This window comes from Tateyamaria sp. GN1-10 (genome assembly GCF_055693845.1).
Window position 1 is genome coordinate 169,038 of record NZ_JBVFUR010000003.1, and the last position, 101,799, is coordinate 270,836.

Below are 101,799 nucleotides of genomic sequence, written 5' to 3' on the forward strand. Positions count from 1 at the left end.
GGAACGCTTTCCGCGCGAAAACCACGTCTACTTCTGCGAATGCGCCGCCAATACGGGTATGGAATGGGCGGGCGCGCAACTGAACGGCGTACAGTTCACCCACGGTATGATCCACAACATGGAATATACCGGCGTGCCACTGCGGACCCTGCTGAAAGAGGCGGGCGCCGATGTGAATCCCGACAAATGGGTGTATGTCGAAGGCGCCGATGCGTCCTCAAATGGGCGGTCCATCCCAATGGAGAAAGCCTTGGACGACGTGCTTGTCGCGTTCAAGGCCAACGGCGAGGCCTTGCGTATGGAGCACGGGTACCCGGTTCGCCTCGTCGTGCCGGGGTGGGAAGGCAACATGTGGGTCAAATGGCTACGCCGCATCGAAGTGACTGACATGGCTGTGGAAAGCCGCGAGGAAACCAGCAAGTACACAGATGTGCTGGAGGACGGCACCGCCCGAAAATGGACGTGGGAGATGGATGCGAAATCCGTCATCACCTCGCCCAGTCCACAAATGCCGATCAACCACGGCAAAGGACCACTGGTCATCTCCGGCCTTGCCTGGTCTGGCCATGGAAAGATCACGCGCGTGGACGTGTCAAAGGACGGCGGCATCACCTGGGAAACCGCTCGTCTAGGCAAGCAGGGCGACACCAAGGCGCTCACGCGCTTCTACCTGGACATGGACTGGGACGGCGCGCCGATGTTGCTGCAGTCCCGGGCTATGGACGACACCGGATACGTCCAACCGACCAAGGAACAGTTGCGCGAACAGCGTGGCGAAAACTCGGTCTACCACAATAACTGTATCCAGACCTGGTACGTGAACGCAGAAGGGATCGCCGAGAATGTCGAAGTCTCCTAATTTCCTCCTTCCCGCGCTTGGGGGCACGGCCGTTGTTCTTGGGGCGGCATTTGGTCTGATGAACCGCGACTACGCTGCCGACAAGATCGACACGCTTGAGACACGGGTTGAACAGGTGTCGGCGCAGGCAAATGCAGCGTCCGAGGTGGCCAAAGCCGAAGCGGCCCGCGCGACTGAACTGGAACAGCAAGTGGCCGAGATACAGGTCGCCGCCGCAACCCGCGCTGCCGGTGGTCCGGTTGCGGAACCTGCGCCGCGGATTGAAGGGCGATACGGTCTGGGCCGCGCCGCGCATCCCGAAGAAATCGCGGCGTGGGACGTGGATGTCCTGCCCGATGGGCGCGGCCTGCCCGAGGGCAGCGGTGACGTGTGGACCGGCGAAGAGGTATTCGTCGACTATTGCGCGTCCTGCCATGGCGACTTTGCCGAAGGCGTGGACAACTGGCCTGTGCTGGCCGGTGGGTTCGACACGTTGGCGGACGAGGATCCAGTCAAGACGGTGGGCAGTTATTGGCCCTACCTGTCGACCGTTTGGGACTACGTCCACCGTTCCATGCCCTTTGGCGGGGCTGGTACACTGACGCCGGACGAGACCTATGCCATCGTCGCCTACATTCTTTATTCGAATGATATGGTCGATGATGATTTCGTGCTCAGTCGCGAGACTTTCATGGATGTTCCCATGCACAATGCCGATGGGTTCATTGTCGATGACCGGGCAGAGGAAGAATACACCGAGTGGCGCACCGAACCTTGCATGGAAAACTGCAAGGACGAGGTCGAGATCTCCATGCGGTCGGTGTTCCTTGTGGAAACGCCGCCCGAAGGGGGTTCGAACTCAGTCATGAACCACGCTACGGTAGACGACTTGCCGACCTTTTCCGCCGCTGGACCGTCTTTCATCCCGGTCGCTGCACCCAAACCCGAAGCGGTGCCGGCACCCGCACCGACCCAGACCGCCGCGGCAAGCGACGGCGACGCACTGCTGAAACACGGTGAAAAGGTGTTCCGCAAATGCTCTGCCTGCCACGCGGTCGGCGACGGGGCGCAGAACAAGGTCGGTCCTCAACTGAACGGCATCATGGGGCGGACCATGGGATCGGTCGAAGGGTTCAAGTATTCGGACGGTTTTGCCGAAGCGAATGCCGAGGGCAAGGAGTGGACGGCCGAAGAAATGGTCGCATTCCTGGCCAAGCCCAAGTCTTACATGAAGGGCACCAAGATGGCCTTTGCCGGTCTGAAGAAGGACGAGGATCTGGACGCCATCGCCAAATATCTCGCGAGCTTTGCGAAGTGATCGTGATGCGCGTTTTTCGATTTCTGATGCCTTTGGCCGTTGCGGTTTTGATGGCATGGCCCTGCCAAGCCGAAACAGGTGATGCGGAAGTGGGCGAGAAGGTGTTTCAGCAATGCAAGGGCTGCCATCAGGTGGGCGCCGGGGCCAAAAATCGGAGCGGCCCGCATCTGAACGGCCTATTCGGTCGAAAAGCGGCAGGTCTGGATAACTTCAAGTATTCTAAAAGTTTCCAGCGTGCGGGTGCCGGTGGTCTGGAATGGCACGTCGAAACACTGGATGTGTTTCTGGAAAACCCACGTGCCATGACCAGTGGCACGCGCATGAGTTTTCGAGGGGTCAAAGACCCGCAGGATCGCACGCACCTGATCGTGTATCTGCGCCAATTCTCCGACAATCCCGCTGACATCCCCGAGGCGGATCCGACAGCTCAGGCGGTGGATCATGACCTTGATCCCGCCATCCTCGCTCTCAAAGGTGACCCGGAATACGGTGCGTATCTAAGCGGTGAATGCACCACCTGCCACCAGGCAGCCGGCAGCGACGAGGGCATCCCGTCCATCACGCTCTGGCCCGAGGATCAGTTTGTCGTCGCCATGCACGCCTACAAGAAAAAACAGCGCAACCACCCGGTCATGCAGATGATCGCCGGACGGCTGGGAGACGAAGAGATCGCGGCTCTCGCTGCATATTTCAAAGACCTCGAGAACTGAGGCAACCCTAGGGAGGATATAGATATGATTTTCAACAGACGGACGTTCCTTGGAACTTCTGCCGTCGCGGCCGCCAGTCTTGCGGCCCCGATGGTGCGCGCGCAAGGCAAGCCGCGCGTGATCGTGATCGGCGGCGGTGCCGGGGGTGCAACAGCCGCCCGCTATGTCGCCAAGGACAGCAAGGGCGCGGTTGATGTGACCCTGATCGAGCCTACGCGCACCTACTACACCTGCTTCTTCTCGAACCTGTATCTGGGCGGCATCAAGGAAATCGACGACCTGGGCCACAGCTATGGCGGTCTTGCCGCGGGCGGCGTGAACGTGGTGCATGACTGGGCCGTGGGTGTGGATCGCGACGCCAAGACGGTCACCCTCGCCGGTGGTGGCAGCCTGCCTTACGACAAGCTGATCCTGTCGCCCGGTATCGACTTTGTCGACGGTGCGGTGGACGGTTGGGATCTGAGCGCACAGAACGCCATGCCCCATGCTTACAAGGGCGGGTCCCAAACCGAATTGTTGAAGGCACAGCTCAAGGCAATGCCTGAGGGCGGTACCTTTGCCATGGTCGCCCCGCCAAACCCCTATCGCTGCCCACCTGGTCCATACGAGCGCGTATCTATGATCGCGCACTACCTCAAGACCAACAATCCGACGGCCAAGATCATCGTGGCCGACCCAAAGCCGAAATTCTCGAAGATGGCCCTGTTCCAGGAAGGATGGAACAACCACTACGCCGGAATGGTGGACTGGATCGGTGAAGACTTTGGCGGTGGCGAAGTGTCTGTAGACCCCGCAGCGATGACCGTGACCATCGACGGCGAAGAAACCAAGGCGGATGTCTGCAATGTGATCCCTGCGATGAAAGCGGGCCGAATTGCCGAGATCGCAGGCGTGACCGATGGCAACTGGGCGCCTGTCAACGCGGTTGATATGTCGAGCAAAGCGGACCCGGACATCCATGTCCTGGGCGACGCAAGCCAGCAGGGCGACATGCCCAAGTCCGGCTTTTCGGCCAACAGTCAGGCCAAGGTTTGCGCTAATGCCGTACGCGGCGCGCTGACGGGGTCCAAGGTGTTCCCGGCCAAGTTCTCCAACACATGCTGGTCACTCATTGATGCCAATGACGGCGTGAAGGTTGGCGCAACATACGAAGCGACCGCAGAGAAGATCGCAAAGGTGGATGGGTTCATCTCGCAAACCGGCGAAACCTCGGACGTGCGCAAAGCCACTTACGAAGAATCCGAAGGCTGGTACGCAGGCATCACCGCCGACATGTTCGGCGCATCTGTCTGAGATCGTGGCGGGGCCTTGATACTTCTCAAGGTCCCGCCCGCACATCCATGCAATTCTGCGGCATGATCAGGAGGATAAGATGAAACAGATCATTCTTGCCATCACGCTGGGCCTTGCCAGCGCTGCCCATGCCGAAACTGCAATTACGGTGCCCTTCGACGGCAGTTTCGACGACGCGGCCTTTGCCGTGGAAAGCGCAATTGTCGGCAAGGGTCTCGTGATCGACTATGTCAGCCACACCGGCGAGATGCTGAACCGTACGGGCGCGGATGTAGGCAGCGATGTGGAGTTGTTCAAAGAGGCGGATATCTTCATCTTCTGCTCAGCCGTGGTGTCACGAGAGGTGATGGAAACCGACCCGATGAATATCGCGCATTGCCCCTATGGCATCTTCGTGGCCGAGAACGCTGATGGCGTCATGATTGGCTACCGCGAATACCCGCAAGGCGAGATGCAGAAAGTACAGGCCTTGCTGGCCGACATTATCGCGGATGCCGTGGAGAACTGATGAACTACACCGATTTTTTCCGGACCGAGCTGGACGCCCTGCGTGACAGCGGCAACTACCGTGACTTTGCAGAGCTTGAACGCCACCGGGGCGCCTTTCCTGCAGCCACCTGCCACGACGGGCCGGGCGAGGTGACGATCTGGTGTTCCAACGACTATCTGGGCATGGGTCAGCATCCCGTTGTGCTGGACGCCATGCACGAAGCGCTTGACCGTACAGGGGCCGGGGCCGGTGGTACGCGCAACATCTCGGGCACGACCCACGACCACGTGTTGCTTGAGGCGGAACTGGCTGATCTGCACCGGAAAGAGGCGGCGCTGCTCTTCACCTCCGGCTACGTGTCGAACTGGGCTGCGTTGGGCACACTCGCGTCGCGTATTCCCGGCTGTATCGTGTTGTCGGACGAATTGAACCATGCCTCCATGATCGAGGGCATCCGCCATAGCCGCGCGCACAAGGTAATCTGGAAGCACAACGATGTTGCTGATCTTGAGGCGAAGTTGGCCGCGCTGCCTGCCAACGCCCCCAAGTTGATCGCGTTCGAGAGCGTCTATTCCATGGACGGGGATATCGCCCCCATTGCCGAAATTTGTGATCTAGCTGATCGCTACAACGCAATGACCTATCTGGACGAGGTGCACGCCGTAGGTCTCTACGGCCCGCGCGGTGGCGGTGTGGCCGAGCGTGAAGGCTTGATGGATCGGTTGACGGTGATCGAAGGGACCTTGGGCAAAGCCTTTGGCATCATGGGCGGGTACATCGCGGCCTCGGCTGAACTGTGCGATTTCGTTCGGTCCTTTGCCAGCGGGTTCATCTTTACCACTGCCTTGCCGCCTGCTGTCGCGGCAGGGGCTGTGGCGTCCATCCGGCATCTGAAACAAAGTACCACCGAGCGTGCAGCCCAACAGGCGCGGGTCGCGCAAGTGCGCGCACGGCTGGATAAGATCGGACTGCCGCACATCGACAATCTAAGTCACATCATCCCGGTGATGGTGGGTGATCCGGTGAAGTGCAAATTCATCTCGGACACGCTGCTCAGAGACCATGGAATCTATATCCAACCCATCAACTATCCAACTGTCCCCGCGGGGACAGAGCGCCTGCGCATTACGCCATCACCTGTGCACAGCGAAGCGGACGTGGAGCGGTTGGTGGCCGCCCTTGAAGAATTATGGACCAAGTGTCAGCTCGCCCGTCGGCCGATGGCCGCACAGTAGAACTGTTCAGGCCGATTGAACCCGTTGAGAGCGTGACGCCATCCAGCGATGCGTGATCATTGCGCCAAGCCACATGCAGAAGACCGCGACCCACGCCGTCAGCGCCATGATGGACCCGCCGGCCATGCCCGCGCCGACCGCGCAGCCACCTGCAAGCATACTGCCAAAGCCCATGAGGACACCGCCGACGAGATAGCGCTCCATCGGAGTGTCTGCATCAAAGCGTTGAACACGCGCCTCACCCTTGATGAGCGCTGCAAGAAGGGCGCCAACGAACACACCCGGGACAAGGCCCAGGCCGAAGCTGGGGATCACGTTAGGGGCAGCAACGAGCGCCATGAGCGTGTCGGTGGAAGGGCCGGTGAAGGTGACAGATTGCACCGCGATCACCTCGAATGACACTTGAGAGATGGCATATGTCGCCGCCCACCCGATACAGACGGCGACGCCGACGAGGGCAGCAGCAGCAAGTTCTGACAAGGGCACGCGGTGCAGGCGGCCAAAGACTACAGAAACCACAAAGGCGACCGCGGCGACAGTGGTCAGCGTGGCCAATCCCATTCCCATCATGGCCGTAACACTGCGGGCAGACCCACCAGGAACGGTCCACACCAAAGCGAGCGCTTCCCGCACTGGAGACAGCGCGCCGCTGAGCGCTGCCTGTGCCACGATTGTCACGACAAGCCCAGTCATGATGGCCCGCAGGTTCCCCGTGGCGGACAAAACCAGAAGCCGGCTGACGCACCCGCGGGCAAGGATCATGCCTGCACCGAACATCAGCCCACCAATGATTGCGCCCGACAGGCTACCTGTAGCCGCCAGTTGGCGGGCATCGCTGGTGTCAAGTGCGCCGGTGAGGATCGTGGCCTGTACCGTGACCAATGCGGCAAAGAACGCCACCAACCAAACGGCGAGGCGGGGCCCGGACTGGCCCTCTGACACCTCGACCGCGGCGGCGCGCAAGCAAAACCTGGAATGCAGGGCCGTAGCCCCAAAGAGAAGTCCGACGAACAGGCCCGCTGCGCACATCACCGCCGGGTCACCGAACCGGTCAATCAGGGATTCCAGCACCGTACGCTCCTGTCTTCGTCCGCCCGTGCTTGATGTGCCAGTATTACCGCGTGCCCGCTTTGACCCATCGCAAATGCGAAGGCCTTATTCGAACTCCATCTGTTCAAAGACGCGGCCAGCGTTCTTGGTCGCCAACTCCTCAAATGTATCAAGATGGGCGTAAGGCGACTGATCGACGTAGTAGGCGTTGGCCAAGTCACCGCCCGCGTCTAAATGCGCTCCGATCTGTTGCCGCAGGTAGACAAGGTAGTCACGCGTGTAGCGGCGGACCTGATCCATGTTGGTGGGGTGGCCGTGGCCGGGGATCACATAGGTGGCGTTCAGGGCCTCAAAGCAGCACTCCCACGTGTCGATCCAGTCGGCCGTCATCGTGTCGGCAAAAATCGGCAGCATCCGTTCGTGGAACGCCATGTCGCCCGCAATCACAAGGCTTTGCTCGGGCAGCCAGACCTGCGTATCACCGGGGCCATGTGCGGGACCCAGGTGCAGCACCTCAATCCTGAAATCGCCTATCTCGATGATCTCCTGATCCTCGAACGTCTGTGTGGGTGGTGCGACAAAGGTGCGCTCGGCCTTGTCGCGGTTGTAGCGTTTCATGCCTTCGAGGACACGGTGCCCGTTTTCCTCGATCTCGTGCGCGGCATCGACATGGGCGAGGATTGGCACGCCTTGTTCGGCCCAGTAGGAATTGCCCAGCATCGCGTGGCCCTGACCATTTTCATCGATGACGAGTTTCACGGGTTGGTCGGTAATCACCTTGATCTCGTCATGCAGCGCCTTGGCCAACAGATAGGCAGCCCCGCCATTGATCACGACAACGCCGTCGCCGGTAACGATGAAGCTGAGGTTGTTGTTGTGGCCACTGTTCTCGTAGGTCGGCGGGGCTGTGGCCCCGATGGCGGACCAGACATGTGGGATCACCTCCACCGGTTTGGAATAGAGCAACGAGCCGGGGTACTGGTCCGCGATATCCTCGCTGGCGAGGGCGGGCAGGGGGATGAGTGCGGCAAAAAGAAACAGCCAGCGCATCATACATCACCCGGCACGAGCACGTACCCCTCTGCATCCGTGTCCACGCGGCCCATGCCACCTTGTGGCAGGTGGAAGCCGACGATCTGCATCTGTTCGGATGTGATCCGGTCGAACAGCACCTTGCGTGTGGCCGCGGCCAAGGTGCCGTCTTGATCGGACCCGCTGATCCATTCCGGTTTGCGAAAAGCCACGTGGTGATTGCCGATGGCGTCCCCGATGACCAGCGCGCTGTCAGACCCATTTCGCAGCTCGAAGCTCATGTGACCGGGCGTGTGACCGGGGGTCGACACGGCAGCAATGCCGGGCAGGATCTCTTCCCCGTCGTCAAAAAGCTGCACACTGTCCTCGATCACCTCCATCCGGCGCTTGGCGCCCACGGCAAAAGCGGCGCGCGCGTCGCCGATGGTGTTGACGGTTTCAGGGTCCCACCAATAATCCCACTCGGTCCGGCCCATTTTATAAGTGGCGTCATAGAACAGCGGTTCGTCAAATTCGTCGAGCAGGCCCCAGATGTGATCAGGGTGGGCGTGGGTGAACACGACATGGGTGATGTCCTCGGGCGTGAGTCCGGCCGCGTCTAAGCTGTCGAGAATAGCGCCCGCAGTTGGCATGAAGTCCGGACCGGAGCCCACATCGAAAAGCACGGTGTTCGTCCCATCGCGGTAAAGCGCAAGGTTGCATTCCGGTGTCAACCGCTCGTCCGAGATACCGTATTCTGTCAGGATCGGGGCCAGTTCGTCCTTGGGCATGGGGTCGAAGATGAAGCTGCCGGGCAGCGTAAGGCTGCCGTCGCTGATCGTGGTGAGGGTCGCGGCGCCCAAGGACGCGTCCGCCCGGGCGAGGCGTGGCGCGATCCCTGCCAGCGGCACCGCGGCGGCAGTTTGCAGAAATGAGCGGCGTGACTGGCGCATTGAATCCCTCCATTTAATTCTTATATTCGAATATGAATGTATTTAGCGGCTATGACAAGATGCCTGTCGCGCTGGCCGCATCGGAAACGAACCACGGCGCCAGATCCGGTGGTGGCGAAACATAAGGATCAGAGGACGATGGGCATCGATGACTGGACAGAGCGCTTTCAGGGGACGGCAGCCTTGCCGCGAACGGTGCGCGACCGGCTCTTGCACAGCGCGCGCATTGTGCGCCTGCAAGCCGGCAAGACGGTGTTTGGCCCCGACAATATCCCGGACAGCCTCATGTTCCTGGTTGATGGGACCATCCGTGTGTCGCAATCGTCCGAGGGTGGCCGAGACATCGTGCTGTACCGGGTTGAGGCCGGGGAAAGCTGCGTTCTGACGACCGCGTGCATGTTGGCCGAAGAGGCATACAATGCCGAAGGCACAGCAGAAACGGATGTTGTGGCTGTGATCCTGCCACGCCTCGCCTTTGACCGACTGGTCGCCGAAGAACCTGCATTTCGCAGCTTTGTGTTCGCGGCCTATTCGCGCCGGTTGATTGATCTTTTGCGTGTGGTTGATGATGTCGCCTTTGGCCGCATCGACGTGCGGTTGGCTGAACGGCTGATTGCATTGGCTGGGAACAACACGCAGATTTCCGCGACACACCAACAGCTTGCCAGCGAACTTGGCACAGCACGCGAGGTCATCTCGCGCGTGTTGCAGGACTTTTCCAAACGCGGGCTGATCCAGCAGACGCGCGGACACATCATCTTGAAAGAGCTTGAAGGCCTGCGCGCGATTGCAGACAGCACCTGAACCCCGGAAATCCTTTCCAGTTTGGTGACAATATCACTGAAGTGCGGGAACCAAGCCAGTATCCTGAGAACAGAATGAACGCGCTGGAGGACTTCGCATGACTGTGAACGTTGGAACTGTTGACCGCATTTTTCGCGCTGGCTTGGGCGTTGGCCTTTTGTACATCGCATTTCTGAGCGGTCTGCCGCTCTTTGCGGCGCCCCTGTTCAAATATGGTGCTGCGGCGATCGGCATCGTGATGTTGGCCACATCGACGCTGAAAATGTGCCCGATCTATTCGATCCTCGGGCTCAAGACCTGCCGGGACTGCTGACATGGAGACCGCGTTTACACCCGTTCTGTCTTTTGGCGGCGGGCTTGCCATCGGCCTTGGTGCAGTCCTTCTGATGCTGGGGCTTGGGCGCATTTTTGGCGCAACGGGCATCCTGTCAGGTGCCGTGTTCTTCGAGAACCGGGAGGAGCTGTCGTGGCGTCTTGCCCTGATGGTGGGCATGATCCTTGCGCCCGGATTGATCTTTGTCACCACGGGCGAGATGCCCGCGATTAACGTACCCATCAGCCCGGCAATGATCGTTGTGGGCGGTGTCATCGTTGGGCTTGGCGCAAGCCTTGGGTCCGGGTGCACGTCCGGCCACGGGGTCTGCGGTTTGTCGCGCCTGTCCGTCCGGTCGCTGGTGGCCGTTCCGACGTTCATGGCGACGGCTGCCATCACTGTTTTTGTCATTCGTCACGTGTTGGGAGGGTAAGCGATGAAACTCCTGTTCGCCCTAGTCACAGGGATTGTTTTTGGCACCGGAATTGCGATTTCCGGCATGATGGACCCCGCCAAGGTTCTTAATTTCTTTGACCTGGTTGGCACGTGGGACCCCAGCCTTGCCTTTGTCATGGGTGGCGCTCTGGTGGTCACCTTCGTTGGTTACCGGCTGGTGTGGCGGCGGGACGCGCCGCTGTTCGGAGGGCGGTTCCAGGTGCCTACAGGCACTGAGATTGACGGGAAACTGGTCGGCGGGTCTGCCCTCTTCGGCATCGGCTGGGGCATCGCGGGGTTCTGCCCTGGCGCGGCCATTCCGGCGCTCGGCACCGGGCGATGGGAGGTTGCGTTGTTCCTGGTGGCGGTGGTTGCTGGGTTCGGCCTGCGCCGACTGCTCGCACCGATCGCACGGAACAAGGTCGCGCCGTGACGCCCACCAAAACATGCATATCGGAGGACATCGCATGACATCCTATCCCGTAGACATGGATACCACACCACTGGTCGAGGCATTTTTTGACGAATCCACCAACACCATCAGCTACATCGCCAAGGACCCGACCTCGGGTGCCTGCGCCATCATCGACAGCGTCATGGACATCGACTACGCCGCCGGGCGGATCACCTCCGGGCATGCAGACACCATGATCGCGCGCGTCACCGAGATGGGTGGCACGCTGGAGTGGATCATCGAAACCCACGTCCATGCTGATCACCTGAGTGCAGCGCCCTATATCCAGCAGCGGCTGGGCGGCAAGATCGGCGTCGGGTCAAAAATCATGGTGGTGCAGGACACGTTCGGGAAGGTGTTTAACGAAGGCACCGAGTTCCAGCGCGATGGTAGCCAGTTCGATGCACTGTTCGAGGACGGCGATACCTACCGGGTCGGCAACATGCAGGGCTTTGCCATGGCTACGCCGGGCCATACCCCGGCCTGCATGGTGCATGTCATAGGCAACACCGCCTTCGTGGGTGATACTCTTTTTATGCCCGACGGCGGATCGGCACGTGCGGACTTTCCCGGCGGGGACGCGGGCGAGCTTTTTGATAGCATACAGAAGGTGTTGGCGCTGCCGGACGACATGCGCCTGTTCATGTGCCACGATTACGGCCCCGGTGGTCGAGACATCGCATGGGAAACGACGGTGGGCGAAGAGAAGGCGCACAACATCCACGTTGGCGGCGGCAAGACAAAGAGGGAATTCATTGAGTTCCGCACCGAACGCGATGCGCAACTGGACATGCCCAAGCTTATTATTCCGTCGCTGCAAGTGAATATGCGCGCAGGCGAGGTGCCGACCGATGCGGATGGCAACCCGATGCTCAAGGTCCCGATCAACGCGTTGTAGCGCCGAAAGGGGATGCCTCAAATGGACATGAAAAAGATCACCGACGTACTGACGGTCAGCCCTCAGATCCATCTCGCGGATATGGCAACGATCAAGGCAGCAGGCGTCAAGACAATCATCTGCAACCGCCCCGACGGGGAAGTGACAGACCAGCCCGGTTTTGCCGAGATCGCGGCCGCTGCGGAAGCGGCTGGGCTCGAAGCGTGTACCATCCCAGTGACACCTGGACAGATCATCGATGACGACGTGACCGCCTTTGCGACAGCGCTTCGGGGCGGACCGCACCCGGTGCTGGCCTACTGTCGCACCGGCACGCGCTCGGCGATGCTATGGGCTTTCCATGTGGCGTGCACCCACGCTACGTCTGACATTCTGACCGCGACGGCAGCGGCGGGTTATGACCTAGGCGATGTCACAGACCGCATTGCAAACGGCGGCAAAGTCCCCGTATTAGGCTGATGTCCTGATGCGAGATATGTCCCATGCAGAGTGCGAACTGCGTGTGCGGGACATCGCGGTTGGATTGAAACCGGCCCAACCAAATCTGTTTGCCAAAGAGCGAGGCCCATGCGCCTGAAACACTATTTCCCCATCGTTGATTGGAGGCGCACCTATACCCGGGCAGCGCCATCGAACGAGCTGTTGGCCGCGCGGATCGTGACCACTATGCTAATCTCACAGTCGCTGGCTTACGCGCTGCTGGCCGGGTTGCCGCCCGAGGCAAGGATTTACGCCTCCATCACGCCGATCTTCCTCTACGCTGTATTCGCACCAGTCGCGCGTTGGCCGTGGTGTCGTTGCTCACGGCGACTTGTTGGCATTATGGCGAGATGCCGGGCGGCTTCGACTGAATGCCTGGGATTTGCGCACGTGCCTGAAGGTCTTTCTTGGTCCAAACTTTGAGGATGAAGCGGCAGACTGGATACGGGCGGGGGCCGACCATGCAATCACACATGGACCGCTTGCGGGATGTGTTTCCGTGATGCGGGCAGTCCTTGAGGCAGATGACCGGGCAGAGCGGCTGGCGTGTCTGCTTTCTGATGTGGTTTTGGCGCGTGCGCAGAACTGGAAAACGATCTTGCCAGTTTTGGCACATCGCCTCACGAAAGCGATGTTGCGGGACCTGGTTGTAGACGTGCATGGGGCCGAGCTGAGAATCCAGAAACGCCTACTTGATGGGATCGAAGACGCGATCGGAATTTCACGAGAACTGGCTCAAGAGAGAGAGAGAGAGAGAGAGAGAGAGAGAGCACTTCGGGCCGTGGCTTCAAAACTTCGCGCCAAGGGCGCGGACGCGGCAGTCACGATCTTCTGTCTCGGCTGCGCTAGAAGGATCTGATTGCGAGCGGGCCAAGAGCGCCCAGGCCGGGTGTGCCAAATACCTTCGTGACGACAGAGACGTTTCTGGCGACGTTCGATTTGCAGACTTTGCGAGACTTACCACAGCTTGAGCAGCGTTTCCTACTTCATCGGGCGAAGTTCTGGGTGCCGTCCACCATATGTCAGCCCATCGGAGCGTGATCAGCTTCGCATCGACCTGCTGAGCGATGAAGCCATGAAGACCAGTGCCATCGAAGGTGAGATGCTCGACCGGCTCAGCGTACAATCCTCGCTCCGCCGACAACTTGGTTTGGCGCTGGACAAGTATCCGAGCAAACCACGTGAGCAGGGCGTGGCCGAGATGATGGTCGATGTCTACTCCACCTATGCCGAACCGCTCACGCATGAGACTTTGTTCCGGTGGCACGAGATGCTCTTGTCCCATGACCGGCGTCTGGAAGCGGTCGGGGCCTATCGGCAGCACGAAGACGCGATGCAAATTGTGTCGGGCCGCCTTGATCGGCCGGTCGTGCATTTTGAGGTACGTCATCCGCGCAGGTTCCAGACGAGATGGACCGGTATGTCGATTGGTTCAACAAGACCGCGCCGGGTGCGGAAGAACCGTTACCGGCGCTAACGCGGGCAGGTCTCAGTCATCTCTACTTTGAAAGCACCCATCCCTTTGAGGACGGAAACGGGCGTTTGGGGCGGGCCATGGCAGAGAAGTCGCTGGCTCAGAACATCGGCCAGCCGAGCCTCATTGCTTTGGCTTTTACGATCGAGCGGGCGCGGAAGGTGTACTATGACCAGCTTGAGCAGCACCAGAAGACATTGGAGGTTGCGCCCTAGCTGGATTGGTTCGCCGAAACCGTTCTGACAGCACAACAGGTTACTCTTGATCGTGTCGGGTTCTTCATCACGAAGGCACATTTCTACGACCATCACCGCGAAAGGTTGAACGAGCGGTAGGCCAAAGCGATCGAGCGGATCTTCCGTGAAGGACCCGAGGGTTTTAAGGGTGGCCTGAGCGCCGAGAACTACATTTCAATTACTGGCACGTCCCGCGCGACAGCGACGAGGGACCTACAGAACCTCGTTGAAATGGGTGCCGTCACCCGCACCGGAGAGAGGCGGTACACACGTTACTGGCTCAAGCTGGAAACAACAGGTCGCTAGCCTTTTGGATTCTAGCGGGACGCAGACTTTTGCCCCGGGTAGACGGGCGTTGGGTCGGCGTTCTTCCTTCAGAACCTGGGACGCCAAGGTGAACAGGGATCAATCTGTTTTTAGCCGAGTTCCTGAAGTCGGGCGATGGCCGCTTTCATTTCAGCCTCTTCCCCTTCGCGCAGGCGCAGGTTTTCCTTGGCTTCTGCGACCACCTCATCCGGCGCCGAGGCCACGAATTTCGGGTTGTTCAGCCGGGCACGCAGCCCGCCCAGTTCTTTGCCCAGCTTCTGCATCGTCTTTTCCAAACGCGCAATTTCCGAGCCCACGTCAATCAACCCTTCCAGCGGGATCCCAAAGGTCCCGCCATCCGTGGGAATTGTGACGCAGCCTTTGGGGAAACTGTCCACGTGTTCCAGGCTTTCGATCCGGGCCAGCCGCTGGATCAGTGCCGCGTTGTTGTCCCAGGCCGATTGTCCCTTGGTCTCTAGTCCCATGACAAGCAATGGCACTTTTGCGCCTGCCGGCACATGGACTTGCGCGCGCGCAGAACGGATGCTTTCGATTAGCCCGATCACCCAGTTCATTTCGCGGTCTGCATCAACGTCGACCAGTTCCGTCCCGTATTCCGGCCAATCGGCGTGGATGAGCATTTTGGCGCGGTCGCCCGCCAGCCCCCAAAGCTCTTCAGTAATGAACGGCATGATCGGGTGCAGCATGATCAGGCATTGATCAAGCACCCAGCGCAGAGTCTGTTCGGTCTCGGCCTTGGCCGCCGCATCATCGCCTTGCAGGATGGGTTTGGAAAACTCCAGATACCAGTCGCAGACTTTGCCCCAGGTGAATGCGTAAAGCGCGTCGGCCGCGTCGTTGAACCGGTAGCTGTCCATGCCGGCATCGACGGCCTCGCGAACCTTGCCGGTTTCGCCGATGATCCATTTGTTGAGCGTCTGCGTGGCTTCGGGCCGGGGCGCGTCACCCGGATAGGGGATCTGGTAGTGATCGGCGAAGCTGAACGCGCTCCACAGCTTTGTGCCGAAGTTGCGGTAGCCCTTGATCCTGTCTTCGCTGATTTTCAGAACGCCGCCCAAGGCCGCCATTTGCGCGTTGGAAAAGCGGAGCGCATCTGCGCCGTAAGCATCGATCATGTCGAGGGGGTCGATGACGTTGCCGCGCGTCTTCGACATCTTCTCGCCCTTCGCGTCGCGGACAAGCTGGTGCAGGTAGACGGTGTGGAACGGATCGTCTTGCAGGACGGCTTGCGACATCATCATCATCCGTGCAACCCAGGGGAACAGAATGTCCTGGCCGGTGACGAGAACGTCGCCGGGGAAGTATTTCATCGCCGGGTCGTTTTCGTTGGGCCAGCCGAGCGTGCCAAAGGGCCAGAGGCCAGAGGAGAACCAGGTGTCTAGGACGTCGGGGTCGCGCCTTAGTGTTATTCCGATCGTTCCGTCATCAAATTTGTCATCACCCCAGACGGCGGCTTGAAAGCTAGCCTTTTTGGCAGTGTCTAGCTCTTGTGACATGTCCTGAATTGTGAAAGAGGCCGCGTCTTCGAGTTCAGTTACCCGCGAAATACTTGGCTTCTTGGCTTTGATCTCGTCAGCAACAGCTTCAAAACTTGCACCGCAATAGAAATTCCCATGCCTGTCATACCAGACAGGGATCTGATGCCCCCACCACAGCTGCCGGGAGATACACCAGGGTTCGATGTTTTCCAGCCAGTGATAAAATACCTTTTCGCCTGACTCGGGCATGATCTTGACCCGGCCTTCGCGGACGGCATCCAGCGCGGGCTGGACGATTTTTGACGAGTCCACAAACCATTGATCGGTCAGCATCGGCTCGATGACCACTTTGGAGCGGTCGCCGAACGGTTGCATGATTTTTTTGGCCTCTACGAACGGGATAGTCGCAGGCAGTTCAGGCTGGTCGCCATCGGGTGCCTCGGCGGTTTCAAGCGCCGGGTTTGCGATCATAACCGCGTTCCCCTCTGCCGTGATATCCGCGACGATGCGCGCGCGCGCCTCAAGTCGGTCAAGGCCCCGGTATTCATCGGGGACGAGGTTCATCGCGGCAACTTTGCCTTCGTCGAAACCCTCTTCACCCCGGGCAATGCGCTGTGCGCTGGCGGCCGCTGTGTCATATGGTTCACCGTCGTCGCGCATATGCGCCTTGGTGTCCATGAGGTTGTACATCGGGATGTTGCCACGCTTCGCAACTTCGTAGTCGTTGAAGTCATGCGCGCCGGTGATCTTGACCGCACCTGACCCGAAATCCGGATCGGGGTAGCGATCGGTGATGATTGGGATCAGGCGGCGGTGTTCCTTGGGGCCGACCGGGATTTCGCACAGCTTGCCGACAATGGGGGCATATCGCTTGTCCTCGGGGTGCACGGCGACAGCGCCGTCGCCCAGCATGGTTTCCGGCCGGGTCGTGGCGATTGAGATATAGTCGCGCATTTCGCGGAGGGTGACGTTGCCGTCTTCGTCCTTCTCGACATATTCATAGGTTTGCCCGTCCGCGAGCGGGTACTTGAAGTGCCACATATGGCCGTCAACTTCATTGTTCTCAACCTCGAGATCGGAAATTGCGGTTTCGAAATGTGGGTCCCAGTTGACCAGCCGTTTGCCGCGATAGATCAGGCCGTCGTTGTACATCTGCACAAAGACCTTGAGAACGGCGTCATGGAAGTTACCGGGCTTCTCTGTCGCGGGTGCGCTTGCAGCCCCGGACATGGTGAAGGCCGAGCGTTCCCAATCCATACTATCGCCGAGGCGACGCGCCTGTTGTTCGATCACGCCGCCCTTGTCCGCTTTCCACTCCCAAACTTTCGAGATGAACTCGTCCCGCGGCATCTCGGACCGTTTGCGATTCTCTCCGTCCGCGGCCATCTGTTTTTCAACCATCAACTGGGTTGCGATGCCCGCGTGATCCAGCCCGGGCTGCCACAGGACATCATATCCCTGCATCCGCTTCCAACGGGTCAGCATGTCCATTAACGTGTGGTTAAACGCGTGGCCCACATGCAGAAAACCGGTCACATTGGGCGGGGGCAGCTGGATACAAAAGGTGTCCGCACCGGGTTTGGCATTGGCCCCGGCTGCAAACGCGCCTGAATCTTCCCACATTTTGTATATGCGCGGTTCGGCCTCGGCTGCGTTGAATGTCTTTTCCATCTGCGGCTTCCATTGTCTTTCGTGGGCTATACTCCAGACCATATCCAACAAGAAGACCCTAAAGCCCAGCCGAAATAGTCGAGTTGGAGTTTCCCCGGTTGTATGCGCGGTTATGGGTATGGAGACGCCTGCCTGTCAGCCGCAGTTCCTTTGCATCTGGTCGGAGACTCATAGCCCAAAGCGGAAAGGTGACGCGAGGGGGTAGCCCCATGCAACGTACTCGACTTGTATGGCGACCCAGGCACACCGTAGAGGTTGCGCGGTGTGACCGCCATGTTCATCGCATCCAAAACGAGCGGCACCTTTTGGTCGTTCCCCATAGCCCAGCGGACAATGTGGCTACTGAAGGTATCCGTGATGTATTGGCCAGTATCCACGCCCACTCCCGACGCAGCGGGGGCAGGCCCACTAGCCTCCAAAATCATCCAGCATGATATCTTCGCGATCGACACCAAGGTCCATCAGCATGTTGATGCAGGATGAGTTCATGATTGGAGGACCACACATGTAATATTCGCAGTCTTCTGGTGCGGGGTGATCCTTGAGGTATTCGTCATGCAGGACATTGTGGATGAAGCCCGTGTATCCTGACCATTCATCCTCCGGCAGTGCATCCGAGAGGGCGACGTGCCAAGTAAAGTTCGGAAATTCTTTGGCTAGCTCGTCGAAATCCTCGACAAAGAACATCTCTTTTCTGGACCGCGCGCCGTACCAGAACGTAATCTTACGATCGCGGTTCTTCAGGCGTTTGAGCTGATCAAAGATGTGGCTGCGCATGGGCGCCATGCCTGCGCCGCCGCCGACGAAAACCATTTCCTTTTGCGTATCCCGGGCAAAAAACTCGCCAAACGGACCGGAAATCGTGACCTTGTCGCCGGGTTTGAGGTTGAAGATGTAGGACGACATCTGACCGGGGGGGACATCCGATCCCGGAGGCGGTGAGGCCACCCGGACATTGAGCATGATCAGCCCTTTTTCCTCGGGGTAGTTGGCCATTGAATAGGCCCGCTCGATCGGTTCGGGCACGGTTGACTTGTATTGCCACAGATTGAACCTGTCCCAATCCTCTCGGTACTCGTCCTGTACGTCGAAATCGGTGTAGCTCAGTGCGTGCTGGGGCGCTTCGATCTGGATGTAGCCACCCGCCCGAAAATTCACATCTTCGCCCTCGGGCAATTCCAGCACGAGGTTCTTGATGAATGTCGCCACGTTGTCGTTGGACTTGACGGTGCATTCCCACTTTTTGACGCCGAACACCTCTTCGGGAACTTCCACCTCCATGTCCTGCTTGACAGCGACCTGACAGGACAGGCGGTCGCCACAGGAGGCTTCGCGCTTGGTGATGTGGCTTTCTTCGGTCGGCAGTATGGACCCGCCGCCGGAATGAATACGGACACGGCATTGGGCACAGGTGCCGCCACCACCACAGGCTGAGGGAACGAAGAGTTTTTGCTCGGCCAAAGTCTGCAAGAGTTTGCCACCAGCGGGCACCGAGATCGTCTTTTCGCCATTGATGGTGATGTTCACATTGCCGCTGGAGACAAGCTTGGACCGGGCGGCGAGGATGATTGTCACCAGCGCCAGCACGATCAACGTGAACAGAAGAATACCAAGACCAAAGGTTTCCATAACAATCGCCCCTTACAGTTTCACGCCGGAGAATGACATGAACGCCATGGCCATGAGGCCTGCGGTGATGAAGGTGATACCGAGGCCCTGCAGGCCGTCGGGGATGTCAGAGTATTTCAGCTTTTCGCGCACGCCCGCCATGGCCGTGATGGCAAGCGCCCAGCCAAACCCGGACGAGACGCCATAGGTGACGCTTTCACCGAAATCGTAGCCACGTTCGACCATGAACAGCGACCCACCGAGGATGGCGCAGTTCACGGTGATCAGGGGCAGGAACACACCCAGCGCGTTGTAGAGCGGCGGGAAGTACTTATCGAGCACCATCTCGAGGATTTGCACGAGAGCGGCGATCACCCCGATATAGGAGATCAGGCCGAGAAAGGTCAGGTCAACCTCACCGAACCCGGCCCATGCCAGCGCGCCGGGGGCGAGCAGATAGGTCAGGATCAGGTTGTTGGCGGGCACCGTGATCGACTGCACGACCATAACCGAAATCCCAAGCCCGATGGCTGTCGAAATCTTCTTGGACACCGCGATGAACGTGCACATGCCAAGAAAGAACGACAGGGCAAGGTTTTCGACAAAGATCGCTTTGACGGCGAGGGCGAGATAGTTCTCCATCAATGGGCCTCCATCGTCTGGATTTTGTATTCGCGTTCTTCAACCTGCTTGGGTTTCCATGCGCGGAAGGCCCAGATGATCAGGCCGATGATGAAGAAGGCCGATGGCGGCAATAGCAACATGCCGTTGGGCACGTACCAGCCACCGTTGTTGACCGTCGGCAAGACCGTGATGCCAAACAGGCTGCCCGAGCCGAACAGCTCGCGAATGAAGCCGACAAGCATCAGGATAAGACCATAGCCCAGACCGTTCCCGACCCCGTCGATGAAACTGTCGAGCGGCGGGTTTTTCATGGCAAAGGCTTCGGCGCGGCCCATCACGATGCAATTGGTGATGATCAGGCCGACAAAGACCGACAGGGTCTTGGAGATTTCGAAGGCGTAGGCCTTGAGGACCTGGTCCACCAGGATCACGAGCGAGGCGATGATCACCATCTGCACGATGATGCGGATGGAGCTGGGGATGTGGTTGCGGATCATCGAGATGAACATCGACGAAAACCCGGTGACCAAGGTCACGGCGATCGTCATCACCAACGCCACCTGCAAGGACGATGTCACCGCCAATGCGGAACAGATACCAAGCACTTGCAAGGTGATCGGGTTGTTGTCGACCAGTGGGTCGATCAGCATGTCTTTGCGCTTATGAGCCATCAGATGCCTCCCGCTTTGAGATTTTCAAGAAACGGGGCATATCCAGCCTCGCCCATCCAGAACTTAATCAGATTGTCGACGCCAACTGAGGTCAGCGTGGCGCCGGCCAGCGCGTCGATGTGGTATTCGTCGCCTGCCGCCGGTGCAATCTTGGCCACCGTGATTTGAAGTGCGCCTGCGTCATCGCGCAGCCGGGCACCGTTCCACAGCGCACGCCAGCGCGGGTTGTCGACCTCGGCCCCCAGGCCCGGTGTTTCCGCGTGATCGTAGAATTGCAGCCCGAAGATGTCGTTACCGTTTTCCTCGAGCGCGATGAAGCCATAGAGCGTGGACCACAGGCCGTAGCCGTGGATGGGCAGGATGACCTTGTCAATCTCGCCCGCATCGTCGCGCAGCAGATACACGGTGACGTAGTCAGACAGGCGGCCGATGCCTGCGGGATCGTTTTCAAGTGCTTGCGACGTTGCCGGATCGTCGGCAGCCGCACGGTCATCAAAGGTGGCAGGATCAAACGCATCCGAGAATTGCCCGGTTGCCAGCTCCAGCACGTGGGGTTCGAACACCGAGAAAGCCTCGATCACATCGACCTCAGGGTCATGAACGCCGGCCACCTGCAAAATATTGACCTGCTTGTCTTTCAACGCGTTCACAGCCTGCGCCGGACGCAACGCAACCGCGGCTGATGACACGATCATGGACGCAACAAGGCAGACCGCGACGGCAACAAAGATTGTTTTGCCGACCGAGTCGGGTGGCAGGGCAAGGAAACGCTCGATAGGCCCCTTGGGTGCGTTTTGCGGGTCTTGGTCAGACATTGCGCTTTGCCCTCCGCTTGATGTTCGCCTGTACGACAAAGTGGTCGATGAGAGGTGCAAACACGTTTCCGAACAGGATCGCGAGCATCATACCTTCGGGGAAGGCAGGGTTGATCACCCGGATCATCACAACCATGACACCGATCAGCGCGCCATAGATATAGCGACCCATATTGGTATGCGCACCCGAGACCGGTTCAGTCACCATAAAGACAAGGCCAAAGGCGTATCCGCCCAGCACGAGGTGCCAGTACCAGGGCAGGGCGAACATCGGGTTGGTGTCGGACCCTATCGCATTCAGCAAGAGCGAGAAGCCGATCATCCCGCCAAGACAGCCCAGCACCATTCGGTAATTGGCGATTTTTGTCGCCAGCAGGAAGGCAAGACCCAGCAAGGCCGCCAGTGTCGATGTTTCGCCCAAGGAACCCGGCACAAAGCCCAGGAAACTGTCCCACCAGGTCATGCCGCGTGCGGCGAGTTCCTGGAAACCATCAGATGCGCTGACGGCCAGCGCTGTAGCCCCGGTAAACCCGTCGACGGGCACCCAGACGCTGTCTCCGGACAGTTGGGCGGGATAGGCAAAGTACAGGAACGCCCGACCGGTCAGGGCCGGGTTGAGGAAGTTCTTGCCCGTGCCGCCAAAGACTTCCTTGCCGATCACCACGCCAAAGATGATGCCGAGGGCCACCTGCCAGAGCGGCGTCGTTGCGGGCAGGATCAGCGCGTAGAGCATGGACGAGACAAGAAAGCCCTCGTTCACCTCGTGTTTGCGCACGGTTGCGAAAATGACTTCGAAGATGCCACCGGCCACCAATGTCACAATGTAGATGGGCAGGAAGTACAAAAGCCCATGCAGCATGTTCGCGAGGGGATTGTGCGGGTTAAACCCGATCCCCAGACCGCCGATGATGGCTGCGCGCCAGCCCGAGGGGCCAAATTCTGCAATCGCGAGGTTTGTCTGGTACCCGGTATTGTACAGTGCCATCAGAATGCATGGGACCGTCGCCAGAACGACGTAGGTCATGATCCGCTTCATGTCGATGTAGGAGCGTGCATGCGGCGCGACGGTCGTGACGGTCTTGGGCGTGTAGAGAAAGCTCTCCACCATCTCGTAGATGGGGAAATAGCGCTCCCACTTACCGCCTTTGGTGAATTGCGGCTCGATCCTGTCGAAGAAGTTGCGAAGCCCCATACCTTACCCTTCTTTCTCGATTTTTGCGAGGCAATCGCGCAGGGCGATTCCATATTCGTACTTGGCGGGACAGGCAAAGCCAACGAGGCCAAGATCCTCTTCATCCAGTTCAAGCGCCCCCAGAAGCTGGGCTTGATCAGTGTCCATCACCAGCAAGGCGCGCAGCAGTTGTGTCGGCAGAAAATCCTGCGGCATCAGCTCTTCGAACGTGCCCAGCGGAACCATGGCGCGGCGACCGCCGTTCAGGTTCGAGGTCAGTGGGAAGGTCCGCTTGGCGAGGGCAGACCCAAGAACGGGTTGGACCGCGTATTTGGAAATCATCGGGCGAATCCACCCCATCGGGATCTGCGTCTTGTCCTCTTCGATCAGCGTGACCTGTCGGGCGTAGCGCCCCAGATACGCATCGTCACCGGCACCAGCCCGTCCGCTCAGAACCGAGCCGGAGATCATCCTGACGGGATAGTTGGGAAAATCGTCTGCACACAGATCTGCGAGCGATGCGCCTGCGACGGTGCGCACCAGACGCGGGTCTGTGCACGCAGGCCCGGACAGCGCAATGATGCAGCTTGCATCATATGTTCCGGTCAGCATGAGGCGGCCGATCACGATCACATCCTGATACCCGATCGTCCAGACATACCGGTCGGGTTGTGGCGGCGTCAGAAAATGCATGTGAGTGCCAGCCAGCCCTGCGGGATGCGGACCGCTGAAATTGACGGCTTCAACACCTGCCAAGTTGCTGCCGGGCAGGGGCGCATCAGAGCTTTGGCACAGATAGGTCGGACCGTCTGTCAGTGCGGCAACTGTCTTCAGCCCCGCCTCAAACGCCTCTGCATCTTCGGTGATCGCGATCTGTGGGTTAGGTGCCAACGGCTCTGTATCCGTTGCGGTCACGTAGATGGCGATTGGTGCGCCGTCCGGTGCAGGGATCTTGGAATAGGGGCGTGTGCGGAACGATGTCCACAAACCGGCCGCGCACAGCCGCTCGACAATCCCGTCACGGGTGGTGCTGTCACCGACCTTTGAAAAGTCCACGGGTGCGGCAGAGGATTCGTGCGTATCAATCACCACACTGACCAGCTTGCGGCGCGCCCCACGGACGATTGCGCGCACCTGTCCGGAAACGGGCGACACGATCTGTGCTTCGGGCATTGTCTTGTTGATCATGATCGGAGTGCCGGCGACCACCTCGTCGCCCTCTGCAACAAGAATACTTGGTTTCAGGCCAATGTAGTCGGCACCCAGCAGCCCGACGGAAGTGACGGCGCGGGCCTCCTCTACGTCTGATCTTGGGGCACCGGAGATCGGCAGGTTCAAGCCTTTTCGGAGCACAAATTGCTTCACTTTAGAGACCTTCAGTTGATGATAGCCGTTTACGGCCGATTGGCTTACGGTGTGGCCGCGTCGGTGCTAGAGCTTTTTTATGACTTTGACCATATTGAGGTTGAAGATTTTACAAATTGGTCTAAGGCCAACGCGACCGCGCAAGAAGGGGACTTTCTGTGACCGCCTCACTCAAATTGCACCGCCGTACGTTTCTCGCCATGACACTTGCCTTGGCCGCATGTAAGAACCGCACTCATCTTATTGAGATTACAGGTTTTTCCATGGGGACAACTTACAATGTTGTCGCTATAGATCACGATGGAACGTTGGACAAGCCCGAGATCAAAGAGGCGATTGACGCAGCCCTTGCCGATGTCACGGGGAAGCTTTCGAATTGGGACAATGGGTCAGAAATTGCGCGGTTCAATGCCGCATCAAGTGGCGTGACGCAGACGATGTCACCCGAACTGTCGCGCGTCATGAACGCATCCGCACATGTGCATGAAGCAAGTGAAGGACGCTTTGACACAACCATCGGCGGTTTGATCGAATTGTGGGGCTTTGGCGCGCCCGGTGCGGCAACTGTGCCGAACTCTGATGCGGTCGCCGAAGCGATGGAGATCGCTGGCCATCAGAACGTATTGAACCTGAACGGCGACCACATGGCCAAGCGCCACGCGCAAGCGCAGATCTATCTGGCGGGGATCGGCAAGGGCTATGGCGCCGATCACATCGGTCAGGTTCTCGAGGCCTTTGGCCTGAAGGACTACATGGTCGAAATTGGTGGCGATCTTTATACGGCGGGCCTCAATCCCGATGGGTTGGCCTGGCAGATCGGGATCGAAGTGCCCAACCCAGGGGACCGTACGCTTGCCGGTGTTGTAGGGCTGTCTGGTATGGGCCTGGCAACGTCCGGCGACTACCGCAACTATTTCGAGGTGGACGGTCAGCGCTTTTCGCATTTGATTGACCCGACCACGGGGTACCCCGTGACGCATGAGACCGCTTCTGCGACTGTGCTTGCAGATAACGCGATGCTTGCGGATGCGTGGTCAACTGCGATGCTTATCCTCGGTCGCGAGAAGGGGCTCGAGGTTGCGGCAGCGCAGGATATTGCGGTTCAGTTCATCGAGCGTCGCCCCGGCGTTGAACAACAGGCCTTCAAGACATACGTCAATCCCAGGTTTGAAGCTCTTACCGCTTAGCAAAAGTCAAACGAGGCACCAGACATGGCCACTTTCCTGCTGACTTTTCTGTTTCTTCTTTTGGTGACGCTGGGCATGTCGCTTGGCGTGATCTTTATGAACAAGCGGATCAAGGGCAGCTGCGGCGGTCTTAACGCCATTGGTGACGGCAATGAATGTCTGGTTTGCCACAAGGAAATCGACCCTGATTCACCTTTGAAAGACCGGCTTGAATGCCCACGTGCCCGAAAAATGCTGGAGCGGTCCGGTCTTGATCACACGGCTTAACCGGGCAAGTCGACCGGAATAAATCCAAGGATCAGAAGGCCGCTGGCCGCAAGCAAACCGAAGACCCAATATTGATAAATGGGCCCTTCGGCCTTCCACACACGCCGATACCTATGTCCCGCAAGACAGGTGAGGCAGAAGATCAGGGTCGCCAGCGCCGGGCTGAGCGTGAGACTGCTGAAATCCATTGGCGTTCCTTGGCATCAACGACCTGTTGAGCCGTCAGTATTATCTTACAAACCTGATCGTCCAGCACAAAGCACCCAAGCCCGAATTCATCAGCCTAATGCCTGATTGCTGTGTCGCGATCCGTCAATGATCGTGCGCCAGGGATGCCATGTGTCTTGGGTGCGTACAGAATCCGTTTAGCTGTGCGACATACAGCGCAGGGATTTGGGTCAGCCTTGAGCATTTGATGCGATGCGTTTACGTCGGCGCAGCGCAGGGATCGCCGGAATTTTATCTTTTTGCGGCAGAATTCTGTACGCCGTCGACTTGAACTTGGATTTTTATTGTATACTACAGCATACAATTGCAGATCGGCGCGTGGATATCGTGGCGCCGGCCCAGCGGAATGCCAGACGCGGATAGACCCATGACCCTTTATACTGAATACCTGACCGAAATCGAAACACGAAAAGAACAGGGGTTGAGCCCGAAGCCTATCGATGATGGCGATTTGACCGAAGAGGTCATTGGGCACATCAAGGATACGAACAGCCCGCACCGGGACGATTGCCTCAACTTCTTTATTTACAACACGTTGCCCGGCACCACGAGTGCTGCGGGTGTCAAGGCACGCTTCCTGAAAGAGATCGTTTTGGGAGAGGCCGTGGTAGATGAAATCACGCCAGCCTTCGCCTTTGAATTGCTTGGTCACATGAGAGGCGGGCCTTCGGTGGAAGTGCTACTGGACCTGGCGCTTGGCACGGATGTGGGCATCGCCAAGGACGCCGCAGACGTCCTGAAGACACAGGTCTTCCTTTACGAAGCTGACACTGACCGGATCAAAGAGGCCTATGAAGCTGGCAACGCGATTGCCGCCGAACTGCTTCAAAGCTACGCCAACGCCGAATTTTTCACCAAACTTCCCGACATCGATGAGGAAGTAAAGGTCGTGACTTATATCGCCGCAGAAGGCGATATTTCCACCGACCTGCTTAGCCCGGGCAATCAGGCGCATTCCCGCGCCGACCGAGAATTGCATGGCAAGTGCATGATGTCCGAGGAGGCGCAGAAAGAGATCGAGGCGCTCAAGCTGAAGCATCCCGATGCGCGCGTTATGCTGATTGCCGAGAAGGGGACGATGGGCGTCGGATCCTCACGGATGTCGGGGGTCAACAATGTGGCATTGTGGACGGGCAAGCAGGCGTCGCCCTATGTGCCATTTATCAACATCGCTCCGGTCGTGGCTGGAACGAACGGGATCTCTCCGATCTTTCTGACCACGGTTGGCGTGACGGGTGGGATTGGTGTCGACCTGAAGAACTGGGTCAAGAAGACGGGCGAGGATGGCAAGCCGATCCTCAACAACGATGGCAACCCGGTGCTGGAACAGCGTTATTCCGTTGAAACCGGCACGGTGCTGACCATCAACACAAAGTCCAAGAAGCTGTACAGCGCGGATGGCAAGGATGAGCTGGTCGATATGGCCGGATCGTTCACGCCCCAGAAAATGGAATTCATGAAGGCAGGCGGTTCTTACGCTATTGTCTTTGGTATGAAGCTGCAGACTTTTGCAGCTGAAACGCTGGGGATCGAAGCACCGGCGGTCTTTGCCCCTTCGAAAGAGATCAGCCACGAAGGTCAGGGCATGACCGCGGTCGAAAAGATTTTCAACGCCAATTCGGTTGGTGCCACACCGGGGACAGTGCTGCACGCCGGATCGGACGTGCGGGTGCGGGTCAACATCGTGGGGTCGCAGGACACCACGGGTCCGATGACGGCGCAAGAGCTTGAGGCGATGGCGGCAACGGTCCTGTCACCTTCCGTGGACGGGGCCTATCAGTCGGGCTGTCACACCGCATCTGTCTGGGATGCGAAGGCGCGGGCCAACACACCGAAGCTCATGGCATTCATGAACAAATTCGGCCTGGTGACCGGGCGCGACCCCAAGGGCGCGTACCATGCGATGACAGATGTGATCCACAAGGTGCTTAACGACATTACGGTCGATGATTGGGCGATCATCATCGGCGGCGACAGCCACACGCGGATGTCGAAGGGCGTGGCCTTTGGTGCGGATTCCGGGACGGTCGCCTTGGCGCTCGCCACCGGCGAAGCATCCATGCCGATCCCTGAGTCCGTGAAGGTGACCTTCAAGGGCAAGATGGCGGATCACATGGATTTCCGCGACGTGGTCCACGCGACCCAAGCGCAGATGCTCGCGCAACATGGTGACAACGTGTTCCAGGGGCGCATCATCGAAGTGCATATCGGGACGCTGCTCGCCGACCAGGCCTTTACCTTCACTGACTGGACGGCCGAGATGAAAGCCAAGGCCTCGATCTGTATCTCCAACGATGAGACACTGATCGAAAGCCTGCAAATCGCCAAGAGCCGCATCCAGATCATGATCGACAAGGGCATGGAACATGAAAACGGCATGCTCGCCAAACTGATCGACATCGCAAAAAAACGCATCGCGGATATCAAGTCCGGCAAGAAACCTGCACTGACGCCGGATGACACCGCGCAATACGCGGCGGAAGTGGTGGTTGATCTTGATCAGATCATTGAACCCATGATCGCCGACCCCGACGTCAACAATGTGGATGTCTCCAAGCGCTACACGCACGACACGATCCGCCCGATTTCCTACTATCAGGCCGAAAAGAAGATCGATCTTGGCTTTGTCGGTTCGTGCATGGTCCACAAGGGGGACATCAAGATCGTCGCCCAGATGCTGCGCAACCTCGAAGCGCAATATGGCGAGGTCAAATTCCAGGCACCGCTTGTGGTGGCAGCACCGACCTACAACATCATTGATGAGCTGAAGGAAGAGGGCGACTGGGCCATCCTGCAGAAATATTGCGGCTTCGAATTCGATGATGCCGCGCCAAAGGTTCAGGCACGCACCGAGTACGAGAATATCCTCTATCTTGAGCGTCCGGGGTGTAACCTGTGTATGGGCAACCAGGAAAAGGCGGCCAAGGGTGATACTGTTCTGGCCACGTCGACGCGGCTGTTCCAGGGGCGTGTGGTTGCGGACAGCAAAACTAAGAAAGGCGAGTCCCTACTTGGATCAACACCGGTGGTGGTCCTGTCCGCCATTTTGGGACGGACCCCAACGCTTGAGGAATACAAGGTCGCGGTTGACGGCATTAACCTTACCAAGTTTGCACCGCCGCTCACAAAGCCGTTGGACAGCCTGTCGGTTCACTTCTAAGGCGCGCTCAGGCGGCGCGCGTTCCTAATAAAGACGCGCGCCCTGTGTATCGAAATGATATGCGCTTTGTGGATTGAAGCCGAAACGCAGGTCCTGACCTTCCTCGACCGCGTGCTGGCCGAAAAGGCGGGCCGTGATTTGGTGGTCCTTCAAATGGGCAATCACGTTGGTATCACCGCCAAGCTTTTCGACGTGGCTGACGCGGGCAGATAGGATGCCGTCATCTGCAAGAAACAAGTCTTCGGGGCGGACGCCCATGATCCGGTCATCGCCGTCCTGGATGATCCCGGCCGGGAAGAAATTCATGGAGGGTGAGCCAAGAAATCCAGCAACAAATTGATTTGCAGGATTGTTATAAAGTTCCATCGGGCTGCCGATCTGTTCGACCCGCCCGTCACGCAGAACAACGATCTTGTCGGCAAGCGTCATGGCCTCGGTCTGGTCATGCGTCACATAGATCATGGATGCGCCAAGTTGGCGATGCAGGTTCGCAATCTCGATCCGGGTGTTCATCCGCAATGCTGCGTCAAGGTTGGAAAGCGGTTCGTCGAACAGGAACAGCGCAGGTTTGCGGACGATGGCCCGGCCGATGGCGACACGCTGGCGTTGCCCCCCGAAAGCTCTGATGGGTAACGGTCGAGATAGGGTTCGAGGTTGAGCATCCTAGACGCCGTTTGCACCCGCTCTTCGATTATTGACTTGGGCTGGCCCTCCTGCTTGAGCGCCAGCGTCATGTTTCCGCGCACATTCAGATGCGGATAAAGCGCGTAGCTTTGGAAGACCATAGCGATGCCGCGCTTGGACGGTGGTGTCATGTTCACGACTTCATCGCCGATGCTGACTTCGCCCGACGTGGCATCTTCCAGGCCCGCGATAACCCTGAGCAGCGTGGACTTGCCACAGCCTGACGGACCCACGAAGACAACAAACTCACCTTCCTCGACATCCAGATTAACGTCCTTGAGGACATGGACCTTGCCGAAGGATTTGTTCACATTTTTCAGCGACAGGGCGGTCATTTCAGGATCTCCTCAAGCGAAATGGGCTGGCCGGACCGGATGCTTTCATCCGCGGCCAAGCAGATAGCAAGCGATTGCACCGCATCGTTCATGTGGCGTGTCAGGTCGATGTCCTCGGCGATGGCGCGCAAGGTGTAGTTCTGTTCGGCGTCACACAGCGTCTGGTGACCGGGCTCGTCCGGCATTTCGATCTTCCGGTCTCCGGCAGGTGTGTGAACCAGAATACCGCCCACTCTCGTGTGCCCGTCGATGTCTGCGGACGCACCCTTGTTGCCGTCCGTGATTGAAACGGCACCATTTGGGCTGACGATATCTTTGACGAAGAATGCCGTCTCAGACATCATCGGGCCCCATCCAGCCTCGTACCAGCCAACCGAGCCATCACTGAAGACGACCTGAAACTGGCCGTAGTTGTACATGTCCTCGGCAATTTCGTCGGACAGGCGCAGCCCCATTCCGTGTACGCGGACGGGGCGTGCGTCCGTGATCTGGCACATCACGTCGACATAGTGGACGCCGCAATCGACGATCGGGCTGGTTGTCTGCATCAGCGCCTTGTGGGTTTCCCATTCGGCGCCGGACGACTGCTGGTTCAGGTTCAATCGGAACACATATGGCCCGCCGAGGTCGCGCGCTTCCTTGATCAGCCTCACCCATGACGGATGATGCCGGAGGATATAGCCAACAACGAGCTTGCGGTTTGTTCGCTTCGCGGTTTCGACCACGCGCATTGCATCCGCGACTGTGGTTGCGAGCGGTTTTTCCACAAAGACATGCGCGCCCGCATCCATGGCCTGACACGCAAGATCTCGCGTGGCTGTCCGAGTATGTTGCGATCACGACCAGATCGGGGGCCGTGGCCATGCCTTCCTCGAATGTCGCGAACCTTGGGTAGTTGGCGAGCTCTTGAGGAAGCGCAACGTCAGACCGATTGACCAGCCCCGTTATCTGCGCATCTGGGTTGTGATGGTGCGCCAGCGCGTGGCTCAGGCCCATATTGCCAAGACCCACAATTAGAACTCGCGTCATTTGACTGCTCCGGACGTGATGCCGCGGATCAGCTGCCGCGAGAAGATCACATAGAGGATCAGCACCGGCAGGATTGCCATCGACAGGGCCGACAGGACTGCGTTCCAGTCTGTCACGAACTGACCAATGAAGACCTGAGAACCGAGCGTCAGAGTCTTTGTTTCTTCGGCAGGTGCGAGGATCAACGGAAACCAGAGGTCGTTCCAGATCGGGATCATGTTGAAGACGGCAACCGTTGCCATGGCGGGGCGCACAAGAGGCAGTACAAGGCGGAAGAAGATCGTATATTCACTCAGCCCGTCGATCCGTCCGGCATTCTTGAGGTCGTCTGACACCTGCCGCATGAATTCGCTGAGGATGAAAACCGCCAGTGGCAGCCCCTGGGCGGTGTAGACAAGGATCAAAGCCCAGAGAGAGTTCACAAGCCCGGTTGCGACCATCATCTCGAGAATAGCAACGGTTCCGATGCGGATCGGGATCATGATGCCCAACGCAAGGTAAAGGCCCATAAGCATATTGCCGCGGAACCGGTATTCGCTGAGGGCGTAGGCCGCCATTGCCCCGAACAGCAGGACAAAGAACAGCGAGGCCACCGTCACGATCATGGAGTTCTGGAAGTAGAGGAAAAAGTCGCCCTGCTGCATGACCGTCTCGTAGCCGATGGTCGAAAAGCTTTCCGAATTTGGCAGGGCCAGCGGTTCACGAAAGATCGAGCGGCGTTCCTTGAAGCTGTTGATCAGGATGATGAAAACCGGAAACAGCGCGATCAGAGTGTAGAGGATCAATGCACCATGCATTGCCAGCGTGTTCAGCGGATTGGATCGTGCCTTGTTCATCGGGTTGTCCTCACAGCTGATAGCGGCGCATACGCGTCTGGATGCCAAAGAGGTAGATGCAGACACCCACGAGGATGATCGCAAACATCGCGCCAGCGATGGCCGAGCCCATATGTGGGTCGCCCAACTGAAGCTGGAAGCCAAAGAAGGTGCGATACATGAATGTGCCCAGGATATCGGTAGAGAAATCTGGCCCGGCCAAGGCACCCTGCGCCGCATAGATCAAATCAAAGGCGTTGAAGTTGCCCACAAATGTCAGGATCGAGATGATCCCGATCGATGGCAGGATCAGCGGCAGCTTGATTTTCCAAAAGGCCGCCATGCCGGTGATGCCGTCAACCTCACCCGCTTCTAGGATTTCTTCAGGGATGGTGAGAAGTGCGGCGTATATCAGCATCATCGGTATGCCGACGAACTGCCACACCGAAACAAGCGCCAGTGTGGTGAGTGCGTATTCTTCTTTCCCGAGCCATGGGGCGTAGAGCGACCCGAGACCCACGGCATCCAGCATTGAGGGCGCAATGCCCCAAATCGGTGACAGGATCAGCTTCCATGCGAAACCGACGATGACGAATGACAGGATTGTCGGAATAAAGATCGCTGAACGGTAGAGCGCGGCAAAGCGCAGTCGTGGGTGACTGAGCAGAGCAGCGAGTGCGATGCCAATCGGGTTTTGCACCAGCATATGGACCAGAAAGAACCAGAAGTTATTGCCCAGAGCATTCCAGAACTGTTCAGCCCAGATTGGGTCAAAGAACAGCGTTCGGAAATTCTCTAACCCCACAAACACCCGCTCCTGATCGACCCGGGTGTAAAGCGCGAGCCGCAAGGTGTTGAAGAGCGGAAAGATCATCACGGCGGTGTAGACAAAGACGGCTGGCGCAAGGAACACGAGGATATGCCAGCGAATGCGGGCCTGTTTCATTTATCTCACTCCGGGAAAGGGCCCCGGGCCGTTCGACGTGCCCGGGGTTGTGCAGCACAGGAGGTTACTGCTGCGGTTCGTACCAGCTTGCCAGACCGTCCTGCAGGCCCTGGCCAAGGTCTTCGGGCGTCGCGGTGCCCTTGATGGCGGCAACCGATGCACCCCAAGTCTCGTTTTCGAGGTTCGGCGTGCCACGTGACAGGATCTGGTAGGTGGAGCGGATGGTCGATTCACATTCCCCGCGCCAGCTCACGAACTCCTTGGCAAGCGGGTCTTCCAGATCCACGGGCGTTTTCGACAAGGGGAAGAAACCCGGGAGCGCGTTGCCGAAGATGCTTGCGAATTCCGGGCTTGCGACCCAGGCCAGAAACGTTCGCGCAGCTTCCGGGTTGTCGGTGGCAGCATTCATGCCGATCCCGATATCCGTGTGATCCGAGATATAGCATGTGTCGCCCGCGTTCTGGACTGGCGGCTTGAACGCGCCCATCTCAAAATCAGCCTGTGTGTTGAAGCCGGAAATTTCCCAAGAACCTGCCGGATAGATCGCTGCGCGCCCCAATGTAAAAATGTTTTGGCTGTCAGGGTAGGTCTGTGCCTCATATCCCGCGCCAAGATAGTCGCCCCAGCGGGCGAGGGTGGCGTAGGGCGCGATCCATTCCGGATCGGTAAGGGTCTGCTCACCGGCGATCAATGCCAGACGGCCCTCTTCACCCTTCCAGTAGTTTGGACCAATGTTGTTGTAGCCCATTGTCGCGGCTTCCCATTGGTCGTTTGTGCCCATCGCCATCGGAATGTAGCCGCCATCTTCCTTGATTGTGTCGAGGGCCGCGAAGAATTCGGCCTCTGTTTCGGGGACGCTTAGACCAAGCTCTTCAAAGGCGTCCTTGTTGTAGATAAACCCATGGATGACGCTTGCCATCGGAACGCAAAAGCTGGCTGATCCATCGTCCGTCTGCCACGCGGATTTGGCAACATCCGAGAAATTCGACATGGCTTCGAGGTCGCTGAGGTCAGACAGATGACCCGCGTTATAAAGGGCCAGGGACGCATCAAAGGGGCGGCAGGTGATCAGGTCACCGGCCGATCCGGCATCCAGTTTGGAGTTGAGTACAGCGTTGTACTCGGCTGGTGCTGAGGGTCTGAATTCAACCTTGATGCCAGGGTTTTCAGCCTCAAATGCCGGGATGATCTGGTCTTGCCAGAGTTTCAGGTCGTCGTTGCGCCAGCTTTCAATGGTCAGCGTAGTATCTTGCGCGTGGGCGCTTGTTGCCACTAGTGCTGTCGTTGCAAGCGCCAGCTTCAATGTGTTGCGTGTCATATTTGACCTCCCCTAGGATTTTTAGTCAGGTATTTCGCGCCAAAGCGGCGCGCAGGTTTCCTTCGGTTTCTCGAAGAATTTCATGTGCCTTGTCCGCTGATACGCCCGTGGCGGCGATAAGGGCGGCTGGCTTGATCTCGCCCTGCGCCATCTCGAGCGCGGTTTCGGCAGCGGTTTGTTCGACATTCGCGATCCGGCAGACAATGGACCGCGCCCGAGCGCGAAGTTTGATGTTATCGGCGTGCACGTTGACCATCATCCCATCGTGGACGTGGCCAAGCTCGACCGCCATCAGCGTTGACAGCATATTGAGTGCGATCTTTTGCGCCGTACCCGCGCCCATGCGGGTTGATCCCGAAATCACCTCTGGCGGTGTGGCAAGGCAGATTGGATGGTCTGCGATATCGAGCAGAGCAGACCCGACGTTGTTGGCGATTGCCACAATCGTCGCGCCTGCCGGTCGCGCAATCTGCGCGGCGGCAAGTGTGTATGGTGTCGAGCCACTGGCCGAGACAGCGATGATCGTGTCCTGCGTGGATAGGTCCGCGAATGAATCCTGAAGGCTGTCAGTGGCGTCTTCGGTGTCCCCGGGCATCTCGACACCGGTAGGCAAGCCGCCCGCCATATGAATGCGCAGCTGTGCAGGTAGAATGGAGAAGGTGCCGCCAAGTTCCTGTGCATCTGCGGCTGCCATCAACCCCGAAGATCCAGCGGCTACATAGTGTAGCACGCCACCCGTCCGGATCGTGTTCGCCATTGCAACTGCGCCGTCGGCAATGGCTGGGGCCGCTGCCAGAACAACCTCAGCCGCAGAAATCTGCCCGCGGGCCAGCACGTCCGCCACGTCTGCCAGTGGGCGCATGTCGAGCCCTTCTGCCATGTTGTGCAGCGCTTCTGTACGTGGCGTGGGCATGCGATTCCTCCGATCTACATAAAAAGATACCTATATAATACCTTTTGTCCAGAATTTTCTTAACCCTCCAATTTACAGCAGAATCTTATAGAATATAGGGCTATTGGTTCTATTTAGGCCTTTATTTTTTATAATAGGTATTGTAATGGCATTGTTATGAGCAGATCGGACGACACCCTTGTTATTGCCATCGACGGTGGTGGAACGCGCTGCCGCATGAACTCGTTCGAGGACGGGTATGTCGTTTCGGTTGAAACCGGGTCTGCTAATGTTTCCACAGATTTTGACGGGGCGGTTCGTGAAGTTGTGCGGGGACTTCAAAGCCTTGCCGAGCGTATGTCGCGACCGGTTGAGGAGTTGTCAGCCGCGCCGACCTTTGTTGGTCTTGCAGGTGTTACGGGGACGGACATCACTGACCGACTACGCGCGGCATTGCCGTTTCGACTTGTTCGAGATCGCGGACGATCGGCCCGCAGCCGTGCGCGGAGTGCTGGGCCAGCGAGATGGTGTCATCGCCCATTGCGGGACCGGGTCGTTTTATGCCGCACAGTTCAGTGGTGACATCAAGCTGGCTGGTGGTTGGGGCCCGGTTCTGGGAGATGAGGCGTCCGCGCAATGGGTTGGTCGCATGGCCCTTCGGCTAACGCTTGAAACCGTTGATGGTCGGACCGCCACTACGCCTCTCAGCGAGCGTATCCTGACGGAATTCGATGGCGCTTCCGGTCTTGTTGGTTTTGCAGGCGCAGCGCTCCCTTCGGAATTTGGCAAGCTGGCGCCGCAGGTGACCAATGCAGCGGCGGATGGTGACATTCTGGCGCTAAAGATCATGTCTCGGGGAGGTGATGAGGTTGCCAGAGCGATCCGTCATTTGGGATGGCAGGCTGGCGTGCCGGTGTGTTTGACCGGTGGCATTGGCCCCCAGTACGGGCCCTACCTTCCCGAAGACCTTCGCACCTGTTTGGCGAACGGTGAGGGAGAACCACTGGATGGTGCGATGTCCCTCGCGTTGGATTTTGCAAGGGAGATCACCGATGAGCACCGTTGAATTCCTTCTCCCGGATGGTTGGCTGGCCGCCAATGGTGGGCCACGTTACGTGCAGCTGAGGCGGCGGTTGGAGGAGGGTATTGATGCTGGCATTCTGCCGCCAAACTCCTCGCTCCCACCTGAACGGGAGTTGGCGGACATCACCGATTTGTCGCGCGTGACCGTGCGCAAGGCGATCCAGGCGCTGGTTCAAGATGGGTTGGTGGAGCAACGTCAGGGATCAGGAACGTTTGTTCGGGAACCGGTCGCGCGAATGGAGCAATCGCTTTCGCATCTGACTTCTTTCACCGAGGACATGTCGCATCGGGGCCTCGACACAACCTCGAAATGGCTAGAACGCGGTGTCTTTGCACCCACCGAGGAAGAAGCGCGGGTGCTTGGCCTTGGTGACGTGAACGAGGTCGCGCGCATTTATCGCCTGCGCGAGGCGGGTGGTCGCCCTATGGCGTTGGAACGCGCCTCGCTACCGCTCGATATTTTGCCGAACCCATTGGAGGTCAAGACGTCGCTATACCAGGTTTTGGCGCGCCACGGACGGCGCCCTGTCCGTGCGGTTCAGAAAATCTCGGCCATCAACATCGACGCCCCCGAGGCAGACTTGCTTGGCGTCGCTGATCGGGCTGCCGGGTTGAAAATTGAACGCACATCATATCTGAAAAATGGTCGGGTCGCCGAACTTACCCGCTCGCTCTATCGTGGTGACGCCTATGATTTCGTTGCGGAGCTGCGTTTGTGACAAGAGGAAGATCATCCCACATGTCTACCGAACCAACACAGATGCGCAGGGAAATCCTAGAGATACCCGAGGCGGTCGAGCGTCTTTTGGCAGAGGGCGGCGGTGCTGTCGCCACAGCCGCTGAAAGAGCGCGCGCTTTCGACCCGCGCTTCTTACTGTCGGTCGCGCGCGGATCGTCGGACCATGCATGCACCTACCTCAAATATGTCAGCGAACTGATCCTCAAACGGCCAATGGCGTCGGTTGGCCCCTCTGTCAGCTCGATCTACGGCGTGGATCTTGATGCGGCTGACGCGCTTTGCATCGCTGTTTCGCAATCGGGGCAAAGCCCAGACATCGTGGCCATGACTGAAAGCCTTCGAAAGAATGGTACGTTCACGGTTGCGATCACCAACAACGACAACTCGCGCCTTGCCATGGCCTCGGAAATCACACTTCCCATACATGCGGGTCCGGAACTCAGCGTCGCGGCGACCAAGACTTTCGTAACGTCCCTTGTCGCGGGCCTGTGGTTGATTGCAGAGACAAAGGGCGATCACGACCTTGTCGCCGCGATCCATGCGCTTCCTGAACACCTTGCTGGCGCGGCACGATGTGACTGGTCAGAGGCCGCCGCCGCAATCGACGGTTCATCGCTATTTACGCTGGGACGTGGACCTTCTTGGGCAATCTCCAACGAAGCCGCCCTCAAATTCAAGGAAACCTGCCTCATTCACGCAGAGAGCTATTCTTCTGCCGAAGTGTTTCACGGACCAGTTTCGATCATCGGGCAAAGTTTTCCGGTTATTACCTTCGCTGCAGGCGACGCCGCCGAGGACAGTGTTGCGCAAACGTCCGACGCACTTGTTGAAAAGGGCGCGGAGGTTTTTACGCTGGCCCGAGGTGCAAAACGTGCAACAGTGTTGCCACATGTGCGGACGGGGCATTGGCTGACCGATCCGGTGGCGGCAATCGTGTCATTCTACGGTATGGTCGAGGCGGTTGCGGTTGGCCGTGGCATCAACCCCGACGCGCCGCGTCACCTTAACAAAGTGACCGAGACGGTATGACCCAAGGCGCAACAATCTATCGGAATACTCAGGTCTTTGACGGTGAAGCCTTGCACAAGGCAGGCGCGGTCAGGTTTCAGGATGGCATCCTGACGGCCTTTGGATCGGATGTTGACGTGCCTGCCGACGTTTCCGAGACCGATCTAGGTGGGGATATTCTGTCCCCGGGTTATGTCGACCTCCAGGTCAATGGCGGCGGTGGTATCATGTTCAATGATGACCCGTCTGTCGGCACACTTCGCATAATTGCATCAGCACATCGGCGGCTTGGGGTTCGTGCTTTCTTGCCCACGCTCATCACCGATACGGCGGACAAGACACGCGCCGCAATTGCCGCATCGGTCGATGCAGTGCGCGACGGTGTCCCCGGCATTGTCGGGCTGCATCTTGAAGGACCTCACCTGTCCGTTGCGCGCAAGGGGGCCCATGACGCCGCACTAATCCGCCCGATGGAACAGAACGATCTGGATGTTCTGTTGGCTGCGGCGAGTACGTTGCCGGTCTTGATGGTCACTGTCGCACCCGAGAGTGTTACGGAGACGCAGGTGAAAGCGTTGTCAGCTGCGGGTGTCGTCGTTTCGTTGGGGCATACCGATGCGGAGTTTGATACCTGCTGCCGATACTTTGCCAACGGTGCCCGCTGCACCACGCATCTTTTTAATGCCATGAGCCAACTGGGCAATCGCCAACCGGGTTTGGTAGGGGCCACGCTTGCCACCGGTCATGCGTCTGCTGGTCTGATCGCCGATGCCATTCACGTCCATCCGGAAACCATGCGTGCCGCCTGGGAGGCAAAGACCGGGCCGGGCCGCCTGTTCCTGGTGAGCGATGCCATGGCCGTTGCCGGGACCGACGACGAGGTTTTTGAATTGGGCGGCCGACCCATCCGGCGCAAGGACGGTATCCTGACCCTTGCTGATGGAACACTTGCGGGCGCCGATCTGGATCTGACCACGGCCATTCGAACGCTTGTCGAACAGGTCGGTGTCCCGCTTGATGACGCGCTGAGGTCGGCAATCAGTGACCCGGCTGACCTTATTGGACTGCCGGGTTCAACATTGGAATCTGGCCGGACGCGATTGACCGATATGATCCGCATTTCTTCTGATCTGAGCCGCGTTTCAGCCCTGATCTGAACCGATCGGTAGGACGTGTCGCCGGAATGACGTCTTGCGTTGGTCTTTGGCACATCACCAACCTCTGCGCGCGTGATCCGATCTGTGTGCAGAGTGGTTTTTAGGATGGATGCGGTGCGCCTTGCCCCTTGTCGAGATATTTCTTCAGGCTTTCCAAGAAGAACATATCCCAACCCGCTTCGCAGATGTCGTAGCATAGCAGCTTTGGAGTGAGCCCATCGTGTTCAAGCTCGATCTTCGTGCCTGCTGCTCCTTCGCTGATGCGCCAGATCACCTTGGTGCCCAGCCATTCGGTTTCAATGGCTTTTGGTTGCCCGTCATGAACATGCAGGGCGTCCACGCAGGTCCATTCCACCCGTGACGGGTCGTCCGTGTGGGTCAGTTCGAAGGTCCAGTATGAGACACCCGGCGGAAAGGAGAACTTGGCCCGATCCCCTGGGTGTCGAAGTGGTTGATCCGGGCGCGTCCACCAGTGTTCGACACCGTGCGTGACAGCATTGAAGGCCGCGGTAGCGTCCGCTGTGACAACAATGGATTTCCGGTAGTTTTGCATGTTCACTGTCTCGCTCCTTACGACGCTTCGGTCCAATGAGGTGGGAAGGTCGCTGCCACGTTTGGCAGCTGCTCAATACGTGCCACCCAATCTGCGACTTTGGGTGAGATCGCGTGGAGATTGGGCAACCCGAGGTCTTGCATGATCTGTGGTTTCGTCTCGGTCGCCCGTTGGATCAATCGAACATGGGGAAAGGCAACGGCGTCCACTGCTCCCGGCCGCGCCCCGGACAGGTAGGCCGCGTCGCTCAAGATGTCGGACAAATGGCCCAATTCGGATCGCAGAGTGTCAGCGGCGGCCAATAAATCGTCAGTGGCTTCTGCAGCGCCATTGAAAAAGATTGGCGACAGAACCGCACTGGTCGCCGGTGGCAAATAGTCAAAGACATCCATTGTGCGTTGCCAGATTTGCCCGGCTTCCTGTGGCGTTTCCCCAAACAAAGGTGACCCGGGATGCGTGCGATCCAGCCACGCGAGGATGGCGATGGAATGACCAAGCGTTTGATCGCCGCTTGTTAGAGTTGGCACTGTGCCGCGGGGATTGAGCGCGAGGTATGTATCTGATTTGTGCTCTTTTTGTGCGGCGGAAAGCATGTGAACGTCGTAGTCGAGGCCCTTGAAAGCCATACCAAGCGCTGCGCGCCAGGGGCTTGGCGCCCCGCTCACTGTCCAGAATTCGACTGTCATGGTGCATATCCTTTGAGGCTGCGTATTTGCACAGGCCTAGCTTCATTGGTATGTTTGGAAAAGTAGGCAGGAATTTTTGATATACTATCAAAAATGATACTATTGGGGAAATACTGATGTCTGAGGCTGTAACGGCACCGGTGGACACGCCTGTTTCTGGTGACAAGACGTGCCCTGCACCGATTGTGATCGGGATGATCGGTGGGAAATGGAAGCTGCTGATTCTACAGATTCTGATTTTTCAAGGTACCAAGCGGTTCGGCGAATTGCGCAAATCCATTGATGGGATCACCCAAACGATGTTGACCAACCAGCTTAGGGCGCTTGAGGCAGATGGGCTTGTGACCAGAAAGGTCTATGCGGAGGTTCCGCCACGCGTGGAGTATTCAGCGAGCATGGATGGGTTGGCTTTGGAACCGGTGTTCACGTCGATGCATGACTGGTGGACCAATCGGTCAGCCGCGCCTTAACGCCTGGTCCACCCGATCAATCTCGGCCTCATACCAGGCAATTGTGCCGGCTGGGTCATCAGCATAGCTTGCCGCGAAAGACGCGGGGGCTTCTGTGACGTCATCATATTGCGTTGCCCAAACCATCATAGTCACCAGTGCCGGCAGGAAATCCTTGGCCTTCTGTGTCGGGAAGTAACAGACACTGCTCGCTTTGCGTGGGTCCGGCTCGCGGGTGAACATGCCAAGGGCTTCAAGCTTGGCCAGGCGATTGGCCAGGATGTTGGTCGAGATCCCTTCGGGGGACGCCAGAAACTCGCGATATGTGCGTTTGCCGTGCAGCAGGACGTCGCGCAAAAGCAGGAAGCACCATTTGTCCCCTACAATTGCCGCCGCATAGCGCGTCGGGCATCCGTTCCAATCCGGTTTGCCTGCTGATGTCATGATGCAGTTATAGATGATCACAAAACACTTGCAATATGCAAGCATCCAGCCTACCAGTTACTTGCAAAATGCAAGTGGAGTAGAGTGATGCCATTACCTTTCGTCTGGTTCGATAACATCTCGGCGCAACGCCAAGACACGGTGCAGTTCATGCAGGACATGTTTGGATGGCGGCCTTCGGACATCGGGTCGATGACTTTTCTGACCAGTGAGGGGGAGACCAAACCTTTTGCCGCAGCGTGTGAGGAGATGCCCGATATTGCGGGTTGGGTGCCATATGTTGAGGTCGATGATTTGCAGACTTCCGTCGCACGTGCACGCGAAAGCGGGGCATCGATCCTCTTTGAGGGTGTTAAGGGCCCAGCAGGTGACGCGAGTTTTATCCGTGATCCCGGAGGCAGCGTGATGGCGCTCTGGAAACGCGGACAGGACGTGTGAGGTCACAATGATGAAGAAACAGGTATTGGCCGCAGTCATCTACCCGATCATCGTCTTTCCTCTGGCGATCGTCTGGCACCTGATTTTGTTCAAGGACAAGTACATGGCCTTTGGCTATTTCGACGGCGAGCCAAATATCGCCATTGGGTTCGCCACCATGTTCATCCAGGGTGCAGTGTTGGCCGCCATCTACCCGATGTTCAAGGTTCGCCGCACCGGCTATCCTCGGGCATTTCAATTTGCCGGTCTCTTGGGCCTGTTCTTTTGGACCAGCCATGTGCTTGCACTCGTCGCAAAGCAGAATGTTCCCAACGCAAGCACATTTGTCTTGATGGAAACCTTTTATCTAGGTGTGCAGTTTGGGTTGTTTGCGCTTGCACTGGGCTTCATCTTTCGTGGGGAGACTCGGGTCAATGTGGCTGTGTAGTCAGTGATCTCATGCACAGCTAGCGTGACAGAGTGGTCCACACAGCCGGGGCGATGATGAGGCTCGCACCAACAAGGAATGCGACGGTAGGGACTTCGGAGAAGATCACGTAGCCGACGACCGTCGCAAAGACCAAACTGAGGTAGCCCAGCACGGATAGAAAGGCCGCTTCGGCGCGGAAATGTGCTTGTAGGAAACAGAACTGTGCGGCTTGCGCAAAGACGCCGATGGCAAGCAGTGGAAGCAGATGATCCGGGGCAATCGGTGTCCAAACTGCAAGGGTGAATGGGGCGGTCAGAACGGTCAGTCCACCGGTGTAGAACGTCATCATCACAAGAACTGGCGTATCGGAAAGCTTGCGTGTCAGGATGATGGCGGACGTGCCGAACAGGACCGTCATGAAGGCAGCGGGCAGGCCCCAGTTCAGTGTCACAAGTGCTGGATCGACGGCGATATAGACACCTACAAACGCAACGCCCGCCGCCCACCAGCGGCGGTGGGGCACAACCTCTTTCAAGAACAGAAGTGCCAGAACCATTGTAACCATGGGCCGGGTGAAGCTTATGGCCGTGAACAGGGCAAAGGGCAGGCGGGCAATGGCAAAGAAACTGGTCGTCAGGGCCAGCGCAGATAGCACCACGCGCAATGCATGGAGTGGCAGTCGATCAGCATCTTTGAACGTCTGTCCATCGCGCCAAAGGAATGGGATCATAACAATCAGGCCGGTGCCTGCGCGCAGAAAGACCAACTGCACGGCCGGGTAGCCCAACCCCAGCGCCTTCACGATGGTCAGCGCAAGGATGTTGAGCGCCATATCGGCGATCAACCATGCACCACCTGAGAGGTTGCGGGCTGGGGTCTCTTCAGCGCGGCGCAAGTAGGTTCGCCATAAGGCGATAGGCGCCCGGCACTCCATGTGCGAGTTGGTGGTGCAGAATGAGGGCGCAGTGGGTGTGGCGCCCTTTCCCGATCTCAGCCGTCAGCAGCGCTCCGGTCAGCGGTGCTTCATCCGGGTCCGCCATGGACAGGAGGGGTGTGTATGCGTCGTCCCAGCTCTTTGCGAAGTAGAGACCACGCTCTTTGTCCCAGCCCCTCCAGTCGCCCTCGGTGATATTGTTGGGATGAGAAAGGAGTGGATGATCGGTCAGGTGGGTTACGGTCGCTGCTTGATCCGTCACGCGCCAGCGCAGCGAGGGTTGACCGATTTCGATCCGTTTTGGCGGTGTCGTGTCCGGGTCCCAGTTGTCCCATGGACGATGGTACAGGGTAAGAAGTGTGCCGCCGGCGGCAGTCCATTCGTGCAGAATGGGCATCGCGTCCGCGAGGCCAGGACGGAACTTGATGGCAAAGATGCCGATCACCACGGCGTCGAACTCTGCAAGCCCTGCCGGTGTGATCTGTTCATCGTCCAGCGCCGTGATGTCGAACCCGGCGCAGGCCAACCAGTGATCCACGCGGTCATTGCCGCCACCGATATACCCGATCTTTGCGTTGGGAATTGCGCAATCAATCACGTGCACTGCCATCTCTGCCGAGCCGGTGAGCGCGCGCGGTGGAATGTGCGGATGACGGATGATCTGTGCAGTCTGGGCCGGCTGGCCGTCGAGTGTCAGGGGGATCGTATAGCGCCCCACAGCCTCATCGTTGGGCAAAGTGATCTCGAACCCGGCTTTGTTGCGTTTGGCGGTCCAGCCATTGGGCACCGTAAGCGCCGCACTCGCCGTCGTGGGGCTGAGCGCGCGCAATGTCAGCGACAGGCTGCGACGTGGGGTGCGCAGGTTCACAATCTCGGTCACTGGGTCCAGCGTGGCACGCTGGCTGGGCAAGATCAGTGGCGGGGTTTCAAATGGGAGATGCGTCTGGCTGACCACATTACCCGTGCGCACGCTCAGGGTAACGAACGGTGCTGTCGGCGCATCAGGAAGATATGCATCGGGCATCGCGGAGCTGGGGGCAGCGTGTTCCGTGTGCAGTGTTTCGCCGTCGAGGTGCCATCCGTCGGGGAGGGTGACCCGTGTTTCAAACTCTGTACCGTTGGGATCGAGGGCCATGGACAGCCTCGTGGTATCACCGGGCGTCATGATGTCAGCGCTGGTCGCGATATGCGCGTCGACACCAGCGGCTATTTGGATCACCTTTGCGGCTTGCGCGATCTTGCGATTGACCTTGTGCGCATATTCTGGCGCAAGAGTTGCTGCTTGCAACATGGCTAGACCTGCGGCGGTCTCAGCCTGAATGATCGCGAAGTCAGGGAAGGCCGCGCGCGCAGCGTCGAAATGCGTCTGAGCGTCGCGCAGGCCAAGATCTGCAAGGGTTGCGGGCAGGCCTGACGAAAGGTCTTCATCTGGTCCTGCTACATGGCTTTGAGCCAGATGAAGGGGCCAGTCCCGCGTTTTCCCGGGCGGAACCCAGCGACCCATGGCTTGGGTCAGGTGAAACGCACGGCTTTGTTGTCCGATCTGGTCATAGGAAAAGCCAGCGATCGGGTCGCGCCCGCCAAGCACCGTCAGTGTTTTGGGGGGCGGGAGCAGATCGTCATCATAGGCTTGCCCTGCACCGGACCAAGCAGGCAGATACAGTTTTGCGATCTGCCAGGGGGCGTGTTCCGTTTCGAAAGAGGGATTGGCTGCAAGCGCCATGACGTCGTGTGCGGCGGCGGTCATCGCGCGGTGATGACCATGCTGACCGGGCACATCAAGGAAGGTGGGGCAGAGGATGTCGGGGCGTTCCGTTCGCACAATTTCGACGAACCGCCGCAGGGTGCGGTCGCGGCCCCAATGCTGCAGCGTCTCTTCTCCGGATTTTGAGAACCCGAAATCCCGTATCGGATCGTCAGGGGACTGGCCAAGCCAGTAGAGCCGCAGGTTCAGCACATCTGCCGCGCGCTCCATCTCGGCCGTGCGGAGGACGCAAAGGGCCGCGCCGGATTCCGTGCCGATATCGTTCTGGCCGCCGTCGCCACGCGTAGAGCAGGCGTAGCTGATGTCGATCCCGTCCCGCACACCAAGTGCCGCGAGCATGTCGGAGGTTTCGTCATCCGGATGCGCGCCTGAGTTCATGAACGACACAACGGTCTGAAGGCGGCTTAGGGCGCGGTGAAGTGCCACGATGCGTGGTGCAAGGCTGTGGCGCAGGATGCGGGACTGATCGGACAACGGCACGTTTGTGGCCTTTCTCAAAGGGCGGTCGTCTGCGTCGTGAAGGCGCGGTTGAGGATCAAGGCGGCGGCGCCAAAGGTCGCTGTCATGCGCCCGGACGTGCCGCATTGCAGGCGGGGCAGGGTCGCATCTGGCCGGTTAGATACGGACAGCTGGGGCAGGGGTGTTTCCTGCGCAAGATGGTCCAGGATCGACGCCGGCATTGCTCCACCAAGGATCACAGTTTGCGGATCGAACAAGTTTTCGATCACGCCCAAAGCCTGCCCAAGTGCGTCGCATGCCGTTCCAAGCCAGTGCATCAAGTCAGGGTCTGCTGCATTGCACAGCTGGTCCAGCGCGTCGATGTCGAGGGGCCCATGCGCGGCCAAGGCGGATTGGGCGGAAACACGGCTGACCATCTGCTCCAACGGCTTCAATCCGCGCTCGGTCATGACTGGTAAGTGGCCAATCTCTCCGGCGTTGCCAAAGGCGCCTTCGACCAACTGCCCATGGTGTACGAAGCCTAGGCCAAGGCCCGCGCCAAAATAGAGAAAGGCGTAATCTGTCAGGCCTTGTGCTGCGCCGAACCGTTCGGCCATCGCGGCGGCATTGGCGTCGTTTGAGACAATAACAGCCCGTTCGAGGGCCTCGCCAAACAGCGCGGGCACATCAATCGTTTGCCAGCCCGGAAGGTCGGATGCCTGACCGGACAGGCCAGTTGCGCCAAAAGGGCCGGGCATCACGATCCCGGCGCCCAGCAAACGGTCGGGTTTGACACCGCATTCGGATAGCATCTGGTCGCGGACGCGCAGAACGTCACTCACGATCTTGTCCGGTGCGAGATCGGTTAGCACCTGTCGTCTGGTCGCCCGGGGCTGGCCGCCCAGATCGACGAGTGAGGTCAACAGGACATCGGGTCGGATCTCGACCCCCAGTGCGAAGCCGCCTTCCGGGTTCACGGCGTATTGGACCGCTGGCAGGCCGCGCCCTGCGCTGTGTGCGCCGCGCTCAACCAGCAGTCCCTCGGCTTCGAGGTCTGCGATGATGTTGCTAACGGCTTGGGTGGACAGACCAAGTGATCGCGCAATGGCGGCCCGGCCCATTTGGCCCGCACTGTTGATCTGGCCAAGCACGGCCTTTCTGTTTCGCAGTCGTGACCGGTCGGGGTTGGCGCCGGGACTTGAATCGAACAGGAGATCGGAACTGGTCATGGCACGGCTTTAACTCAACCAGTTTAATAACTCAACTTACTTGAATATTAAACTTGCTTGGCTTAGTCCTGAGAGGAATCGGCGACGGACAAACGGCGCCATCCAATAGGAGAGGTTGTTCATGACACGTTATCTGAAAGGTATGGCTTTGGCCGGGATGACCAGCGCGATGGCATTGCTTGGCTCCGCTGCGTCAGCGGTTGAGATTGAGTACTGGCAGTATTTCTTTGATGCCCGCGTGGCAGCGATGGAACAGCTGATCGAGAAATTCGAGGCTGCCAATCCAGACATCACCGTCACGATGACCCACTTTCCCTATGCCGACTACCGCACCAAGGTCGCTGCTGCGATCCCTGCCGGCGAAGGCCCGGATGTGGTGCAATTGTTCTATGGCTGGCTGAATGACTATGTCGCCGCCGAATTGATCCAGCCCTTGCCAGCTGACACCTTCCCCACGGCGCAGATCGACGAGCAGTTCTTTCCTATGGTTCAGGCCATGAAGGAAGGTGACCAATACTGGGCCTTGCCGACGGCCGTGCGGTCGCTGGCTCTGTTCTACAATGAACGGTTGCTGGATGATGCCGGTGTTGAGCCACCCACGAACTTCGATGAACTGATGGCGGCAGCCAAGGCGATGACCAAACGCGATGGCGCGGGAAATATCACCCAGGTTGGTATTACGGCTGGCATGACAGCGCAGGACCACCATTGGTGGCGCGAAGGCCTGATCCGCCAATTCGGTGGGGAGCCGTATTTGGATGATTACCAGACGGTCAACTACAACACCGAAGCTGGGCGAGAGGCACTGGAATTCTATACGAGCCTGTTTACTGGCGATGATGCCGTATCTGCTATTGGGTTCATGGATGAACCGCAGGCTGCCTTCAAAGCGGGCCGTGCGGGTTTCCATATCGACGGATCGTTCCGCATCGGATCGCTGGACAAGACACGCGGTTTGAAATGGGGCGTGACAGAGCTTCCCGCTACAGCGGACGGCGTGCAGTCCAACTATTCTTCGTATTGGGTGAACGCGATCACGACCAAGGCGGAAGGCGAGAAGTACGACGCTGCGGTGAAATTCATGGAATACGTCACCTCGGACGAAGCGATGCAGATCTGGTTGGATGTGGTGGGTGAGCTGCCCGCCAAACCGTCGGTTGGTCTGACCGAGGCCAATGCGAACAACGAGACCTACGGCCCCTTCATCCGCGGTTTGGCCTATGCCAACACCACCAAGTTTGCCAACGAAAGCGGTCAGCGTCAGCTGATGGTCGAGATGGTCGAGCGGATGACCCTTGAAGGGATGAGTGCCGCCGAGAGCCTCGCCATCGCTGCGGAGGCCGAGCAAAAGATACTTGACGACTACTACAAGTAACGACGCTCCCCCCAGCAGATCGCCCGTTTCTGTCTCCTGTGGCGGCCTGCATCCTCATTTTCGGGACATCCGATGCGGCTGTATTCCAACCTCTCGATCAAGCAGAAACAGATCGTCTGGGCGTGGGCATTTCTTGCTCTGCCTGTTCTTTTTTATGGGATCATCCGGTTTTATCCGACCGGCACGGCCTTCGTCATTTCCTTTCAGGAGTGGAACCTGCTCGGGGACCGTACCTGGATCGGGTGGGTGAATTATGTCGAGCTTCTGAATGATCCTGTTTTCTGGAAGGTCTTTGTCAACACTTTCGAATACCTGCTGATCGGCACGCCGCTGTCGTTGGTGGTGAGCTTTGTCATTGCCTACCACCTCGACAAACTGCGCTTCATGCACGGTTTTCTGCGGATGCTGTATTTCCTGCCCTTCATGACATCGGCCGTGGCTATGGCCTGGGTCTGGCGCTGGTTTTATCAGGACGTACCTATTGGTTTGTTCAACAACCTGCTGGCCTCTGTCGGCATCCGGCAGATCGCTTTCCTGAACTCCACCACCAATGCGCTGCCCGCAGTTCTGGCGCCGGCAGTTTGGGCCGGTCTGGGGTTCCAGGTGATTATCTTCATGGCCGGTCTGCGTGCGATTCCGCAAAGCTATTACGAGGCGGCAAAGATAGATGGTGTTGGTTGGTGGACCGTCCTGACGCAGATCACGATCCCGCTGTTGCGTCCCACTATCGTGTTCATCGTCGTCTTTTCGTCCATCGGGTTCCTGCGCATCTTCGATCATGTGTTCAACATGACCACGAACAACCCGGGCGGGCCGTTGAATTCGACCAAGCCGCTGGTTCTGATGATCTATGACACCGCGTTCAACGGTTTCAACATGGGTTATGCGGCGGCGCAAACCGTCGTGCTGTTCCTGATCCTTCTGCTCGTGTCGTTGGCGCAGCTTTGGCTTTTGCGGAGCGACTGAGCATGACCGCAACCGACATCCGCGCCTCCTCCGCCACGCTGGACCGCTCCGCGGTCACCAAGCCGCGCAATATGGGGCAGATCATTCGCTGGTTGCTGCTGTTTATCGGCGGGGTGCTAATGGTGATGCCCATCGCCTACATGATCTCGACCTCTCTGAAATGGCCGCATGAAGTCTATAACGTCAATCTGATCCCCAAAGAGCCGACGCTTGAGAACTACACCTTCGTCCTCGAGGATGGACGGTTCTATTGGTGGTTCATCAATTCGATCATCATTGCGACGATCACAACCATCTCGAACCTGCTGTTTGACAGTCTGGTTGGCTACACGCTTTGCAAGTTCCGGTTCCCCGGTCGCCAGATTGTCTTCATCGCGATCCTGTCCACGCTGATGATCCCCACCGAGATGCTGGTGATCCCGTGGTACCTCATGAGCCAGAGTCTGGGCTGGCTGGACAGCTACTGGGGCATCATGTTTCCTGGTCTGATGACAGCCTTCGGCACTTTCCTGATGAAGCAGTTCTTTGAAAGCGTGCCGGATGACTTTATCGAAGCGGCCCGCATCGATGGGCTGAACGAGTTGCAGATTTGGTGGACGGTTGCCATGCCACTTGTCAAACCGGCATTGGCCGCCCTTGCGATCTTTGTATTTCTTGGCAACTGGACAGCGTTCCTCTGGCCTCTGATCGTTACGAACTCGGTCGAGATGTATACGATCCCCGTGGGCCTGTCTGGCTTTGGGGACGAGGCGGACGTGGCGTGGGAGTTGATCATGACGGGTGCGGCCATCTCGACCATTCCAACGCTTGTTGTCTTCCTTGTCTTCCAGCGCTTCATCATCCGTGGGGTGGTGATGGCGGGGCTGAAAGGGTGATGACATGCCAGACACCGACCAGAGGTCCGAGACGATGACCGACCAGACCACTTTCCCAGACCCGACCTACCGCGACACGGTGTTGGAGCCATTGTTCGAAGGCGTCAAAACTCACTTCGCCCATGGCATGGCGCAGATCAACCGCGCCCATCTGGTGATGTTGGCCGAAACTGGCATCCTTGGATCAGCGGACACACGTGCGCTGGCGCGCGCGTTGCAAGACATCGAAGATGAGACCGATATCGCGGCGCTGACCTACACGGGTGAGCACGAAGACTACTTTTTTGTTGTTGAGGCGGCTTTGCGTGCGAAGCTCGGCGATTTGGGCGGCGCACTGCACACCGCGCGCTCCCGCAACGACATGGATCACACGGTGTTCAAGCTGGAGTTGCGGGTGCGCGTGCAGGGCATATTGAAGCTGCTCGCAGACCTCACACAAGCATTTTTGGAGAAGGCCGAGCTGGAGAAGGAGACGTTAATCGTTGCCTACACCCATGGCCAACCCGCGCAACCGACGACATTCGGCCACTACCTGTCGGCCGTGATCGAGGTGTTGCTGCGCGATATGGAGCGGCTGGATGCGGCAGCTGATGGCCTTGAGCATTGCCCAATGGGAGCCGCCGCGATTACCACCAGTGGTTTTCCTATCGATCGGGGCAGGGTGGCGGAACTTCTGGGGTTCGAAGGGCCGCTTCTGAATGCTTATGGTTGCATCGCTTCTGTCGATTATGTGACCGGCCTGTACTCCGCGCTGAAACTGCCCTTCGTCCATTTGGGGCGCGTGGTGCAGGATATGGGTGTCTGGGCGTCGTTCGAAGTTGGGCAGCTATACGTGCCAAATGCCCTTGTGCAGATTTCGTCCATCATGCCACAAAAGCGAAATCCGGTTCCCATCGAGCATATGCGACACCTTGCAAGTGTCACCGCGGGGCGCTGTGACATGGTGGTGAACACAATGCACAACACCCCCTTTACAGACATGAATGATAGCGAGGGCGAGGTGCAGCAGGCGGGGTTTGCCGCGTTTGACAGCGGCGGACGAATGCTGCGCCTGCTTGGAGCATTCCTGCCTGCCTGCAAAATCAATGATGTCAACGTGGCCCGGAACACCGAAGCGGCGTGTATCACCATCACCGAACTGGCCGACACGTTGGTGCGAGACGAAGGACTGACATTTCGCCAGGCCCATGAGGTTGCCGCAGAAACCGCCCGTGCAGTGATTGCATCAGGCGAGCCCCTTGGTCGCGGGTTTCTGGCCTTCGCAGAGGCTTTCGAGGCCGAGACTGGCAGAAACACAGCACTGTCAGAGGAGCGGTTCGCAACTGTCACTTCGGCTGAACACTTTGTTGCTGTCCGCGATCGCCCCGGTGGTCCTGCGCCTGCGGCTCTGGAAGCTGCGTTTTCTATCTATCATGCAAACCTGCATCGTCTGATCGAACGCGCTACGGTCCGCGCAGACCGCCATGTTGCTGCATGCGCCATGCTTGACCACAGCTTTGCTGTCCTCCAGGAGACCTGATCCATGGCCAATCTGTCCCTGCGCGCGCTTACCAAGGCCTATGCCCAGACCGAAGTTCTGCACGGCATCAACCTTGATGTGGCGGATGGTGAATTCGTGGTCTTTGTCGGTCCCTCGGGCTGCGGCAAGTCCACCACTCTACGCATGATCGCGGGGTTGGAGGAGGTCACTTCCGGTGAGGTTGTGATCGGTGACCGTGTCGTGAACCACCTTGAACCCAAAGAGCGCGACATCGCGATGGTTTTTCAGAACTACGCGATCTATCCGCATATGTCGGTGAAGAAGAACATCGCCTTTGGTTTGCGGTCCTCACGCATGGCCAGACCTGACAAGGAGGCGCGGATTGCCGAAGTGGCGGGTATCCTTGATATGACCCACTTGTTGGATCGCAAGCCTGCACAACTTTCAGGCGGACAACGCCAGCGGGTTGCTATCGGCAGAGCCATGGTGCGTGATCCTGCGGTGTTCCTCTTTGACGAACCGTTGTCCAATCTGGATGCGCAGCTGCGCACTCAGATGCGGCTGGAGATCAAGAAGCTGCACCAGCGGGTCGGCAACACGATCATTTTCGTCACCCATGATCAGGTCGAGGCAATGACCATGGCGGACCGGATCGTGATCATGAAAGACGGTCACATCCAGCAGGTCGGCACACCCTCCGAAGTATACCATTCCCCTGCCAACACCTTTGTTGCGCAGTTCATTGGCGCGCCTTCGATGAACATGCTGCCCGGCACGTTAAACGGTGGGAGCGTTCGGCTCGCGTCCGGACAATCCGTGGGCACCGCCCATACCAGCACAACAAGCCGTCCCATCCTTTTAGGAGTCCGCCCGGATGATCTGACATTGCAGGGAACTGGACAGACAGTTGTTACCGGACATGTTGCGGTGCGAGAGCCACTTGGTGCTGAAACGTTGATATATGTGACGACCGACACGGGCGAAGTGATTGCCAAGGCCGACGGTCGCAGCCCGCCCGAAGTGGGCGCCCGTGTCACGCTGTCGGCGGATCCCGCCAACGTACATGTCTTTGACGCCGACAGTGGGGCGGTTGTGACGTGACGGGCGGGACACTTCCCAGCATCCTTTGCGCGGGGCGGCTTTATTGCGACCTGATCTTTACCGATCTGCCACATTTGCCGCATCTTGGCGAAGAAGTGTTTGCCTCGGGCCTCAGTCTGCACGCGGGCGGCGGCGCTTTCATTACAGCGGCTGCAATTCAGGCGTTGGGAGGTCGCGCAGGGCTATGTGCTACTATGCCGGGCACACCTTTTACAGACACCGTTCTGCGGGACATTTCGGTGGCTGGGATCGATGCCACCCTTTGTGTTACTGCGCCTGCCGGGCAATCACCACAGATTACGGTTGCGTCCGTGCTCGGCAACGACCGCGCCTTCCTGACGCATGCAAGCGGACTGGCGTTACCTGATACCCAGTGGCCCCGAGATTGGTGCCATCTGCATATCGGAGAACTGCGGACACTGGTCGAGCATCCCGATCTTGTCGAGCGTGCGCGTGCGCGTCAAATGACGGTATCGCTTGATTGTGGTTGGGATGACGCCTTGGTCCATCAGGGTGCTGATATGGCGCGCCTTATCTCCGAGGTTGACCTGTTCTTGCCCAATGCGTCTGAACACGCTGCCCTCGTAGACAGTGGCCTTCCTGCCAATGCGGCGCCCCTTACCGTCGTGAAAGATGGGGCGCGGGGTGCGCGCGCCGAGAGTGAGGGCGATGTGCATCATTGCCCGGCCCTGCCGGTCAAGGTGGTTGATACAACTGGTGCAGGTGATGCTTTCAATGGCGGTTTTCTGGTCGCGTGGTTGTCCGGTGTTGGGGTGCCCCGGGCATTGTCTACCGGTGTTCGCTGCGGTGCTGCGGCAGTTGGACAGGTGGGTGGCACCGGTGGGTTGAGCGATCTCCACCGCATTCCAATCGAAGCCGCGGAGTAACATGTATGTCCTTTAAATTCGGTACGGCACAGACCTTGTGATCTTTGCAACCAGAAGCCAGGCCCGGTTTTCGAGCCTTACAAACTCAAAGCCCGCCGCTTCGCGACCACAGGCGCTAACGTGAAGCGACCACATTGTTGCAAGATGGAATGCCGCCGGTGAAGAAGGATTCAGAGACATGGCGCGCTTCGGTCACGATGAGGTTGCTTTCGGCATCCCACACCATGTCATGAGTCCAGACGACATCTCCTGATGATGATACTTCCAGAAGACGCCCATGTTCAGCTTCGGTCAGCAACAGGTTTCCGTTCGGAAGCGTTTGGTGCTTACCGCGCCGCCATGTATAGAATGGCTCGGCTTCCGTCCCTTCGAAGTCAACTGAGATGCTGTTGTCACGGGGGTCTATCCGGAGAATGCGAGAGCGCATCGCGCCTGTGGCATTGTCGAAAACAGTGATCGTGCCATCAGGTTCGAAGTCCGGGTCGTGTTGTTTGAACCAGGGTCCGTGCTGCCACCATTTCAGCACCCCTGTTTGCGGATCGACCACTGCAACAAGGTTTGGTTCACGCAGGCTGAACATCAGATCGCCAGCTTCGAACATGGGAAATACATCGGCCAGCTCTGGGCGCAACATCTCGACATCGTTGGGATGAAACGGGTCATCAAGATAGGTGATTTGCTCAGCTGCATCACCCGGCATACGCACGCGAATGTCAAAGATGCCACGCTGATCGCCGCCCTTTGCTGCGATGATGTCATTGCGCAGATTCAGCGAAAAGGTCTTTTCGCCTGTTTCCTCATCCAAGCGCACCATGTCTTCACCGTACCACGTCCAGATGCCCCCGGCACCGTCACGGGTGATGGAATGGTGAAAGCCACCGCGCGCACTCCACATGGTTTGCCCGCATTGGTCGACACGCGCGATGGCATTGCCCACGTCGAAGGTCACGACGAGAGAGCCATCCTCGAACACCTCCATCCCGTGAAGCATGACGTTTTGGGGCGGCGTCTCAGGATCAAAGTTTTCGTAGTTTATCGGCCAACGGTGAATCTCATCACCATTTTCATCCATCATGCGGACAGCAAAAGCTGATGTGTCCTGATCATCGCTGAGCCCTGCAATCAGGACGTAACCCGGCGCGCGCTCTGTCCCGGGTCGACGCTCGTAGCCACGATCAAGGGTAGCCGCACCCTGATCGTTTGGGGCGACCAGATGACGTGTCGGTTCAAGCCCGATATCGTTGCGCCAATTGCGCGACACGTCCAGATACGTGCGATGTGCTTCACCGATCTGCGGGGCAGGAAACCAACCCCACCAAGACGAGACAATGCCATACACCATGGCAATCAAAGCAAGCGAGACGATGAAAAAACCTCGGGCAAAGCTGTCAGATGATGGCAATTTCATTTCATGACCTTTCCAGTCGGCGAAAGCGTGCGGCCAATTGCCTGGCTGCACAGTTCCGCATGTAGAATGTCGGCGCGTTGCAGCAGGCTGGGTGACGCACCAGAGAGAGAGGGGCAACTCGGGGTGCGCGCAAGATGTCGGCCACGGCCGAGATGCTGTCTTGATCGTCGAGCTCGATTGCCGCAGCGAGTTCGGGCAAAAGCAAGTTGGGTTCGGTGCAAAGTGCATCGTGATCGACAAAAACTGTACGCGGCCCCGCTGTGGAGAGCACATGTTGATATGCGTCAATCCAGTACCGCAACCAGAAGTCTACTTGTTCTGGGGTTGGTAAACCTGTTCGCAGGGTGCTGAACTCTATTGGGCGCAGTGCCGCGCCAAATTCGAAATGCCCAATCCCTTCCATGTATCGGCGTGCGAAGGGTTCGCGGGCGTGCAAATCGGCAAAGCGCAGGTGCTGCCTTAGAAGTGACCTGACTTGTGCGCGTGGATTGCGGATTGGAACCACGATCGACGCGTCTGGAAAGAGGCGTTCGAGAAGGGCCAAACGTGCGATGTTCGCGTTGTTTTTTGAGATGTAGCGCGTGGCGCCGGGCTTCGTTGCAACAATCTTGGCCATGTGGGTGCGAAAGAAGGCTTCAAACTCTGGCTTTTTATCTTCCGCTGTCCAGGGTGTGATGTGATTGTTGGCGAAATGTTCGGGCCAAAAGGCCATCCAGAGCATTTCCTCAAACGCTTCGGGGCTGTCCAAACCTACTTCGATGCCGTCCCCGTGCGCCCGCTCGCTTTTGTCCCCAGCCTTACGAAACTTGCGAGAAAACCGGCCCCATAGGAGGGGGGACAGAGTGAACGGCATGTGTTGGTAGGTGGCCGAAGCAAAGTGCGGAAGACTGGCAAGACCTTCGAGCATAATCGTCGTACCGGCACGCGGCAGAGATGTTATGAAGACAGGTTTTTTGGATGTTTCCGTACGAATGCGCCGACCGTAAAGCTTGGTTTCCAAAGCACCCAATCGGATTTGCCTCTCGGGCGATGCAAAGGCGAAGTCGTGCAGCGCCTTGTCGAGCGGGCTGTACGGTACTTCGGCAGGTGCGTTGGCTTCAGGGGTTGTTTTTTGCAGTTTTTCCAGCGCGATCCAGAGCGCGATGGCGGCCGCAGTAGAGCCAAGGATAAAAGGCCAGCCGAGCGCTACCGCAATTGCATGGTCGACAGTATAGAAGCCAAATGCCGCGCCGCCCCATACGATGAATGCTGACGCGCCTAGTGATGCAGCACCTATGGCAGTGATCCAGAAGAACCCACCCAACAGCTTGATGGATGCACGCTGTACCTGTGCCTCTTTGTCCTCATCGGCGATGTCGCTGTTCATCATGACCGACAACGCTTGCTGGGTTGTGTCTATGATGCCACCAGCGACCCGTTGCGCATCAAGAATCCGCAGGACAGCGATAAATGCGAAAAGGCCCAGAACAAGGGCGGCGACGCTCAACTTTCATTCTCACGGGGGGTCTGGATATCTGCCTTGGCTTTCCGCGCGCGCAGCATTCTTTTGACCGGGTACCAGACGAATCCGACGATAGCGAGCACGAGCGCAGCCAAGAGTGCAATCATCGTGCCAATGGCGGTAAGACCAGCACCCGGCCCAACATAGGCCTGTGCAGTGGCGGGCATCACAACCAATGCGATGATCAGTAATGTGGGTGAGTGGGTCACACCCGAAACCCATGTGTCGCGCTTCATAACGAAATCCTCACTTAACACGACCAAATGCGACCGGGACAATCAGACAGGTCGACATGATCGCTTTTGCTCTTTTCGCAACACAGTTGTGAGTTGCCGATGCAGCAGCAAGGTATGGGGCGGAAAGCGGCGAAAGCCTGCCAGATCACTCAATCCAGACGGAGCATTTTCGCCCGTTTGAGCGTTCCAAGGCGGTCGAGTGTGAAACGCCGCCTTTGATCAAGTAGATTTGACTGTTCCGGGTTTGGAGGTACCGGCGTCGCCTGAATAGGAGTCGCTATGGTCGCTGGCTATTCGCGAGCCGTTTCCAGTTCGATCTCGGGTTCACTTGCTTCGACCGCCGCCATGTCTACGCCCAGAGCTTCGATTTTGCCCTTCATCAGGAAGACGTTGTAGACAGGCTTCCAGCGCGACATGGTGAAATAGACCGCGTCGTCGATTTCCAGTCCCGGTACGATATAAGGAGCGTAGAGACCTGGATATTCATCGGCATGCGCGACGATTTGGGGCGCGCTCCATGGGCCGGTCATTGTTGGTGCGCTGCGCAGAATGACCGCTTTTTCGACAGGCTCAAGATACATCATCAGCCAGGATTGGTGCACGTTGCTCCATGCGACGGACAATTCGCCTGCAGGTGCTGGAACCACCGCTTTGGCGTTATGAATGTTGGTGGACCATCCCTGGCCGTCCCAATACATATACGCTCTTGGGTCAAATACGTCCTGTGGGGTAACACGGCCAAGCCGTACACCTCCGAACCGCCCCTGCGGAATACCAAAAACGTAGATTATCCCGTCGTGTTCGACATAGGCCACTTGCTCAAAGCCCGTGCCTGCAGGCCACATCGCGGTTTCCGATCTTGTCCAGTTCTGACCGTCGTCATCGGAATAGGCGAGGCCGGAACGGCGGACATACCATTTGTCATCAGCGCCCCACATGCGCACAGACATGTAGTGAAGGACCATCCGTTCCCCAAGCGAGATGCCGTTTGTTGGAATGACGGTCCATTCCAAGCCGGGTATTTTCGCCGAGCGGATGATTTCCTTGGCCGCTCCTGTCGCACTTTCGATCATGGAAGAGATCGAAAAGCCGTTGGCCGGGTCAGGATCGGCGATGCGTGCTATGGTATTGCTGCGCCAATCGCCGCCATCTGGTCCGTACGTGTCACCGAACACCATGTAGAGTTCGCCCTTGTGGGTAAACATGTGGCCCAGGTCTGTGCCATGCACGTTCCAGCGCGTGTCTGTGGCGTTTTGGGATCCGGACCCCGTCAGCTGGTTCACGATTTCGGTTTCCATGATGCGCAGTGCGCCTGGGATCGATGTTTCCAGCATATCGCTCTGTTGTCCAAAGTCCGACAAGGCCATCACATCCACAGTGTCAGTACTTTCTACATCAGCAATTGCCATAGGCAACTGACCAGAACAGGAGAAGATGAAAGCTGAAAGCGATACACCAAACAGGGCTGAGGATATGCGCATATAAGAGTACCTTCTATGGCCGGAACACGGTTGTAGTCGGAACGTCTCGGGCACTGCATGAGAATCAGTAAAGAACCCGTCGCACATACGTGCGTTGCGCCTGTCAACAGATCAAGCGGATTATCGCTCATATGACGTAATGTAAGAAATCTTGACGCTGCGTCATACAGCGTCATTCCACCCTGATCGGCGAAGGATGCCTATTCCTTTGGCAGCTCTTGTGATGTTCCCAAGCGGGTGCAAACAAAACCATAAGCTGGCCACGTTACGGGCTCCGGTTGATTGATCAGCAGCGTAACGCACGACAGGTGCGGATTGCGGTGTTCGATCCAGCGTAACATCTGTTCCCCATCGGTCGGGATGACGACACCTCCAACAGGGCCGAGTTCAGGTATCGCCTCCTCTGTCCGCCACGTGACGCGGTAGGTCGCCGGTTGCGGCACCTCACCCAGAAGCTCGTGGTAGAGCGTGGCCATCCTCAGCTCATAGGACATCGACACAACAGGATTATCCACGGGGGACTGTGCCATCACGATGCCCAACGTATCGACCAAATCGGCGTAATCCGGTTCACGCGCGCTGAGGTACAAGGCCATTTCCCCTGCACGGAGAAAACCAATGGCCAAAAGGAGCACACCGAACCAGGGTTGCAGTCTTGGCCAACCTTTCAGCCACCAACCGATAGCCGCGATCGCACCGATAAGCAGCGGACCCAATACCGGAAGGTGAAACGCTTGGATATCGTAAGCTCCGTACCAGATCATGAAGGGCAGAAATGCAAGTGCCGTACCAAGCAAGAGCGCGATACCTGCCCAATCGGCGTTGCGCTGGCGCCAGCCGATACCGAACGCCAAAAGACCAAGCGCTATAATGGGCAATGAAATCATTGGATGAGCTTGGCTGAGCGTGCCAAACAAGACCGATGCGGTTTGCAGCGATTTGAGGCCGGAGCCATAGAGATCACCGAAATAGGTGCCCGCAATGTAGTCGATCAGTTCGGACGTTGTCGGCGGCAGAGGCAAGTATTCGGAGTACGCTGTGGTTGGGGCGTGTGTGACCCATGCGAGATAGAGATACTGGCTGGCCCCAACGGCAAGTAACCCAAGAACAGCAAGCAGAACACGCGGGCGCAGAAGAATGCGGTGGTGTGTGGCCATCACCAGCAGGCCGACCGGTGCCAGCATGACCATCATGAGATGATTGCCGAAAGACAGCGCGTAGATCGCGCAGGCGAGAATGAAATAGTATGTTTGCTTGGTCTCGACGAAGAGGATCAGCGCAAACACGACGGAAAGAATGAACGCCAAAGCGAGGGGATAGACCTCGGCCTCAGTCGATTGCACGGCCATTAGACCGGCGCTGCCCAGAAGAAATGCGGCTGCCGCGCCAAAAAGTACGCTACGGGTCAGCCTTCCCACGATCAGGAACGCCATAGTGACTGCAAGCGCGCCGGGCAAAGATGCAAGGGCTATGGTCATGACGCGCCAGGGTTCGAACGGAAGATCGAGCGCGCGCACGATCGTCCCAATCAGCAGAACGAACGGATATCCGGGCCCATGGACAAGAATTGAGGTATGACCGAGGGTCTGGAACTTTGCAGAGTCACCCGCATTCAGCATCCCGCCGAGGCCGGGAAAGAGCAGGCTAGCGTAATAGGTCAACCAGACCAGAAAAATCGTGATCGCCAGCCATGGGCTTTGGTAGGCGGGTCGATCGTGTGTTTGGGTGGTGGTGGGCATCTTCTCTCGTTTCGCATGCCGCGTTAGGCTGCCGTATCGACGGTCAATCGCCTTGGAGCATTGGAATACTTTAACCTATCTCTGAATGGTGTTGCCGGGTCGCCCAGGTGTTGCGGCGATCTCAAGCTGCGGTACGCCCGCTGCGACCATGGGTGAAAAGAGCGTCCCTCCGATTCCAAAGGGCAAATCGACATTTTTTGCGACCTGCTCGGTCTCTGTCGTTTGTGCGGCCGACAGTTGGGCATTTCCCATGACATACACTGCGCCACTTTTAAGGCCGACTTCGCCCAGCATGTCGATTTCAAGCCGGTCACCTGCAATGTTTAACCGCGAAATGCGCGCTGTGCCCGCTTCGATTCCAACTTGGCTATCGATAAAATCGAACTGCGTACGACCAGCAGCTGGGATGAGCGGACCCTTTTCCTTGGTCATGAACTGGCGGCCGTTTGCCAGCGTCTCAAGCGTTGCGGTCACATCGGCCCCTGTGAGGCTGCCATCCTGCATTGAGGCCGTGACAGAACCAGCCATGCTTTCAAAGACTTCACCAAGCGTTTGACCGCGCCCGGCAAGTTGCAGATCTGCATTGAGTATGCCCTCGGGCAACTGGGGTGTGCCAATCAGACGTTTCTGCATCTTGCGAGATATCGGTTGCATGATTTCGTAAACGGACGCATCGGAAATTTTGGCAGACATAGACAGGGCCGCAGCCCCATCGATTTCAGCGCTTGCTTCAATCCGGCCCAATGTCTCACCTTGCGCTACCATGTCCAAAGACATGTTTTCGTTGCGTGAGACCAACGACACGCTGACCGTATCAAATGCAGCGCCACCGAATGCAATGTCCTGACCTTTCAAATCAAAATCGATTTCAAATCCCCTAAGCCAATGGGTTGTGATTGGCACAGTAGTCCAATTCCCTTCACCGACCTTCTTGATCGCGTCGGAAATGGCAGCATCTGCCGAAACCTGCAGTGTTTGCAGTCCTGGGATGATCATGGTGTCTGACGTCGTGCGCAGAGTCAGATCTCCCTCAAGCGTGATACCAGCCTTTGAAAACGTGGCATTGGAGAGGCGGATTGTCGTGGGCGTCACGGCAAAATGCCCGTCGATCAACAGGGGGCCCGGCCCAAAGATATTCAAACTACTTAGACCAGGCAGCAGATCTGCGAATAGGCTGTTGTCGGTTGTGTCATCTGATGGGTTGTTGTCCTCATTGGCGGCCACCGCGTCAAAGCTCAAAGACAGCGCCCCCTCGCTTCCGCCTTCTGAGAAAAAGGCGTGCGGATCATCAACCCGCAAGTCCATGAAGGTACGGTGGGACCCAGCAATGAAATCGCCGTTGATCGCAATTCCTTCGGATGTGCCCCGTTGCATGACCGAAAGGTTCAGGCCGGAGATGCTGGTGTTGCCAGCAAAATCCAGAACGCCATCAGTTACAACGATATTGGCAGGCGTTTCACTGGCATCCCTTTCTGCAAACGCGAATTCTGACCACAAAGAGTTTGCCAAGCCGTCCTGATCCAACGAGATGTGCGGACGGTGCAAGTGCAGGCTTGCGACTTCTCCGCGCCCCGCAAGCAGTGGCGCGACCCTGAGCGTTGCATCAAGCCGACCTGAGGTCAGGAATCCTTCAGCCATACTGGCCTGGTCAACTGTGAAGACCGGGTCCGCAACGACAACTCGGAAGTCGGGGCGTATCGAGACTTCGGAGGATTCATGCAGCATCAAATCGGAACTGGCGAGACGCCCAAGCTCGTGATTGATGCTGTCACGCACAACGCTGTCCAGGTTCAGCTTTGAAAGCAGCAAGAACGCCCCTGCGCAAATCGACAGAAGGCCAAGGGCGACCATAACCCATCGTGCTGCAAGACCGAAACTTTGTCCGTTTCCTGTTCTCATCATACTCCTCCCAACCGTTCACAATGTAACGGCGGTTTGTGCCTTCGGATCACATCCTCAATACGCTTTCCGCAGTTTGAGGCCGGCACCGCTGAGCGACAGATTTCATACCGCAGGGCTTGTCACCATTCCGAAGAATGATTCCTAAGACACGGTGTTTTAGATACGTTTTAGTTTACAATGTAGGCAATCTGTTCGGCGTGGGTCATCATATTTGCAGCCCATTTCCCGGCCTTCCGCCGCCGATACCCCTCTCAATTGGGCGCATCCCTGCCGATGCCAAAGTTGCTCTGCCATCGGGTTTGCAACCTTTTTGCTTTTGTACCCACGCTGCTTCAACCAGCCAATCAGCTGCCGACTGTGACCTATTCATATGAGGCTTTTGAAGGGTTGGGCGGTCAGACGCACGGCGCAATGCTGAAAAGGAACCTGAATGTGCCGTCACCACATCGATCGCTGAATACAGGCCTCGTAACGGGAACAACCAGAGAGAGATTTACGCATGTCGGTCAAGAACCACGTCGATAGCATGTCCAACTCTGACTTGCAGCAACTGCACGAAGGTCAACGCGATGCGTTGGCGCGGGATCGGGTCGAGGCCTATGTAAGCTTGCCCGATCTGGAAACAGCCATCGACACACCGTTGGTGGTCGATCTTGATGGCACCTTGCTACGCTCAGATTTGCTGGTTGAGACCACGTTTCGCCGGTTGGGACGCAATCCTGGTGCGATCGTTGGTATGCTTCAGTCGCTCAGTGATGGAAGAGCCGCATTGAAACACTTCCTGTGCGCGGGCGCTGATTGTGCACCTGAAACTCTGCCTTATGACAAGACGATCCTGTCGATGATCCGTCTTGCGCACCTTGCGGGCCGTTCCGTCTATCTGGCGTCGGGTTCGCACGAGGACATGGTAAAGGCAGTTGCAAATCATCTGGGTATTTTCTCAGGCTATTTTGCAACGACTTCGTCGGTAAATCTGTCTGGCAGGGCCAAGGCGGAACGCCTTGTGAAAGAGTTTGGAAGCAAGGGTTTTGACTACGTCGGCAACGGTGCTGCCGATTTGCCCGTCTGGGAACATGCGCGCCAGCCAATTGCCATTCGGACAACCCAACGTGTCGCAACGCGTCTGCGTGAAATGGCCCCGCATGCGCAGTTTGTTGAACACAATCGGTCGACATTGAGCGATTGGGCACGACAATTCCGTGTCCATCAATATGCCAAGAACGCCCTTGTGTTTGTACCAATGATCGCAGCGCATGCGCTCAGTTTTGAAAACCTGTTTATCACGATGGTCGCGGCTGTGGCGTTCTGCCTTGCGGCGTCGGCCTGCTACATTCTGAATGATTTGGTCGACCTGCAGGACGACCGCGCACACCGGACCAAGAAGGAACGTCCGCTGGCGCGAGGCGACATTTCACTGATCCATGCAATGCTTGTCGTGCCGGTCCTACTAGTCCTCGCAACGGTGACGGCGCTTTCACTGTCACCGGCATTTGCTTTGGTCCTGGCCATCTATTTTGCGATGACGACGGCATACTCATTTTTCCTCAAGAAGATCCTGCTCGTCGACGTGCTGACGCTGGCAGGTCTTTATACGATCCGCCTGTTGGGGGGTGCAGTGGCAATAGGTGTGGTGCTGTCTTCCTGGCTGATGGTGTTTGCGCTTTCGATCTTCGTGTCGTTGGCGCTGATGAAGCGGTTCGTAGAGCTAACCGCCTGTGCAGATGCGGATCGAGCGTCGCCAGACAACCGGGACTATGAAAATGTGGACCTCGGAATGCTTGCGGCCCTATCCGCAGCCGCCGGCTTCAATGCCGTGACTGTTCTTGCGCTTTATGTATCCGGCAGTTCTGTCACCAGACTTTACAGCAATCCCGAGATTCTCCTGCTGGCGTGTCCGATCATGACTTATTGGATCGGCCGGGCACTCATCCTGGCGCAGCGGCGGCAGATGCAGGACGATCCGGTCGTCTTCGCCATCAAGGACCCGATGAGCAGGCTAAGCGGCCTGGCGATGCTCGCGGTGTTCGTATCGGCAATCTGACGGGCAGGTCATGCTAAGATTTCTGTCAGAAGGTCACCCAGTTGGGCGCTATGTGGCAACCGCAGTCCTGTCGGTGCTGGCGAACCTCCTTGCCCAAGAGATGACTGTGCGCGGCGTGCCGGATGCACACCTGATGGTGTCGATCGTTGTCGGAACGCTGGTCGGCTTTTTCATAAAGTACGTTGTCGACAAGACTTGGACGTTCCGCGAACGTTACACGACGCCCTTTGGCGAAGCGCAGCGCATCACCCTCTCCGGTCTGTTCAGCGTTTTGACAACTCTGATCTTCTGGGCATTCGAACTTGGGTTTCATGCCATCTGGCAGACGGATTTCGCCAAGTATCTTGGTGCGGTTCTTGGCCTCAGTATAGGGTACATTCTCAAGTTCTGGCTTGATCGGCGCCATGTCTTCAGGGAGAGCACCGTTTGAAAGACTTGAGCGGTTGGGGCCGATATCCCCGCGTGTCGGGACCGCTTAATGCGGCGTTTGACATCCGCCCGGCTGCCGAGGCGACTGCAGCCCTGCCGGGCGTAATTGCAAGGGGCCTTGGGCGGTCATACGGGGACGCTGCCATCGGCCGCAACAACACTCTTGATGCGACGGGACTGAACCGGATGCAGGGGTTCGATCCTGACACGGGATTGTTGACAACCGAGGCGGGTGTGTCTTTGGCGGACATTATCGCGACCTTTCTGCCGCGCCGCTATTTTCCATGCTGTGTCCCCGGCACCCGCTTTGTCACGGTTGGGGGCATGATCGCGTCGGATGTGCATGGAAAGAACCAGCACAACGATGGCACCTTTGGCGATCACGTCGAATGGCTGACGCTGGCACTGCCAGATCACCGGGTTGTCCATTGCAGTCGGAATGAAAACGCGGAGCTTTTCACCGCCACTATTGGCGGTATGGGACTGACTGGAACAATCCTGTCCGCTGGGTTTCGTTTGAAGCAGGTCGAAACTGGCTGGATCCGCCAAAACACGCATGTCGCGCGCAATCTGAGCGAGGCAGTTGCCTTGCTGCGCCAGACCGCAAGCGCGACCTACACCGTGGCTTGGATTGATGTGCTGGCCCGCGGCGCCTCACTGGGGCGGTCACTGGTTCTGGAAGGCGAGCACGCCAGGAAAGACCAACTGCCGTGGGGAGATGTTCCTTTTCCGCACGCACGGAATGGTAGGATCGGGGTTCCGACCGACATGCCCGGCTGGATGTTGAATGCGACGACGGTCAAGGCATTCAACGAGCTTTACTACAGGAACGGTGCTCGAAAGGCTGACCGGACGGTGCTCGTGCCTTGGGACGCGTACTTCTTTCCACTCGACGGTGTTGCGAACTGGAACCGTATCTATGGGCGGCGTGGCTTTGTGCAGCATCAATGCGTCATCCCAGATGCCAAGGCTGAAAGTGTGGTGTCCGAGATACTTGAACGTATTTCTAGCCACGGCGCAGGTTCGTTTCTGGCTGTCCTCAAGCGTCTAGCGTCGGGGTCTGGGTTGATGTCCTTTCCGATGGAGGGTCTGACACTCGCCCTCGACATACCGCTGAGCGATAAACTGATGCCATTGCTGGCCGAGATTGATGCGCTGGTCGTGGAAGCGGGTGGGCGGATGTATCTGGCAAAGGATGCGACCCAGTCGCCGGAGACCTTTGTTGCAGGTTATCCGCAACTTGATCAGTTCCGACGACTTCGGAACGAGATTGGGGCAACAGGCCAGATGGCCTCGAAACTGTCTGAGAGGCTGGGAATATGAGCGATACCGATCAAGAGCCCTCGCAGAAAAGTCTGCTTTTGGTTGGCGGCACCTCCGACATCGGTCGGGCGGTGGCAGCGGCCTATGCCGCGATGGGCTGGAAGATCACGCTCGCTGCGCGTGACGTCGAAAGCGCAGAGCGCAACGCAGCCGATATCCGGACACGGACGGGGGCACACGAGGTCACTGTACGCCCGCTCGATATCCTGGACACCGCGCGGTTCGAAACGTTTCTGGATCAGCTTGATGCATTGCCGGACACCGTGGTGTGTGTTGTCGGAATGCTGGGCGATCAGCAACATGCGCAGGAGGATGTGGAACACGCGACAAAAGTGATGCGCACCAATTTCGAGGGTCCCGCCCTGCTGCTTGAGATGGTGGCCGCGCGTTTCGCTGCGCGTGGGCGCGGGCTGATCGTTGGAGTCAGCTCGGTTGCCGGTGATCGGGGGCGCGCTTCGAACTATGTCTATGGCGCGGGAAAAGCCGGTTTTTCCACCTATCTCTCGGGATTGCGCAACCGGCTCGCAGGCACAGATGTGCAGGTGGTTACCGTCAAACCCGGTTTCGTGCGCACAAGCATGACCGCAGGTATTGATCTTATCGGGCCGCTGACTGCCGAACCGGATGCTGTTGCCGAGCGTATCGCTGGGCTTCAGACGCGGACGGCTGACGTCATCTATGTGTTGCGCGTCTGGCGCCTGATCATGTTCATCATCCGGTCCATTCCTGAAGCAATATTCAAGAAGCTGAAGCTTTGAGGTGTCGCGCGTGTCACGGGTAAACAGTCTTCTCTCGCCTATCGCCTTGGCGATATGGGCAACAACGGCGATCTGTGCAGCCCTTCTGGTTCTGCCTGGGGTGACCGCTACGTCCATGTACTTCAATGACATCCTGATTTTCCTGGACGGTGCCTATCGGGTGGTTCATGGCCAGGTGCCAAATCAGGATTTTCACACGGCATTGGGGCCGCTGAACTACTACCTGCCGGGGTTTGGCTACTGGCTGACTGGAGAGCTTGGCATGGCGATGCCCCTGGGTATGGCGGCGCTGATGGTGGTGACCGCGCCGATCATGGTCCATGTTTTGGGGACGCGAATGCGCCCGCTCATCGGTGTGCCGCTCGCCATCTTCCTGATGCTGTTGCTCGCCACACCGATGAACACGGGCGAGATACCTGCAAAGATCTCGTTCGCCATGTTCTACAATCGCATTGGTTGGGCGCTGCTGGGCATTTTGCTGGTGATGCATCTGCAGCCTGAACGCCCCGTGCGGTGGCAAGGGTGGTTGGATGCCGCCGCGGCGGCGACGCTAACGATGCTACTGGCCTACACCAAGATGACTTACGGGGTCGTTGCCTTTGGGTTCCTTATCCTGATGATGCTGCAATCTGGGCAGCGCCGTTGGGCGGCTGGAGCAATTGCCCTATGCGGGATCATCGGACTTGTGGTCGAGGCTTTCTGGGGTGGCACATGGATGCATATTTCTGATCTGGTCGAAGCCACGAAAGTCAGCGGTGTCATCGAACCTTACATTTATGCGCGATCCTTCCTTCTCACTTCCGGTGAATACGTGGTTTTCGCCCTGGTTGCGGGTTTAGCACTTTGGCAGCGGCCACGCGTAACAGATTTTCTGTTCTATGGGTTTTGCGGTGCGGCAGGCTTCGCGCTGCTCAACCAAAACTTTCAGATGATCGGGATTGTGAGCATGCTGGCAGGTGCCGCCGTCGCGGCAGAGATACTGTCACGTCATCAACAGACGGCCTCCCCAACGCTACAAACTGTTGTCCGCGGCGCGCCGCTTGTGGTCGTAATCCTGCTGCTACCCATAGCGCTCTCCTCCGCAGCCGCTGTCGGCGTTCACGCGACGGTTGCCGCTACACGGGCGGGCGTCGCGCTTGAAACACCCAACGGCCAAGGCTTGCGGATCGTCAACATCCTCAACAAGGGGCAGTTCGAGTTTTACAGCGGCTACGGACAGACCTTGGAAAGCGGCAGCGCGTTGCTTGCCTCGCTTGATAGGTCGCCATCACGCGTGCTGGTCATGGACTTTGTCAGCCCTTTCGCTTCGCTTGCAGGATTGCCGCCGCAAGAAGGGGGCAATGCCTGGATGCATGACAACCGAAACTTCGATCTCGAGGTCCATCTTCCTGCTGAAGAGATGCTGGGTGGTGTGGAGGTCGTCATGATCCCCAAGCAGCCCGTCGCAGAAGGAACGACCGAGAAGATGCAGCAAATCTACGGTCCATACCTCGAGAAGCACTTTGAACTGACGAAGACGAGCGAAGCCTGGTTCCTTTACGAGCGTCGACCGGCGAACAAGACAGACATTAATCCTGTCGGTCCCCAAAACAGCTAGTCGGCTGGAGCATACCGCCAGAACGCATGACAGGGCTTACCCCTGCCCGAGTTCTACCCACGCATCCGTCAACCAGGTTTCAGTCAACGCGCGGTCCCTAAGTTGCAGATAAGCACGCAGACTTACGGGTTCCGGGCCGGTTTGTTCGAAATCGAAGGTCAGCCGCCAATGATCGGTTCCCACGACGGGGTACGCATCAATTGGTTCGAGGATACGACCATTCACAGCATCGATGACTGGTACAACACCACTATCGCGATTTAGCCCGTTCAAAGACGGCCCTTCGAAATCGATCACCATCTTGCCAACGCCCTCTGGCAGTGGGTCGCCGGGTACACCGCCCTGACCCTGCCGCGTCGCTACGACCCAGGCAACAGATTCCGGCAAGGGATCACGTGCGCGCCATTCGATCTCGTAGTCAAATTGGAAGGCAGCACCCTTGTCGGTTGCGCTGTCTGGCACCCAGTAAGAGACGACGTTGTCAAAAGTTTCGTCTTCTGTTGGGATCAGCACAAGTTGCACTTGTCCGGGTCCCCAATCTCCAATTGGCCTGACCCAGGCGGACGGGCGTCGATTGTAAAAAACGCCATCGTCCTGGTAGTTTTCAAACGTGCGGTCGCGTTGGATCAGTCCGAAGCCTGCAGGGTTTTCATCCATGAAGCTTGATGTCGTAACACTTGAAGGATTACTCAGTGGTCGCCAAAGCCGTTCGCCGCTTCCGGCTGCCATGGCAAGGCCATCGCTATCATGAATTTCCGGACGCCAGTCCTCGCCTCCGGCGCGGTCGCGCTCTGAATACCAATACATGCTGGTGAGTGGCGCGACGCCCAACCGTTCAATCCCCTCGCGCAAGAAAAGATGCGCAGAAATGCGTGTCAAATGCCCACCATAGGCCGCGTTACGGACAACGCCGAACCGATAGGCGCCCGTAATCGAGGGGCCGTCCAGCTCGGCCCAAATGGACAGCTCTTCGTCATCTTGTTCAGGTGGGCCAAGCCAGAATGCAGTGAACCGAGGGAACTCCTCCGGCGTATTCAACCCGGTGTTGATCGCGATGCCGCGCGTTGACAGCCCGTATTGTGCTTCGGGTCCATCTGTCCGAAAATACGACGCGCCGAGAAAGGATATCCAGTCGGGTTCGAGGCCCGGCCGCATGACTCTGAAGCCTGCAAAACCAAAGCCTTCGGGGAGGTCGAGCGCGGGATTGTCTTCGGGCATCGAGAAAAAATCGCGGATGAAAGGCACTTCGTGTGCTGTACCCGCTTCGTCCCGTATATAAATCCGAACCGGTTCAGGAAAGTAGCGGCCCGGGTGGAAAAGCTGAACAGGTGCCTTGTTTCTTCCGACGTAAAGCGTTGCGTCCTCTCGAAACTGGATCTGCCAGTGGGCGCTGTAGTTTACCTTCTCAATAAGCTCGGGCGCAGGGATGTGGACTGGCTCAAATGGTTGGGTCGCAGCATCGCGAGCTTTGTCGATCAGTTTTTCAAATGTCACAGGCTCTGTTGAACCTGCCGCGCCTGATTGTATCCCGTCCCAAAGGCTTAACGTCAGAAAGGCAGCTGATCCGCCAAGAACAGCACGACGCGAGGGCTGCGGGAACAGGGTGTGCCGCCTCCCCTGGCCATATGCCGCCGTTTGGGAAGATGAAGTATTGATCGATTTCATGCAAAAAGCCTCACCGCGTTAAGGTGTTTTGGTTCGGGTGATAAGTTGTTGTCCGTATGTATAGGCCTGCATGGGCCACCATCAATTTCCTGTGCCGGAACCGGCGCAACTTCGCCGAGTTTGCAAGGCGATGTGCGCTCATCCGCCTCTGCATGCGTCACGGCAGCAGAACCCATCAGGCTGTTCTGCAAAGAGGGGCTGCGAGGTATCCTCTATTGCTCACCCCTGTGCTTAAGGCACAGTCAGGTTGATTTCCTGACAGAAACACTTGTGTTTGGACAATGACCATGATGTATGGACCCGCCAGCACAATGCGAGCCTGAAATTCTGCAAGACAGGACCGGCGCGCCCAGTGTTTCCCAGTTCAAAGATTTCCGTTGCCCTGCTGGGGCTATATTTGGCGCAGGCTGTGCCGCTTTATCTCGTGGCAGCCGCGTTGCCACCAATCCTGCGCGCCAATGGCGTGGGGTTGGATGTGATCGGCGGTTTGGGAATTTTGCTGGCTCCGTGGGTTCTAAAGGTGCTCTGGGCCCCTTGGGTTGATCGGTACTGCCATGACCCAAAGGTCGGGCGAAAAGCGATTGTTGTGGGATGTCTGCTCGTGACGCTTGGCGGCATCCTGGCGCTGTCCATGTTTGATCCCGTCAAGGATGCGGCGATTTTCTTTCCAATCCTGATGGCAATGTCGCTGTCGTCGGCCACGCAGGATATCGCGTCAGATGGCTGGGCGGTGGAGCACCTTCCGCCGGATGACCAGCCTGGCGGCAACGCGCTACAAGGCGGGGCCGTTGCCCTAGGTGTGGTGATCGGAGGATCGGGCACACTCATATTGTACGATCTGTTGGGTTGGTCGCAGACGTTGTGGGTCATGGCCGCGCTGACCTGTTTCTTGGTTCTGCCGTTCCTGAGGCTGCCCGAAGGGACAGGCCAACGGACCCTTCCCGCTGATCGGGGTCGGCCAGGGCTGTTGCGCTTCCTGAGCGTTGAAGGTGCATGGGCAATGCTTGCCTTTGCGCTGATCATCCGCCTACCTGAAGGGCTGGTGAAAGCATTGGAACAGCCGTTCCTTGTCGATCAGGGTTTCACCTTGGCAGAGGTTGGCGCGATATCAGGTGGCTCGGCCGCCGCCGTCGGCCTGTTTGGCGCATTTGTCGCTGCGTGGTTGATCCGGCTTTGGGGTTTGCTGCCTTTTCTTATCCTCTTGATCTGCGGCCGCACCTTGGCATTTGGCGCTTTCTACGTTGCGGCCACAATGGGCATCACCCGGTGGATGCTCATCCTCTTGTCGGTCTTTGACACTTTCTTGCGTTACATTGAGATCGTGGGATTGTTCACCGCGTTCATGCGATTTGCGTCGCTCAGACAAGCGGCCACAGACTTCACATTGCTTACGAGTGCGACACTGCTGATGTACATGATCGGTGGCATCGTCGCCGGGCAGTTGGCAGAGACGATGGGATACGGGCCCGTCTTTCTCTCTGCTGCGCTGTTGTCTGGGATCGCGGGCTGGATTGCGCTGCTTCTGCTGCCTGCCCGCGTCCGCACCATCCACCTTAATACCGCTACGGAGACTTCTTGATGATCTTGACCCGCCTTTTCGCCGGTACCAGCGCCATTGCGCTCTTTATCGGTACTGCCCTGTTTGCACAGGAAGAGGAAGAACCCGTCGAATTGGGCGAAATCGTGATTCAGGCAGTACGGACCGGCGCAACCGAAAGTTCAATTCCGGGCACTGTGCAAGTTGTCGATGGCGAACAAATCATTGAGCGGGTCCGCCGTGGGCAAACACTCTCGCGGGCCCTATCAGACTTGGTGCCGGGTCTCGCACCTGCCAATGGTACCATTGGCGGGGCGAGCCAAACCTTGCGGGGTAGGACGACACAAATCCTGATCGACGGCGTGGCGCGGACGTCGGAATTGCGTGGTTTTGATCGGGAGCTTTCCGTTCTGGATCCGAACTCCATCGAACGAATAGAAATCATCAAAGGTTCAACCGCGCGTTTTGGCAATGGGGCCACCGGCGGTATCATCAACATCGTGACCAAAAAACCTGCGGAGGAACGACGGACAACTGTTGAAACCCGCCTGTCCGGGCAGAGCGACGGCGGCAGCTTGGGCAACGAACTTTTCCTGTCGCATGATACGCGCGCGGGTGACTTGGGTCTAAGGTTCGAGCTTTCGCGCAGCGATACAGGCGCATCTTTCGATGGCGACGGCAACCGCATACCTTCGGACCCGCTGATCGGGCAGGGTGGCGGCAGTAACGTCGAGCGCTATTCTTTTGGTGTGGCTGCAAACTGGTCACGGGGACCGCACGAGCTGGACGTTCGGCTTGACACCTACCAGTTGGAACAAGAGATTGATTACTTCGCCGACTACGATAACAACCCCGCGCGCGTCTCAGACCGTCGTTACACTGGGGAACCGGTTGAGGATCGGGGCGTAAGTGCGAATGTCACCTATCGGTATGACAACACAGCCTGGGGTGATCTTGAAATCAACGCATATGCTACCGACATCGAACGCCGCTCAGCGCTATCCGAGCCGGGGCCGGCAAATCAGCTTTACTACTCAGTCAGCACCACCGATCTGACGCAGGACCCGCTATCCCAAGGCGAGCTCTTCACAACAACCTACGGCATCTCTGCCACGCTGCGCACGCCGATGGAGTGGCTTGCGCCGGATGCAACACTCACATGGGGTATCGACCTTGGCCGGGATGAAGTCGAGCAGAAGACGCTTGATGGTCGGGACCTGCTTGCACCAATGAAGCAAGACAGTATCGCGATCTTTGCACAGGCCGACATTCCGATCGGACCACGACTGAATCTGAGCACCGGGCTCCGGGCCGAGCGTTTCTCGCTCGATATCTCTGATTTCAATCGACCCACCGGTGTGTTTTTGTTCGAAGTAGCAGAAGGATCCTTTGCCCCGGTTGTACTTGCGCCGGTCGATGTGATCGGCGGCGATTTCGATTATGACGCCGTGGTCGGCAATCTTGGGCTAGTGTACGAGCTGTCACCAACAACCTCGATTTACGGAGGGTTCAGCCAAGGCTTTTCCCTGCCGGATGTTGGTGCATTTACACGACGGGCCGGTACGTCAGGCGGGTCATCAACCGTTTCCTTTGCCGATATCCAACCGGAAGCACAGATCGTGGACACTTGGGAGTTGGGGGTGCGGTACGATACAAACCGGTTATCTATCGATAGCTCTGTTTACTATTCGACCTCAGACGACGGTGTGACCTTCGATGCCTCGACAAGTGAGATCAGCCAGCAGAAAGAGGAGATATGGGGCGCGGAATTTAGTCTCGACTATGACATGCGCGACGATTGGAGCGTCGGCGCCCAACTTGCCTTCGTCGAAGGAAGGTTCGACAGTAATAATGATGGCGACGTCGATGCCTGGCTACCGAACAACCGCATTCCCTCCCCATTTACCGCCACGTTATACACCGATCGGTCCTTTGCGAATGGGCTGAACCTGTCTGGCGAAGTTGTCTTTTCTGCCGAGCGCGATCGCCCCGGACATCCGCAGCTTGAGGACATGTTCAGCGTCAACGTTGGTGGCTCTTATCCGCTTGGCGCGGGTCGTGTAACATTCGGGGTGACCAATCTGTTCGACCGCCAGCAAGAAAACAGTGCGGCCAGCAGCGTACGCTACAACGAATTGACCAACGATGCGGTACGCGTCGCTGATGAAGGTCGTCGGATATCGGTCGGCTACTCGGTGTCATTCTAATACACTGCCCTACCGCACTCTGACTTGTAGAGCGCGGTAGGGCAAACTGGATCATGCTGGAATGCGCACCGCATCCTCCGCTACCTCACCATTGGCCCAATCGACCAAACCAGCGGGTGAACGCCGCAACGCGTCAAAAAGCGGCCTGCCAGTAAAGTCTTCCAGGATCGCTGCACTTCGCCAAGCTGTCAGGCTCAGTTGCGGATCAACAATGCCATGTGATTGCCGCCCATGGTTCAGCCCGTAGATTGGAGTTTCTTCTGGGCCGTCCCATTGCACGCGGTAACGGCCATCCAGTGTCAACGCGCCCCCCGGCTCGGTGTCCAACCGGTCACGGATGGGGTCAAGACAGTGTGGTACGGCAGGTCGAAAGCCTGTGGCAAGTATCACTATATCCGCGTTCAGTTCTTCAACGGCTTTCACTGGCGTTTCCGCGTTCAAACAAAAACCGCCGAAACGCTGCTCGATCCGCGTTACGGTTCGCCCGGGACGGATAGAGACAACGGCGCGCCCATTCACATATTTGTGCCGATACAGTTGGCGATAAATCTCATCTGCTGTGGACGGCGTCAGCCCATCGCTGCTGTACTTCTGCGCGGATACGGCCTCTGCTTTCGCAGCGTCTGTCAAGCCAAGAAACACATCATGGTAAGCAGGCGTGTAGATCTGATCGACAAGACCACCTTCTTGCAGGTGCCAGAACGCACTGCGCCGGCTCAGCCATGTCAACTCGGCTGGCATGGGGGCGGCGCGAAGCAGATCAAGCACAATTTCGGCACCTGTCTGACCTCCGCCAATTACGGCGACACGTTTGCCAGAGATGTCCAGGCTGCGCTCCAGATATTCGACCCCATGGAAACAGTTTGGCCCAAGAGGTGCCTGCGGTGGCACATGGGGAACCGGACCAGTTCCGATCGACAATCCTCGGGCATTTAATGTGTTTCCGGAGGCTGTGCGCAGAACAAAACGATGACCGTCATGCTCTACTTCTTGCACGGTTGCGCCAAACTGGCAGGTCTCAAGATTGCGCGCGACCCACGCCATATAATCTGTAAACTCCTGCCGCGATACGGTTTCAAACCGGGCAGCCATGAAGTCGTAAAAACGGCCTTGCTGGACAAGGTAGTTCAGAAAGCTCCATGCGCTGGTCGGCAGAACCGGTGTGACCATATCCTTGAGATAAGACGTCTGCATGGCACTATCGTCAAAGGCGAGGCCCGCATGCCAGGAGAACGTCGGCTTCTGGTCCAGAAATCGTGTCTTCAGACCGGGCACGTCGTGTGCAAGTGCCGCGAGACTGAGATTAAAGGGGCCGATACCGATGCCGGCAAGGTCCATGGATAAGCTATCAGATGTCATTTCAGGTCCTTTGTGTTGAGGGAGGAGCAAAGGCCAATGCGGCACCGGAGAGTGCGACAATGGCAAAGGGAGCTGCCGGGGAAAGCGCCATCAGCGCTGATCCCGATGCCACCCCGCCGGCCAGTGCCGCGATCTGGATCGCGCCATTCCAACCGGTGACCTGAAGCTGGGCATAGTCCTTGCGGGTCATGATTTCAGATAGGTTGAGAGTAAAGAGCAGCCCGGTTGAGCCACCGATGACAAAGCTGAGCAGAAGGAAAACGGTCAGCCGATCTGCTAACGGCACAAACGCAGCAGCCAGCACCAGAAGCAGGCCCGCAAAGCGCGCACCGCGCTGGCCCACATGCCGCACAAGCAGGCGTAGCGACAGAAACAGACCAAGGTTTGCTGCGGCGAGGCAAAGCCCGGCATAGCTGGCTGCCCGCACGGGATTGGCATCCAGTTGATCAAGGATAAGAGGGGCCAGTCCGATCTGAGCCGCACCAACTGCAGATTGCGTCAGAACCGTCACCCGAAACGCTGTCAGCTTTGGCAGGCGAATACTGGTGCGTAGGCGAGGTGCGACTGTACCGCGGCTCATCACTAGGCTGATTGCCACTCCAATAGCAGCGGGCAAAAGCGGTACCAACGGTGAGATCAAAAGAAGAGGCCCGATGAGGGCGGCTGAAAAAATGCGCCCGACACTGCCCATGGACTGCACGATGCCCAATCCAGTGCGACCGTCTTTCTGGGCAGCACCTTGAGTTTGCGCGGCTATCATCAAGCCTGCCGCCGAAACGCCCTGTACTGATCTAATCAGGACCAACAGGGTAAAGGTAAAGGTTGTGCTCCAGCCATGCATATCGGTCCCAACCATGTAGAGCAGCGCAAGATTGGCGAGCAGAAGTCCGCCGAGACCGCCAAGCATGACTACCCGTCCACCCAGCAAACTGACAAAAGGTAACGCAACGCCCGCTGTGACCAAACCCATGGCCACCGCCAGCCCAATCTCACTTTCATGCAAGCCCAAGGCCAGCGCGAGAACCGGCACCATGCCGATCAACGCCGTCTGCTGGAATGCGTGACCGGCAAGAACCGGCCAGAAAATCGAGAGAGGTGACATGGCAACCTTGCGAATCCTGACAAAAACAGTCGGTAATATCTATAAGACGGACAGTAAACGCAAATATTCCCGTTCGGCGAAAGGGCGCACATCATGACTCACTCCCAAATGGCTGGCGATCTTGCGGCGCTTGATGCCTTTCTCAACTCGGCTCTGCGCGAAGGCCAATTGGCTGAGGCACAGCTTAGTGAGGCCAGCCTGCGTTTTAAGGATCAGGTGGGGCGGAGCATCACAGTCGAGGTCAGGCAAAAGTCAAACCTACGTACATTCTTCGGGCCTGGGATCAGGCGTCATCGCACGCAAGGCTGGGAGGACCTGAGCGTAGCGCAACTCTTGACCTCCTTGGCAAAGGCAGGTGGTGATGCTTTTCGGACCCGCGTAATGGATAGCTTGGCAGGCCTTCGTCGCGCGCCGTTGGCGAACGGAACCGCTGATACATGGAACTTCCTTGCTGCTGAACAGGCGCTCAAAGCGGGTCATCCGTTCCACCCCAATCCGCGCAGCCGTGACGAGATGACCGCGGATGATGCCAAACGCTACGCACCGGAGCACGAGCAGACATTTCAATTGCACTGGTTTGCGGCTAACCCCGCTCTGGTCGCATCGAACACCGGTGCAGCGGGGTACTTACGGCTTTTGGCAGATGCCGATCTTGGCTCGACAGATCGCGGCAAGGTTCCTCTCCCTTGGCATCCTTGGCAGGTTGAGCGGCTTGCCAACCAGAAGGCCATACAGGACCTGATCGACAGCGGGGCGCTCGTCGATCTCGGTCGTGGCAAAGGTGCATGGGGCGCAACGTCATCGATGCGCTGCCTGCATGCTTGGCACGCGCCTTTTATGGTCAAAACGTCTTTGTCACTGCGTTTAACCAACTCGGTCCGACACTTGTCTCTGCGCGAGGTGGTGCGGGGTGTTCACATCTCTGACCTGCTCAAATCGGATCTTGGCGCACGGATCAATCGGGACTTTCCAACGCTGAACATTCTCGGGGAACCGGGCTACGCCGCATTGTGTGACGGGGCGGGCGCAGTACGCGACGACACAATTGTCGTCCTGCGTGACAACCCTTTTCGCGATGCTTCACTGCCGGGTCCAGTGATGCTAGCCGCTTTGTGCGAAGCAGCGCCCAATGGGCGGTCACCTCTTGGGAATCTGATCAACGCGCTTGGCCCGGATGCAGCGCCCCGATGGTTTACCCGCTTTCTCGAGGTTGCAATCCGCCCGCTTCTTGAGTTGCGCGCGCAATATGGGCTTTTGTTTGGCGCCCATCAGCAGAACCTGATGCTCGCCTTGGATGGCGGGTGGCCCAAAGCCGCTTGGGTCCGGGATTGCCAAGGTACCGGTCATCTGGACAGCTTCCACGAGATGTTGACGCAACATTGCCCCGGTATCGGCGAAGGTGCCGAGAATGTCGTGGATGCCGGGCTCGGCGATGGTCTGGTCACGTATTACGTCGTGATCAACAGCGTTCTGAACACGCTTTCCACCCTCGTTCTGGATAGGTTGGCAGACGAGGATCAACTGACCGACCTTTTGCGCGATTTCCTGCGACGCGCCCAGGCACAAACCCCCGGAGATCCCACGCTTTATACCAAGCTTCTCGAACAACCGACCCTCACCTGCAAAGGAAATTTCGCAACCAGCCTCAGCGGCGTGAATGAAGCCGATGGCGACGCGCGCGGACAGGTCGCCAGTTTCCTTGACCTTCCCAACCCTTTATTGGAGCCCGTCCACGCATGACCCTCGATACTGCAACGCTGACTGAAGCGGCCTTTCCATCCCCCGACGATCTTGAACCGTTCGCGCGGTGGGTCGAAGACCGCTTTGCTCAAGACGGCAAAGCGGCGCATATCGACTTGCCACCCGAGATAACACGCCTTGGCCTTGACGCCCGACTGCCCGGATATGTGGACACCCGGGGCGGAGCGCAGCGCATTCATCGTTCCGGTTTTCTGCAATCACCCGAACCTTGGCTCAAGCATCCACAGACACGTTTCCAAAGCGCAGGATTGATCGAAGGCCCCGATGGTCAGGAATCACCCCCTACGTCCTGCAAATCCGCAGGGCGTCGTATACGAGCGGTTCTTTGTTGATGCGGGCATAGCCGTCACTTTTCGCTCGGTAGATATCGACCACGATCTTGATACTTTTCATCGTTGGCAGAATGACCCACGCGTCGCCTATTTTTGGGAAGAGGATAGGTCGACGGAAGAGCTGCGTGGCTTTCTTGAAGACCGATTGTCTGACCCGCACAATTTCTCGGTGATCGGGGAATATGACGGCCTGCCCGTGGGGTATTTCGAGATTTACTGGGCGCGCGAAGACAGATTGGGCGCATACTACGATGCGGGGCCCTGGGATCGTGGCTGGCATGGTCTGATCGGTGAAACCAGTGCACTAGGACGCGCCAAAACATCTGCGTGGATTCGCGCGCTGACCCATTACATTTTTTTGGATTGCCCAATGACTGATCTAGTGGTGGGCGAACCACGTGTCGATAATGCAAAGCTGCTTCGCTATGCGGACGCACTGGCGTATCGAAAGATCAAGGAATTTGATTTTCCACATAAACGATCTGCTTTGATGCATTGCGCCCGAGACGACTTTTTCAGCCGGGTGGCGCTATGAGCAAGAGCCTGGATACAGCGCGCCGACGGCTGCTGGCCAAGATGATCAGTGAGTTGAGTTGGGAAGAGGTTCTGCACCCGGAAGAAGGCAATGCGTTCCAGCTTATACTGGCGTCGAACCGGGTCTATCGTTTTCAGGCGACGCGGCGCATTTGGGACAATCTGGATATCGAACCGGAGAGTTTGTCCGTTGATACTGGTGAAACTCCTTGCCCGCTGCGGTTTGTCGTTGATGCGCGTGAAGAGTTGGGCATGACCCCTGACACCGAAGCAATGTTTTTACGCGAACTGTCGAATACTCTGCGACAAGATATCGAGTTGAAGCGGCTTTTTGACGGTTTGGATGCACAAGCCTTGATCGCTCTGCCGCCGCGCACTTTACATGCTGCTCTTGAGGGGCATCCGAAGGCAGTCGCGAACAAAGGGCGACTTGGTTGGGGCACGGCGGACCTGGCCGCCTACGCGCCAGAATACAAGGAGCCAATGCAGCTTTTCTGGCTTGCGGCTGACCAAACATTGTTGCGCAGCGGCAAGTCCAGAAACATTAGCGAAAATGATCTGCTTGGTGACGTCTTCGGAACCGATCAGAGAGATCCTCTCAGGCAAGAAGCGCAGCAGGCGGGGGCGACGGATGCGCATGTCTTACTGCCGGTTCATCCCTGGCAATGGTATAATCACTTGGAACAGTTTTTTGTGGCCGAAATCGCGCAAAAAAGGCTGATACCTCTGGGTCAGCATGGTCCGAAGTTCGTCGCGACACCCAGCCTGCGTACTCTAACACCTGTCAACGGAGGCCCATATGAGGTCAAGCTGTCGCTGGGTATTCTCAATACGTCCGCATGGAGAGGCATGCCGGGTAAATACATCGAACATGGCGGAGCGCTGTCAGACTGGTTGTCTGACATAGTTCGGGCTGATCCACTCCTGACTGGTCGAGTCATCGTCCTGCGCGAAGCCCTGGGCCATTGGGCTGCTCACCCGACCCTGTCTGATTGCCCCGATGCCCCTTATCGCCATCATGAAATGCTTGGTGCCATCTGGCGCGAGAATGCAGATTCGAAGACCGGCCCCAACCAAAAGGCTGTGATGGCAGCCGCTCTTTTTCACCAGGGCGCGTGCGGCACACCACTGGCCCAAGCCTATGCAAAGGCGGCTGGGCTCAGCATCGCGGTCTGGCTGGAAGCGCTTTTCAAAGTCACCGTGGTGCCGCTCTGGCACATGCTTTGTCGGTATGGCGTTGGGTTCATCGCTCACGGCCAGAACATTACGGTCATTCTGGAAAATCACATTCCGGTTGGCATGGCCCTTAAGGATTTTCAGGGCGATCTGGATCTTGTCGACCAAGATTTTCCGGAGATGGAAGGTTTGGACCCAGAGATACGCGCGCTGTTGCCGCGTAAGCCACCTGCTTACATCATCCACGACATTCAGACCGCCCATTTTGTGACCGTACTGCGCTTTTTATCAATGACCTTGGCGCGCACTGGGCAAATTGAAGAAAGCCGTTTCTACGATATTTTGCGGGACGTCCTCTTGGACTATAAAACTTCGCATCTCGAACTTGCAGAGCGCCACAACATGTTTGACTTGTTTGAGCAAACGATGCCGAAGGTTTGCATCAACAAAGTGCGTCTTGCGATTGGCTACGGTGACAGTGGCGAACGTCCTTTGCCAGCGCGCGGTACCGATCTTGTGAATCCGCTTGCGAACAACGGACATTTACAAGGTGCCATCGATGGAGAGTTGCTGTCTGCAGGCCGTTAAGTCGCCGCAGAAACTGGGGCAGGGTCCTCCACTATCGAAGAGCGCGTAGTGCATTGAGACGAAGGCGGTTTGACACGCTTTCGCACGGGATGGGTGAGAGGAAGCTTCGTACTCAAGTCCGCGCGGCATGAACCAGATGCCAGCGTTGGATGTTGAAACTTTGGCTTTTCAGTTGGCAGTGCGAAAGCGTGTCAGAACCGCCGCGAATGAACAAGCGCTACCGTATCCCAATAATCTTTACTTCTTTTGTCAGGATATGTACTACCTAACATGATCGCGCGCCCCACCTCCATCGGCAGGTCCCGTGCTGCAAAGAGGACAATTATGGGGGTGTTATGCAGCGTTGCATATTTGGGGGTGCGGCTATTGCAGCCGTTTTTGCAAGTTCTGTTCAAGCACAGGAAGCGCTGGTTGAATTGCCACCGCTCATTCTCGGCACCGCTTTGCGGGACGATCGAAACATTCTGGATACGCCAGTCGCAGCCACTGTCATCGAAGGTGAAGAGCTTGACCGCGGACAGGCTGACACTTTCGACGAACTGGTTGGAGACGTACCGGGCGTTCTGATCGAAGGCGGGCCGCGTGGTGTCGCGCAAGAGCCGAACATCCGTGGATTTCAGGACGAACAGGTTGTCCTGCGGCTGGATGGGGGACGTTTGAACTTCAACCGGGGTCATAGTGGTCGTTTCTTTTTTGATCCGGACATTGTGCAACGTGTCGAAATTGTCAGGGGAGGGGGATCGACCCTGTTTGGATCGGGCGCCATTGGTGGCGTGATCGCGGTGGAAACCAAGGATGCCGCTGACTTGTTGCGCCCCGGCCAAACAACAGGCGCGCGGTTGCGGTTCGGCTATACGGACAACGGTGAAATCTATAGTCCGTCGACCACGCTTTATGGCGACTACGGTGCGTTCGACGTATTGGCGTTTCTTGGCGGACGCGAAGCCGGTGCGAACCAGGACGATGGCGATGGAAACCCTATCGCCCGGTCGGAGATCGACTCCACCAATGGACTTTTGAAGTTTGGGTTTGAACCAAATGATGAACAGCGTTTTGAACTGAGTCTATCTTACTATGAGGATGATGGCTTTGTGCCCGCAGCTGCGGATTCAATTGCAACCTTCGACCCAATCACGGGCAACGATTCCGAGCGGTCGTCAGAAGTTTTCACGTACCGGCTGTCATGGGACTGGAACCCCGAGGGGTCCGATTTGATTGACCTGTCCGTGCTGGTCTACGGCAATACGCTAGAAATCCAGGATGACCGGGTGCGGGATGGGCGAGCAGACTTCACCGAATACGACACGGTAGGGTTTGAAATTGTGAATCGATCACGGTTCGATATCGGTGTTCCGGTGGATTTGGTCTATGGTGTTGAAGCGTTCAGAGACGAACAGACAGGCACGCGGGATGGCGCGCCACGGACGCAATTCCCAGATGCTGAAGCGACGACATATGGTGTTTTTGTGGAGGCGACATTTGGCGTTAATGATCGGTTAGACATCATCGCTGGTGCCCGCTTTGATCAGTATGATCGTGATGTGGATGATCCGACGCTTGAGGACGCGGACGATAGTTTCTTTGCGCCGCGGATCGGGTTCAGCTACCGACCCAACGACAATTGGCAGATTTTCGGAAATGTCGCGCGCGCATTCAGAGCACCAACATTAAGTGAACTTTATAATGACGGGGTGCATTTCCCGTTTGGCCCGGTGTTTACCAACAACTTTGTTCCTACGCCCGACTTGCGCCCTGAAGAGTCAACTCAGGTTGAATTGGGTGGCCGTTTTGAGAACACGAATATGTTCCGCCAAGGGGATTCACTGCGCCTGTCAGCCAATGCGTACTATGCTGATGTGCAAGACTTTATTGACACTGTCGTGACATCGCCGGGCATTCCAGTGGGGACAGTTCTCGCTACGACCTTTCAGCGGAATATTGATGCGGAATTATACGGATTCGAGGCCGAGCTAGACTACGACGCAGGCAACTGGTTTGGCGGACTTGCCGTGAGTTTACCCGATGGCGATGCGAAAGAAGAGGGTGAGGAATTGGGTTCAATACCTCAGCCACGTTTGACAGCTACACTGGGCTATCGTCCGACGTCTGAATGGACGATTGGGGGCCGCGTTACGTTTGCAGGAGACCAGAACGATTTCCCCGAGACCGGGAGCGCAGGCGAAAGCTATACCGTCGTCGACTTGTTTGGGTCGTGGTCTCCGTCGGAGGGGCCATTGCAGAACGCGACCTTCCGCGCAGGCATCGACAATCTGTTTGACGAGCAATACACCATCTTTCCGAACGAGTTGCCGCAGACTGGGCGGTCGTTCAAGGTGTCCGCTGCGTTCGAATTCTGAGCGTGTTGTCCGAGGTAGTTTTGCAGGCGGGATACAAGTCATCGTACGGTGCTTGTTCAGGCCTTGCTATATCCGATTAATTCTGTCAGGAAATACGCACCCAGTGAGTGCAGAGTCTCTGCTTGCCCGGCACTATCCAACATTCGGGGCTAAATACTCCGCTCAGATGAAAGCTGGCTGTCTCATGACACTGTTTACCGATTTGTTGCGCATGGATGCCTTGGCCCAACCCTATGGCTGTGGCCTGGATCCCGAACTGCGTGCGGCCATCGAAGCTGACACACGCTGGCAAAGCAAGGCTGCGTCGCCTGCCCGTGTCGAGGGAGCACCGTTGCCGGAGGGAGTGACCCGTTTGCCTGTGCCTGCGCCCCAATCTGGGCAGAAGTGGGCATGAGACTGCGCGCATTGCCTGAGGGTGGAGTTGATCTGGATCTGATCGATTTGGGATTTGATACAGTCGAGGCAGGTCTGCTGGCCGTGGCCCGATACTTCTTTTTGACCCATGCAGCACCCGCACGTCAGGCATGGCACACCGGCTTTGCCGTCGCGGTTGAGAGGTGGGGGCCGGATATCGGATTGCCTGCGGCGCATGCTGTAGCGAAGCTAGTGCGGGCCGTATACGACGTTCGTTCCGATTTTGGATTTCATGATCCCTTTGGCATAGAGGCCCGCACGCGAGTCACCTCGGACGAAGCAATGATGATGCGCATGCTCCACCACATGCGGCGGGACGAGACACCGGATGCTCGGGATGCCGTTGAAGTTTTGACCCGTGGCGGAATGGACCCGCATGTGATCCGCGCAGGGCTCACTCTGTCTGCGAGATTTGGCGGTGGTGTACCTGAGCAGAGGCATGCAGGCCGTCGCCCGAAACTGCGGGTGGTGTCCTGAACAGCTATTGCTGGCGGCGACTTCCTTGTAAGGGCAAACGCATGAACCAGATCGTTCGCTTTGCCAAAGAGCATTTACATGCGGCCCAAGCCCTATCAGCGCAACAGGGATGGCCACACACAGTGGCTGAGTGGCAGCAAATGCTGGCGTTGGGACAGGGTTTGGCGGCCCTGCACAACGGGCATGTGGTGGGGACCACGCTTTGGTGGACACATGATCGGGCCGCGACCCTTGGCATGGTGATTGTCGACCAAGGACATCGCGGGCAGGGGATTGCTGCTCGGCTCGTGCAAGCTGCGCTTGATCGGATAGGTGATCTTCCTGTGGTACTGACAGCCACCGACATGGCGCAGCGTGGATATGCACGGTTGGGCTTTGAGGAAGTGGGGATGGTAGACACATGCCGCGGCGTCCCTGCCTCGCTTTCCTTGGATCCAAACGTCGAGGCCGGTTTCAGTGACGAAGTGTTGGCATTGGACGCAGCTGCACGGGGCTGGGACCGAGGCCGCGTCTTGCGCAGTTTGATTGCGGGAGGTGCAACCTGTTGGAGCATGCGGAACAGGGATGGTGTTACGGCCTATGTGTTCGACCGTGCAGTGGGACAGGGCAGGATGATCGGCCCGATTGTGGCCCCGGACCTGAAGATGGCGGAAACTCTGGTGCGTCACTGTCTCGCCACACGTCTCGGCGTACATATGCGCATCGACAGCGACCCGACGCTTGGACTGAGCAACCTTTTGCCAGATCTGGGGCTTAAAAAAATCGGCTGGGGAACGGTGATGGTGCGAGGTACTATTGAACGTGCGCCAGAGGGCGCGCCAAGTGTCTATGGGCTCGCCAGTCAGGCATACAGCTGACACGCCGGCTTGCGCCTCAAGCGCGCTCAAAAGCGTCCGGAACACTGTGTGAAACATGAGTCACCATGACTTCGCGTCCGAAGATGTCGGTCACATGCCCTGTCTTAGTCGGCGAAAAGGAGGATCAGCCACCAGCTCAATGGTCAATTGCGCAGGATCGATCGACTGATGTGGGCCAACCTGGATTTGGCTGGCCCACAAGAGTTTAAGGGTAAATCTCTCCCGCGAACCATGTGTCCGCCGGCACCCAGTCGTTGCCGCTGCCGCCCCAGCCCTGGTTCACCCAGAACCGGCGGTCATAGACCGTTTCGTTCCAGCAGAAGATGAAACACTTGCGCACGATCCGGGATTGCCATGCATAACCGTAGGCTACGGGATAGTGACTGAACCAGCCGGTCCCGATCACGGCTGGCGTATCGCGGTCCCGGATGGAGTTTCGTGCATATTCCCGCAGGCGCGTTTCGCTGACACCGAAGATGTTGTGGTGTTCCACAAGCGATGTGCCTGTCCGACCCGAGAAAGATCGGCTGGCTTGGCCCATGGTGGCGGGGTGCGTGGCCCCCTGACCAAAGGAGCAGAACGTATCGACATCGTCGGCGATCTCTTCGATCACGTTGTTCACACCCGCCGTTTGCGAAGTTGGAGACACAGCGTCTGCCCCAGTGCCACCATCCTGACGGTAAAGACCCCAGCGCGGTGCCCAGTAGCTGTTGCCTGTTCCCGCCTGTTGGTCGCCCCACAGAAACAGGATTGTCCACGCAAGGCTGCCACACCCGATCGCGCATCCGTTTACGGTGTACTGGTTGTAGGGTTGCTGTGATGCGGAGCCATCGGCCCAATAGTATGTATATGCCATGATGATTGCTCCTCGAACTCGGCCATGCCGCTGTCGGGCTTGGTGTTGGATGGGGTTGTGGGGGAAACGGCGAAGAAGCGCAGGTGTTCCTGCAGGCCGGAGCGGTAGGAAACGTGCAGGTCGAACGACACTTCCTCGCTCAGCTTTTCGTCGACCACATGCAGTACGACGCAACCGCCGGTGTCAGTGGTCGGCATGACTTCGACTTTGACGAGCCCGGCACCGTCGCCAGACACTTCGGCACTTGCATCCGCTTCGAGGAGGGCGAGCTTGTGGCTTGTGCCCGTCATGATGTCTTCGCCCATCTCCGCAACCAGTTCCTCGATCTCCCAGGCGGGGGCTGCCTGTTGTTTGAGGGCGGCGAGCAGGGGGCCGAATGCGTCACCATAGGTTTCGCGCAGTTCCTTCCACGAGCCAACCGAACCGATCTTGGTCTGTTGACGGCCTTAGCCGCGGTTGCGGACCTCGTGCGGTTCCTTGCTGGCCTCTTCGTCATTCTTGGAAGCAAAGCCGGGGCGCGCCATGGTCCCCGAGATCTTACCGCGCATCTTGTCCACGTCTGGCAGCAAACCCTCGATGGGCATCGGCAATTGGCCAGTTTGTGCGACCATTTCACCGTCTTCCGCTTCACCTGCATAGGACAGAGCATCAAGCTTGAACAAGCGCGCAACCTTTGCTCCTTTTTCCTTGGCGTCGACAGCAAGCTGATGGCTTGGCGGTTCACGGTCGAGCGACCAGTGCGACACTGGATGATCATGGGTGTCGCTTGAGGCAATGATGAAGCCGTGTTGGGCCGGCACGCGCTTTATCTCTTCACCTCGGCCCGAGATTGCGACATGGCGACCGCGTTCACGGCAAGTTCCACGACGAACTCGAAGTAAGCGACTTCTTTCAAATCGGGGCGAAAGATGGCGTTGACTTCTCCCGATAGGGCGACCTGGCCCTTGGTCGGGTCCATATCTGTGCCACGGATGTTTTCAAGTAGTTGGGATGCACGACGTCGCGCCCCCAACGGGACTTCGTCCAAGTTCATTTCCATATCAACGCTCCAGAAAAATGGATTTTGGTTCAAAAGCAGCGAGCAAAATAATCCACACGCTATGTGTGTATATCACGGACCAAGTTCACAAGTCAGGAATTCCACGCGTTATGTCGATTTAGTAGCAGACCGACGCAGCCCGATGGTTTCCAACTCAACGGTTGCACTATCTCATCCGGCGCTTGGTGGACAATCTGCGGATGGCGTTTCAGTGTTGCAATGAAATACTATCTTGACGCGGCATGTTACCGCGAACACCCTAAGACGCATGTCTCATAACCCCCCAAAATCAACCGGTCCCGTCACGATGCGTGACGTGGCACGCGCCGCAGGCGTGTCGCGCATGACCGTCAGTCGGGCGTTGAAAAAAGACAGCCCCGTGTCCCAGGACACCCGCGACCGTATCCTCAAAGTCGTTCGGGAAATGAATTATGTGCCTGATCAGATGGCAGGCAGCCTTACCACCAAGCGCTCTGGCTTTGTTGCCGTGCTTGTTCCATCTCTGAACAACCTGCATTTTGCAGAAACGGTGCAGGTCCTCACGGAAGAGCTGGAGGGGATTGGGCAACAGATCCTGCTTGGGCACACCGACTATTCTCCTGAGCGTGAGGAACAACTTGTCGAAGATATGCTCAGACGACGACCCGAAGCGATTGTTCTGTCCTATGATGGGCATTCGGATCGGACCATCGCGCTGTTAAGCGACGCGCACATCCCCGTAATCGAATTGTGGGAACGGCCCGACAATCCCATCGGCCACACCATCGGTTTTTCCAACCGACAGGCTGCGGCCGACATGACACGCGCGCTGATTGACCGCGGCTATCGCAACATCGCCTTTGTCGGCGAAGCGGACGACGACTGGACCCGTGGCGCGGCACGGCGCAAGGGATATCTCGACGCGATGGAGGAAGCTGGCTTGCCTACCGACCGCGCCCTCAAGATCGGCAAGCCGCCTCTGTCCATCGAAGAAGGGGCTGCCGCCGCCACCCGTTTGCTGGACGAGTTTCCCGACAGCGATTGCGTGTTCTGCGTGTCCGACGCCCCCGCCTTTGGGGTTCTGTCTGTGATGCTGAAACTGGGCAAGTCCGTCCCGGGCGACATCGGCATCGCAGGTTTCGGTGATTTCGAGGTCTCACGCTTCGCCACACCCACAATCACGACAGTGTCGGTAGACCCTAAAACCATTGGGCGTGAGACGGGGCGGCTGATAGGCCAGCTCTTGTCAGATGACAATACGATGAGTCGCACATTGGTCCCCGTGCCGGTCAATCTGACCTTCCGCGACAGCACGAAATAACGAAACCAAGGCTTTTCAGGCGTTTATGCAGGGCAATTTTCCTTGTGTTACCGGTCACAATTGTTAATGTGACCGGTAACACAGAACGAAAGTGTACCCATGCCCACCATCCGGCTCGACAATCTGGTAAAACGCTACGGCAACGTCGAGGTCCTGCACGGGATCGAACTTGAGATGGCCGAGAACGAGTTTACCGTACTCGTAGGCCCCTCTGGCTGCGGCAAATCCACGACCCTGCGCATGATCGCTGGGCTCGAAGACGTGTCAGATGGCGAGATCTACGTCGACGACAAGCCGGTCAGCCATCTAGAGCCAAAGGAACGCGATCTGGCAATGGTGTTCCAGGACTACGCGCTCTACCCACACATGAACGTGGCGCAGAACATCAGCTTTGCCCTGCGCCTTGCCCGCCGCCCGAAATCCGAGATCAACGCCAAGGTCAAGGACGTGGCCGAAATGGTTGGTCTGACCGATTTCCTGGGCCGCAAACCAGGTGCCCTGTCTGGTGGTCAACGCCAGCGGGTTGCGATGGCCCGCGCGCTGGCGAAAGACTCGGGCATATTCCTGTTCGACGAACCGCTGTCGAACCTAGATGCCAAGCTGCGAGGCCAGATGCGGGCAGAACTGGCGCTGATGAGCCAGCGTGTCCAAAAAAACATGATCTACGTCACCCACGACCAGATCGAGGCGATGACGCTGGCTGACCGCATCGTCGTTATGCACGGCGGCTACATCCAGCAGCAAGGAACACCCGAAGAGCTGTTCAAACGCCCGGTCAACAAGTTCGTGGCGGGCTTCATGGGCATGCCGCCGATGAACTTCCTCGACGGCACACTGGACGAGCGGGCAGGGGACATTTGGGTCACCGGTGACGGGTTCGATCTGAAGCTATCGGGTGACATCGCAACCAAGGCCAAAGCGCATTCCAGCCGCGACATCACGCTGGGCATCCGCCCATCGGACCTGAGCTACGCAGAGGACGCCGACCCGGCACAAGCTCTCACCCTTGACGTGCAAGTGTCGGAATATGTCGGCGCGCAATCCGTCCTGCTGTGCAAATGCGGATCAGCGCAGGTGATGGTCGAGGTGAACTCGGAAACGCCCGTCGCCCTTGGCCAGACCCTCACTTTCGCAGTCAACCAACGCGGCGTGCACCTGTTCGACCGCACAACTGAAATCGCACTTTGAAAACCAAAAAAGTTCTAAGGGAGGAACACATGTTCAAAGCACTAAAAACCACGGCGGTGGGTCTGACGACCGCCGCTATCATGGCGGGGGCGGCATTTGCCAATCCCTACGAGGAATACGCGGGCACGACCCTGATCGTAAACTTCCCCGCACACCCGCATTACAACGCCGCGATGAAGGTACTGCCCGAGTTCACCAAGGAGACGGGCATCGAGGTCGAGGTGGATCAGCTACCTTACCTCAAGATGCGCGAGCGTCAGACGCTGGAATTGGCGCAGGACGAAGGCGAATATGACCTCATTGCCTACGTCGTGTTTTCCAAGGCGGATTATGTCTTTGCCGACCAACTGGAAAACCTTGCCAAGTATTTCATGAACCCCAAGCTGGCTGACCCCAGCTATGACGCCGATGACCTGATCGACGGCTATGTCGAGAACATCGGCGTTGCAGGTGGCACCAAGGGATATCTGCCGGGCAAGACCGGCTCGCTCTTTGGTATCCCGTTCGGCTCGGAAACCTCTGTTCTGGCCTACCGCAAGGACATCTTTGAAAAGCACAGCATCGCCGAACCCGAAAACTATGACCAACTGCTTGATGCAGCTTGCAAAATTCCCGAGGTCGAGCCTGGCATGGGTGGTATGGCCTCGCGCGCGGCATCCGGCCACCAGGCCAGTCACGCATTCCTTCTGCACCTCGCCCCGCTAGGCGGTCGCGTCTTTGACGGCGCGTGGAACCCGATCATCAACAACGCCGCGGGTGTCGAAGCAGCCAACGCACTGAAAACCATCGTCGATTGCGGTCCAGAAGGTGCGATGAGCTTTGGCCCGTCCGAAGCAGCAAACGCATTTGCCAGCGGGCAGGCGGCAATGTTCATGGACTCCATCGCGTTCATGCCAGGGTTCGAAGATCCAGAGCGCAGCCAAGTTGTAGGCAAGGTCGGCTATGCCATGCACCCCGAAGGTGTGCGTCGCGGCAGCCAAACCGGTGGTTTCGGCATCGGCATTCCCAAGAATGCAGAGAATAAGGAAGCGGCGTTCCTTCTGATGCAGTGGCTGACCTCCAAGCAGGGTGACCTGATGGTCGCCATGGAAGGTGGCAACCCCTCGCGCTTCTCGACCTACCAGGATGCGGGCCTGAACGAAAAATACCCGTTCGCCGCGACCTTTGGTGAGGCCCTAAAATATGCCGATCCAGACTGGCGTCCAATCATCCCCGTCTGGGGCAAGATCAACGCGGACATCGGCACGACCATGTCCAAGGTTCTGACCGAAGACCTGGACATTCAGGAAGCGCTGGATGGCGTGGCCGAACGGACACGCGCCGTGATGGATGACGCTGGCTACTACACCTGGCAGTAAGCCTTTCCTCCTGCCGGGGCGTGTGGTGTCACACCCGCGCCCCGGACTTTTGATCCTGCAAGACCCGGAAAGATCGACCCATGCGCACCGCGATGGCCAACCGACTGACGCCCTACATGTTCATGGCACCGGCCGTGATCATCATGGCAATCGCGCTGATGTACCCGCTGGGCTACATGGTCTGGGGCTCTTTCCGCGACTGGAACCCAAGCCAGACCATCGGCGAGGCCGAATTCGTGGGCCTTAAGAACTACATCTTCCTCTGGAACGACCCGAATTTTCACGAAAGTCTGGGCGTCACTTTGCGCTTTGCTTTCTTCGTGGTGACGATCGAGATGGTCATCGGCGTAGGCCTTGCCCTGCTGCTGGACCGCGAGATCCGAGGGCATCTCGATCCTGCGCACCATGTTCATCCTGCCGATGATGATCGCCCCGGTCGTGGTGGGCCTGATGTGGCGCTACATGTACCACCCGACGGTCGGCACCTTTAATCGCTTCCTCGACAGCATCGGCCTGCCGCGCGTGGACTGGCTGGGGGATTATGCGCTGACGTCAGTCATTATTGCCGATATCTGGCAATGGACGCCTTTCATCTTCATTCTCTCGCTTGCTGCTCTGCAATCGCTGCCGCGGTCTGCGCTGGAGGCGGCCCGGATCGACGGTGCCACCGCCTGGCAGCAGATCATCCACATCAAACTGCCTTTGATGATGCCCGTTCTAATCGTCACCGCACTTCTACGCCTGATCGACGCCTTCAAAGTGCTGGAAGTGATCCTCGTGATGACCGAAGGCGGCCCGGGCTTGTCGACCGAAATCTTGGCCCTGCGGATCAGCCGCACCGCCACCGAATTCCGTGAACTCGGCGTCGCCGCCGCCATGTCCAACTACCTGCTGATCCTGCTGCTCTTGCTGACCGTCGGCATGTTCGCCTTCAACCGCTGGCAGGAAGCACGTGCCGCCCGCCTGAATGCGCTGGTCGAGGAGGAAAGCTGATGTCGACCCCCAATTCCCGCGCCAATCCGGCATTCTACGCTGTCATTGCCCTGCTGGTGTTCATGTCTGTCGGCCCCGTGATCCTGATGTTCATGAACTCGTTCAAACTGGACGTGGACATCATCTCGGGCACCTCTGGTCTGATCTTCCTGCCCACCATTCAGAACTATGAAAAGGCGCTGTGCGATGTGCTCTGGTACGAGCCCGACCATATCGATTTCTGCTCGCTCAAGTTCGGCAACGCCTTTGTCAACTCGCTGATCATCGCGCTGATCTCGACCGCACTGACGCTGGTCATCGGGTGCATGGCTGCCTACGCGCTGGTGCGCTTCCGGTTCATGGGGCGGGACACGGTGTCGCTGTCGACACTCATGGTGCGCATGGTGCCACCAGCCGTGCTGCTCGTCCCTGTATTCGGTCTGTGGAATAACGAGTTCTGTCTCGATCGCGATGGCCTCATCGGCGGCGCGATCCGGGACACGTTTGGTGGACGGGGCGATGTCTGCCTTGCAGGCACGCACTCCGGTATCATCCTGATTTATGTAGCGATGAACCTGCCCTTCGTGATCTGGATCCTGCAGAGTTTCATCGTGCAGGTTCCCCGGTCGCTAGAAGAGGCTGCGCGTGTCGATGGGGCAGGGCCGTTTCAGGTCTTCTTCAAGGTCGTACTGCCACTGATCAAACCCGGCCTCGCTGCCGCGGCCATCTTCACCTTCCGCATCGCTTGGAACGAATACCTGCTCGCCTCGGCCCTGTCGGACCGTGACACGCGCACCGTGCCAATCCTGATCGTGAACAACATGTCAGAATTCAACGTGGAATGGGGGGTTATCATGGCCACGGGCATGCTTCTGGCCATACCACCCATCATCTTCACGCTGCTGGCCAGCCGGCAGATCATCACCGGCATGACGGCAGGGGCGGTCAAAGGTTGATGGACTGGCTTCTCGCCCCCATCGATCCGGCGCGTGCGCATGAGGTGGGCTTCGCCATCTCGTGGCACGCCCGGTCGATGGTGCTGGCGTGGGGCATACTTGCGCCATTGGCAGTAATTATCGCCCGCTTCTTCAAGGTGATGCCGGGGCAGGATTGGCCGCGTGAACTGGACAACCAGGTCTGGTGGCGCAGCCATTGGATGGGACAGTCTCTGGTGGTCGGTCTGTCGATCTTTGGCCTTGCGCTGGTGCTGCCCTGTGATCTTGCCACGATGAGCCTGCACAATTGGCTCGGTTACCTGGTGCTGGTGGGCGCTTTGTTGCAAGTCGTGCTGGGGCTGTGCCGAGGTTCCAAAGGCGGACCCACAGACACACAGTTGCGCGGGCACCACTACGACATGACACCTTGGCGGCGCATGTTCGAAGCATTGCACAAGATAATTGGATATGCGGTCATCCTGCTGGCAATCCTCACAATCACGTTGGGCTTGTGGAAAGCCAACGGACCGGTCTGGATGTGGCTGGTTTTGGCGATATGGTGGACGACACTGCTGGCCGTATTCGTAATGATGCAAAAACGAGGGATGGCCGTGGACACATATCAGGCGATCTGGGGCACCGACCCCCACCATCCTGGCAATCAGGGGCCAGCCCCCGGCTGGGGGGTGCGCCGACTGGGCGAAACAGAAGAAGGAAGAGACGATGTTCGGCGTCATCGAGGGGACCGGGTTCGAAGTCATTGAACCCGAATTTGCGGAATGCTTCGTGGGCCACGCGCGGGTCGAACGGCTCTGGACTGGCGCCCGCTGGTCCGAGGGGCCTGTGTGGTTTGCCGCTGGGCGCTACCTGCTGTGGTCCGACATCCCAAACAACCGCATTTTGCGCTACGACAACACGGACGGGTCAGTCTCAACTTTTCGCCAGCCGTCCAACAACTCCAACGGAAACACCGTCGACCGACAAGGGCGGCTGGTGTCCTGCGAACACCTCGCCCGCCGGGTCACGCGCACCGAACATGACGGCTCAATCACCGTCATTGCGGACAACTACCAAGGTAAGCGGCTGAACTCGCCCAACGATGTGGTGGTGAAATCCGACGGCTCGGTGTGGTTTACTGACCCCAGCTACGGCATTCTCATGGACTACGAAGGCGACCGCGCCGACAGCGAAATCGGTGCCTGCCACGTCTACCGCGTCGACCAATCGGGCGAGATCAGCATCGCGGCCGACGACTATGTCAAACCCAACGGCCTCGCCTTTTCACCAGACGAGGCGTTGCTCTACATCGCCGACACCGGCATCACCCACGACGCAGACGGCCCCAAGCACATCCGCCGCCACAGCGTGAACGCCGATGGCACACTGTCCGGTGGCGAGGTGTTCGCCACCTGCACCGAAGGGCTGTTCGATGGCTTCCGCCTCGACACCCATGGCCGGATCTGGAGCTCAGCCGCCGATGGCGTGCACTGCATCAACAGCGACGGCATGCTGATCGGCAAAGTGCACATCCCCGAATTGGTCGGGAATGTGTGTTTCGGAGGGAGAAGCTGAACCGGCTCTTTATCGCCGGCACAACCTCGCTCTATTCGGTCTTCCTCAACGTGAACGGGGTCTCACCCGTTTAGGTGCTGATCCAGCCACGGGCCATGATGCGCACCGTCCTTGTCGGTACGCTCAAAGCTATGCGCTCCGAAATAGTCGCGCTGTGCTTGCAGCATGTTGGCGGTCGTCCGTGCGCTGGTCAGCGTGTCGAAGTAGTTCAGCGCCGCAGCCAGTGCAGGCACCGGCTGCCCCGCACCCATCGCCACGACGGCAACCTTACGCAGCCCGGCTATATTCGTTTTCAGAATGTCCGCAAAATACGGAGCAAGGGCGAGGTTCTGTTCTGGCGCATTTGTCAGCGCAGATGCCATGTCGTTCAACATGGCGGAACGAATGATGCACCCTTCGCGCCAGACCTCTGCAATCTCTGCCATGGGTAGGTCCCAACCATAATCCGCGCTGGCTTTGATCAACAATTCAAAGCCCTGTGCGTAGCAAAGCACCTTGCCTGCAATCAGCGCCTGTTCGAGATCCTCGAAACTCAACGCGCCATCCGACATCGCACCGCCAGTCGACCCAAACGCATCCGCGCCCGCCAAGCGTAAGTCCCGTGCGGCCGACATATTGCGAGCAAAGACCGCCGCCTCGATCACCGGCACTGGCGCACCCAACATCTGGCTTTCAATTGCGGTCCAGCGCCCGGTTCCCTTTTGCCCCGCACGATCCAGAATTATGTCAAGCACCGGATTGCCAGTCCCAGGGTCTGTCGCGGCAGACACCTTGCCCGAAATCTCGATCAGATAGCTTTGCAGCAAGCCCTCATTCCACCGATCAAACACGGCACCACAGGCAATTGCATCCATCCCCATACCGTCCCGCATAACGCCGTAAGCTTCGGCAATCAGCTGCATGTCGGCGTATTCGATCCCGTTGTGCACCGTTTTGACGAAATGCCCGGCACCACCTGTACCCATGTAGGTGGCACAGGGCTGGCCGTCGTATTTTGCCGAAATCGCTCGAAGGATATGAGCCACGCGATCCCACGCCGCCGATGTCCCACCACCCATTATCGACGGACCAAAACGCGCCCCTTCTGCCCCGCCTGACACTCCGATACCTAGAAACGGCACGCCGGAATCTTCAGCATCCTTCGCACGCCGCTCGGTATCGGGGAAGTTCGCATTGCCCGCATCGATGATCATGTCTTCGGCATCCAGCAGTGGACGCAGCTGTGCGATCTGCGCGTCCACCGCATCGCCCGCGGGAACCATCAGGATAATGTTGCGGGGGCTGGCCAGACCTTGCACAAAATCCTCAAGCTCTGCGTGGCCCGTAATATGCTGGGCGAGATCACCCGCCTTATCCAGAAACTCAGGGATGCGCGCGGCCGTGCGATTGTGAACCGCCACAGAAAACCCGTTGTCGGCAATGTTCAGCGCCAGCATGGCCCCCATGGTGCCCAACCCAATCACACCGATTTCTGCTGCAGACATGTGCTTTCCTCTTTTGTGTGGCACTGTTATGTTACCGATAACAAACACAATCGAAGGATGGAAGCCATGCATGTCGAAAACTCATTGGTGCTGACACACGGGGCTGTCCTGACGATGCTGCAAGCTGCCGTTTCACGGGCGGAAGAAATGGGGCAACCACAGTGTATCGTGATTGTAGATGCCAGCGGGGTCGCTCTGGGTCAGATCAGGATGTCGGGAGCAAAATTCCTCAGCCTCAAAAGCGCCGAGACCAAGGCACGCACCGCAGCATCGATCCGCGCAGCCAGCGATGCGATCCCGGAACAAGTCGGCCTGTACATTGCAGCGGCCACTGACAATGCCGTCACACGACTTGGCGGCGGGTTGCCGATCTATATTGATGGAGCATGTATTGGCGGTATTGGCGTTGGATCGGGCACACCTGAACAAGATAAAGACGTTGCGCGAGCAGCGCTTACCGCTGTTAGTGCAGAAGTGGGGCTTTGAACATCACATATTTATTAACATAAGTATGATTACAGGACTATTTTTCATACGCCCCGTTCTGGTGTCAATGTCCCTTAAAAAAGAGACTCGATTTATGAGACTCAAATAAGAGCAATTCAGACATAGCACGTTGGCTCCGTTTACCCAAAGCTGCCTGTAAAGAACGCTGCTCGAAGGTCTGCTGTGCGCCCCGTAGCTGCCGTTCAGCATAGTTTCCGAATACTGCATTGCAGCATGCCGAAGCGGTCATACGTTGTGGTTGCAAAGCCGATGCGCGAGTTGGCTATTGGTTAACCTAAGTGAGTAAGTGAGGTCATATCGCTGTAAATCGCTTCAAACTCCTTTGGCGCGGCTGCGGGCGTTGACGTCTCTTTCACAGCGAAATGTGACTGACTGCCAGCCGGAAGATCCAGCCAATCAGACAAAGAAGCCCATGCTTGTGGGGCGTGACACATTTGTTCGTAACAAACAAAATGCACGCGCGGGTGAGATTGGTACATCTTGACCAGATACCCGTAAACTGCGCCCCAAATCTCCAACCAATAGAGGAGCTCTGTTGGCGGCGCTTCGCTATGAGGTTGATCAGAAAACACAAACGGGCGATGCCCTGGTCCAAACTCATGATGTGCGAGCCACGTCATGTATGCCCGCGTGAAGCGGTCTCCATCCTCACAAAACCTTTGATGCTGCGCGAGAAGAGATTGTGCGTGGGGCACTGGGCGGCGAAAGGGCACCAAAATCCTGGCATCTGGAAAAATGTCCAATAACGCCGCAATGCGCAAAATGTTGTTGTTGTTTTTGGAAAGGTAACGCGTCGTCCCAGACCTCTTGAGTATCAGCTGTACGTATTTCCGAAAATTCTCGGAGACCTCTGATGGAACCTCATGTGGAACCAGACCTCTGGTTTTGTCGTTTAGGTAGCGATGGCCCAAAAAGATACGCCAAAATACTTCTTCGAACGCTTCAGGACTGTCGGCATCCACCAGAATACCATCGCCATGGGCACGCTCGCTAATTTCAATCTCTCGCGAAGATCGGCGGTGCAGGCGTGCCCACAGATTTGGTGCCATGACGAATGGCATATCGCGGTAGGTTAGAGTGCCAAAGGCTTCGCTGCCATAGATCGATCGCATCAGGACCGTGGTCCCAGCTCTTGCAAGGCCCGTGACAAAGACGTGCTGGCCGTCAGCATGAGGTTCCGATTTCTCGATCCTGCACTCGAGATCAAACTGCATTTCGCCCATAGCACTACTGCCTAGTGCAAGGCGATGGAGCATGCGTTCTAGGGCGCTATAGTCCGCCACGACGCACACGATTGCGCAGGAAAAGCCAGAAAAGTCCCAAGGCCATCGACGCCATCGTTCCCCAGATCGTCAAGAGACGGTCCATAACGTGGATATCAAAAAGACGCCCGATCATATCAGTGATCACAAAGGGCATCAAAATCGCCATGAGCATCACAAACAGCAGCATAGACGCGCCGAATATGCGCATAGCATACACAGGCAAGGCCTTTTCCTTCCAGTGGTCAGATATATGGCGTGCGCCGATGATCTGCACGGCCCGTTTGCCGCTCTGGATTGCGCGAGGCACGGTTTTGTCCAGCGGCACCCGCAGTGCAACCTCAACCGCCAGGATCGTTGCCAAGACCAAAAGAATGGTGGACAACATCATTTATCGGGTGTTCGAACGTGATTGACGTCCTGAGACGTACCTCTGTTTTTTAGCATCCGCTTAATCGGGTAGTACAACACCGCGAAAATCGCCAAGAAAATACTGCCAATCACGCCAAATACGACCGCGACCGCCCCTGCCCCCATCCCGGGTCCAATGTAAGCCATTGCTGGTGTAGCAGCTGTCAAGAAAACAGCGGCTGCCACGCCAATCAGATATTGCATTGTGCTTCCTTCAACTGCTCAAGCGCGGACTCTGCCGTCGCCGCCGAAATATAACGTGACCAGTTTAGGGTCCAAACACGACCATCGTCAGATCTGTTCAAATAGGTCCACTGTGGCTTCCCTGTTTCACTGAACTTGATCAGACGGCCTGCATTTGTGTCTTCCATCATGATCCCGTTACCGGGAAGCTGATCAGCAAGACCCTGATTGAGAGTGCGCACATTGGTCTCCCGCATCGGCTCCGCAAATACGGGATCGCCCTCTCGTTCGGGCAGATGATAGCGCACGATCTCGTTGGTGCTGATTGTCATGGAACCCTGCGGACCGGTTCGTTTCCTGTTGTCAAAAATCTGCACTACATCCGGCGCAATGATATCGACGTCATGTTGCTGCATCATGTAGTCCTGTGTCCACCAGACAAGCTTGTCCGTCGCTGGGCGATATAGCATCAACATGTTTAAATGGCTCAGGCTTAAATATATGTCTCCGCGCCGCGAAAGCTGGCCATCTTCAAAGACGGGCTGCACATCGTTTAGGTGGATCGGGTCGATCTGATATGCGTCATAGTCATTCACGAGGTTCAAAAGACCCGCGTTGATGATAATCTCCATGACAGAGCGATCGTAAAGCACCTCACCCTGAGGCGAAAGCTGAATAGCCCGATTGTCTACGAAGTCTGCGTTAAACCCAAGATCGGCGACTTCCGGGGTCATTTGTCCGGAGCCAACGCTCCAGAAGTTCCCGTCCGCATCCTGTTCCAAGGCGTGATGGAACATGAAGTCCGAATTGACCCATTCTATTTCCGAGCATGCGCCAACACGATACATGGCACCGAAATGCACCTTTACGAACAGACTGCCGTCGTCACCAAGCCAGGGGTGAACAGTGCGCATTGTATGGGACTGGGACGCAATCGGCGTACTGATGAATGGCGCTTCACTTTCAAAGGACATGTCTTCGGCATTGTCGAAAACCCAACGGTACAAGACGTCCGCCTCGCCTTCGCGTAAAAGTTCCACGACGCTACGGCCAATGTTTCCGTCATAGCGCGAAACCAAAAGATATTGAGGGTCGCCAATGCTCTCCTCAAGGATGGAAAAACCGGTCGGTTCGTCGGGAAAGCGATCCGGAACGACGTGGTTGTCGCGCTTGAGCTCGCCCCGTGCTAGCTGAACAACAGTGTGGGGGAAGCGGGCAATGTTCAAGGCTGCGGTAGTAGCTAGTGGCAGCCGCTGCCCACCTTCTACTCTGTACAGCACCAATGACGACAACATTACGGATCCAAACAGACCCAAAATTGCCAAAAACAAAACCAGCCAGGCTTTCACACTACCAAAAAGAATGCGCTCCATATGGCTAAAACCTCACTAGGCACATGTGGTTAACCCTCACCTGATCGTCTGAGCGTTTCGATTAAAGTACTGTCCATCTGTGGTCTAGGATTCCAGCGCAATACTGGATTTTAAAAGGTGGTTCTGTGTCAAAATGACGACGGGTTATGCGGTCACTTTCTACAACAGCTGCGCAACGGACAAAGGTCCCATCTGTTGAAGGCGGTTTGCTCGTGGGGTCGTGCACAAACCCCTAACGCAGCAACTTAGCCTTAGCAGCTTTCCCTCATTGATTGCGTTGCGCTTGAAGCGGAAAATCCAACAGATTCAATATCTTATCATCATGAAATCAGTGTGTTAGCTGTGTCCAATGCGAGTTGGATTTGGATGGCATTTTTGCTATCGGTTTCGAAGTTCGAACTTCCTGGAACGCAACAGCCGGACGACCGATCCGGAAGCTGTAATATATTTTTTTGAGGCCAGGACCAAGTTGGTTCATCCTCGGTTTGCAAAGTGTCTTTCAGGCGTTTGAGGCGCACATCCCTTCTTTTCTTTTGTAGCGGGGCAAACCTGCTAGAGATTTCTGTTTCAATGGCCGCATGTGCGACGAATGCCTCAATGAACATCTGTTCGATAACCTACGCCACGCCCTCTATTTGGTGGCGGTATGGCGCACCGACTTCAACCACCACCGCCCGCATTCCAGCCTCGCTGATATGACACCCACGGAATATGCTAACCCGTCAATGAAGGACCAAAAACCCGAACAGAGCCTAGCGGATTCAAAGGGGAGCAGGTCAGATACCACATGCCCGGACCGGTGCACCGATCATAGATGGAGTATTTGAACAGCACATCCGGACCGTTCCAGCGGCGTTTGTCGGCGCGACGGCGCCGCGCCTTTCGACAGAGATTCAGGGAAACTCGTATCCGAGGCGATCAGGATAGCCTTGGTCCTGCAGGACATTGGATACTTTGGGCGGTGCAGTCTTGATGCTGTCTTGTACCAACATCCCAACGCGCGGCCATGCATTCACTGGATTGAGTGCAACGGGCGATGGGGCGGTGTGTCCATACCCATAACACTTGCGCGCAGGCTGTGGAGGACAGCGATACCAGGTGGGTTGGTTGTCTGGCAGGAACGTCGATACGAGCTGCCAACCATGATAACCACGGACTACATCGCTTCACTCAATGGGCTGCTTTTTGATGCCCGTAACGCACGCGCAGGCATTGTCATCTTGGCACCGCGGGAGAGCATAGTCCCGGTGTTCGGTGCTCGTTTCCGCAGGCCTGACAGAAATCAACGAGTATCCCTGTCTGGATGCGAAACTGGGTACCGAATCGCGACAGGTAATAACGGCACATGGAATTCAAAGACTATTATAACATCCTGGGCGTGGCCCGCGATGCAGACGAAAGCCAGATCAAGAAAGCTTTTCGCAAAGCTGCACGCAAATTTCATCCCGACGTCAGTTCGGGTCCTGACGCCGAGGCCAAGTTCAAGGACGTCAGCGAAGCTTATGAGGTGCTCAAGGATCCGGAACGCCGCGCAGCCTATGACCAGCTGGGCGCCGGCTTTTCCGCCGGACAGCAGTATCATGAACCGCCGCCGGGCTGGGACGAAGGATTTTCCTTTTCACAAAGTGACATGCAAGACCACCACGCCTTCAGCGACTTTTTTGAGACGCTGTTTCGGCGTGGCGGTGCCGGGATGGGTACGCGGACAGGGGCCGACAGCCACACCCGGATCGAGATCCCCGTCGAAGACGCCTATCATGGTGCCAGCCACCAATTGCATCTGCGCGTGCCGATTGTTGGCCCCGATGGACAGATGCGGTTTCAAGACCGGACCATTGCCGTGCATGTCCCCAAGGGCATTTTGGAAGGACAGCATATTCGGTTGGCTGGTCAAGGCAGGCCCGGTGCCGCCGGGGACCTTTTTGTGGAGGTGACGTTTGCCGCGCACCCGGTTTATCGTCCTGACGGCCGTGACCTCTACCTTGATCTTCCCATAGCACCCTGGGAAGCTGCCTTGGGGCAGCATGTGGTGTTGCCCACACCCGACGGTAAAGTCGATCTGCGCCTGCCAAAAAACGCGCGTACGGGGCAGCGGATGCGGCTTAGAGGCAAGGGTTTGCCGGGGCAACCGCCGGGCGACATCTACGCGACGCTCAAAATCATCAACCCGAAGGTGGAGACCGACGAAGCGCGGCAGTTCTTTGAACGCATGGCAAAGGAAATGCCCTTCGATCCCCGCAGATCACTTGGAGGTTAGGATATGAAGAAGACAACTGTGCTGCGTACAACTGTGCAAACACTGTCATTGCACGAGCTCTGTCGGTTCTGCTCGGCGGAAGAAGGATGGATCATCGAACTAGTGGAACACGGAGCGCTAAGCCCCGTCGGGCAAAGTAAGAGCAATTGGAAGTTTGTCGGCATGAATATCGTGCGAGCGAAAAAAGCGTGCCGATTGAAAAATGATTTGGGTGTTAATGCGGCAGGGGCAGCCTTGGCGCTGGAGCTGATGGAACAGCGCGACGCGTTACTGCGTGAGTTATGAGCACTTTGTCTTTGAAGTTCACAACTGACCGAGAATGTTCAGAACATGCTTCGGTTCAACGGGTTGTGACAAGGCGACGTCGCCGGCTTTGAAACCAAAGGGAAGTTCCTTCTGATTGTCTATTTGCGTGATCCGGAAAGGAATATCTTGGAGCCAGAAGAACCTTCCAAAAGGTAGACGCAGACACTGTGCTTACCTCTAGAAATAGCAGCTCCATCCGCATCCTCCGGGTTGTGAAGTCACGCTGTGAAAGGGCTGTCCCGACAACGGCTCCGAGACCCGCCAGCACTGACTGCTTCGACGTGAACGTCGGCTTTAGGATTGGCGTCGCAAAAGAGTACCGAAATCGGAGTCTCAACAATTCAAAACGCTAAGTATCTGATTTTGCTTGCCATGCAGTCTCGGTAATAAGGTGATCCGACAGGCTTCTGACGAAATGGCATAGTTCGATTCAGCTTGTCTCTCCTGTCACCAAAGCGGAACCGACATCAATTCTGACCGGTGCGTCGATCTCATCATTGAAAATTCCATGCAACAAAGACACGACCTGTCGCCCAATGTCCTCGGCCTGCACGTCCACGGTCGTAATCCGCGGGTTTGATACTTTGGCGACCTCAAAATGGCCAAACCCCGTGATTGCCAGATCATCTGGCACGCTCAGGCCCAGACGTTGCACAGCACTCAGGCAACCAAATGCAACAGGGTCCGACACACAGACCAACGCGTCGTATTGCGCCACATCGCGACCCATCGCTTCGATTGCCGCAGCGCCGTGACGCATAGAGACCGGTGCGGGACCGGCATCGATCATCGCAACCGCGGGCAGTCCGCGGGCGCACGCAGCCTCGATCGCACCAGCCCGACGCACGGCCCCGCGCATATCCGCGCCCTCTGACGCGCCAACAAAGGCCAACTTGCGCCGCCCCGTTTGCGCCAGATGCTCCACGATGTGATCCATGGCATCGCTGTTCGAAAATCCGACGACATGGCCCAATGGATCGGTCGGTAAATCCCACATTTCAATCACCGGCAGGCCCCGGCCCTGCACCAGTTTGCGGGTTTCATCGGTGTGATGACCGCCCGTCAGCACCAGCGCCTCGGGGTTGCGGGTGAGCAATTGGCGCACCAACTCTTCCTCGCGTTCAACCCGATAATTCGTGCTGCCCAGAAGCAGTTGCAATCCCGACTCACCCAACCCGTTTGTAAGCGCCCGGAACGTCTCGGCAAAATTAGCATTGTTCACGGACGGCAGCGTAACGGCAACAAACCCGCTTTTCTGGGTGCGAAACGCCTGCGCCGTGCTGTCATAGACATACCCCAATTGGGCTGCAACTTCCCGCACCCGAGCCCGTGTTTTGGCGTTCACAGTGCGGTCCTCGCGCAGGGCGCGGCTGACGGTCATGGGCGACATTCCCACCGCCTGCGCCACGTCCCGCA

At 57.6% G+C, this 101,799-nt stretch carries 97 protein-coding genes and 4 pseudogenes (1 of these 101 cut by a window edge); 59 read left to right on the forward strand and 42 right to left on the reverse strand.

Features of this window, described 5'->3' with window-relative positions; all coding sequences use genetic code 11:
• The 6 genes from soxC to hemA all read left to right on the forward strand — a co-directional run.
• Window positions 1-859: the 3' portion of a sulfite dehydrogenase gene (gene soxC / locus ACZ1HN_RS01415; protein ID WP_472726176.1), read on the forward strand. The gene continues 404 nt to the left of window position 1, outside the view; only the last 859 of its 1,263 coding nucleotides appear in the window; the start codon falls outside the window, past its left edge; it ends in the stop codon at window positions 857-859.
• Window positions 843-2,156, forward strand: coding sequence for a c-type cytochrome (locus tag ACZ1HN_RS01420; RefSeq protein ID WP_472726177.1), 1,314 nt, complete (start codon window positions 843-845; stop codon window positions 2,154-2,156). Before soxC ends, ACZ1HN_RS01420 begins: the two co-directional genes overlap by 17 nt.
• A gap of 26 nt (window positions 2,157-2,182) precedes the next feature.
• Window positions 2,183-2,866 (forward strand): c-type cytochrome, encoded by a 684-nt coding sequence (locus tag ACZ1HN_RS01425; RefSeq protein WP_472726178.1) that lies wholly within the window; start codon window positions 2,183-2,185, stop codon window positions 2,864-2,866.
• Between the two features lie 24 nt (window positions 2,867-2,890).
• The gene (locus ACZ1HN_RS01430; protein WP_472726179.1) at window positions 2,891-4,159 is read left to right on the forward strand and encodes an FCSD flavin-binding domain-containing protein; all 1,269 of its coding nucleotides are present in this window, start codon (window positions 2,891-2,893) and stop codon (window positions 4,157-4,159) included.
• Window positions 4,160-4,238: 79 nt separating this feature from the next.
• Complete coding sequence (locus ACZ1HN_RS01435) at window positions 4,239-4,667, forward strand: DUF302 domain-containing protein (RefSeq protein WP_472726180.1); 429 nt, start codon at window positions 4,239-4,241, stop codon at window positions 4,665-4,667.
• On the forward strand, window positions 4,667-5,884 hold the full coding sequence (hemA, locus tag ACZ1HN_RS01440) for a 5-aminolevulinate synthase (protein WP_472726181.1): 1,218 nt from the start codon (window positions 4,667-4,669) through the stop codon (window positions 5,882-5,884). The genes ACZ1HN_RS01435 and hemA overlap by 1 nt, the downstream gene beginning before the upstream one ends.
• A 6-nt stretch (window positions 5,885-5,890) precedes the next feature.
• On the opposite strand, the gene ACZ1HN_RS01445 is transcribed toward hemA, so the two are convergent.
• The 3 genes from ACZ1HN_RS01445 to ACZ1HN_RS01455 form a co-directional block, all read right to left on the reverse strand.
• Window positions 5,891-6,955 (reverse strand): YeeE/YedE family protein, encoded by a 1,065-nt coding sequence (locus ACZ1HN_RS01445; RefSeq protein WP_472726182.1) that lies wholly within the window; start codon window positions 6,953-6,955, stop codon window positions 5,891-5,893.
• Between the two features lie 84 nt (window positions 6,956-7,039).
• On the reverse strand, window positions 7,040-7,984 hold the full coding sequence (locus tag ACZ1HN_RS01450; protein ID WP_472726265.1) for an MBL fold metallo-hydrolase: 945 nt from the start codon (window positions 7,982-7,984) through the stop codon (window positions 7,040-7,042).
• Window positions 7,984-8,898, reverse strand: coding sequence for an MBL fold metallo-hydrolase (locus ACZ1HN_RS01455; protein WP_472726183.1), 915 nt, complete (start codon window positions 8,896-8,898; stop codon window positions 7,984-7,986). Before ACZ1HN_RS01455 ends, ACZ1HN_RS01450 begins: the two co-directional genes overlap by 1 nt.
• Before the next feature lie 138 nt (window positions 8,899-9,036).
• Between ACZ1HN_RS01455 and ACZ1HN_RS01460 the strand changes: the two genes are divergently transcribed.
• From ACZ1HN_RS01460 to ACZ1HN_RS01505, 10 genes and pseudogenes are all read left to right on the forward strand, one after another.
• Window positions 9,037-9,702: a Crp/Fnr family transcriptional regulator gene (locus ACZ1HN_RS01460; protein WP_472726184.1), complete on the forward strand. Its 666-nt coding sequence runs from the start codon at window positions 9,037-9,039 to the stop codon at window positions 9,700-9,702.
• Window positions 9,703-9,799: 97 nt separating this feature from the next.
• Window positions 9,800-10,015 (forward strand): YgaP family membrane protein, encoded by a 216-nt coding sequence (locus tag ACZ1HN_RS01465; protein ID WP_299206328.1) that lies wholly within the window; start codon window positions 9,800-9,802, stop codon window positions 10,013-10,015.
• Window position 10,016: 1 nt separating this feature from the next.
• Entirely contained in the window at window positions 10,017-10,448 is a 432-nt protein-coding gene (locus ACZ1HN_RS01470; RefSeq protein ID WP_299604997.1) for a YeeE/YedE family protein, read from the forward strand.
• Window positions 10,449-10,451: 3 nt separating this feature from the next.
• The gene (locus ACZ1HN_RS01475; RefSeq protein ID WP_299206324.1) at window positions 10,452-10,883 is read left to right on the forward strand and encodes a DUF6691 family protein; all 432 of its coding nucleotides are present in this window, start codon (window positions 10,452-10,454) and stop codon (window positions 10,881-10,883) included.
• Window positions 10,884-10,917: 34 nt separating this feature from the next.
• Entirely contained in the window at window positions 10,918-11,802 is an 885-nt protein-coding gene (locus ACZ1HN_RS01480) for an MBL fold metallo-hydrolase (RefSeq protein WP_472726185.1), read from the forward strand.
• A 27-nt stretch (window positions 11,803-11,829) separates the two neighbouring features.
• Window positions 11,830-12,261, forward strand: coding sequence for a protein tyrosine phosphatase family protein (locus tag ACZ1HN_RS01485; protein WP_472726186.1), 432 nt, complete (start codon window positions 11,830-11,832; stop codon window positions 12,259-12,261).
• A 108-nt stretch (window positions 12,262-12,369) separates the two neighbouring features.
• A pseudogene (locus ACZ1HN_RS01490) lies at window positions 12,370-12,611 on the forward strand (SulP family inorganic anion transporter); the annotation flags it as partial.
• Between the two features lie 53 nt (window positions 12,612-12,664).
• On the forward strand, window positions 12,665-13,141 hold the full coding sequence (locus ACZ1HN_RS01495) for a DUF1403 family protein (protein ID WP_472726266.1): 477 nt from the start codon (window positions 12,665-12,667) through the stop codon (window positions 13,139-13,141).
• Window positions 13,142-13,249: 108 nt separating this feature from the next.
• On the forward strand, window positions 13,250-13,759 hold the full coding sequence (locus ACZ1HN_RS01500) for a DUF4172 domain-containing protein (RefSeq protein WP_472726187.1): 510 nt from the start codon (window positions 13,250-13,252) through the stop codon (window positions 13,757-13,759).
• Window positions 13,693-13,971, forward strand: coding sequence for a Fic family protein (locus ACZ1HN_RS01505; protein ID WP_472726188.1), 279 nt, complete (start codon window positions 13,693-13,695; stop codon window positions 13,969-13,971). The genes ACZ1HN_RS01500 and ACZ1HN_RS01505 overlap by 67 nt, the downstream gene beginning before the upstream one ends.
• 437 nt (window positions 13,972-14,408) lie before the next feature.
• On the opposite strand, the gene ACZ1HN_RS01510 is transcribed toward ACZ1HN_RS01505, so the two are convergent.
• From ACZ1HN_RS01510 to ACZ1HN_RS01540, 7 genes are all read right to left on the reverse strand, one after another.
• Window positions 14,409-17,468 (reverse strand): valine--tRNA ligase, encoded by a 3,060-nt coding sequence (locus tag ACZ1HN_RS01510; RefSeq protein ID WP_472726189.1) that lies wholly within the window; start codon window positions 17,466-17,468, stop codon window positions 14,409-14,411.
• Window positions 17,469-17,876: 408 nt separating this feature from the next.
• A complete protein-coding gene (gene nqrF / locus ACZ1HN_RS01515; protein WP_472726190.1) occupies window positions 17,877-19,097 on the reverse strand; it encodes an NADH:ubiquinone reductase (Na(+)-transporting) subunit F in 1,221 nt (406 codons plus the stop codon).
• Window positions 19,098-19,109: 12 nt separating this feature from the next.
• On the reverse strand, window positions 19,110-19,718 hold the full coding sequence (gene nqrE / locus ACZ1HN_RS01520; protein WP_299604979.1) for an NADH:ubiquinone reductase (Na(+)-transporting) subunit E: 609 nt from the start codon (window positions 19,716-19,718) through the stop codon (window positions 19,110-19,112).
• Entirely contained in the window at window positions 19,718-20,371 is a 654-nt protein-coding gene (locus ACZ1HN_RS01525; RefSeq protein WP_189371257.1) for an NADH:ubiquinone reductase (Na(+)-transporting) subunit D, read from the reverse strand. The genes nqrE and ACZ1HN_RS01525 overlap by 1 nt, the downstream gene beginning before the upstream one ends.
• Complete coding sequence (locus ACZ1HN_RS01530) at window positions 20,371-21,186, reverse strand: Na(+)-translocating NADH-quinone reductase subunit C (protein WP_472726191.1); 816 nt, start codon at window positions 21,184-21,186, stop codon at window positions 20,371-20,373. Before ACZ1HN_RS01530 ends, ACZ1HN_RS01525 begins: the two co-directional genes overlap by 1 nt.
• On the reverse strand, window positions 21,179-22,378 hold the full coding sequence (locus tag ACZ1HN_RS01535) for an NADH:ubiquinone reductase (Na(+)-transporting) subunit B (RefSeq protein WP_472726192.1): 1,200 nt from the start codon (window positions 22,376-22,378) through the stop codon (window positions 21,179-21,181). Before ACZ1HN_RS01535 ends, ACZ1HN_RS01530 begins: the two co-directional genes overlap by 8 nt.
• A 3-nt stretch (window positions 22,379-22,381) precedes the next feature.
• Entirely contained in the window at window positions 22,382-23,722 is a 1,341-nt protein-coding gene (locus ACZ1HN_RS01540; protein ID WP_472726193.1) for a Na(+)-translocating NADH-quinone reductase subunit A, read from the reverse strand.
• 200 nt (window positions 23,723-23,922) lie between these two features.
• On the opposite strand from ACZ1HN_RS01540, the gene ACZ1HN_RS01545 reads away from it, so the two are divergent.
• Together ACZ1HN_RS01545 and nqrM are read left to right on the forward strand one after the other, a co-directional pair.
• Window positions 23,923-24,909, forward strand: coding sequence for an FAD:protein FMN transferase (locus ACZ1HN_RS01545; RefSeq protein WP_472726194.1), 987 nt, complete (start codon window positions 23,923-23,925; stop codon window positions 24,907-24,909).
• 24 nt (window positions 24,910-24,933) lie between these two features.
• Window positions 24,934-25,176, forward strand: a complete 243-nt coding sequence (gene nqrM / locus ACZ1HN_RS01550) for a (Na+)-NQR maturation NqrM (RefSeq protein WP_299206298.1) — start codon at window positions 24,934-24,936, stop codon at window positions 25,174-25,176.
• On the opposite strand, the gene ACZ1HN_RS01555 is transcribed toward nqrM, so the two are convergent.
• Window positions 25,173-25,364 (reverse strand): hypothetical protein, encoded by a 192-nt coding sequence (locus ACZ1HN_RS01555; RefSeq protein ID WP_299206296.1) that lies wholly within the window; start codon window positions 25,362-25,364, stop codon window positions 25,173-25,175. The genes nqrM and ACZ1HN_RS01555 overlap by 4 nt on opposite strands.
• A gap of 407 nt (window positions 25,365-25,771) precedes the next feature.
• Here ACZ1HN_RS01555 and ACZ1HN_RS01560 point away from each other — a divergent pair, with 407 nt between their 5' ends.
• Window positions 25,772-28,564 carry a bifunctional aconitate hydratase 2/2-methylisocitrate dehydratase gene (locus ACZ1HN_RS01560; RefSeq protein ID WP_472726195.1) on the forward strand — a complete coding sequence of 931 codons (2,793 nt, stop codon included), beginning with the start codon at window positions 25,772-25,774 and terminating at the stop codon, window positions 28,562-28,564.
• A gap of 24 nt (window positions 28,565-28,588) precedes the next feature.
• Here the strand turns inward: ACZ1HN_RS01560 and ACZ1HN_RS01565 are convergent.
• The 6 genes and pseudogenes from ACZ1HN_RS01565 to ACZ1HN_RS01590 form a co-directional block, all read right to left on the reverse strand.
• Window positions 28,589-29,583 (reverse strand): annotated as a pseudogene (locus ACZ1HN_RS01565) (ABC transporter ATP-binding protein).
• A pseudogene (locus ACZ1HN_RS01570) lies at window positions 29,580-30,612 on the reverse strand (Gfo/Idh/MocA family protein). Before ACZ1HN_RS01570 ends, ACZ1HN_RS01565 begins: the two co-directional pseudogenes overlap by 4 nt.
• Window positions 30,609-31,448 carry a carbohydrate ABC transporter permease gene (locus tag ACZ1HN_RS01575; RefSeq protein WP_299773782.1) on the reverse strand — a complete coding sequence of 280 codons (840 nt, stop codon included), beginning with the start codon at window positions 31,446-31,448 and terminating at the stop codon, window positions 30,609-30,611. The pseudogene ACZ1HN_RS01570 and the gene ACZ1HN_RS01575 overlap by 4 nt, the downstream one beginning before the upstream one ends.
• Window positions 31,449-31,458: 10 nt before the next feature.
• Window positions 31,459-32,373: a carbohydrate ABC transporter permease gene (locus ACZ1HN_RS01580; RefSeq protein WP_299773780.1), complete on the reverse strand. Its 915-nt coding sequence runs from the start codon at window positions 32,371-32,373 to the stop codon at window positions 31,459-31,461.
• A gap of 64 nt (window positions 32,374-32,437) precedes the next feature.
• On the reverse strand, window positions 32,438-33,691 hold the full coding sequence (locus ACZ1HN_RS01585) for an ABC transporter substrate-binding protein (protein WP_472726196.1): 1,254 nt from the start codon (window positions 33,689-33,691) through the stop codon (window positions 32,438-32,440).
• Between the two features lie 25 nt (window positions 33,692-33,716).
• Window positions 33,717-34,604, reverse strand: a complete 888-nt coding sequence (locus ACZ1HN_RS01590) for an N-acetylmuramic acid 6-phosphate etherase (protein WP_472726197.1) — start codon at window positions 34,602-34,604, stop codon at window positions 33,717-33,719.
• A gap of 391 nt (window positions 34,605-34,995) precedes the next feature.
• On the opposite strand from ACZ1HN_RS01590, the gene ACZ1HN_RS01595 reads away from it, so the two are divergent.
• From ACZ1HN_RS01595 to nagA, 4 genes are read left to right on the forward strand one after another with little or no spacing between them, the layout of a single operon-like run.
• A complete protein-coding gene (locus tag ACZ1HN_RS01595; RefSeq protein ID WP_472726267.1) occupies window positions 34,996-35,649 on the forward strand; it encodes a glucosamine kinase nucleotide-binding domain-containing protein in 654 nt (217 codons plus the stop codon).
• Window positions 35,636-36,385: a GntR family transcriptional regulator gene (locus tag ACZ1HN_RS01600; RefSeq protein WP_472726198.1), complete on the forward strand. Its 750-nt coding sequence runs from the start codon at window positions 35,636-35,638 to the stop codon at window positions 36,383-36,385. Before ACZ1HN_RS01595 ends, ACZ1HN_RS01600 begins: the two co-directional genes overlap by 14 nt.
• A 20-nt stretch (window positions 36,386-36,405) precedes the next feature.
• Window positions 36,406-37,434 carry an SIS domain-containing protein gene (locus ACZ1HN_RS01605; RefSeq protein ID WP_472726199.1) on the forward strand — a complete coding sequence of 343 codons (1,029 nt, stop codon included), beginning with the start codon at window positions 36,406-36,408 and terminating at the stop codon, window positions 37,432-37,434.
• Window positions 37,431-38,570, forward strand: a complete 1,140-nt coding sequence (nagA, locus tag ACZ1HN_RS01610; RefSeq protein ID WP_472726200.1) for an N-acetylglucosamine-6-phosphate deacetylase — start codon at window positions 37,431-37,433, stop codon at window positions 38,568-38,570. Before ACZ1HN_RS01605 ends, nagA begins: the two co-directional genes overlap by 4 nt.
• Before the next feature lie 100 nt (window positions 38,571-38,670).
• Here the strand turns inward: nagA and ACZ1HN_RS01615 are convergent, their stop codons facing one another.
• Window positions 38,671-39,123: an SRPBCC family protein gene (locus ACZ1HN_RS01615; protein ID WP_472726202.1), complete on the reverse strand. Its 453-nt coding sequence runs from the start codon at window positions 39,121-39,123 to the stop codon at window positions 38,671-38,673.
• 17 nt (window positions 39,124-39,140) lie between these two features.
• Window positions 39,141-39,809, reverse strand: a complete 669-nt coding sequence (locus tag ACZ1HN_RS01620) for a glutathione S-transferase family protein (RefSeq protein ID WP_299206262.1) — start codon at window positions 39,807-39,809, stop codon at window positions 39,141-39,143.
• A 116-nt stretch (window positions 39,810-39,925) separates the two neighbouring features.
• On the opposite strand from ACZ1HN_RS01620, the gene ACZ1HN_RS01625 reads away from it, so the two are divergent.
• Window positions 39,926-40,279 (forward strand): winged helix-turn-helix transcriptional regulator, encoded by a 354-nt coding sequence (locus ACZ1HN_RS01625; RefSeq protein ID WP_472726203.1) that lies wholly within the window; start codon window positions 39,926-39,928, stop codon window positions 40,277-40,279.
• Here the strand turns inward: ACZ1HN_RS01625 and ACZ1HN_RS01630 are convergent.
• The gene (locus tag ACZ1HN_RS01630) at window positions 40,265-40,702 is read right to left on the reverse strand and encodes a winged helix-turn-helix transcriptional regulator (protein ID WP_299604941.1); all 438 of its coding nucleotides are present in this window, start codon (window positions 40,700-40,702) and stop codon (window positions 40,265-40,267) included. The two genes, ACZ1HN_RS01625 and ACZ1HN_RS01630, sit on opposite strands and share 15 nt — an antisense overlap.
• 87 nt (window positions 40,703-40,789) lie before the next feature.
• Between ACZ1HN_RS01630 and ACZ1HN_RS01635 the strand changes: the two genes are divergently transcribed.
• Window positions 40,790-41,140 carry a VOC family protein gene (locus ACZ1HN_RS01635; protein WP_472726204.1) on the forward strand — a complete coding sequence of 117 codons (351 nt, stop codon included), beginning with the start codon at window positions 40,790-40,792 and terminating at the stop codon, window positions 41,138-41,140.
• A gap of 7 nt (window positions 41,141-41,147) precedes the next feature.
• Window positions 41,148-41,567 carry a hypothetical protein gene (locus ACZ1HN_RS01640; RefSeq protein WP_472726205.1) on the forward strand — a complete coding sequence of 140 codons (420 nt, stop codon included), beginning with the start codon at window positions 41,148-41,150 and terminating at the stop codon, window positions 41,565-41,567.
• Between the two features lie 19 nt (window positions 41,568-41,586).
• Here ACZ1HN_RS01640 and ACZ1HN_RS01645 read toward each other — a convergent pair whose 3' ends face one another.
• From ACZ1HN_RS01645 to ACZ1HN_RS01655, 3 genes are read right to left on the reverse strand one after another with little or no spacing between them, the layout of a single operon-like run.
• Window positions 41,587-42,444: a DMT family transporter gene (locus tag ACZ1HN_RS01645; protein WP_472726206.1), complete on the reverse strand. Its 858-nt coding sequence runs from the start codon at window positions 42,442-42,444 to the stop codon at window positions 41,587-41,589.
• Window positions 42,431-44,728, reverse strand: coding sequence for a PIG-L family deacetylase (locus tag ACZ1HN_RS01650; RefSeq protein ID WP_472726207.1), 2,298 nt, complete (start codon window positions 44,726-44,728; stop codon window positions 42,431-42,433). Before ACZ1HN_RS01650 ends, ACZ1HN_RS01645 begins: the two co-directional genes overlap by 14 nt.
• 14 nt (window positions 44,729-44,742) lie before the next feature.
• Window positions 44,743-45,915 (reverse strand): ROK family transcriptional regulator, encoded by a 1,173-nt coding sequence (locus ACZ1HN_RS01655; protein WP_472726208.1) that lies wholly within the window; start codon window positions 45,913-45,915, stop codon window positions 44,743-44,745.
• 121 nt (window positions 45,916-46,036) lie between these two features.
• Here ACZ1HN_RS01655 and ACZ1HN_RS01660 point away from each other — a divergent pair, with 121 nt between their 5' ends.
• From ACZ1HN_RS01660 to ACZ1HN_RS01685, 6 genes are all read left to right on the forward strand, one after another.
• Window positions 46,037-47,290: an extracellular solute-binding protein gene (locus ACZ1HN_RS01660; protein ID WP_472726209.1), complete on the forward strand. Its 1,254-nt coding sequence runs from the start codon at window positions 46,037-46,039 to the stop codon at window positions 47,288-47,290.
• 72 nt (window positions 47,291-47,362) lie between these two features.
• Window positions 47,363-48,256 (forward strand): carbohydrate ABC transporter permease, encoded by an 894-nt coding sequence (locus ACZ1HN_RS01665; RefSeq protein WP_472726210.1) that lies wholly within the window; start codon window positions 47,363-47,365, stop codon window positions 48,254-48,256.
• Between the two features lie 2 nt (window positions 48,257-48,258).
• Window positions 48,259-49,131 carry a carbohydrate ABC transporter permease gene (locus tag ACZ1HN_RS01670; RefSeq protein ID WP_472726211.1) on the forward strand — a complete coding sequence of 291 codons (873 nt, stop codon included), beginning with the start codon at window positions 48,259-48,261 and terminating at the stop codon, window positions 49,129-49,131.
• Between the two features lie 4 nt (window positions 49,132-49,135).
• A complete protein-coding gene (gene argH, locus ACZ1HN_RS01675; protein WP_472726212.1) occupies window positions 49,136-50,650 on the forward strand; it encodes an argininosuccinate lyase in 1,515 nt (504 codons plus the stop codon).
• A 3-nt stretch (window positions 50,651-50,653) separates the two neighbouring features.
• On the forward strand, window positions 50,654-51,712 hold the full coding sequence (locus tag ACZ1HN_RS01680) for an ABC transporter ATP-binding protein (protein ID WP_472726213.1): 1,059 nt from the start codon (window positions 50,654-50,656) through the stop codon (window positions 51,710-51,712).
• Window positions 51,709-52,599, forward strand: a complete 891-nt coding sequence (locus tag ACZ1HN_RS01685; protein ID WP_472726214.1) for a carbohydrate kinase family protein — start codon at window positions 51,709-51,711, stop codon at window positions 52,597-52,599. The genes ACZ1HN_RS01680 and ACZ1HN_RS01685 overlap by 4 nt, the downstream gene beginning before the upstream one ends.
• Before the next feature lie 115 nt (window positions 52,600-52,714).
• Here ACZ1HN_RS01685 and ACZ1HN_RS01690 read toward each other — a convergent pair whose 3' ends face one another.
• The 6 genes from ACZ1HN_RS01690 to ACZ1HN_RS01715 form a co-directional block, all read right to left on the reverse strand.
• Entirely contained in the window at window positions 52,715-54,007 is a 1,293-nt protein-coding gene (locus tag ACZ1HN_RS01690) for an arylsulfotransferase family protein (RefSeq protein ID WP_472726215.1), read from the reverse strand.
• Window position 54,008: 1 nt separating this feature from the next.
• Window positions 54,009-55,493 (reverse strand): sulfotransferase, encoded by a 1,485-nt coding sequence (locus ACZ1HN_RS01695; RefSeq protein WP_472726216.1) that lies wholly within the window; start codon window positions 55,491-55,493, stop codon window positions 54,009-54,011.
• A complete protein-coding gene (locus ACZ1HN_RS01700; protein WP_472726217.1) occupies window positions 55,490-55,744 on the reverse strand; it encodes a hypothetical protein in 255 nt (84 codons plus the stop codon). The genes ACZ1HN_RS01695 and ACZ1HN_RS01700 overlap by 4 nt, the downstream gene beginning before the upstream one ends.
• Before the next feature lie 290 nt (window positions 55,745-56,034).
• Window positions 56,035-57,225 (reverse strand): DUF4185 domain-containing protein, encoded by a 1,191-nt coding sequence (locus ACZ1HN_RS01705; protein ID WP_472726218.1) that lies wholly within the window; start codon window positions 57,223-57,225, stop codon window positions 56,035-56,037.
• Between the two features lie 200 nt (window positions 57,226-57,425).
• On the reverse strand, window positions 57,426-58,964 hold the full coding sequence (locus tag ACZ1HN_RS01710) for a protein O-mannosyl-transferase family (protein ID WP_472726219.1): 1,539 nt from the start codon (window positions 58,962-58,964) through the stop codon (window positions 57,426-57,428).
• Window positions 58,965-59,039: 75 nt separating this feature from the next.
• Window positions 59,040-60,815 (reverse strand): AsmA family protein, encoded by a 1,776-nt coding sequence (locus ACZ1HN_RS01715; protein ID WP_472726220.1) that lies wholly within the window; start codon window positions 60,813-60,815, stop codon window positions 59,040-59,042.
• A gap of 550 nt (window positions 60,816-61,365) precedes the next feature.
• On the opposite strand from ACZ1HN_RS01715, the gene ACZ1HN_RS01720 reads away from it, so the two are divergent.
• The 5 genes from ACZ1HN_RS01720 to ACZ1HN_RS01740 are packed head-to-tail and all read left to right on the forward strand — an operon-like array spanning window position 61,366 to window position 67,014.
• Window positions 61,366-62,907, forward strand: a complete 1,542-nt coding sequence (locus ACZ1HN_RS01720) for a UbiA family prenyltransferase (protein WP_472726221.1) — start codon at window positions 61,366-61,368, stop codon at window positions 62,905-62,907.
• Window positions 62,908-62,917: 10 nt separating this feature from the next.
• Entirely contained in the window at window positions 62,918-63,337 is a 420-nt protein-coding gene (locus tag ACZ1HN_RS01725) for a GtrA family protein (protein ID WP_472726222.1), read from the forward strand.
• Between the two features lie 32 nt (window positions 63,338-63,369).
• Window positions 63,370-64,659: an FAD-binding oxidoreductase gene (locus ACZ1HN_RS01730; protein WP_472726223.1), complete on the forward strand. Its 1,290-nt coding sequence runs from the start codon at window positions 63,370-63,372 to the stop codon at window positions 64,657-64,659.
• Window positions 64,656-65,417, forward strand: coding sequence for an SDR family oxidoreductase (locus tag ACZ1HN_RS01735; RefSeq protein WP_472726224.1), 762 nt, complete (start codon window positions 64,656-64,658; stop codon window positions 65,415-65,417). The genes ACZ1HN_RS01730 and ACZ1HN_RS01735 overlap by 4 nt, the downstream gene beginning before the upstream one ends.
• A gap of 10 nt (window positions 65,418-65,427) precedes the next feature.
• Window positions 65,428-67,014, forward strand: coding sequence for a hypothetical protein (locus ACZ1HN_RS01740; protein ID WP_472726225.1), 1,587 nt, complete (start codon window positions 65,428-65,430; stop codon window positions 67,012-67,014).
• Between the two features lie 36 nt (window positions 67,015-67,050).
• On the opposite strand, the gene ACZ1HN_RS01745 is transcribed toward ACZ1HN_RS01740, so the two are convergent.
• Window positions 67,051-68,679 carry an OpgD/OpgG family glucan biosynthesis protein gene (locus ACZ1HN_RS01745; protein WP_472726226.1) on the reverse strand — a complete coding sequence of 543 codons (1,629 nt, stop codon included), beginning with the start codon at window positions 68,677-68,679 and terminating at the stop codon, window positions 67,051-67,053.
• Window positions 68,680-69,031: 352 nt separating this feature from the next.
• Here ACZ1HN_RS01745 and ACZ1HN_RS01750 point away from each other — a divergent pair, with 352 nt between their 5' ends.
• Together ACZ1HN_RS01750 and ACZ1HN_RS01755 are read left to right on the forward strand one after the other, a co-directional pair.
• On the forward strand, window positions 69,032-70,258 hold the full coding sequence (locus ACZ1HN_RS01750; RefSeq protein WP_472726227.1) for an MFS transporter: 1,227 nt from the start codon (window positions 69,032-69,034) through the stop codon (window positions 70,256-70,258).
• The gene (locus ACZ1HN_RS01755) at window positions 70,258-72,423 is read left to right on the forward strand and encodes a TonB-dependent receptor (RefSeq protein ID WP_472726228.1); all 2,166 of its coding nucleotides are present in this window, start codon (window positions 70,258-70,260) and stop codon (window positions 72,421-72,423) included. The genes ACZ1HN_RS01750 and ACZ1HN_RS01755 overlap by 1 nt, the downstream gene beginning before the upstream one ends.
• Window positions 72,424-72,474: 51 nt before the next feature.
• On the opposite strand, the gene ACZ1HN_RS01760 is transcribed toward ACZ1HN_RS01755, so the two are convergent.
• Window positions 72,475-73,782, reverse strand: a complete 1,308-nt coding sequence (locus tag ACZ1HN_RS01760; RefSeq protein WP_472726229.1) for a lysine N(6)-hydroxylase/L-ornithine N(5)-oxygenase family protein — start codon at window positions 73,780-73,782, stop codon at window positions 72,475-72,477.
• 1 nt (window position 73,783) lies between these two features.
• Window positions 73,784-74,884 (reverse strand): MFS transporter, encoded by a 1,101-nt coding sequence (locus ACZ1HN_RS01765; RefSeq protein ID WP_472726230.1) that lies wholly within the window; start codon window positions 74,882-74,884, stop codon window positions 73,784-73,786.
• Between the two features lie 93 nt (window positions 74,885-74,977).
• Between ACZ1HN_RS01765 and ACZ1HN_RS01770 the strand changes: the two genes are divergently transcribed.
• The 8 genes from ACZ1HN_RS01770 to ACZ1HN_RS01805 all read left to right on the forward strand — a co-directional run bounded on the left by ACZ1HN_RS01770 (window position 74,978) and on the right by ACZ1HN_RS01805 (window position 83,380).
• On the forward strand, window positions 74,978-76,624 hold the full coding sequence (locus ACZ1HN_RS01770; RefSeq protein ID WP_472726231.1) for an IucA/IucC family protein: 1,647 nt from the start codon (window positions 74,978-74,980) through the stop codon (window positions 76,622-76,624).
• Window positions 76,621-76,977 carry a hypothetical protein gene (locus ACZ1HN_RS01775; protein WP_472726232.1) on the forward strand — a complete coding sequence of 119 codons (357 nt, stop codon included), beginning with the start codon at window positions 76,621-76,623 and terminating at the stop codon, window positions 76,975-76,977. Before ACZ1HN_RS01770 ends, ACZ1HN_RS01775 begins: the two co-directional genes overlap by 4 nt.
• Window positions 76,910-77,512, forward strand: a complete 603-nt coding sequence (locus ACZ1HN_RS01780; RefSeq protein ID WP_472726233.1) for a GNAT family N-acetyltransferase — start codon at window positions 76,910-76,912, stop codon at window positions 77,510-77,512. The genes ACZ1HN_RS01775 and ACZ1HN_RS01780 overlap by 68 nt, the downstream gene beginning before the upstream one ends.
• Before the next feature lie 53 nt (window positions 77,513-77,565).
• Entirely contained in the window at window positions 77,566-79,275 is a 1,710-nt protein-coding gene (locus ACZ1HN_RS01785) for an IucA/IucC family protein (RefSeq protein ID WP_472726234.1), read from the forward strand.
• A gap of 335 nt (window positions 79,276-79,610) precedes the next feature.
• On the forward strand, window positions 79,611-81,632 hold the full coding sequence (locus tag ACZ1HN_RS01790; protein WP_472726235.1) for a TonB-dependent hemoglobin/transferrin/lactoferrin family receptor: 2,022 nt from the start codon (window positions 79,611-79,613) through the stop codon (window positions 81,630-81,632).
• A gap of 184 nt (window positions 81,633-81,816) precedes the next feature.
• A complete protein-coding gene (locus tag ACZ1HN_RS01795; protein ID WP_472726236.1) occupies window positions 81,817-82,026 on the forward strand; it encodes a hypothetical protein in 210 nt (69 codons plus the stop codon).
• Window positions 82,023-82,523, forward strand: a complete 501-nt coding sequence (locus ACZ1HN_RS01800; protein WP_299747784.1) for a hypothetical protein — start codon at window positions 82,023-82,025, stop codon at window positions 82,521-82,523. The genes ACZ1HN_RS01795 and ACZ1HN_RS01800 overlap by 4 nt, the downstream gene beginning before the upstream one ends.
• 41 nt (window positions 82,524-82,564) lie before the next feature.
• The gene (locus ACZ1HN_RS01805; protein WP_472726237.1) at window positions 82,565-83,380 is read left to right on the forward strand and encodes a GNAT family N-acetyltransferase; all 816 of its coding nucleotides are present in this window, start codon (window positions 82,565-82,567) and stop codon (window positions 83,378-83,380) included.
• 205 nt (window positions 83,381-83,585) lie between these two features.
• Here ACZ1HN_RS01805 and ACZ1HN_RS01810 read toward each other — a convergent pair whose 3' ends face one another.
• The 4 genes from ACZ1HN_RS01810 to ACZ1HN_RS01825 form a co-directional block, all read right to left on the reverse strand.
• Window positions 83,586-84,236 (reverse strand): hypothetical protein, encoded by a 651-nt coding sequence (locus tag ACZ1HN_RS01810; RefSeq protein ID WP_472726238.1) that lies wholly within the window; start codon window positions 84,234-84,236, stop codon window positions 83,586-83,588.
• Window positions 84,170-84,526 carry a hypothetical protein gene (locus ACZ1HN_RS01815; RefSeq protein ID WP_472726239.1) on the reverse strand — a complete coding sequence of 119 codons (357 nt, stop codon included), beginning with the start codon at window positions 84,524-84,526 and terminating at the stop codon, window positions 84,170-84,172. The genes ACZ1HN_RS01810 and ACZ1HN_RS01815 overlap by 67 nt, the downstream gene beginning before the upstream one ends.
• Window positions 84,527-84,682: 156 nt before the next feature.
• The gene (locus tag ACZ1HN_RS01820; RefSeq protein WP_472726240.1) at window positions 84,683-85,036 is read right to left on the reverse strand and encodes a hypothetical protein; all 354 of its coding nucleotides are present in this window, start codon (window positions 85,034-85,036) and stop codon (window positions 84,683-84,685) included.
• Between the two features lie 5 nt (window positions 85,037-85,041).
• The gene (locus ACZ1HN_RS01825; RefSeq protein WP_472726241.1) at window positions 85,042-85,275 is read right to left on the reverse strand and encodes a hypothetical protein; all 234 of its coding nucleotides are present in this window, start codon (window positions 85,273-85,275) and stop codon (window positions 85,042-85,044) included.
• A 268-nt stretch (window positions 85,276-85,543) separates the two neighbouring features.
• Here ACZ1HN_RS01825 and ACZ1HN_RS01830 point away from each other — a divergent pair, with 268 nt between their 5' ends.
• From ACZ1HN_RS01830 to ACZ1HN_RS01865, 8 genes are all read left to right on the forward strand, one after another.
• Entirely contained in the window at window positions 85,544-86,575 is a 1,032-nt protein-coding gene (locus ACZ1HN_RS01830) for a LacI family DNA-binding transcriptional regulator (protein ID WP_472726242.1), read from the forward strand.
• Between the two features lie 99 nt (window positions 86,576-86,674).
• Entirely contained in the window at window positions 86,675-87,763 is a 1,089-nt protein-coding gene (locus tag ACZ1HN_RS01835) for an ABC transporter ATP-binding protein (RefSeq protein WP_299605433.1), read from the forward strand.
• 29 nt (window positions 87,764-87,792) lie between these two features.
• Window positions 87,793-89,121, forward strand: coding sequence for an extracellular solute-binding protein (locus tag ACZ1HN_RS01840; RefSeq protein ID WP_472726243.1), 1,329 nt, complete (start codon window positions 87,793-87,795; stop codon window positions 89,119-89,121).
• An 80-nt stretch (window positions 89,122-89,201) separates the two neighbouring features.
• On the forward strand, window positions 89,202-89,612 hold the full coding sequence (locus ACZ1HN_RS01845; RefSeq protein WP_472726244.1) for a carbohydrate ABC transporter permease: 411 nt from the start codon (window positions 89,202-89,204) through the stop codon (window positions 89,610-89,612).
• Window positions 89,527-90,114 carry a carbohydrate ABC transporter permease gene (locus ACZ1HN_RS01850; protein ID WP_472726245.1) on the forward strand — a complete coding sequence of 196 codons (588 nt, stop codon included), beginning with the start codon at window positions 89,527-89,529 and terminating at the stop codon, window positions 90,112-90,114. Before ACZ1HN_RS01845 ends, ACZ1HN_RS01850 begins: the two co-directional genes overlap by 86 nt.
• On the forward strand, window positions 90,114-91,049 hold the full coding sequence (locus ACZ1HN_RS01855) for a carbohydrate ABC transporter permease (RefSeq protein WP_472726246.1): 936 nt from the start codon (window positions 90,114-90,116) through the stop codon (window positions 91,047-91,049). Before ACZ1HN_RS01850 ends, ACZ1HN_RS01855 begins: the two co-directional genes overlap by 1 nt.
• Window positions 91,049-91,792: a cytochrome b561 domain-containing protein gene (locus ACZ1HN_RS01860; RefSeq protein WP_472726247.1), complete on the forward strand. Its 744-nt coding sequence runs from the start codon at window positions 91,049-91,051 to the stop codon at window positions 91,790-91,792. The genes ACZ1HN_RS01855 and ACZ1HN_RS01860 overlap by 1 nt, the downstream gene beginning before the upstream one ends.
• Window positions 91,752-92,600 carry an SMP-30/gluconolactonase/LRE family protein gene (locus ACZ1HN_RS01865; protein WP_472726248.1) on the forward strand — a complete coding sequence of 283 codons (849 nt, stop codon included), beginning with the start codon at window positions 91,752-91,754 and terminating at the stop codon, window positions 92,598-92,600. The genes ACZ1HN_RS01860 and ACZ1HN_RS01865 overlap by 41 nt, the downstream gene beginning before the upstream one ends.
• A 62-nt stretch (window positions 92,601-92,662) precedes the next feature.
• Here ACZ1HN_RS01865 and gndA read toward each other — a convergent pair whose 3' ends face one another.
• Window positions 92,663-94,084 (reverse strand): NADP-dependent phosphogluconate dehydrogenase, encoded by a 1,422-nt coding sequence (gene gndA / locus ACZ1HN_RS01870; protein WP_472726249.1) that lies wholly within the window; start codon window positions 94,082-94,084, stop codon window positions 92,663-92,665.
• A 66-nt stretch (window positions 94,085-94,150) separates the two neighbouring features.
• Between gndA and ACZ1HN_RS01875 the strand changes: the two genes are divergently transcribed.
• The gene (locus tag ACZ1HN_RS01875; protein ID WP_472726250.1) at window positions 94,151-94,570 is read left to right on the forward strand and encodes a GlcG/HbpS family heme-binding protein; all 420 of its coding nucleotides are present in this window, start codon (window positions 94,151-94,153) and stop codon (window positions 94,568-94,570) included.
• Between the two features lie 290 nt (window positions 94,571-94,860).
• Here ACZ1HN_RS01875 and ACZ1HN_RS01880 read toward each other — a convergent pair whose 3' ends face one another.
• Genes ACZ1HN_RS01880 through ACZ1HN_RS01895 form a run of 4 tightly spaced genes read right to left on the reverse strand, consistent with a single transcriptional unit; the run spans window position 94,861 to window position 97,820 of the window.
• Window positions 94,861-95,814: a sulfotransferase gene (locus ACZ1HN_RS01880; protein WP_472726251.1), complete on the reverse strand. Its 954-nt coding sequence runs from the start codon at window positions 95,812-95,814 to the stop codon at window positions 94,861-94,863.
• A gap of 46 nt (window positions 95,815-95,860) precedes the next feature.
• Complete coding sequence (locus tag ACZ1HN_RS01885) at window positions 95,861-96,244, reverse strand: hypothetical protein (protein WP_472726252.1); 384 nt, start codon at window positions 96,242-96,244, stop codon at window positions 95,861-95,863.
• Entirely contained in the window at window positions 96,241-96,468 is a 228-nt protein-coding gene (locus ACZ1HN_RS01890; RefSeq protein WP_472726253.1) for a hypothetical protein, read from the reverse strand. Before ACZ1HN_RS01890 ends, ACZ1HN_RS01885 begins: the two co-directional genes overlap by 4 nt.
• Entirely contained in the window at window positions 96,456-97,820 is a 1,365-nt protein-coding gene (locus tag ACZ1HN_RS01895) for an arylsulfotransferase family protein (protein WP_472726254.1), read from the reverse strand. Before ACZ1HN_RS01895 ends, ACZ1HN_RS01890 begins: the two co-directional genes overlap by 13 nt.
• A 542-nt stretch (window positions 97,821-98,362) precedes the next feature.
• Here ACZ1HN_RS01895 and ACZ1HN_RS01900 point away from each other — a divergent pair.
• The 3 genes and pseudogenes from ACZ1HN_RS01900 to ACZ1HN_RS01910 all read left to right on the forward strand — a co-directional run.
• Window positions 98,363-98,557 (forward strand): annotated as a pseudogene (locus ACZ1HN_RS01900) (integrase core domain-containing protein); the annotation flags it as partial.
• A 608-nt stretch (window positions 98,558-99,165) separates the two neighbouring features.
• Window positions 99,166-100,077: a DnaJ C-terminal domain-containing protein gene (locus ACZ1HN_RS01905; RefSeq protein ID WP_472726255.1), complete on the forward strand. Its 912-nt coding sequence runs from the start codon at window positions 99,166-99,168 to the stop codon at window positions 100,075-100,077.
• A gap of 3 nt (window positions 100,078-100,080) precedes the next feature.
• Window positions 100,081-100,362, forward strand: a complete 282-nt coding sequence (locus ACZ1HN_RS01910; RefSeq protein ID WP_472726256.1) for a chaperone modulator CbpM — start codon at window positions 100,081-100,083, stop codon at window positions 100,360-100,362.
• A 451-nt stretch (window positions 100,363-100,813) separates the two neighbouring features.
• Here the strand turns inward: ACZ1HN_RS01910 and ACZ1HN_RS01915 are convergent.
• On the reverse strand, window positions 100,814-101,799 hold a 986-nt coding region (locus ACZ1HN_RS01915), incomplete at its 5' end, for a substrate-binding domain-containing protein (protein WP_472726257.1).

Excerpts from the sequence above, each read along its gene's own strand:
- ACZ1HN_RS01420 (WP_472726177.1), top strand. The coding sequence starts at position 843 with ATGTCGAAGTCTCCTAATTTCCTCCTTCCCGCGCTTGGGGGCACGGCC.
- ACZ1HN_RS01425 (WP_472726178.1), top strand. The coding sequence starts at position 2,183 with ATGCCTTTGGCCGTTGCGGTTTTGATGGCATGGCCCTGCCAAGCCGAA.
- ACZ1HN_RS01430 (WP_472726179.1), top strand. The coding sequence starts at position 2,891 with ATGATTTTCAACAGACGGACGTTCCTTGGAACTTCTGCCGTCGCGGCC.
- ACZ1HN_RS01435 (WP_472726180.1), top strand. The coding sequence starts at position 4,239 with ATGAAACAGATCATTCTTGCCATCACGCTGGGCCTTGCCAGCGCTGCC.
- hemA (WP_472726181.1), top strand. The coding sequence starts at position 4,667 with ATGAACTACACCGATTTTTTCCGGACCGAGCTGGACGCCCTGCGTGAC.
- ACZ1HN_RS01450 (WP_472726265.1), bottom strand. The coding sequence starts at position 7,984 with ATGCGCTGGCTGTTTCTTTTTGCCGCACTCATCCCCCTGCCCGCCCTC.
- ACZ1HN_RS01455 (WP_472726183.1), bottom strand. The coding sequence starts at position 8,898 with ATGCGCCAGTCACGCCGCTCATTTCTGCAAACTGCCGCCGCGGTGCCG.
- ACZ1HN_RS01460 (WP_472726184.1), top strand. The coding sequence starts at position 9,037 with ATGGGCATCGATGACTGGACAGAGCGCTTTCAGGGGACGGCAGCCTTG.
- ACZ1HN_RS01465 (WP_299206328.1), top strand. The coding sequence starts at position 9,800 with ATGACTGTGAACGTTGGAACTGTTGACCGCATTTTTCGCGCTGGCTTG.
- ACZ1HN_RS01470 (WP_299604997.1), top strand. The coding sequence starts at position 10,017 with ATGGAGACCGCGTTTACACCCGTTCTGTCTTTTGGCGGCGGGCTTGCC.
- ACZ1HN_RS01475 (WP_299206324.1), top strand. The coding sequence starts at position 10,452 with ATGAAACTCCTGTTCGCCCTAGTCACAGGGATTGTTTTTGGCACCGGA.
- ACZ1HN_RS01480 (WP_472726185.1), top strand. The coding sequence starts at position 10,918 with ATGACATCCTATCCCGTAGACATGGATACCACACCACTGGTCGAGGCA.
- ACZ1HN_RS01485 (WP_472726186.1), top strand. The coding sequence starts at position 11,830 with ATGAAAAAGATCACCGACGTACTGACGGTCAGCCCTCAGATCCATCTC.
- ACZ1HN_RS01505 (WP_472726188.1), top strand. The coding sequence starts at position 13,693 with ATGGACCGGTATGTCGATTGGTTCAACAAGACCGCGCCGGGTGCGGAA.
- ACZ1HN_RS01510 (WP_472726189.1), bottom strand. The coding sequence starts at position 17,468 with ATGGAAAAGACATTCAACGCAGCCGAGGCCGAACCGCGCATATACAAA.
- nqrF (WP_472726190.1), bottom strand. The coding sequence starts at position 19,097 with ATGGAAACCTTTGGTCTTGGTATTCTTCTGTTCACGTTGATCGTGCTG.
- nqrE (WP_299604979.1), bottom strand. The coding sequence starts at position 19,718 with ATGGAGAACTATCTCGCCCTCGCCGTCAAAGCGATCTTTGTCGAAAAC.
- ACZ1HN_RS01525 (WP_189371257.1), bottom strand. The coding sequence starts at position 20,371 with ATGGCTCATAAGCGCAAAGACATGCTGATCGACCCACTGGTCGACAAC.
- ACZ1HN_RS01530 (WP_472726191.1), bottom strand. The coding sequence starts at position 21,186 with ATGTCTGACCAAGACCCGCAAAACGCACCCAAGGGGCCTATCGAGCGT.
- ACZ1HN_RS01535 (WP_472726192.1), bottom strand. The coding sequence starts at position 22,378 with ATGGGGCTTCGCAACTTCTTCGACAGGATCGAGCCGCAATTCACCAAA.
- ACZ1HN_RS01545 (WP_472726194.1), top strand. The coding sequence starts at position 23,923 with ATGACACTTGCCTTGGCCGCATGTAAGAACCGCACTCATCTTATTGAG.
- nqrM (WP_299206298.1), top strand. The coding sequence starts at position 24,934 with ATGGCCACTTTCCTGCTGACTTTTCTGTTTCTTCTTTTGGTGACGCTG.
- ACZ1HN_RS01555 (WP_299206296.1), bottom strand. The coding sequence starts at position 25,364 with ATGGATTTCAGCAGTCTCACGCTCAGCCCGGCGCTGGCGACCCTGATC.
- ACZ1HN_RS01560 (WP_472726195.1), top strand. The coding sequence starts at position 25,772 with ATGACCCTTTATACTGAATACCTGACCGAAATCGAAACACGAAAAGAA.
- ACZ1HN_RS01575 (WP_299773782.1), bottom strand. The coding sequence starts at position 31,448 with ATGAACAAGGCACGATCCAATCCGCTGAACACGCTGGCAATGCATGGT.
- ACZ1HN_RS01580 (WP_299773780.1), bottom strand. The coding sequence starts at position 32,373 with ATGAAACAGGCCCGCATTCGCTGGCATATCCTCGTGTTCCTTGCGCCA.
- ACZ1HN_RS01585 (WP_472726196.1), bottom strand. The coding sequence starts at position 33,691 with ATGACACGCAACACATTGAAGCTGGCGCTTGCAACGACAGCACTAGTG.
- ACZ1HN_RS01590 (WP_472726197.1), bottom strand. The coding sequence starts at position 34,604 with ATGCCCACGCCACGTACAGAAGCGCTGCACAACATGGCAGAAGGGCTC.
- ACZ1HN_RS01600 (WP_472726198.1), top strand. The coding sequence starts at position 35,636 with ATGAGCACCGTTGAATTCCTTCTCCCGGATGGTTGGCTGGCCGCCAAT.
- ACZ1HN_RS01605 (WP_472726199.1), top strand. The coding sequence starts at position 36,406 with ATGTCTACCGAACCAACACAGATGCGCAGGGAAATCCTAGAGATACCC.
- nagA (WP_472726200.1), top strand. The coding sequence starts at position 37,431 with ATGACCCAAGGCGCAACAATCTATCGGAATACTCAGGTCTTTGACGGT.
- ACZ1HN_RS01615 (WP_472726202.1), bottom strand. The coding sequence starts at position 39,123 with ATGCAAAACTACCGGAAATCCATTGTTGTCACAGCGGACGCTACCGCG.
- ACZ1HN_RS01620 (WP_299206262.1), bottom strand. The coding sequence starts at position 39,809 with ATGACAGTCGAATTCTGGACAGTGAGCGGGGCGCCAAGCCCCTGGCGC.
- ACZ1HN_RS01625 (WP_472726203.1), top strand. The coding sequence starts at position 39,926 with ATGTCTGAGGCTGTAACGGCACCGGTGGACACGCCTGTTTCTGGTGAC.
- ACZ1HN_RS01630 (WP_299604941.1), bottom strand. The coding sequence starts at position 40,702 with ATGACATCAGCAGGCAAACCGGATTGGAACGGATGCCCGACGCGCTAT.
- ACZ1HN_RS01635 (WP_472726204.1), top strand. The coding sequence starts at position 40,790 with ATGCCATTACCTTTCGTCTGGTTCGATAACATCTCGGCGCAACGCCAA.
- ACZ1HN_RS01640 (WP_472726205.1), top strand. The coding sequence starts at position 41,148 with ATGATGAAGAAACAGGTATTGGCCGCAGTCATCTACCCGATCATCGTC.
- ACZ1HN_RS01655 (WP_472726208.1), bottom strand. The coding sequence starts at position 45,915 with ATGACCAGTTCCGATCTCCTGTTCGATTCAAGTCCCGGCGCCAACCCC.
- ACZ1HN_RS01660 (WP_472726209.1), top strand. The coding sequence starts at position 46,037 with ATGACACGTTATCTGAAAGGTATGGCTTTGGCCGGGATGACCAGCGCG.
- ACZ1HN_RS01665 (WP_472726210.1), top strand. The coding sequence starts at position 47,363 with ATGCGGCTGTATTCCAACCTCTCGATCAAGCAGAAACAGATCGTCTGG.
- ACZ1HN_RS01670 (WP_472726211.1), top strand. The coding sequence starts at position 48,259 with ATGACCGCAACCGACATCCGCGCCTCCTCCGCCACGCTGGACCGCTCC.
- argH (WP_472726212.1), top strand. The coding sequence starts at position 49,136 with ATGCCAGACACCGACCAGAGGTCCGAGACGATGACCGACCAGACCACT.
- ACZ1HN_RS01680 (WP_472726213.1), top strand. The coding sequence starts at position 50,654 with ATGGCCAATCTGTCCCTGCGCGCGCTTACCAAGGCCTATGCCCAGACC.
- ACZ1HN_RS01690 (WP_472726215.1), bottom strand. The coding sequence starts at position 54,007 with ATGAAATTGCCATCATCTGACAGCTTTGCCCGAGGTTTTTTCATCGTC.
- ACZ1HN_RS01700 (WP_472726217.1), bottom strand. The coding sequence starts at position 55,744 with ATGAAGCGCGACACATGGGTTTCGGGTGTGACCCACTCACCCACATTA.
- ACZ1HN_RS01705 (WP_472726218.1), bottom strand. The coding sequence starts at position 57,225 with ATGCGCATATCCTCAGCCCTGTTTGGTGTATCGCTTTCAGCTTTCATC.
- ACZ1HN_RS01710 (WP_472726219.1), bottom strand. The coding sequence starts at position 58,964 with ATGCCCACCACCACCCAAACACACGATCGACCCGCCTACCAAAGCCCA.
- ACZ1HN_RS01715 (WP_472726220.1), bottom strand. The coding sequence starts at position 60,815 with ATGGTCGCCCTTGGCCTTCTGTCGATTTGCGCAGGGGCGTTCTTGCTG.
- ACZ1HN_RS01720 (WP_472726221.1), top strand. The coding sequence starts at position 61,366 with ATGTCGGTCAAGAACCACGTCGATAGCATGTCCAACTCTGACTTGCAG.
- ACZ1HN_RS01725 (WP_472726222.1), top strand. The coding sequence starts at position 62,918 with ATGCTAAGATTTCTGTCAGAAGGTCACCCAGTTGGGCGCTATGTGGCA.
- ACZ1HN_RS01735 (WP_472726224.1), top strand. The coding sequence starts at position 64,656 with ATGAGCGATACCGATCAAGAGCCCTCGCAGAAAAGTCTGCTTTTGGTT.
- ACZ1HN_RS01745 (WP_472726226.1), bottom strand. The coding sequence starts at position 68,679 with ATGAAATCGATCAATACTTCATCTTCCCAAACGGCGGCATATGGCCAG.
- ACZ1HN_RS01755 (WP_472726228.1), top strand. The coding sequence starts at position 70,258 with ATGATCTTGACCCGCCTTTTCGCCGGTACCAGCGCCATTGCGCTCTTT.
- ACZ1HN_RS01760 (WP_472726229.1), bottom strand. The coding sequence starts at position 73,782 with ATGACATCTGATAGCTTATCCATGGACCTTGCCGGCATCGGTATCGGC.
- ACZ1HN_RS01765 (WP_472726230.1), bottom strand. The coding sequence starts at position 74,884 with ATGTCACCTCTCTCGATTTTCTGGCCGGTTCTTGCCGGTCACGCATTC.
- ACZ1HN_RS01770 (WP_472726231.1), top strand. The coding sequence starts at position 74,978 with ATGACTCACTCCCAAATGGCTGGCGATCTTGCGGCGCTTGATGCCTTT.
- ACZ1HN_RS01775 (WP_472726232.1), top strand. The coding sequence starts at position 76,621 with ATGACCCTCGATACTGCAACGCTGACTGAAGCGGCCTTTCCATCCCCC.
- ACZ1HN_RS01780 (WP_472726233.1), top strand. The coding sequence starts at position 76,910 with ATGGTCAGGAATCACCCCCTACGTCCTGCAAATCCGCAGGGCGTCGTA.
- ACZ1HN_RS01790 (WP_472726235.1), top strand. The coding sequence starts at position 79,611 with ATGCAGCGTTGCATATTTGGGGGTGCGGCTATTGCAGCCGTTTTTGCA.
- ACZ1HN_RS01795 (WP_472726236.1), top strand. The coding sequence starts at position 81,817 with ATGACACTGTTTACCGATTTGTTGCGCATGGATGCCTTGGCCCAACCC.
- ACZ1HN_RS01800 (WP_299747784.1), top strand. The coding sequence starts at position 82,023 with ATGAGACTGCGCGCATTGCCTGAGGGTGGAGTTGATCTGGATCTGATC.
- ACZ1HN_RS01805 (WP_472726237.1), top strand. The coding sequence starts at position 82,565 with ATGAACCAGATCGTTCGCTTTGCCAAAGAGCATTTACATGCGGCCCAA.
- ACZ1HN_RS01810 (WP_472726238.1), bottom strand. The coding sequence starts at position 84,236 with ATGGCATATACATACTATTGGGCCGATGGCTCCGCATCACAGCAACCC.
- ACZ1HN_RS01815 (WP_472726239.1), bottom strand. The coding sequence starts at position 84,526 with ATGACGGGCACAAGCCACAAGCTCGCCCTCCTCGAAGCGGATGCAAGT.
- ACZ1HN_RS01825 (WP_472726241.1), bottom strand. The coding sequence starts at position 85,275 with ATGGAAATGAACTTGGACGAAGTCCCGTTGGGGGCGCGACGTCGTGCA.
- ACZ1HN_RS01830 (WP_472726242.1), top strand. The coding sequence starts at position 85,544 with ATGTCTCATAACCCCCCAAAATCAACCGGTCCCGTCACGATGCGTGAC.
- ACZ1HN_RS01835 (WP_299605433.1), top strand. The coding sequence starts at position 86,675 with ATGCCCACCATCCGGCTCGACAATCTGGTAAAACGCTACGGCAACGTC.
- ACZ1HN_RS01840 (WP_472726243.1), top strand. The coding sequence starts at position 87,793 with ATGTTCAAAGCACTAAAAACCACGGCGGTGGGTCTGACGACCGCCGCT.
- ACZ1HN_RS01845 (WP_472726244.1), top strand. The coding sequence starts at position 89,202 with ATGCGCACCGCGATGGCCAACCGACTGACGCCCTACATGTTCATGGCA.
- ACZ1HN_RS01850 (WP_472726245.1), top strand. The coding sequence starts at position 89,527 with ATGTTCATCCTGCCGATGATGATCGCCCCGGTCGTGGTGGGCCTGATG.
- ACZ1HN_RS01855 (WP_472726246.1), top strand. The coding sequence starts at position 90,114 with ATGTCGACCCCCAATTCCCGCGCCAATCCGGCATTCTACGCTGTCATT.
- ACZ1HN_RS01860 (WP_472726247.1), top strand. The coding sequence starts at position 91,049 with ATGGACTGGCTTCTCGCCCCCATCGATCCGGCGCGTGCGCATGAGGTG.
- ACZ1HN_RS01865 (WP_472726248.1), top strand. The coding sequence starts at position 91,752 with ATGTTCGGCGTCATCGAGGGGACCGGGTTCGAAGTCATTGAACCCGAA.
- gndA (WP_472726249.1), bottom strand. The coding sequence starts at position 94,084 with ATGTCTGCAGCAGAAATCGGTGTGATTGGGTTGGGCACCATGGGGGCC.
- ACZ1HN_RS01875 (WP_472726250.1), top strand. The coding sequence starts at position 94,151 with ATGCATGTCGAAAACTCATTGGTGCTGACACACGGGGCTGTCCTGACG.
- ACZ1HN_RS01880 (WP_472726251.1), bottom strand. The coding sequence starts at position 95,814 with ATGGGCGAAATGCAGTTTGATCTCGAGTGCAGGATCGAGAAATCGGAA.
- ACZ1HN_RS01885 (WP_472726252.1), bottom strand. The coding sequence starts at position 96,244 with ATGATGTTGTCCACCATTCTTTTGGTCTTGGCAACGATCCTGGCGGTT.
- ACZ1HN_RS01890 (WP_472726253.1), bottom strand. The coding sequence starts at position 96,468 with ATGCAATATCTGATTGGCGTGGCAGCCGCTGTTTTCTTGACAGCTGCT.
- ACZ1HN_RS01895 (WP_472726254.1), bottom strand. The coding sequence starts at position 97,820 with ATGGAGCGCATTCTTTTTGGTAGTGTGAAAGCCTGGCTGGTTTTGTTT.
- ACZ1HN_RS01905 (WP_472726255.1), top strand. The coding sequence starts at position 99,166 with ATGGAATTCAAAGACTATTATAACATCCTGGGCGTGGCCCGCGATGCA.
- ACZ1HN_RS01910 (WP_472726256.1), top strand. The coding sequence starts at position 100,081 with ATGAAGAAGACAACTGTGCTGCGTACAACTGTGCAAACACTGTCATTG.